A 115,343-nucleotide genomic window follows, 5' to 3' on the forward strand; every position below is an offset into this window, starting at 1 on the left:
GGCACCAGAGAAGCGCTTGTGGTTGGTATCGCAATTATCATTACGTTAGCGACGACGCTGTTTGCGTCATGGGCCTGGGGCTTTACATTAAACAGAATATCTCTGTTTGCCCTCATCTTCTCTATCGGTATTTTGGTCGATGATGCCATTGTGGTGGTCGAGAATATCCACCGACATATGGCGATAGGCAAACAATCTTTTAAAGAGCTGATCCCCGTTGCCGTTGACGAAGTTGGAAGTCCTACCATTTTAGCGACTTTTACCGTTATCGCGGCACTATTACCCATGGCCTTTGTCTCTGGGTTAATGGGTCCTTATATGGCGCCTATTCCAATCAATGCGAGCATGGGAATGCTTATCTCCTTAGCCGTTGCGTTCATCGTCACCCCCTGGCTCAGCCGAAAATTACTTAAACGTCATGATCAGGAGAGTCCATCTTCAGACGCAATTGAAGAGTCTGCATCTAGTGCCACAACTAATGCCTCAACTAAAGAGAAGACGAACAGCGAGCCTGATAACAACAGCCTGATGCTCAAGCTTTTTACTAAACTTATCGGCCCCTTTGTAATAGGTAAGCAGGCACGCAGAGCTCGAATAGGGCTCGCAGGCGCCATCTTTGTCTTAATCGGCGTTGCAACGGCATTGCCTTTAGGCAAACTCGTCATACTAAAGATGCTGCCTCTGGACAATAAATCTGAATTTCAGGTAATGGTCGATATGCCGGAAGGAACACCGGTTGAACAGACACAACGTGTGCTTCAAGCACTGGGACGTTATTTGGGTACGGTCGAAGAAGTTGATAATTATCAACTCTATGCGGGTACCAATGCCCCGATGAATTTCAATGGATTAGTCAGACATTACTTCTTGAGGGAGACTCAGGAGCTGGGTGATATTCAAGTTAATTTGCTCGATAAGAAGCATAGAGAAAGAGACAGCCATACAATCGCACAATCAGTCCGTGCACCTTTGCAGGCGATAGGTAAACCGTTCAATGCCAACATCAAGGTGGTCGAAGTACCGCCGGGCCCGCCGGTCTGGTCACCCATTGTTGCCGAAGTCTACGGACCGAGCGAAGCTATACGTGAAAAAGCGGCTTACCAGTTACAGGCATTGTTTCATGAAACCGATGACGTGGTTGACATAGATATATTTCTACCTGCGGCGCAGCAGAAATGGCAAGTGATCATCGACAGAAGTAAAGCGAGCCTTTTGGGGGTTCCCTATCAAAATATTGTCAGCCTCATAGCCACCTCTGTTGGCGGACAGGATATGAGCTACCTGATTAAAGATAGACAGAAGCACCCTACCCCAATCCGATTACAGCTCAAGGAGTCTGCCAAACTCGACCTTGAACAGGTGTTAAACCTCAAACTGCTGGGACAAAATGGTACTTCAGTCCCCGTCTCTGAACTTGTGAATATCAAAAAGGGCAAAATAGATGCCCCCATCATCCATAAGAACATGATCCCTATGGTGATGGTAGTTGCCGATATGGCTGGAGAGTTAGATAGTCCCTTGTATGGCATGTTTGATATGGCAGCCAGGATAGATGCAGAAGATGGATTGGGTTTCGAGCAACACTTTATTAAGCAACCCTCCGGTCTCGATGCTATCGCGGTGCTGTGGGATGGCGAATGGAAAATCACCTATGAAACATTCCGTGATATGGGGATAGCCTATGGTGTAGGTATGATAGCCATCTATCTGCTGGTCGTCGGGCAGTTCCGCTCCTATACCGTACCGCTCATCATCATGGCACCGATCCCCTTAACGGTGATCGGGGTTATGCCTGGACATGCGCTACTTGGGGCACATTTTACCGCACCATCCATGATAGGCATGATTGCACTGGCCGGGATAATCGTCAGAAACTCCATCTTGTTGGTGGATTTCATCAATAAGGAGACTGCCGCCGGCGTTCCGTTCCAACAAGCCGTGATCCACTCTGGTGCCGTACGAGCTAAGCCGATAATGCTAACAGCACTTGCAGCCATGATTGGTGCCCTGTTTATTATCGACGATCCCATCTTCAATGGGCTCGCCATCAGCTTAATATTCGGCATCATGATCTCGACCTTACTGACTCTGGTTGTGATCCCCGTACTCTATTACGCAGTAATGAAGAAGCATTACGCCTGATAACCTGAAATAACAGATAACTAAGCTTATTAAGCAACTAACACATTAAGCGACTAACACATTAATTAACTAACAAAGCACGCGGAAATTGTTTCCGCCAAAGGAGATAACAATGTCTATAGAACGCGCAATCATGGCTTTTGCCGGAATGATGGTTTTACTCTCAATAGTATTAACGACTTTGGTCCATGCTAATTTCATCTGGTTGACGGTATTTGTCGGCGTAAATCTATTTCAAAGCGCATTTACCGGATTCTGCCCTGTCGCTATACTTATGAAAAAGCTAGGGGTAAAAACCGAGGCTGAACAGGCTTTAATAAAGGCCAATTGATCTTTCATATTTGTAAACTCTTGCCCTGAAAATATCACTCGCGGTGCTAGGAGAGGAGAGATCGATTGGTTCACACTAAAACAGAAAAATAATTATAGGAAATTATGTGTTTAAACAAATATTAAAATCAAAGCGGCATCTACAACTGAAATACTTTTTGGTCTTTGCCGCTTTGCTATCTCTCACTGCCAGCCAGCTATCCTGGGCCGCAGATAAAGATGCTCAAGTTGCATGGGATATGATCGATGCCGGGGCTATGATTGTCGACGTACGAACGGCAGGCGAGTTTCAAGCCGGCCATCTTCCGAATGCAATCAACATCCCCTTCGAACAGATAGCCATTGCATTTAAAGAGCGGAAGATCGCCAAAGATAAGTCTGTCGTACTCTACTGCAGGAGTGGACGCAGAAGCGGAATCGCTTTCGATACTTTAGTATCTGAAGGCTATACCAACAGCTACAATGGCGGCGGATATGTCACATTAATGAGTGCCGTAAAAAAATAATAACTTAAACTTGATTGCCGGACATCATATTATGGTGTCCAATCCATTTTTCTGAATCCGTTTTCAGTTTCAAATGCCCGATATACTTGATATCGAGCTTAACTCGACCAGCTTGTTTACTTAAACAATATCAGCAACACTATGCAGTGCATCCTCCAAAAAAGAGGCTCTCTACAAATCTATATTCAATTTATGCTTCAATCATTCCCCCTCCACTTATTACTTTTACATCTAAGTTATTCCTAACTTGCGAGTTAAAAAATCATCAGTATTTTCACTAGCTTAACTAGAGCTATTTACAAAATATTTCACCTATAAATAGACAGCACAGATAATATACAAAGTATTTATCAAAGAGTTAACTCGCATAATGATGCGGGATAAATACCGATTCATGCGCGTAAAATGCGTTTTAAACGTAATATTTATTCAATAAAGTATCTTTTACTCAGCTATATATCTCCCCCCACCACTGGAATAACGAATTGTTTACAAATGTTTCACATCTAGATACATTCGCTGTCGAGTAACCGGTTTTTTATATGTTCATCTGAAAAGCCACCTAATAATAATGATTAATTCTAATTAGCATGGAAGACAATTATGACAGTAAGACAATTTACAACTTCGGCATTGAGCCTGTCAGTTTTAGCTATCGCTATCTCTGCCACAGTTCAAGCCGCTCCCACATTCACTCAAGGCTTACAATCACTGAAGGCTGACAGTAAACAATCATCACCTTTACCAAAGCGCTATATTGTTAAATTTAAGAACAGTGGATTAAGCGCTATTCAATCTCAAGCAGATGAAATCAGTGAGGTTCAATATGAGCCAAGATCAAACGAAGTTTTCTCTCATCACAGAGCAATGAATAATGCTTCTGCCAAAGAGATGAAGAGAATTGGTCGCAGCAACAGCTATACAGCGAAACTTAATGCTAAAGGCCTTCAGGCTCTTAAGCTACGTCCAGATGTAGAATATGTTGAAGAGGATGTACCAAGAAGACTCTTAAGTGAAGCAACGCCTTGGGGTCAAACCTATGTGGGCGCAACAAGTCTAAGTGATGCTCAAACCGGTAATCGCACTATTTGTATTATCGATTCAGGTTATGACCGCAGTCACAATGACTTAAGCGGTAATAATGTCACGGGAACAAATAACTCCGGCACTGGCAACTGGTTTGATCCCGGCAATAATAATGCACATGGTACTCATGTAGCTGGAACCATTGCGGCTATAGCCAACAACGAAGGTGTTGTCGGTGTCATGCCAAACCAGAATGCCAATATCCATGTCATTAAAGTATTTAATGAAGCAGGTTGGGGTTACTCATCTTCACTGGTTTCAGCCGTTGATACCTGTGTCGACAATGGCGCAAATGTTGTTACCATGAGTTTAGGTGGTGCAAGCTCCAGCACCACAGAAAAAAATGCATTAACCGCTCATCAGAATAATGGCATCTTACTTATCGCCGCTGCAGGTAATGATGGAGACAGTACTCACAGTTATCCGGCCTCTTATGATGCAGTGATGTCAGTTGCGGCCGTCGATAACAACAAAGATCATGCGGCGTTCTCGCAATACACTAACCAGGTTGAAATTTCAGGCCCGGGTGAGGCGATTCTCTCAACCGTCACTTTAGGTGAAGGTCGTCTTGCGGACATCACCATTGGCGGACTGTCATATTTTGATAATGGCGTCGTCCCTCACAACCGTTACGTAAAATCGGGCACTGATCATGTCCCAACACCGGTATTTGGCAGCGTTAGCGGTGAACTTGCCGAGTGTGCCGTGTCTGGCAGTACATTTAACTGTGGTGACATGAACAGCAAGGTTTGTCTGGTTGAGCGTGTCGGAAACCAGGGCGCCGGTTATCCGGAGATAGATGCCGTCAGAGCCTGTAATAATGCAGGTGCGAGTGCCGTCATTGTCTATGGTAATACCGAACTTCCAGGCCTGCAGAACCCTTTCCTGGTCGATACCAACAATGAAGCTGCTATCGTGTCAGTATCGGTAGACAGAACGACGGGACAGGCACTTCAAGCTCAAGTGGGTTCAACGGTGACCGTTGAAAATACCGCCAACGAAGATTATGAATATTATAACGGCACCTCAATGGCGACCCCTCATGTTTCGGGCGTTGCTACCCTCGTCTGGAGTCATCACACCGAATGTAGTGCAACACAAATACGTGCGGCACTTAACGCGACAGCCGAAGATCTTGAAACTGCCGGCCGCGATGATAAAACCGGTTATGGTTTGGTCAATGCCGTGGCAGCCGACACCTATCTCGATGCTTCTTGTGACGGACCGGTCGATCCAGGTACTGGAACCGGAACCGGAACCGATGATACTGAGTTACAAAATGGCGTAGCCAAAACTGACTTAACCGGAGCGAAGAATGATGAACTTCACTTCTCTCTGGATGTGCCAGCTGGTGCGACAGACTTAAGCTTCACCATGAGTGGCGGAAGCGGAGATGCCGATCTGTATGTTCAGTATGGCGCAGCGCCGAGTACAAGCAGCTACGATTGCCGTCCATGGAAGACAGGTAACGCTGAATCTTGCCCAATCACCACCGCGGAATCAGGAACTTACTATGTAATGGTTCAAGGTTATAGCGCATTTAGCGGTGTGAATCTGGTCGCTAACTATACTGAAGCAACGGGTGGAAACACTGGCGGAGCGGCGAGCTATAGCAATACTAACAGCTACTCTATACCTGACAATAAGGCTGCAGGGATCAGCAGTCCTATATCTGTGAGCCGAAGTGGTGATGCAGGCACGGTATCTGTGACAGTCAACATCAGCCACACCTATATCGGTGATCTGCAAGTTGAACTTCATACTCCAACGGGTGAAGTGGCTATCTTGCACGATAACACAGGGAGCAGCACAGATAACATTAACCAGACCTACACCGTCGATACCACTGGCATAGAATCTGCCGGAGAGTGGAAGTTAAAAGCGGTAGACAGTGGTCGCCGTGATACAGGTAGCATCGACTCTTGGGAGTTAAGCTTCCAATAATAAGTTGAAACAACTAAAGAGAGGGCTCACGCCCTCTTTTTCATTAAAGTTAACCATAAGGACCTCCTGTTAATTACACCGCAATAGCTGATATAATCAACTTAATATCAATTGACACAACGAACTCATGACACAAGCAAACAATCCGCTTCACGGTATCAAGCTAGAAGATTTACTTACAGATCTGGTCGATCATTACGGCTGGGAAGAGCTTGGCTCCCGAATAGACATTCGTTGTTTTAATCATGATCCCAGTATCAAGTCGAGCCTGAGGTTCCTGCGTAAAACCCTCTGGGCCAGAGAGAAGGTCGAATATCTTTATCTTAAGATGAATAAATTACCTTTGCCAGCGAAAAAGCCAAGGGATGACGGCTATCAAGCCAGTGATAAAACGCTTCGCGCAGCGAAAAGCAGAGCGGCAGCTAAACCGAATAAAGACTCAAATGATGACACCCAGGTCAATGCCAATATCTGGGGAAAATAAACAAATTCCATAACAAAATAGTCACAGCAAAAAGGCTGAAAGTGAATGCTTTCAGCCTTTTTTTAATCTCTTTCTACTTATCACCGAACTCTAACGGTATAGACTTTTATGCCGCTTTTAACATGTAGTCAGATCCATCTTTTGCGGTAAATATCTGATCTTGCAGTGACCCATCGATCATACGTTTGGCATCGACATTGAGCAGACTTATCCAATACCTGTGACCTTCAATTTGAATGTCTTCAACATTGGCTCTGTCATAAGCACCAACCTCGCCACAACGGTCGAATGTCAACTCCACATGTGTACCCTTATCTCGCAGCAAGATGGCCGAGGGTTCACTCTTATGACCATTTAAAGCGACAAACTGCTTAGGGTCTTTCAAGCCCGTATGAGTACCGTCGGTGAAGAAGATCAGCAACTGCTGGTAGTAAACCACATAACTGCTAACATCCTTATGCGACCCCTTTGCTAATGGAAATGTGCTGTCAAGAAACTGCTTCGCGTTGGCTATTGCTGTTTCACTTTGTGAAGTTTTGACAAGCTCCACATTCACAACTTCAGCATTGATAAGGTCATTAAAGTTCTGCTCACTTTGAATACTATTGCTTGTTGAAATGTCCATAGCCTTATCCTCTTCACTCGGTCTTAAGTTAGATTTTCCATTATTTACAAAAGCATAGAAAAAATATTACACCTTAATTGAATATCAAATTCTTATCCCGACCTCGATATTCAATAGAATTACTTTTCCCTGATTGCTTAATTTGTAGTCTAGCGAATTTTTTACTACAATTTCACAATTAAAATTTTACACTGTGAATTTTACAAAATGCGCAATAATCAAAGCTTGATGAGAAAGTCACATTTTCTGGGAACTAAGATAAGAAACCTAAGAAAACGTAATCATTTGACTATGGAGGATCTGTCTGCTCGATGTGTTCGAGTCGATGCCGATTCGGCTCCATCGGTCTCTTATCTCTCTATGATTGAAAGAGGAAAGCGGGTACCCAGCGCAGGCATGATGGCCGTCATCGCCGCCGTTTTTCAAAAAGAGGTCGATTGGTTCTTAGACGATGTCCCTGAAGATCAAGCCATTACCCCCGAAAAAGGCAGACGAGGCGGGATAAGTGGTATGGCGTTAGAACCAAGTTTCCTGTTTTCAAAGGATATTTTGCAAATAGCCATTCCAGAGATGTTATCTCAAACCGGCATTACCGGCCGTCAATTTGCCCATCTACTTATCCGAGCCCATCAGGAACATCATCAGAATCACTTTCCGGATCTCGAACGTGCAGCCGAAGAGATAGGCCTGAAGCGCATGCCACTCGCGGTTGAAGATTTGATGGATATAGCGAAAGGTTTGGGGCTCTCGATAAAATGGATCAACGATACCCCTCATGATGTTGTCGATGAAATGGGCGTCACCTCCAGTCAACTTGTCACCTCATTCTTCGAGCCACCATCGACTATCTACGTCAATGAACAACTCAAGACGACACCTATTAGGCTCAAATACGATCTCGCCGTACATATAGGCCACTGCGTGCTGCACAACAAGGACGGGCTAAAGTCTGTGCTAACCACAGGTCGCAGTCAGATCAGTGCAGATGTAGAATCGGGGATCCCCCAATCTTCGACCGTTAATGCACAAGATATTCTCCATGCCTGGCGAGATTTTGAATCAAGCTTTTTTGCCGGCGCCCTGCTCTGCCCTAAGGTGCCATTCAGACAGCTACTCGATCGCCACGGCTATGAGATAGATGTTCATAAACAGCTGGGCATTTCGGCCTCGGTCGCCATGCGCAGAATGACGGTAGTCTCTCCATACCCCCACTGGCACTATTTCGATGCCTACGCCCCGGGTAAACTAAAAGCGGTGTATCGAGGTAATGGTATTCCGCTACCTTGGGGGAACATGAGACAGGTGCAGGACCCCTGTCAGCATTGGGCTGTATTTCGGATGATCAATGAACCAACAACAGGCACATCGGCACAGATCTCGATACTCAATGTCGAAAATGAACCCAGGATCTATTGCTGTGAGTCGATAAAAGTTGAAGATCTTGCCGGAAATAATCATGTACTTTGTGCGGGTATCGATCTCAACCCGGCTATCGAAGCACAAGGTGGCGATGCACTTTCACTGGCATCGGATCTGAAGCAGGCTTGCGTGGCCCAAGGCGGCTCGGCATCGATACCTAAAGTCATCAAAAAAGAACTGATGAGCGTAGCGAAAATTCTCAATATAAACTGGGTAGAACGAGGCATTGAAACTGAGGCCAGAGTGATCTGCTCCAGAGGCGCGGTGTGTCCGCGAGATCCCAGCTGTTACCAATCGGGAAAGAGCCAATGTGAGGGATAAGCTTAAACCTATAAGCCGTTATAGGGAAAGGAGAGCCGGCTTATTCGTGGCTATCCCCCATCAGTTTTATACCATCTTGCCCTGAACCGGAATTAAGGCACCGGATACGTTTGCCCGTGATGCCTGGCTAAGATCGAGCATCACTCCCGCTAATTGTTCCGGATCAACCCAGCTCGATGGATCTTCATCCGGCATCGCCTCTCTGTTGACCTGAGTGTCTATGATGGTCGGTAATACCGCATTAACCCGTATTCCGAAAGGTACCCCCTCTACCGCAAGACTCTGCACAAACATATTGAGTGCCGCTTTCGATGCCAAGTAAGGTCCCATTCCTGCCGGAGCCGAACGAATCGTGTCTCTTGCGGACACAAACATCAGGGCACCTGCGCCCTGACTCTTCATAGCATCGAAAATTTCACGACCAAGGCTCCAGGCTGTAGTGAAGTTCGAGCTCCACAACCTTGCAACTTCCTCTTCACTGACATCGCTCCAACTACTCCAGGAGTACACTCCTACGGCGTGGTAGTGGGCATCTATGACGCCACCCAAGACTTCGAGTGATTCTGTGATCAGCTCTTTAGCACTCTTTGATGAAGTGAGGTCACCAAAGAGCGCGGTAAATTTACCGGGATACTTAGCCGCTAAATCTTGTGCTCTTGCTTCATCACCCGGCCTGCAAAACCCCACCACAGAGGCTCCGGCCGAGACTAACTCTTGCACTAAGGCTCTGCCGACAACACCACAGCATGCGGCGACCGTGGCAGTCTTAATCTTTTGATTATTCATATCTATCTCCTTTAATCGGAATGAGAGCTAAGCCGTTAATGCAATTTTACCGACCACTGCGCCGGACTCTAATCTGGCATGGGCATCGGCGACCTGCCAGATGGTGAAATCAGAGTCATCCAGAAGTGGTTTCACAATACCAAGATCGACCAGTTCGGCGACTTTGGTTAAGATCTCACCGTGAGAACTGCGGTTGATCCCCTCAACCATAGGGATAAGCATCAGGACGCTGTGAAAACTCAGGCTTTTTAATGCCACCTGTAAAACGTTCTCAATAGGCAGGGTCGTCGCAACGGCCCCATTGAATCTTGCCGCCTCGAAACTGCGCTGAATATTGTCACCGGCCACCGTATCGAAGATGGCATCGAAGCCTACGCCGTCGGTATATTGCGCCACATACTCCTGTACGGTTTGCTGTGCCACGTTGACTAAGTTATCCGCCCCTAAGGTTTCAGCGACAGCCACGTTTTGAGGCATAGAAGTCGCCGTCACGTCTGCGCCAAAATATTTAGCTAGCTGAATAGCGATATGACCCACGCCTCCGGTCGCACCATGAATAAGCACCTTATCTCCCGCTTTTACAGCTAGCTTGTTATGCAGTGCTTCCCAAGCTGTAATAGATACCAGAGGCAGAGCGGCCGCTTCCTTCATCGTCACGGTCTTAGGCTTATGCGCCATCAAGTCTGCATCGACCAACATAAATTCGGCAAGCGCACCATCGATACCTGCAATCCCTCCGGCGCAGCCATAAACCTCATCGCCGACCTTGAAATTGCTCACATCTGGGGCAATCTCAGTCACTATGCCGGCCACATCACCATGTAAGATCTCAGGTAAATTTGCAGACCAGGGGGTATCGCTGGAGCGCAGCATGGTATCTAACGGATTGACACTGCTTGCTTTCACTTCCACCAGCATATGCCCGCTTTTCACTAACGGCATCGCTTTCTCTGCAAGTTGAAATACGTCACTCGAACCCAGTTGTTTAATGATCATTGCTTTCATGTTTGTGCCCTCAAATAGTCAGTGGGGCTATCTTATTGATTGCACTAAGAACCAACAACAACCAACAAAACAAACCTGCTTTGCTTTTTAGGCAAAAGCGGACTAAGCTACCTGCTCGATTATCCAACAGAAGCAGATCAACATGAGTATGATCACCAGGCTGCACTACTTTAATTCCGTAGTCGAAACGGGAAGTATTTCGGAGGCGAGTCGGGTGTTCGATGTGCAACCTTCATCCATATCCCGCCAACTTATCGCTCTGGAAAAAGAGTTGGGAATAAGCCTGCTTAATCGCACCACGCGTAATATCGGGCTCACTGAAGCGGGGCTCACCTATTATCAATATTCACAGCGAATCGTCTCTGAACTAGATGAAGCCCACAGAGCGGTAAACGACCTACAACAAAACCCAAAAGGCTCCCTGAAAGTCAGCATGACCGTCGGTTTCGGGGAAAACTGTGTGCTTCCCTTGATCCCCGCCTTTATGGAGCAATTTCCTGACATAAAAATCGAACTCGAACTCACCGAACGGGTCATCGATCTGGTGGAAGACAATGTTGACATTGCCATTAGAAGTGGCCGCCTGCCGGACTCGAACCTTATCGCCCGTAAACTTGCCGATAATAACTTTATGCTTTGTTCCAGCCCTCAATACCTGGCCCAACACGGCAGCCCTGAGGCCCCTCAGGAATTAACGGATTATGACTGTATTCGTTACGGATACGCGGGGTGGCGAGAGTGGTTCCTGATGGATGACAAACCTAAGAAGTTGTCGATTAGCGGTGGGATCACGGTAAACTCTGTCAATGGCCAAAAACAGTTACTGCTGAGCCATGCTGGCCTCGCCCTAATGCCATTATGGGCGGTCCGCCAAGAGCTTAAAGATGGCAGTCTGGCTCATGTGCTCAAGCAGCATACATTCAGTCCCTACGAAAGTATGAGCTCAACCTATGCCATCTATTTAAGAAGAGAGCTTATCTCTCCGAAAATCAGGGTATTTCTGGATTACCTTAAAGAGCATTTAGATTAGATAGGAAACTCGAATATCAAACGCCAGGCCTGAACTCCATCACCTGCCCTGACACTTAAACCTAGCCTATCTATCCCCATCCACTCCCAGAGAATCGGTTTCGAGAAGGCCAGAGTCGCGCCAACCTCCAAACTGTTGGAAACCAGCACATCTTCACCAAATGGCGTGGCAATTTTAAGTCTATCGAAGTACCAGTAGCCCACTGCAAACACACGAGGCTCAACATCGACCCCCAGCCAGTTCCAACGCCAGTGAATATCTGTGCCAATATCTATCCCCGATTGAAGGGCGGAATAGGTTTCCTTCTGCTCACCACCGAAGCTTCTGTATCCTGCGAAATACAGACGATTTACCCATCTGGGCTTAGTCTGTTTAAATTCCAAATCGAGCAGGCTGGAAACACCGGCCGACATGATCGCCACATTGGTTCCCGAAGTAAAATTCTTGCCATAGCCAAGATCAAAATAACTTTGAAACTCATACTTGTCGGATCTGCGGACGCGATACTCGATCCCTGGCGTAAAGGTCATAGTTCCTACACTTGAAGGCAAGTCCCCTTCAGGCACATCACTCCACTTAAAGTTAAAGAAGCCCAGTGATACAGGTGCTCTTAGTAGTAATGCCTGTGTGTCATTTTTTTGAAGTTCGAAACTTAAAGGAAGGTTAATAACAGTCGCATTTTGCCCCGAGGTTCTATACAGACCACTGCCTAAATAGTTAGCAAAAGCGTAATGAGTAAAGTCTTCTTCACCATAAACAGAAGAGGAGAAAAAGAGGATAGAGATAAAAATGGAACAGGTTTTGTTCAGAACCATAAATTAAGGTGCGGATTTTATAATTATGGTTCTGAATATAGCGAGAGGCGCTCTGAAAATCTACAGTGAAGCTTACTCTTTTTCGTCACCGGAAAAATGATATTCTGACATCATATGACCAAGTTCAGTAGACTTAGTCTTCAGATACCCTTCGTTATAGCGGTTTTTACCCACCTGAAGCGGTATGCGCTCGACGACCTCGATACCCAGCTCTTTCATCGCCTTAACTTTGCGAGGGTTATTGGTCATCAGCTTCACTTGCTTAATACCGATCTTCTCCATCATAGGTAAGATCATATCGTATTTTCGCATATCGGCCGGAAAACCTAATCTTTCATTGGCCTCAACGGTATTGGCACCTTGATCTTGTAACTCATAGGCGCGGATCTTATTCAGCAGACCAATCCCGCGTCCTTCCTGACGAAGATAAAGGATAAAACCTTGACCCGCTTCGGCAATGTTCTGCATTGCGGTTTGCAGTTGAAATCCACAATCACAACGTAAACTGAACAGGGCATCACCGGTTAAACACTCGGAGTGAATACGACCTAAAATCGGGGTGTTTGCATCTAGCGTACCTAATGTCAGCGCCACATGCTCTTTTCCTGTATCGGAATCTTCGAAACCATGCATGGTAAATACGCCCCATGGTGTGGGCAGCTTTGAAGAAGCGACATACTTAATCGACATGAAATAACCTTAACGACTCTCTTTCCCTGAGACGACGACAATCCAGAAAAAACAACGAGACCTATAGCCACTGATGAAATGCCTTCAACGACTATTAATTCTGTCCCGTACTCAGGCGGAGTATTTTATGTGTTTTTATCTTTAAGTGAAATACCCTAGCGATTTAATCGGCTATTGATTCACCTGAAATGATAGTTGACTCACAACGCCAGCGTACGAAGGATACGCGTGGCGACAACAAAATAATTTGAAGTCGCTCACTAATGAATAATCGCGGTGGAGTAATTATTCAGTAATTAAAATTCTTTGGGCGCAAAGCCTGTCACCTGGGTGATCCCCATTTCACGGCCTAATGCCGTCATAGGATGTACAACCACTAAGCCTTTGACTGACTTTTTAAGCTTACCCATATCGGCCTGTTCAGCCTTAGTCAGAACGCGATTAAACTTCAAGCCAGCAACACTGCCACCTTTCTTACTCAGTTCACGAGTCTGCTGTGCTTTAACACTGGCAATACGCTTAGTGACCTTGTTTATCTCTTGCGTAAATTGCAACATGATCCCTTTGTCACCACGCTTTTCAGCAGCGGCTAATTTACGACGAAACTGTTCTAGCTTGTCGCTAAGTCCATGAAGCTCTTCTTTTAAATTCATGCTCGTGCCTTAAATAATTCTATAAAATGCAAAAACAGCCCTGATATGTACCCAAGCCACTTTAAAATGCTCGTTGCAGAGAGCGTTTGGGTATTACGGCTGTTTTTTTTAATGCTTTGTTCGTTTGATGGCTATTATAACGTATCTGTGTGAATACAGTTATCGCTTTTGTGTCAGATAGTGAATAACCTGATTACTGCTACCACGAAACACTAAGCTGGGATCGGCCAGTTCCTGCTCAAACTTGCCATCGACCACAACATCGATATATTCGACCACGGCACGCTGGGCATCATCTAATTCGTCCAACAGGTATCCTGTCCACAACCAGATATCCTTATCGGGACATTCTGCTTTAACCCTTTTGACCAAAGCTAATATCGTTGAAACATTCGCAGGGTGAAGCGGATCGCCCCCCGACAGAGACAAACCTCTACGTTTGATACGGGTATCTTTCAGATCGCTCAATACCTGCTCTTGCATCGCGCTATTGAACTCATGCCCGCTGCAAGGCTTCCACGTCGACTGGTTATAGCAGCCACGACATTGATGCTCACAGCCGGAGACAAACAGGCTAGCCCGAGTACCCGGTCCATTAATCACATCTATGGGGAAATATTGATGGTAGTTCATTGCGATACCTTGCGATTTTAATCTTTATTTTGTCTACAGTTTCAAAGTGTTTATTGATCGGAAGCACTGCTCAAATAACGAAAATAAAGCGACAAAAGTAAAATGACGCAACTAACTCAGGTCAGTTGCGTCTACCGATAACACTTTTCGTTAAGTTTGAATCGTTAAGCTGAAAACGAGTTAGAGGTGCTTCACTCGTCGCTTAACCTCTTCCTGCTTACCATAGTTAAATGGTCGGGCATCGGGACTTCCCAGGTAACCACAAACACGACGTGTCACAGAAACCCGGCTTGGCTCATGGTTACCACATTTAGGGCAAGTAAAGCCCTTACTGGTACATTCAAACTCACCGGTATAACCGCAATCGTAACACTCATCAATTGGCGTATTTGTTCCGTAATAAGGAACACGGTTGTAGCTATAATCCCAGACATCCTCTAATGCTTCGAGGTTATTCTGCATATTCGGATATTCGCCGTAACAGATAAACCCGCCGTTGGCTAAGGCCGGATAAGGCAGTTCGAAGTCGAGTTTATCGTATGGGTTTACGGCTTTTTCAACATCGAGATGGAAGCTGTTAGTGTAATAACCTTTCTGTGTCACACCTTCGACGACACCAAAAATTTTAGTATCGAGCTTACAGAAACGACTACACAGATTTTCACTCGGTGTACTATATAGGCTGAAACCATAACCTGACTCATCTTTCCACTTAACCGTCGCCGCTTTCATATACTCAACGAGGGCAATCGATTTTTCCCGCAATAACTCGCAGTCATAGACGTGCTTATCGGTGCCATACAGTGCATTAATGGTCTCGTGAAGCCCGATGTAACCCAAGGAGATCGATGCACGACCATTTTTGAAAATCGTAGATATATCATCGTCGGCACGCAGACGTACTCCACATGCACCTTCCATATAAAGGATCGGAGCCACTCTGGCTTTTACGCCCTCTAAACGTTCGATACGGGTATCCAAAGCTTTACGGGCAATAAGCAGACGTTGATCGAGAATACGGTAGAACTCGGCCTCATCACCATTAGCCTCTAGCGCTACACGAGGCAGGTTAAGACTCACCACACCTAAGTTGTTACGTCCTTCATGCACCAATTCACCATCTTCCTCATAAGTGCCGAGGAAACTACGACAGCCCATAGGCGTCTTAAATGAACCGGTAACCTTCTCTACCTGCTCATAGTTGAGAATATCCGGGTACATGCGGGTACTGGCGCACTTAAGTGCCAGACGCTTGATATCGTAGTTACAATCACCATCTTTATGGTTGATACCATCACGAATGGCGAAAACTAACTTAGGGAATACCGCAGTCTTACGGTTCTTACCTAAACCTGCAATTCGTACCTTCATCATAGATTCTTGAATTAAACGAGACTCCCATGAAGTCCCTAATCCGAACCCGAAAGTAACAAATGGAGTTTGGCCGTTTGCCGTGTGCAAAGTGTTCACTTCATATTCCAGAGACTGGAATGCATCGTGACACTCTTTCTCGGTTTGAGTCGTCGCAAATGCTTTGGCATCTGTGATCCCCCAAGTCAGAGCAACCTGATAATGTTTATCGTAGCTCTTTGCTACAAATGGCGCTAACACTTCATCGATACGGTTGATCGTAGTTCCGCCATAAATATGGCTGGCCACCTGAGCGATGATCTGTGCTGTCACAGCGGTCGCTGTCGAGATAGACTTAGGCGTCTCAATCTCGGCGTTGCCCATCTTAAAGCCATTGGTCAACATACCGGCAAGATCGATCAACATACAGTTGAACATAGGGAAGAATGGCGCATAATCCAGATCGTGATAATGGATCTCACCAGACTCATGAGCCGCAACCACATCTTTAGGTAATATGTGGCGAGTGGCATAATGCTTAGCCACAATACCGGCCAACAGATCACGTTGAGTCGGGATCACTTTAGAATCTTTATTGGCATTTTCGTTAAGCAGGGCAGCATTACTCTGCTCAACCAGGCCTTTAATCTCTTGGTTCAAGCGGCTGCTGGTCTCGCGATGAAGATCTCTGTCATGACGATATTCGATGTAAACACGAGCGAGGGATTTATAGGGCCCTTCCATCAATTGGTTTTCAACGATATCTTGCAGGTCATGAATATCAACTTCTGGCACGTCAGCAACGCTCTTCGCCACTTTTTGGGCAACCTGAGCTGCATAGTCATTATCATCAATACCTGCCGAGTTCGCTGCAGCCGCTACAGCATCTCTAATCCTTGTTTCGTCAAAAGGCGTGCGGTAACCATCCCGCTTTATAACCACTGGCATTGTTTAATATCTCCTCAAGTGACGCTGAATTTAACACCACATATAGTGTATTCATGACTATCCAGCACAATATGTTGCGTATTAAGCTACAAACATCACAAGAGAACATTGATCTCGATCATATAAATTTGGATGTGAGAAAAGAACAAAAGATAAGTGCCTATGGGGCCACTTATCTCTGATTTGACCCTTGACCCTGACACAAAAGAGGGCTAGATGAAGGATAAGAGTGGTAAAAATTGTGGATAAAAATTACTTATTCTTTTCAAAGAGGAAGATACCTGTTGAGTTATGCTTTCCCAAGAGCAAGATAGCTGCTGAGTTGACCGCTGGCTTGTTGATTATCTCCCATCGAAGCGGCTAACTGCATGACAGATTTTAACCCCTGCCACTGCTCACGAGAACTCTGGGTTAATTCAACATCGCCCCTGAGATACACATTCAGTTGGGCAGAGACTCTCGTGGCTTTCTGGCTGATCACCGGACTTTGTGCATTTCCCATCCCATCTATGACACTCTCGGCATCATCGAGTAATTTTATTAACACACCTTCGGTACCTGACGAAGCTCCCTCACCCTTTTCAGCCTGAGCAGTTTCTAGCTCATTACGCTGCTCCTTAATAAAGGACTTCAGATCTTCCGGCTTAGTTGTAGGATCCGGAATATCGAAACCGCCTTCCGATAATCGTGTCAGTTGTGAATCAGACAAGATCCCATCCTGATACAGGCGCTGTACCAATCTTGGAATATCCTGGGTCGTGAAGTTTCCGGAGCTAAAGAAGTCTTTAGCCATGCCCTCAATTTTTTGAGCTCTTTGCGCTCGGGGGGAGAGAGAGACAGACTCATCTTTAACCGCTTCTTTCGATGAAGACGCACGCGTCGATTGAGATTGACTTAAGCTTACTTTGTCGCTGCTCTTCCCCGCCTCAGTCTGCTGGCTGTTAACGCCATAGGCATCGGCAACATTAGGGGCAGTGGAGAGCTGGCTTGCGGCACTGGTAGCATTAGCTATTGGATTCATTGTCAAAAAGTCGGCGTAAAAGAACTGATGCAATCAACAAGCAGGAATCATGCCGAAACGATAGCGAATCAAGACTTTAGCGATTAAAAATAGTATTTAACCAGAGGAAGAACAGATGGAGTCAATTTAGGAGTCGAATGTGTAGCAGAGGAATATGCTATCGCTGAATTGGCCACATTAAGCAACAACAGCGATAGCTAAACACACTATATGCTTGGACTAACTAGCCATGCTTCGCAGAAGAGCGTTTCGAACCTTCCTGAATACAGGCTTTAAAATTACCCATTGAAATTTCTTTTGCATGTAGCTCCAAACCACCAGCATTTTTGTAAGTGGTATAATCTTTATTCGGCATCTCATTGGAAACATACCAATCATTTAAATCGACATTATCGGCACATGAGCCTTTAAAAGTTAATGTCCAGGTATTTCTCAAGAAACATTTTTTAGCCGTTTGTATATAAGTATCTTCAACCTTTACCGTATCGCCCTCTGAGCCGTAGATCTGTGTAACTGTAACCTCTGTAGAAGGGCCATCAATCCCTCCCTTATGTTTATTAATAAATAGGTTCCAATTTCCTTGAAGCTGGCTATTTTCAAGAATAAAGCTGTCACACTTAGTTATCCCGTAGTCATGAAATGCCCCGATCAAAATTTGATCATCATCAGCAATTGCAAAATTGCTTAACAACACAGTACTCACTAGCGTACTTTTTAGAATTGTTTTAATTGTCATCAGTTTTCCTTAAATGATGTGATGAGTAAAGTCTAATGTTCACAGCGGCAAAATTAACGTTGGCGATAGCCTGCACCAATTTTCATTAATTTTGCTTTCCCCTTCCCCAACCCAACTCTCTGGGCATAATCATGATTACCCGAGTATTGATGAGAAGACACTAGTTTAAAAGATTAACGATACCGAAGAGGGATATAGACTAACGGCGAAAATTCATGCTCCCTTAACGGCTAAAAATACTTGTTGCGTTAATTGGTAGTGGAGCCTACGTCATTTACATTTTATTAACAACAGGCGAGTGAGTTGCCTGACTGTATTTTAATCTGAAGTATCTTTTATTTTTGGAGAGGCGGGGAAATAGTGTTTTATAGATACGCTGTCCCCATCGATAAATTCGTTATCGCAAAGCCTTTATCACAGGCAACGGTTATCATTGTGGCAGTGAGAGCAATATTGATATTAACAAAACCATAAATAGGGTAATTGCTTGAGACACAAGATATTATGATTGACAACTTTGCATCCGACATAAGCTTCGTGAACCAGGAAAGGTACTATTTCCTGTTCAGATCTTCGGTCACGGTTAAACACATATCCCGCAGGGACCCAATATCCGTCTCATCCAAGGTGACTTTATTGAGTAACACCTCTTTTAACGCCAAGGCATGCTGTTTAAGTTCCAGCCCGGCGTCTGTGGTTTTAATCACTTTCTTGCGTTCATCTTTGACATCGACACTGCGGCTCACTAACCCTTTCGTCTCCAGCCTTTTAACTATGGGAGTTAAGGTTCCCAAATCGAGACGTGTCGCTTGAGATAGTCCAGTCAAACTTGCACCATTGTCTAGCCACAGCGCCTGCATAACCAAATACTGAGGATAGGTGAGACCGCACTCTTCGAGTAAAGGCCTGTATGCCCGAACCAAGGCATTTGCCGCGGTATAAAGCGCGAAACAAACATTATCAGATAGGCACTTCCCTTGCTCTTCGAGGGTTAAGTGATTTTCAATTTCAATCTGGGTATCTCTATTTTCACTCACTCAATTGCACCTTAATTGTCGCCATCATCTTGCCGGAATCCTCTGTCGAAGAGCTATTATACCCAAGCTATTTCAAACTGCGCCAAACTTAAGCCAGTATATTTAGGTTTCTTACTGAAATAATACCGGCGGGAGTTAAACCTCAAGACCAACGCAACCAGATGCTTTGTGCACAAAGTATTTGCCAGTTCGACGATTTAAGAGTAGAGTTTACCACAATTAATTAGCGCGCAAAGCAAAAGAGGTTTTATGAAGGCACAACAGATACTCTTAGATTCTCGTCCCGAAGGTATGCCAGCAACGACTAACTTCAAATTGGCCTCAATACCATTGGCAGACATTAACGATGGTGAGTTTCTGGTAAAGAACCTATGGATGTCGGTCGACCCTTATATGCGTGGTCGTATGATAGACAGGGAAAGTTATATCGCTCCGTTTTCCATAGGAGAGGTCCTGCAAGGTGGTGCGATAGGTGAAGTGATCGAGTCACGTCATCCTGAGTTTCCGGTTGGAAGTAAAGTCAGTAGCATGCTGGGTTGGCGCAGTCACTATGTAACCGACGGCAGCGAGCATACCCGTCTGCCGGACACTCCAATGAGTGAATCACATTTCCTTGGCGTACTGGGTATGCCGGGAATGACCGCCTGGACGGGTCTCAATCGAATCGCTGAGCTTAAAAAGGGAGAGACACTTTTTGTATCAGCCGCTTCCGGTGCCGTTGGTAGTGTAGCCTGCCAGTTGGGTAAGTTGATGGGGGCTAAGGTTATCGCCTCTGTCGGTTCTGATGAAAAAGCGGAGCACCTATTATCTATTGGTGTCGATGCGGTTATTAACTACAAAACCAGTCAAAATTTAACTGCATCACTAAAGGCGGCAGCCCCTGAAGGGATCGATGTCTATTTTGAAAATGTCGGCGGCGAGCACCTGTCTGCTGCACTCGACAACATGAATGACCACGGCAGAATTGCCGTATGCGGCATGATATCTCAATACAATGATACTGCGCCGACACCGGGTCCAAGCAACCTTGCCATGATCATCATAAAGAAACTCAAGATTGAAGGTTTTATCGTTTTCGAGCACTGGGAACATTACCCTGAATTTGCCAAGCAGATGGGGCAATGGCTGGCCAGTGGCGCGGTAAAGGCGGAGCAGACGGTTTACGAAGGGCTTGAACAGGCACCGGATGCATTTATCGGATTATTTGAGGGGAAAAACCGCGGCAAGATGGTGGTAAAACTCGCTTAGGTTAAATGACATAAGTCAACGTACCTATAAAAAACGAAAGGGCCCAACGGGCCCTTTTCTTTAACGTTCACGACAAGGGCCCAGTATGGCCTCTATCTGATGTCTTGCCCTCAGTACCGCCTCTTCTCCAGCCGCAATCGCTTCTTCGGCGCGATGAAACTCCATCGTCCCTATCTCTCCAACATCAGGAACCAGACATATATCGGGAGGATCGCCCATAAGACGTGCGCGCTTATGGCGCTGTTCGAGAATATCCATCGACTGCGACATCACAGCCAGCATACTGGGATCGGAGGGACTGCCAATTGTAAACTTATCCGTTAAGCTGGTGACATAATCCCGTCCCCGCGCCAACAGATCCATAAAGCCGGTATCTTGATGTGCCTGCGCTATCTTCTTGTCCTCTACCGTAGGTTTATTACTGGTCATGTCCACTGGCAAGACCTGTAATCGCTCCCTTCCCTGACCATTGAGATCGACGGCAATCACGACATCGACTCCCATCGCCCTGCTAACGGATACAGGCACTGGGTTAACAACGGCACCATCGACAAGCCAGCGCTCGCTGACTTTCACAGGCGGTAATATACCGGGCATGGAGCAAGAAGCACGAATAGCGTGGCGAAGATCCCCCTCTTTAAACCAGATCTCCTGCCCCGAGTAAAGATCCGTTGCGACAGCGATTAGCGGCCGCTGTAGATCCTCGACCTGTAAATCGCCAATCCTGTTCTGAATAACATCGAAGACTTTATCTCCCCCGATTAATCCCCCTTTACGCCAGCTCAGATCCATCAACCCCAACACATCCCAACTGGAGAAGCCTCTCACCCAATCTTCGAGCTCTTCGAGTTGATCGTTAGCATAGGCTGCGCCCACGAGGGCCCCTATTGAACAACCCGAAATTTTGTCGGGCTTTATTCCCATCTCGGCGAGCCCTTTGAGAACACCTATATGTGCCCAGCCCTTTGCGGCGCCACTACCTAATGCAATGCCAATCGTTGCCATAATACCAATCCTATTAAATAGGTCCCCACAAAAACGAAAACAAAGGATGAAAAACAAGCTGGATTTATCTTATCTGTTATTTATCAAGGATTCACTAATAGATTATCGAGTACCACTTTTACACCTTCCCCCCCTATTACAGAGCCGATATTCAACACTCTCTTAGCGCTTTATTCTAATGTGTTACGGTCAACAAGTGCTTTAAAATGAATCTGACTTTCTCTATGGCTGAATCACCACGAGTTAGGGTATAATGGTCAGTCGAATCAATTTTGGAGTACACCTTTGCAATTTACCGATTTTTCACTGGATACGCGTCTGTTAAAGAGTTTGGATCATATGGGCATAGAAAAGCCTACCGAGATCCAAGAACAGGCGATACCAGTAGGCCTGTCAGGCAAAGATCTGATGGCATCATCAAAAACAGGCTCAGGTAAAACCTTAGCGTTTTTGTTACCGGCAATGCAGAGGATTATTTCCACAAAGGCATTAAGTAAGCGGGACCCCAGGGTACTGATCTTATTGCCGACGCGTGAACTCGCTAACCAGGTATACAGCCAGTTACGCTTGTTAGTTGCAAACACGCAATATAAAGCCATTAAAATCTTAGGTGGTGAGAACTTTAATGATCAGGCTAACGCATTATCAAGAGATCCTCACTTCGTCGTAGCGACACCGGGAAGACTTGCAGACCACCTGGCTCAACATCATCTGCACCTCAATGGACTCGAACTGTTAATTCTAGATGAGGCCGATCGCATGCTCGATCTGGGTTTTGTCGATCAACTAAAAGCGATTAACGCGGCCGCAGACCATAAACGTCGCCAGACACTGATGTTTTCAGCAACCTTAGATCACAATGAGATCAACGAGATTGCCGCAGAACTGTTAAAAGACCCAGTACATGTTTCTATTGGTGCGGGCAATATCGAAAACCAGGATATTACTCAAAGAATTTACCTCAGTGATCATCTGGATCATAAAGAAGCGTTACTGAACCACATTTTAAAAAATGAGAACAACAAACAGGTCATCATTTTTACTGCTACTCGCCAAGATACCGACAGATTAGCGACCAAGCTTGCCGAAGCCGGATTTAACACAGCATCACTCAGTGGCGATCTAAAGCAAAATGCCCGTAACCAGATCATGGATCAATTCAGTAGAGGTTTACAGGATATCTTGGTCACTACCGATGTGGCTTCACGTGGTCTGGATCTGCTTAATGTCTCTTTGGTTATCAATTTCGATATGCCAAAATTTGCAGAAGAATATGTTCATCGTATCGGTCGTACGGGTCGAGCCGGTGCAAAGGGGGATGCTATTTCCCTTGTCGGTCCTAAAGATTGGGCCAACTTCAAACAAGTACAAGTTTTCCTTCGCAAAACATTTGAGTTTAGTGTTATCGATGGCTTAGAAGCTAAATTTTCAGGGCTGAAAGATAAGCCTAAGGCGAAGAAAAAACCTAAGGCTAGTGCAAAGAAAGCTGCAACAGCTGCCAAGAGTAAAGCTAAGGCTAAGCCTAAAAAACAAGACAAGCGCTTTATTACAGGCGTCGATGTGGGTGATGCCCCTATGCTTAGAAAACCAAAATCTAAGCTTCAGGAAACACCTGAATAACCAGTTTAAGATGCAGGTAATAACAATATGATTTATTACCTGTATAAGTTCATTGATAATTTTCCGGTTTTCTCTAGCCAATTATAGAGTCGCTAGTAACAAAACCAACAACGATTTTAAGGTATAACATGAGAGTTTGTGGCGTTGAATTAAAAGGTGGCGAAGCCATCATCTGTTTGTTGAGCTATGAAGGCGAGACTTTTAACGTACCCGATTGTCGCCAGCAATCATTTGTCATTTCGCATTCAGAGTCTACTGAGTCTATTCGTGATTTTCATTTTGCATTCAGCAAATTAATGGAAGATTACAAGGTAGATAAAGTGGTTATCGTCTCTCGTGAACAAAAAGGTAAGTTGGCAGGCAGTGCCACCAGCTTTAAAGCCGAAGCCGCCATTCAGCTTCTTGAATTGCCGGTTATATTAATGTCTCCGGTCACAGTTAAAGAACGCTTAAAGCGTAACCCTCCTATGGTCGACTTTGATGGTCTAGGCCTTAAGCGCTTCCAAAACCTGGCTTTCGATGCCGCTTACGCTTACCACAACCAACACATTTTCAATGTTTGGGATAGCGAGTAATAGCTAAACAGAAAGCAGGAGTAGATCGACCTACCTCCTCATCATAAGAACAGGGTGCTATTAGCGCCCTTTTCTTTACCCAATATTTTATGTGACGCTCATGAATACACTCAAATACTTAGCCGGGTATCAACAGTCAATACAAGATCAGGTGTCTGAGCTACTCGACAATGGCAAGCTTAAAACGGTGCTGCTTAACAGACACCCGGACATTCATGCTGTCCGTACTGACAGAGCCTTATACGATTATACAATAGAGATAAAAAACCAATATTTGCGCAAGTCCCAACCGCTATCTAAAGTCCAATACGACGATAAGATCAGCTTGAGTCATCAGGCACTGGGTCTACACTCATTCGTATCCAGAGCCCAGGGAAGAAAGACTAAAGCTAAGAACGAGATCCGCATTTCGTCACGCTTAAAGAGAGTTCCGGAGCCGTTATTACGTATGGTCGTCGTTCATGAACTCGCTCACCTCAAAGAGAAAGATCATAACAAGGCCTTCTACCAACTCTGTTGTCATATGGAAGCAGATTATCATCAACTGGAGTTCGACTTAAGGTTACTGCTAACCTTACTCGACAGCGGCGTTAAGGTTTACTGAAGGCTGTACTCGATTTCGAATAATTTTGACTCAATGACGACATTTAAGCTCAATTGTGAAACCAGGCCTTGACTGATAATAACTATCATTTACAATTGAGAACTGTTTTCATATCGGCCTAATCAATGTATCAAGTCAGCAGCAGTGAGCTGGATAAACAACAGGTAAAATATTCGAAGAAGCTGGAGAAGGCGGAAGCAAAACTGCTAAAAAACCAGCATAAACTCATTCGTGATATCGATAATATTGACCTTGTTTCGAAACGACTCAATAAGCAGATCAAATATCAGGCTAAAATTCAAAAGTACCGATTAAAGCTGGCCACCCCGGTCAATAATGGGCTCATAGAAACAAAGGTATTGACTGACAATGTCACCGAATCAAACCAATACGAACAGCCCATATCATTTGCTACCAACTCACTGGCAGCGATAGACCCCACAGGGTTAACTCAGAACATAGAAACTTCTCACCCTTTTAAGGCTAAACCTTGCCAATCTTGCCCAGCCCTAAAACAGGGACTTTGCCGATGTGCGGTCAGAGCACGCAGCCGAGTATCCATTAACTAATTGAGTCTGAAATCCACCTCAGGTTCAGACTCGGGAGATGACTGTTCGGTACTGAGCAGGGCTGAACCCAGGTATCGTTCAAATATCTGTTTATATTCCTGGCTCTTCATAAACACCAACAATTCCCGATTAAATTCATCTCTTAATTTCTCATCGTGAAAGGCACTGCTGGCAGGTACCGGCGGGATCAACTTGTGTTCGGTAAAGATAGAGACATCACGCTGTTTATCATTCAGGCGGTAGTAGTAATAAAAAATATATTTATCTAATACCGCATACTCATAACGCCCCTTAGTTAACAGCTCAGCTATCGTCCCCATATCGGTCAACTCCTGATAGGAGTCTCCCCGAGAAAGCAGTTCAAACGCTTCACCGAAGTATCCCGGCGCGCCTTGAAAGGTCAACAGGCTGTGACCCTGCAGGTCGGATATTGTCTCGGGGTTAAGACCACTGGCTTTAAGAGAAAAGACCATAGGTTGATAAAGAACTATCGAGTCTGAAATATAGCTGCCATCGCTGTCTGCCTGCTTAAAAATCGGTGCCGTAACATCTACCCTGCCAAGTTTCAGTTCCCGGTGCGCTCGCTTTAAACCCATAAATTCATAGCTGACTTCATGGCCGAGACGCCTGAGTACCGCCTCTACAATATCGAGATCGATACCATGATGAATATCGTTGATCATATGGGGTGGCCCTTCGCTCGATGCAATGGTGAGCGTCCTGGCATTAGCCGAACATATCAGGGCCAATGACAGAATAATAGCCATAATTAGTTGCAACCGTCCCCTCCTCACTTGTTAACCAAAAAGGTGCCGGTAATACACACCGAACCTATCTCAATGGCCTGCAATAAAGCTGTACAGTGTTAATTATACTCGGTGAACGAACTTACAGAATAAAAAAGCAGCAAGTATAGAGGGTGGTTGCATAGAGATAGAGACAGATATCGTGGGAATAAAACGCCAGCGGCAAGGCTGGCGTATTGAATATGATAGCGAAGCTAAACAGTTAGCTCTGGCCCATCATCATTTGACGAACCTGCACCAGTTGCTCGAAAGACTTCATCTGCTTTCGCGACAGCTGACTCGCCATAGGAATATTGGCCTTCATCGGATTGACCGGTCTGCCATTAACATGGAATTCATAGTGAAGATGTGGACCTGTGATACGACCGGTATTGCCCGATAGTGCGATAACCTGACCGCGCGAGACCCGCTGTCCCTTATGCACTAACGCCTTCGAGAGATGCAGGTAACGTGTGCGGTATTTATTGCCGTGCTCTATCACCACATATTTACCGGCAAATCTATGGTCGGTCACCAAAGAGACGATACCGTCCCCCGGCGCGATAACCTTAGTGCCGATTGGCGTAGCAAAGTCGGTACCGTTGTGAGGAGAGGTGCGCCCTGTCACGGGGTGGTGGCGATGGGGGTTAAAGTTTGAGCTGATACGATAGTTTCTTGCCAAGGGGATACGCTGAAAAGCACGGGCTAAGCTCTGGCCCTTTTCATCATAGTAGTTACCGTCACTATTTTGATAGGCATTGATTTCGCTACGACCCCGCTGAATGCTCACACCCAGAATATCGCTTGCTCCTGTCACCGAACCATCGATATATTGATCGCTCATCAGCACAGAAAAGTTGTCTCCCGCCCTCAGATCACGGGCAAAGTTTAACTTCTCCTTCAACAAAGACTCTACCCGTTGGATCTCACCTGAATTTAAACCCATTCTCTTAGCCGAGAGGTAAAATGACCCTTGGATCTCCCCCGCTATGGCGCGGTTCTGCCAGATCCCTTCGATATTGATCTCATCAACATTGTAGGAACCATCGTCGAAACGGCTGAAAACGACCTGTCTGGCCGCAGAGAAATATAGCTCAAGCTTCTCAAGCTCTCCCTTATCATCCAGCCAGAACTTTATCTCGTTACCCGGCTTTAATGTATCGAGCGCCAGCACGTTCAAGTCGGCCTCTAAGACCCGGTACATGGTTTGCTGATCGACACCGGCCTGGACAAATAGCCCACTTAATGTGTCGCCACTGATAATACTCTTGTCAAAATCAGCCTTTACAACTGACACAGCCTCTGTGGCTACTGTGGAACTTATCTGACTGACAAGTGCATCAACATCTAAGTCGATAGGAATACGCTGAGGCAACACTTGCTGATGAGTTGGCCACAATATGGCCGCACCGATAAGCAGACCCGCACCTAATAATACTTTTTTATGGATACTCGACTCTTGTAGAAACGAGAGTACCTGAGTATTTATCTGAGACATTTTAAAAAAAGAGAATTTACCTGTTTGCAAGCTTGGCCCCATCTTCACATTATTATTCTTTTGTATATAACTGAAACAAAACTGCTATCAAAGCGTCATCAATCGCGTCTACTTATGGAGACAATGGCTAAGGGCCTGTTATCGCTTTGATGCAGTATTTTAAAATTGACATGCTTACCGTTCCCGGTAAGCAAACCCGCATATTTATACCAAAAAAAAGTGGAACTACAAACAGGAGATATGAATATATGAGTGACATTAAGAATAATTATTCTTAATGTCACAAGAGGAGAAAATAAAATTGCAATTGAAATTGGCTTCAGAATTAGCCTTCAGAATTAACCTTCAGACATCGATTCATCAGCACATAAAACTGCTAAGGCAAGACCAGTCGGGTTTCACTGCCAACCGAAGATTTAATGATATCGACTCGGGTACCTATCTGCTCTTTCATCTCTGAGACATGAGAGATAACCCCAATCATGCGCCCGGTGGATTGCAGATCCATCAGGGTACGAATAGCTAAGTCCAGCGAGTCCTGATCCAGACTGCCAAATCCTTCGTCGATAAACAGAGTATCTAACTTGATCCCCCCGGCATAGGCCTGCACAACATCCGATAAGCCCAGTGCCATCGATAGTGCAGCCATAAAGCTTTCACCACCACTTAAGGTCGCAACGGGGCGCACCTTAGAGGTATAGGCATCTTCGACCTCGAGTTCCAGCCCGGAGGCCTTATTTCCCTTAGCTCTGTCCTCTTTGCGCAGCAAACGATAACGTCCCTTGCTCATCACCTGCAGGCGATGACTCGCCTCAAGCAAGACATCATCGAGTAGTACACTGAGCACGAAACGCTGCAGACTGATCTTGTTGCCGGTATTACCATTGGCCACATCGGCTAAGGTGCCGATAACTGCGTACTCATCTTCAAGCTTCTTAGCTTGTGCATCCGCATCTCTGAGCTGGTTTTGAGTCTGAGTCAGCTGAGTCACTCTACTTTGCAGGACCTGCCAACTATTTTCCGCTTCTTGTTGCTCAATTTGAATTTTCCCTAAACTCGCCTCAACATCGGTAAGCTCTGGCTTAACTTGCTCAGATAACTTTTCATTCAGTTGAGCCAACTGAGTCCGATTAGCAATGCACTCCTGTTGGTACTTGGCAATTCCATCGGCGATTAGCTTAATCTCTTCATTTGATAACAAGGCTTGGGTTAACCCTTGTTTATCACTGAAGCCTGAGGTCGAGAGCTGCGTATTTAACTCGGCTCGCGCCTTGTCACTTTGCTGCTTTGCCTGAGTTAAACTCGACTGAGCGGCTACCTGGGCGGCAGAATGTGCAGCATCTTGCTCAAGCGCTTGAGTGTGGGAGTGACGTATAGAATCTATGGTTTGCTGTAGACCCGCTAGCTCCTGCTGCGCCTGGTTTATCGCCCCGCTCAGCGCCTCCAAGCTAAGGTATTGTTCAGGTATTGCGGCAGAGGCTTGATCCAACTGCCCCTGAAGACTAAACAGGTGATTCTGCACCCCTTGAAAGTATTCCCGCTCAGCTTCCAGTTGAGTCTGTAGCTCCCTCTCCTTTGTCTGCAGTGTTTGTAATTGCAGTCTGAGCTGAGTTAACTCTTGAGCTGCTGAGTCGGCTTGATTGACTTGCAGCTGTAGCTGCTGCAGGTGAGACTGTAACGACTCCAGAGGGTGAGAAGCCCATTCACCGAGTCTCTGCTCATACTCATCTCTAAGCTTCGCTTGCTCCTGTAACTGGGCTTTTAGCCCTTTATAATCGGCTATAGCCTGATTCAATGCGCTTTGTGCCGCTTCACAAGCCAGTTTGCTCGACTCTAAATCATCTTCTGACGGTAGTATATTCTCACTTTGAGCAGGATTTGGGTGTTCAGCGCTGCCACACACGGGACAAGGCTCACCCGGATTTAACTTTTGTGCCAACACACTCGCTTGTCCACGATGCCAGATCAGCTGCATTTGGTCATAAGCATTCTGCTTTTCTTTGGCATCGAGACGAAATTGCTTACCTTGCTCTTCGGCCTGTTTCAACGCCAGTTCGGTTTTACCCGCCTCGCTGCCAGCCAACAGCCATTGATGGTAACGCTCAATCAACTCACCTTGCGCCGTGAGCGCTTGCTGAGCATTAACCTGCTCACCGGCAACTTGCTCTAACTGAGGTACGCGTTGCTCTGCGGCTTGTTTATCGGCTAACAATCCATCTATAGAGGCTTTAGCCTTAACGCCCTTTTCTTTAGCTTGGTCACGGGTATTCGTTGCCAGGCGAAGCTCTTTTTGCAGGCTATCGAGCCCCTGAAGCTGTGGAACTAACTGAGTCAGCTTCTGCTCTTCGCTCTGTGCCAGCTGCTGTTTTTGCTCTAACTCGGCTAAGGTATCAAACTTAGCCTGGCTGAGGATGAGCGCCTGTTCACTGCTCTGCTTGGCAGATTGTGCCCGGGTCACCGAGTGTTGTGCTTGAGTGACTTCTGACTCACGTGCCAGAGAGACATCTAACACCGGCTTGAGTTGCAATGCTTTTTGTCCGTTTTCGAGCCTGGATTGACGCAGTTCGATGCTCTCTTTCTGCTCAGCCAACAAGACCTCAGCCTGTTTCAATCGATCCTGAGCGTCGAAATCATTGACGAGCAACTTGGCAGATTCAAACTGCTTATTGGCATCAATCAGGGCAAGCTTCGCCTTCTCTTTTATCTCTGAGGCTTGAGTTAACTTTGGCGTCAACTCGGTAAGCTCGTTATTTAACGCATCGTCGCTGTCCAGTGACACACTGTGCAACATGCCGTCACGTTTATTGCGATGATCTCTCACCTCATTGCGTATGGCTGATGCCTGAAACTTAAGCTTATCTTCAATCTTGCGATAGATCTGGGTCTGAAATAGCTGGCTGAAGATCTTCTCTCTGTCTTTAGAATCAGCCATCAAGAGTTCACGGAACTTGCCCTGAGGCAATACCATCACCTGACGGAACTGATCGGCATCGAGCCCGGTAAGTTGCTCTATCTCGGCCGTCGCCTCAGATACCTTACTGGCAACAAGCAGATGATCGCTATCATCGCTATCGACCCTATACAGCTGGGCTTCAGGCTTTTGTACCGTATAACCATCACCGCTTTTCTTGGCTCGCTGCTGTTCGGGTACGCGTCTTATTCTGTATTGCTTCTCACCCAGAGCAAAACTAAAGGTCACTTCAGTTAACAGTGTCTCGGCGGCTAAATCGCAGCGCATCTGGCTGCCTTCACGCTCATCTCCGGTGGTCTTGCCATATAACGCAAAACAGATGGCATCGAGAATGGTGGTCTTACCCGCGCCGGTAGGTCCGTTGATTAAAAATAGCGGGTTGCTGCCCAGGGCTGAAAAATCGGTAACCTGTGTCGAGGCAAAGGGGCCAAATGCCGACATTGAGAGTGAAAGTGGTCTCATGATGATTGCTCCCCCTTATGCAGCTCATCGATAGCCTGTACCATGGCTTGCTGCTGCGCGTCATTCATGGACTCGCCCGATACCTGAGAGAAGAACTCGGTAAACATATCCAACTCCCCCTTCTTGATATGATCCCGGCGGATCTCCAGCTGACCGTTATCACTCATCAAGCCGGTTCGCTCCAGGTGTAACACGTTAGGATAAACCGCGCGTAACTTGCCCATGGCATCTAAGATGGCATGCTTATCCAGCAACCTCACCATTAGATAGTCATCACGGTTCGGGTCAGTTTTCCCCGCCTCTAACAGAGACGTTAACTCCCCTTCGACAATCCGCACATCACGTTTAGCTATCAGAGGCAGCAAATCAATCTGCGCTTTACCCTGCTCATCGAGTTCGACTAAGGTGACCGACTTTTTCTGGTGCTGTTCACTGAACGAGTACTTCAGGATAGAGCCTGAATATCGAACCTGCTGCTCCCCCTTGTACTGCGGGCCATGCAGATGACCGAGGGCGGTATAGTTAAACGGGGTGAAAAGTGCTGGCGATATTTTATCAGCCCCACCGATACTCAATGGCCGCTCTGACTCTGACTCGCTGCCGCCATCTAGAAAACAGTGGCTTATCACGACTTTTGGAAGACCTTGGCTGTCATGTTCATGGACCTGTTCGAGTAATGTCTCCATCGCCAGTTCATGGCTGCTTGCTTCGCAGTCAAACACCTGGCGCACCGTCGCGGGATCGGCGTAGGGCAAGCCATAAAACACCGCACTGCCGGACTTTCCTCTTAACGTTATCGGCGACAGCTCTTTATGCAGAGGACCGATAATATGTAAGCCACTGTCAGCCATCTGGCGGGAAGCAAAACCGAGACGTTCATGTCCATCGTGATTTCCGGCAATCATGATCACGGGAAGTTTCATATCATTGACCAGACGATTGACCACATCATCAAGCAAGGCAACCGCATTGGCGGGCGGAATGGATCTGTCATAAATATCGCCGGCAATAATCACGGCATCAACCTCATGTTCTTCGGCGAGCGCAATTATTTGAAGCAATACGTGACTCTGATCGTCGATTAAGCTCTGATTATGAAGTTGGCGACCAATGTGCCAATCGGATGTATGGATAAATTTCATGAAAGTCTCAAAAAGCGGATGAAATACAGAGTATTTTTGTGTCGCTATAGTAAGAAATGTTAACCCAATAGGCAATGATAAGCGTCCCGAGCCCCCCCACCGTTCACGTGTTAAAGCAGCTCAGGGCAAAGACAAGACCATGAACACTCACATCTCGATGTTCGACCAAGATCTGGAGCTATTTCTCCTATTTTTCAATAGTTCCCCGCCCCGAACTCCCGTTTGATCTACTATTAACAATAGGGGGTTTCATCAGATAAAAATAACGCGGAAAGGAGAGATGGAGACCAGCATTTATCAACTGTTATTATTGGGCTCAGCCCTTGCCATAGGATTATTGGTGGGGGTCGAGCGCGGCTGGAGTAACCGCAATATTGCCGAAGGTAAACGTGTGGCCGGGCTGCGAACCTTTGGCCTGATAGGCCTTCTCGGAGGTATATCCGGACTACTGACCTCCCAACTCGGCGCCCTGTTTCTCGGTGTCGCCTTTGCTTGTGTTACGGCGCTGACCGTCGCCGCTTACCTGATCAGCAGCCGCGAGACTTCGGATATTGGCATGACCAGCAATATGGCCATGGTGATTACCTTTCTGCTTGGTGCGCTGGCCGGGCTGGATCAGATTGTTATCGCAGCGGTTTGCGGTGTCGTCACCACCTTGCTGCTACGCTCGAAGCATTTCCTGCACAAGTTGCTGATGCAACTGTCACAAGATGAACTGAACGCCGGACTCAACCTGCTTATTATCTCCGTGGTGCTGTTACCTGTATTACCGGATCAAGGCTATGGGCCCTGGCAGGCAATCAACCCCTATGAGATCTGGTTAATGGTGGTGCTAATCGCACTGATATCCTTCGTCGGTTATTTTATGATCCGCATGTTTGGCGCTCAGCGAGGCATCCTGATGACAGGTTTTGCCGGAGGCTTGCTGTCATCGACGGCGCTGACACTACAGCTGTCACGCCTCTCGCGCGAACACCCGCCCCTGCAACAACTTTGCTCCGTAGGCGTGCTCGTGGCATGCGGTGTAATGTTTCCCCGTATGATATTGGTAGTGGCGTTAATTAAACCTGCCTTAGTGGACGATCTTTTCATGCCTATGGTATTGATGCTCACCGTTGCCTTTACCTGTGCGGCCGCGATATATCGCCATAATGGCAATCATTTGGTGCTCGATGATGTGCAGCCTAAAAACCCGCTGAAACTGGCATCGGCCATGTTATTCGGACTCTTGTTGGTGGTCGTAGCACTGGTTGGACGGGGGATTGTTGAGTGGTTGGGTGAGTCCGGGGTATTTCTGATTGCCATTGCGTCGGGTGTAGCCGATGTCGATGCCATTAACCTGACGCTCTCCAGAATGGCCGGGGAAGATATCTCACACAAAATGGCGGTGCTTGGCATAGTATTAGCGAGTGTATCTAACACCCTGTTCAAAGGCTGTCTGGCGGTGTTTATTGGCGGCGCAGGGATGATACGCTGGATAATGCTACCTTTAGTGCTGACCGCCGCAACCGGCCTGTTGACAATCTGGCTGCAGTGACTCAAGCGTTGCGGCAAACAGTCCCTGACTCCAGCTCTTGCGCGACTAAACAAGCAAACAAATTTTTGTTACTTTTTGCCAAAACTTTGATGAAATCCATATTAGTCACTAATAATTGAAATAATGGGTGCGTTTCTCACGGAATATTGATATCACAGGCATTCTAAAGCCATTTCGGTATTTTCAGGTGTAGGTGTCATGCAGTTTTCTAAGTTTGGTGAAAAATTTAATCGTTATTCCGGTATCAACCGTTTGATGGATGATCTCAACAAGGGCCTGCGCACGCCAGGAGCCATCATGTTGGGTGGCGGCAATCCGGCAACGATTCCGGCGATGCAGGATTATTTTCATCAGGCAACAAGCGAAATGCTGGCAAATGGCGATCTGGTCGCGGCACTGGGGAACTATGACGGCCCACAGGGTAAAAACACCTTCCTAAAGGCCTTAGCAGATCTATTACATGAGACCTATGGCTGGGATATCAGCGAAAAAAATATCAGCCTGACCAACGGCAGCCAAAGCGCATTCTTCTATCTGTTTAACCTGCTGGCGGGAAAGCAGCTCGATGGCAGTCACAAGAAGATACTTTTACCTCTGGCGCCCGAGTATATCGGTTACAGTGATGCGGGTTTAGATGATGATATTTTTGTCTCCTACAGGCCGGAGATTGAGCAGTTAGATAACCGCATGTTTAAATACCATGTGGATTTTGAACAGTTAACAGTGGATGAGTCTGTAGCGGCTATCTGTGTTTCCCGACCAACCAACCCCACGGGTAATGTGTTGACCGACGCAGAGGTAGCTGAATTAGACAGATTAGCCAGGGCTAATGATATTCCGCTAATCATCGACAACGCCTACGGTACCCCCTTCCCCAATATCATCTTCGAAGAGGTCACCCCCTTTTGGAACCGCAACACCATATTATGCATGAGCCTGTCCAAACTCGGCCTTCCGGGCGTACGCTGCGGTATCGTGATTGCCAATGAAGAGACCACTGCGGCACTGACCAACCTTAACGGCATCATCAGTCTGGCCCCAGGCGGTTTCGGCCCCGCGATTGCCAAACATATGATTGAGTCGGGTGATCTATTGCGCTTGAGCGAAACGGTCATCAAGCCTTTCTACAAAGAGAGAGCTGAGTTTGCCGTCTCCCTGTTGCAACAATCTATCAGCGACAATCGATTCAAGATCCATAAGCCCGAAGGTGCCATGTTCCTCTGGCTATGGTTCGATGAGTTACCGATCACCACCATGGAACTGTACGACAGACTAAAAGCACGAGGTGTGTTGATTGTACCGGGGGAGTACTTCTTCTTCGGCCAATCGGAACAATCTGAGGAAAAATGGGACCATGCCCACCAATGCCTGCGGATGAACTATGTGCAGGATGAAGCCAAGATGCGCGATGGGATAGCGATTATCGCAGATGAGGTGAAGAAGGCTTATGCCCAAGCCTAGGCCGTGCCACCAAATGGGATAACTTGCTCGCTAGCAAGTTTCATATAGCTTTAAGTGGGTTCATTTCGCGGAGTTGGTACTTGGTTTGGCTTCCTGAGTACCAAGGTTTCATTGGTGTTTTGCTTGCAGCAGGTGCTGTATAGGACATACGAATGTCGTGAAGGCAGGATGCCTAAGAACGACCTTAAGTGAAGATACGTCTTCGGGATGGTGAATAGAAACCTCTGGTTTCAGTGCTTATGAACGAGAGGCATGGATGCCAAACTGGCTGTTAAACATGGATGTTGTTGCAGCGAGCCACTGAAGTATCTGCACATCCCCGCCGGCAGGCGTTAAATAACCATGAAGGTACGACCTTCAAACACACTACCCAATACAAATAAACTAAAACAAATAACTAAAACAAAAAATGTAACCAGCCTTCATTCGAAGGCTGCCACTATCTATAACGAACCAAACAAATCTATAGCCAAGCAAACAAATCATACTGCTCTGACAGCAGTTTCACACTCATGGCAACGGACATGACAACCACCAGCGGCTTGATGATTTTCGTGCCCTTGGTAAGTACCAGTCGTGAGCCCAAAGTAGCCCCTAGTGCCTGGCCGATGAGCATGATGCCGCCAAGCATCCAAAACACCTTGCCGCCAATGGCGAAGAAGATAAGGGATGAAATGTTGGTCGAGAAGTTAAGCACCTTAGCGTGGGCAGTCGCCTTTGCCAGACCAAAACCCGCCAGAGAGACGAAGGCTAAGGCGAAGAAACTACCGGTGCCAGGGCCGAAGAAGCCATCGTATAAGCCCACGGCTAAAGCGGCGGTGAAAGCGAACAGGGTTGGCGTGAGCACCCTATGCCTGTCCTCCTCACTGATATTCTTAGAGAACAGAAAGTAGGCTCCGATAGCCAGCATCAAAAACGGCAACAGGACTTCAAGAAAGGCGGTGTCTATCTGTTGTACCGCAATAGTACCTAATGCTGAGCCGATAAAGGCGCAGAGTATGGCGAGCTTCATCTCCCCAAGCTTGACCATCCCCTTGTGGACGAAATAAAGGCTGGCAAAGAAACTGCCACCGCAGGCCTGTAGCTTATTGGTCGCTAAAGCCGCCGTCGGAGGCAACCCTGCCCACATCAGGGCCGGGATAGTAATTAAGCCTCCACCGCCGGCGATAGAGTCAATAAACCCCGCTAAAACCGCTACGGCGAACAGTAATGTGATGAGTTCATAGGAAAGCTCGATTGACATGTTTATTTATTGTTTTCTTATTTATGAATGCCGCTATTAGACGATGTTTGCACCCTAAAGGCAAAGGAGTTATCTTCCCTTGTGCGTGAGAAAAACTCGCCCACAACCTCAACCCTACGTCTGGCCCTTAAATACGAGAACCTTAATGCATAGCTCATTACCGCCACTAAATTCGCTACTTGCCTTCGAGTCGGCTTCGAGACACCTGAGTTTTACCAAGGCTGGCAGTGAACTTTTTGTCACACATGGCGCGATAAGTAAGCAGATAAGGGGTTTAGAGGAGTATTTAGGTGTGCCGCTATTTTTAAGGCAACACAGAAAGCTGGTACTCACCGACGAGGGGCTACGTTACCTGCCGCAGATACAGACGGCGCTGCAAACCATCAGTCATGCGACCGATGAGATTAAGTCTCAACAGATGCTCACACAGAGTCTGGCAATTAATGTATTGCCCAGCCTGACGATTAACTGGCTTATTCCCAGGATGGAGGAGTTTAAACAGCGTTATCCCCATCTCTATGTCGACCTCTCCATCGGAGACTTTACTCTGGACTTCGACAAGAGCCCCTGTGATATCGCCATAAGGAGTGCCACTGTCGCGCCTCAAAATTGCAACTACATCAAGTTGATGGATGAGGACCTTTGCCTGGTGTGCTCTCCTCAAATAGCGAACAGGCTGAACACTCTGGATGATATTAACCGGATGACACTTCTGAAGCACACCACACGCCCGGAGCTTTGGCCCTACTGGTCAGAAAAGGTTGGCTTATCTTTAACAACAGATAAGAAGTTCGGTATGGAGCACTTTTACATGCTGAGTCAGGCTGCGGTTAGCGGCATGGGAGTGGCCCTGATCCCTCGATTTTTTATCGAGGAGCAACTGGCCGATGGTAGCTTAGTGATCCCCTTCGATTCGGTTTTTTCCAGCCCCTATACCTATTATGTACTGACCCCGAAGTCAAAGAACTTGCCGCTGAAAGCCAAGGCTTTTATAGACTGGCTATTGGAAATTTTTGCCCCCTATAGAGTCTAATTATCATAGCTCGTAGCTCAGTCAAGCATAAAAAAGAGAGACACAAACAGCGCCTCTCCTCATTAACATTTGAGCATGAGTTACACTAAACACCCAACGACATCGAACGCTTCCTGGTAATTAATGCCTTGAGCGACATCAAATTCAAAGTTTAATACCTTCAGGCAGGTATCGAAGGTCTTTTCCCCAAACCACTGCTTATCGAATGAGTTAAGCGCCTGAATTATGCCCTCCTGGCCGCCGTCGCCCTGCAGCGAAACAGGTGCTAATGTCGAGATAAAGCTGGCAACCAAGCCATAGAGATCTTTTTCCGCCTCACCTTCGGCCGCCCATAATTTAGGGTCAGCATATCGGCTGGCATAGTGACTGGTCGCAATATCCAGCCCAATGCCGAAGTTGACTAATATGGCCTTCTCTTGATTACAAATAATATTCTTGGGGCAGATAGCACCGTGATAAATATCCATCTGATGCATATATTGCAGACCGGTCAGTAACTGAGTAAACCACATAACCGGCTGCCCCAGCTGAATATCTGACAGCTCATCGAGTGAAACGCCATATTCCCAGGAGCGGGCAATAAACAACTCTTCACTTTGGGGGAGTTGACCAAAGGCCAGTACATTTTCGACATGTGGATGGTGCAACTTAGATAAACTGCGATAGAGGTTATTCAGTGTCGGCCAGTTTGACTCGACCTTGCTGTATACCGACACGCCGCACTGGTACTGCCCCTGTATGTGCCTTGCTCGCCAGAATTGGCTGTGCTGAGTCGCCGCAATAAACTGCTCGAGTCGATAATGATGATCGACTATCGCTCCGACGGTTATCTCCAGCTTTTCAGGCAGAGTATCGCACACACCGTTATCGATAAGCGCAGACAGATCGCACCGAAGTGCATCGAGGTCGACTGTGCCCCCTTTGGCAGCCACCTGATACCACTGATAGATTCGAGGCTGTTTCGTCTGCTCGGCTAAGGCTAAGAAGCCTTGGGCATAGGCCTGAATGTCTTCACCGGTATTGAGAGTATCCTTAATATCGATAAATTCGACATCGCCCATATCCGATACGAAGACACAGTTACTGGTCCACCCGCCGACGGTAAAGCCACGACGGTGAATTTGCTGTAACCCGGAGACCGAGCGCCTTAAGATTTCAAGCAACTGGTAGGTTGTCAGGGTCTCTGTTTCCAATACATTCAATGGCACACCACGTGGCATACGGATAGGAAGTACTAACTGCTCTCCGTCTTGAATGAGCGGAGCACAATAGGGCACACCACTGCAACCGGTTAGGGCTTGCAGACGTTTAAATTCAGCTCGCAGTTGAGCCTCATGATTTTGTGACTGGATCTGATCGGTAAACTGAGTCGGAATAAGAATTTTAAGTAACCATGGCGCGGTCCAGTCTCCCGGGTTGTATTCCGCCTGCCAAACTTCCAGTCCACTCTGAATGAAGAGACATTTGAGTTTAGTAAAATCCTGAATTTTATTGTTTCGCTGCTCGACCAAGGCAACCTGACCTATGGTTTTAAGCACCATCTCTTTCTGCTCATCGGTGACTTGATGGCTACGTGGCGCAGTGAGTCCCCACTCCTTGGTTAACGCAGCGACAATCTGCTTTGGCGTATAGATGCTCAGGGATCCTTGCTGTTTTTCAAGCTCAATCTCTTCACCTTTGCGGCCGGTAATAAATACCATACCCTGACACCAGGGGGCGTAGACACCGACAGGAATTTTATGCTTAACATTACCCGCAAGAACCCGGGCAACATAGTTAGCTTTTGCTAAGCTGTTATCGACTTCGCGGCCATCGAGTGACCAGGCATGCAGGCCCGCATCCAGTCTGCCAATATAGCCCTTAACGTCGACAACATAGACCCCCCACTCGCCTATAACGAGCGCATCGACCTCCATTGCCTGACCCGATTTTGTCGGGATCTCCACATTAGTCAGCAAGATATAATTTTCCGGCAGCTCGGAGGCCAGTAATGAAAATGCCCAACGCTCGGCATCGTTCACCGGCGTCCCGAAGCTTATCTGTTTTGCCATTCTCTTCTCCCTCTGTGGCATTTACCTGACATGAAACCAGCAGTTATAATCGCTAAAAACTTGTCACATCCAGGTTTCATCATTGATGACCCAATTGCGTCCAATGATGAATTACAGACATAAAAAAAGCCACCTAAATGGTGGCTAAATTCAAAATATATCAGCTAACTAGATCTACTAAAAATACTTAATAGACACATCGAATAACACCACCAGAAAGTGGCATCTATCGGGACAAGAGGCAGATATATTAGTGCTTACAGTCGTCGCTACATTCATGCTCGTCATCGGCGAATTCATCATCACCCTCTTGATGTTGCATGACTCCCCAACCGTCGGTTGCACCGCCAAATTCGCCGGCAAACTCATTGAGTTTAACTTCTTGGTCGACGATAGCCTGGTACTCAGGAACCATATTGATACACACGATCAGTTCCCACTTACCGACTTCATCATTCAGATGAAGTTCCATCTCACCTTCAAGCTCAGACTTAGCCAGCTCTTCGGTTGCAGATTCTGCATCTCTTTGGTCGTCGAAAACAAGGAAGAAATCAACATCGAGTTGCTTAGTCAGATCGATGCCCGCATCAGCCATCGCTGCCAGCATTTTGCCATTATCATCATCTGGGAATTGCATAATTTACTCCGTCCGCTCTATTCTGCCGCTACAATCTTGACTGAAGTATCGTTGAATGAAACCACTTCACCCGCACGAACCTTCTTACGTTTACGGGTTTCAACAACACCGTCTACGGTCACCATACCTTCACCGATAACGAATTTTGCTTCTCCGCCGCCGCCAACCATAGCTTCGACCTTCAAAATTTTATATAGCTCTATGAACTCTTCACCAGGCAATAATGCCAAAGTCGCAATTTGTGCTGTCACACGATTTACCTTTAATCAAATTTCTCACGGGATTATAGCACTCACAGGTAAACAAACTATATAAGAATGCATTAAGGAATGGCGAGTATCAAAATATGGGGATTGAAGCTTATAAGGAGAAGAGGTATCTGACAGGTGAAGTTAACGAGAAAGTTATCGAACTAAGTTAGCTTGTTCTCTCCTCGCTGAGTAAGCCGTAACTACAATCATCAATCCAGATATCGTCGACTTTATAGTTATCTCTGAGTATCCCCTCTAATTGAAAACCGTTTCGTTCCAGTACTTTGGCTGAAGCCACATTAGCTTTGGCACAAAGAGCGATAAACTTATGGACACTGAAACTAAGGACTGCCCAGTCTATGACAGCTTTTAGACTCTCAGTTGCATAACCTTTTCCTTGGCCTTTTGTCGCTAGCATGTAGCCCACCTCGGCATGCCCAAAATCTAGGTTTTTACAATAGAGTCCGGTAAAACCGATAAAGCGACCCGTTTCCAACTCTTCGATGACTAAGGTTAACCAATCTCCGGAGCTATAGGACCAGGGGGCCAATCTATGCTCGAACTTTTCCTTCAGGGTCTCGATATCATCGGGCCGTCTGACAAATTGATTTATCATAGGGTCTTGGTGAATCGATAAAAAGTCGCTCCAATCATCACGATTCAAGGAGCGAACTTTTAATCTGTCGGTATAAAGCTCGAGCATAATAAATAACCCTGTAAGGTTATTAACCGCGGCTGGTTACTTCAAGCAGGTGATAACCAAACTGAGTTTTAACTGGTCCCTGAACTTCATTTAGCGGTGCACTGAATACCACCTCATCAAACTCTTTAACCATCATTCCTGGGCCGAAAGAACCCAGATCGCCACCTTGAGCACCCGATGGGCAAGATGAGTTAGCTTTAGCCACATCACCAAAATCGGCGCCAGCCAAAATCTGTTGCTTAAGCTCTTCACACTGAACTTCAGTACTTACGAGTAAATGTCTTGCAGTGGCTTGTACCATGTTATAACTCCTAACGTAAATTACGTTTGCTCGCCCACTATCGTGGTCAAAGCAAATGAACTAAAAATAAACCCAGCTAGTATAAAACATTCGCTGGGTTTAAAAAGCATTAATATGAATAACCTGAACTAATATGAACAACTGAACAAAAGTTCAATAGTTCCGGCTAAACGAAGAGTCGACGACTACTTCTGAGTTTCAACCCAATGATTTATCTTCATCTCCATCACGGCCATAGGCAGAGAACCTGAAGTCAATACTTGGTCATGGAACGATTTCAAGTCGAACTTATCACCTAAGGCTTTCTCAGCTTCGGCTCTCAACGACAGGATCTTTAACTGGCCAACTTTGTACGATAAGGCTTGACCTGGAATGGCCATATAACGCTCGACCTCGGCAATGATGTCCGACTCGGCCATGGGCGAGTTATCTTTCATGTACTGAATCGCTTGCTCACGTGTCCATCCCTTAGCGTGCAGTCCCGTGTCGACAACCAGACGCATAGCGCGAAGCATCTCATCGGATAACTTACCAAAGTATTGATAAGGGTCTTCAAATAAGCCCATTTCAATACCTAAGTATTCAGCGTAAAGCGCCCATCCCTCTTCGAAGGCCGTATAGCCACCGAAACGTTGAAATTCTGGTACACCCGAAAGCTCTTGCTTAATGGCAATTTGGAAGTGATGTCCCGGCGCCGCCTCATGCAGAGAAAGCGTAGTCATTCCCCATTTAGGCTGTGCTTTTAGGTTGAAGGTATTAATATAAAACACCCCCGGACGCGTGCCGTCAACCGCTGGCGACTCGTATGATGCCCCCGCAGCTGACTGCTCACGAAAGCTCTCTACAGGCTTAACCACATAATCAGCCTTAGGCATAATATTGAAGTATTTAGGCAGCTCCGCATTAATCTTATCTTTAAGCGTCATATAGCCGTCTATTAAGCCCTGGCGTTCAGTGAAGAAATACTGAGGTTCAGAAGACAATGAAGCAAAAAATGCCGTTAAATCGCCTTCAAACTTCACCTGCTGACGAACCTTGTCCATCTCGGACAGAATACGGGCAACTTCGCCTAAACCAATTTGGTGGATCTCATCGACTGACATAGTCGTCGTCGTGTGTGAGTTAGCGAGATGCTGATACCAGACTTTACCATTTGGTAGCCCCCACCACCCATCACTGGCTCGAGCAACCGGCAAGTAACTTGTTGCAAAGTATTCTTTCAACGAGGTTAATGCAGGCAATAGATCGTCATTAATCAGCTGAGTGTACTTTGCTGTGATCTCATCTTTTTGTGCTTGAGTAAAGCTTTCCGGCAAATTGTTCACCGGCGTATAAAACAAACTATCACTGGCCTGATTTACCAACTGTGCTTCCAGTTGAGGAATGATGCGCTCAACCAAGATTCGGGGCAGGACAACTTTACTTTTTATCCCCTCATCCATTCGCGCTTGTGCAAGCTTAGTCCAGTTGATAAAACCAGAGAGACGAGAAGCCCAATTATCGTAATCTTCTACCGTATTGAAAGGCTGAGCACTTTCACCACTGCCGAGTTGTACCATGCTTATCACAGTACTGTAGAACTGATTCATAGGCATAAAACGTGACGGGAATGTTTCATCGACTAAGGCGACATTGCGATCATAACTAAACATGTCGTAGCTTAACTGTAGAGCGGGAGAGAGCTGGCTTCTATCAATCTGTTCCACACGTTTCAAATAACTGGTATTAAACTCGTGGCGGGCTTTAAGGTACTCATCGGTCAGATCACCACCGAACTGGTCATTGTAGTCGTTAACACCAACAAACGTCGCATAGATAGGCTCAAGTTTTAGGTAGTCATTAAAGAAATTATCCACGAGGGTCAAATAAGCCTGCTCGACAGCCTCACTCTTAATCGCTTGACCTTCTTTTGCTTGGTTATTTTGTGCTATTTCCGCTTGTGCGTTAACAGACACCCCAGTTGCTTTTTCACTATCTGAACAAGCTGTTAGGCCTAGTACCAATCCAATCGATACCGCAAGTAAAGCTCTTTTCATTAAATCCCTCTCTCTAATATTCTGTGCAAATGCTTGTTATTTTCTATACTTATAGCAATTGATAAAACTTGATCGTGTGATTAGCCCCCCTAAAAGTTTGTGCTAATGGGAAAGGAGTAACCAATGATCTATTCTTTTCGTAACTCAGGATTCAGAGACCCTGAGACTGGTGTCTATAACCAAACCTACTTTATGGAGGTCTTTAACCGTGAGTGGCATCGCCATATAAGAGATCACCAAAGTTTGGCGTTATTGTATCTTTGCCCGCACATACATGAAACAGTTAAGCAACCTCATTTGCTTGAATTTTTTATGAAGCAAGTACAAGAAGCCATTCTCAGGACAACAGATCTGGTGGCGCGACTCAACAATAACAGCTTTGCATTAGGTTTATTCAATATCGATGAAACAGGCACACAAGTGGTGTTGCAACGAATTGAAGACAAGATTAAACAGTTCAACCTTGAATATGGTAAACAACATACCAGCCATGTTGATTATGAATTGGCCGGCTGCATCTGCACGCCAGAACAAGATCTCAATATTGAGATCATATTTAAAGATGTTGAGAGTCTAAGCCATGAGTTGGGACGTGAGAAAAACAAAAACATTGAGCTTAGGCACTTACAATAAGTATCAACAGAGTAAAATTTGGTTAAAAAAAAGGCCCCTTTCGGGGCCTTTTTCTGGAACAAATTTACAAAGTTACGTTGTGAATTCGAGCCTTCTCTTTAATGTAAGAGATATAACCTTTCGCTGAACGGGCAGTCTTATCATCTTTAATCGCTAAGTTACAGCGCTTATAAGCGGACTTGTATTGCTTAAGATTAAGATAGGCCAATGCCAATTCAAACTGCGCTTCTCCTGGGTGCTTAATGCCGGCATCTAGTGCCTTCTTAAGAACAGGAATAGCTGACTTAGACTTGCCATCGAGGGAGAGAATTCGCCCCTGACGCAGGTAGTACTTACCATTATTACCAGCTTCAGCCGCTTTGCCGTAATACAGCGCCGCTTCTTTAAGCTCTTTAGCGTTATGATAGAAACCGGCTAAAATCGCAAGAGTCTTCTCTTCCTCTTTTATCAGGCCAGATTTCATATGCTTTTCATAGATCTTTGCAGCGCGGTATGGCGAACCATTCTGTGCAAGCAGTTGAGTCAAACGAGTAATGTTACCCGCAGTCTCTAAAAATCCATTCTTATACGCTAAATCATAAGTGGCAAGTGACTTGGTGTACTTTTCAGTCATCAGGTAGAACTGAGCTAACTGAACCCATAGACGTTTATCGTCCTGGAAAAGTGGCACCATGGTCTCTAACACTTTAACCGCTTCAGGATACTTCTTTTGGTTGAAGTAAGCCGTTAGCTTCATCTGGTACAAGCCTTTATCGGGTTTGTCACTGATGGCTAAGCCTTTGTCTGCAACCTCAAGAACTTTATTCCAGTTCTTCTGTTCAGAGTATGCGATACCGATACGACGGTATATCTGAGCTTCTTGTTTACAAGTAAACTCCATCCATCTGTAATAATACGGAATCGCTTCTTTAAACTTCTTCTCTTGCAATAAGAGATCGGCATATAGACGCAAAGTCGCAGCAGTGTCAGTTCCACCTAATACATCAAAATCGACGGCAGTCTTGAGATACTTGATTGCCGTGCCCATCTGAGACTTCTCTGCATAAAAGTTACCCAACATACGGGCAATATACGCTTTATCAAAGTCATGACGAGGATCAGCTTCAAGTAATACCTCGATAGCAGCGTCGATGTCGCCCTCTTGGTAAGCTTTGAAAGATTTTTGCACTTTCTTGGCTGAGGATTGACCAACAGCTTTAGACTTACGCGTGTCGATTTCACATTTTTCAGCGGCATTAACTGCTGGTACCAGAGCTAAACTTCCACCTAAAGAGAGCAGTAAAGTTGCTGCAATACTAGTCGATTTAAAACTGACTTTACGCATCGTTATCTGCCTCCTTTATCTAAGGTGAAGTCAAGTTGAACAGCCATACCAGGTTGCTTCAATGCTTTGCCATCTACGATCTTAGGTTTGTACTTCCACTTTTTAAGCGCACGTTTTGCTTCTTTGTTAAACAAACGCTTCGGTTCAGCCTTAATGATTTTCACATCTTCAACACCACCGAGCTCATTGATCGTAAAGCTAAGTTGTACCCAACCCTCTTTACCATCACGTGCTGCTGCTATTGGGTACTGAGGCTCGATTCGAACGATAGGTGTAGCATCACCGTCACGTGTCATCATGTTACCCAGTTTAAAGCCTGTACTGGCTCCCCCTGCTGCTACACCACCCATGTTAAATGACATATTTGTATCTATGTCAGATGAACTGTCAGGCGGAGTCACATCCGGCTTAGGTGGCTGCTCCGGCGGCGTTGGCGGCTTCGGCTTAACCCTTGGTTTTTTCTGTGCTGATGCATCATCTTTGTTCATGGTAATTTCAATGACAGGTGTTTCTGTCGAGGCATCGTGGCGGGTTGGACCGCCACCTACCAAAAACGCCATGAAAACAAACAAAGCAAAAGTCACAGCACCACCAATGATGAATGATACTATTCCTCTCAGCATATTATTCGTTCCCCGCCGATACAGATATCTTATCGATACCCGCCGCTTTAACGTTATCCAACACCTTAACCACTAAGCCATGTTTCGCTTCCTGGTCGGCCTGAATAAGTACAGCAGCTTCAGGTGCTTCTGCAAGCATACGTTCTACGTTTGCAGTCACACGTTCGATATCAACCTGACGATTTTCCATCATGATGATGCCAGTCTTGCTCACACCAATGAAGATGTTAGCTGAAGGCTTCTTCGTCGCTTGAGACGCTTCAGGCTTGTTATAGTCAAGACCCGATGGTTTAACAAACGATGTTGTTACAATGAAGAAGATAAGCATGATAAACACGATGTCGAGCATCGGTGTCATATCAATCTCAGCTTCCTCTTCTACGCTAGAATGCTTTCTACGTGCCATGTTCAATCTCTCTCTAGTGGTGCGGCAGACTGTCTTTTAGCTTAGCTAAACTGATTTTCATTTTTGCGTCCAGACGAGTACTAAAAAATACTCCAGATAACGCAGCAACCATTCCAGCCATCGTCGGCATGGTCGCCATTGAAATACCAGCTGCCATCATACGAGCATTACTCGTGCCATGAACTGCCATCACATCGAATACTGATATCATACCGGTTACGGTACCTAGCAGACCTATCATAGGACAGATAGCAACTAAGGTTTTGATAAGCAGCATACGTGCCGTTAAATCTTGCTTCGCTTGGGATACCCAAGCTTCACGGATGCGGTGTGCATACCAAGAGGTTGAATCCTCTCTCGCTTCCCATGCGCTAATGATTGCTTTGTGCTCTTTTGGTGATACCCAATTAAGATACCAGTAGCGCTCAAGCATCAATACCCACATGACAAACAATACAGCAGCCACTAACCAGAGGACGTCGCCCCCGGCGGCCATGAAGCCCCTGACGGAATCCCAGATATCCATCAGGAATAACATTAGGCTTTCCTCTTCTCAGCGTGTGAAGCAACAATTCCCGCACTTTGCTCTTCTAGAACTTGTACGATTGACTTACTACGTGCAATAACAACAGCATGCATAAGCATAAGCGGTAGTGCAGCAACCAGACCTTGAACCGTAGTCATAAGTGCCATAGAGATACCACCAGCCATAAGCTTAGGATCACCCGTACCGAACAACTGAATGCTCTGGAAGGTTGCAATCATACCGGTTACGGTACCAAGCAGACCCATCATAGGTGCGATAGCAGCCAAAACCTTGATGATAGAGATACGAGTCTCAAGCGCTGGCGTCTCTTTCAGAATCGCTTCATCAAGTTTCAGCTCAAGCGTTTCAACGTCAACATCTTTGTTGTCCTGGTAAGCCTTGAGTACACGACCGAGTGCGTTGTTACCTGGATTTTCCAAGTCTTTACGCTGACTGTTAACTTTAGCACCAACAACACCAAGCGTGATTAGACGCTCGATAGAGATTAGAGCACCGAGAATAAGTAGACAGATGATGATGTAACCAATGGTTCCACCTGCTTCGATACGCTCTTCGATAGTAGCCTTCTGAGTAAAGATGTTCAGTAGCACACCTTTAACCGGGTCAATATAAAGCTTAGCCGCACCAGAAGTTGTACCTTCAAATGGTGCAACTGTCTTAACTTGGTAGCTGTCAGGTTGCTGCGAAAGCTCCTGAATCAAACCTAGGTCTGCGTTAAATACAACGTACTTACCATCGGCTAAAAGGTTGAATGGGCCAACACGAGTGATTGTTGTGTTACGAACACTACCATCGATATCGGTAACCGCGCCTTCGAACTGAACGACCTTGCCAGACTCAGCCATTTCGAACAGCTGCTCTTCCCAGAAACGCTCTAGCTCGTCGATTTTTGGTAACTGCTTACGGGCACCAAGGTCGGCGATGAAAACATCACGGCCTGGGTACTGTGCAGAGATGTTAGAACCCGCTAGCTTACCAGCGAAATCACCTGCATCACCTTTAACAACACCAAACATCTCACCCAAGTCACCTTGAGCTGTTTTAAGATCTTCTTCTAACTGACCGATTTTACGTTCGTTATCCAAAAATGCCTGGTTTAAGTCTTTACCACGCTGTCTTTCGGCAGCGAGTGCATTTTTTTCACGCTTAAGAATTGCGGCTTTATCGCCACGCTCATTCTTAAACTCTTGCTCGCGCTTCTTGTTTGTTTTAGAAGCATTTGCGCGGTCTGTTTGAACCTGCTTAAGAAGCTGGTCAATAGACTTAGGTGCGTCAGCTGCGCTAGCAATACCTGAAGATAATGACAGGGTTGCAGCAACGATTGCTGTAGTAATTAACTTCTTCATTATTGTGCAGCCTCCGCAGCAGGAATTGGTAACGAGAATAGATCCGGTGCACCCTGTTTACGTGCAATTCGAATACCTTTGGTGATTTCACGAAGATAGCTATCTTCTAGTTGATCCCAACCTTTAGTTTCATCGTTATACATCCAAGCTAATCTACCGTCTAAGCTCTGAGCATAAAGGGCAACACGGCCTAAGTTAAAGAAATCAACCAAGACTTCTTTACCATCAAGCTCTAACTGACCAGTTTTAACTGCGATAAAGCCGCCGTATTCACGCTCGATGCTGTAAGCATCAAGAATAAGACGATACTTTTCAGCCAGTGTAACTTCGGCGCTGTTAAGAAGCGTTTTAAGATTGTTTACACGCTCAATACGCGTCTCTGTGTTGAAAGGAAGATCTAGCTGAACAAACTGTTCTAGCGCATCAACCATTTTAAACATTAGAGGAACAACACCTTGACGAAGTGCGTCAACGCCGTTGATGTCATCTTGAATTGATTTCATAGTAGCTTCTTGGTCTGCAACCAGACCTGCTACGTAATCGTTATAAGACTTTAGTGATTCACGCTCATCTGCAACTGAACCATACTCGAACACCATGTCCTGAGCTTGGTCAAAGTACTTATCTACTTTCTTTTGAGATGTTGCTGCTTCAGCGTGAATTTTGCTGTCAGCCTTCTGAACGTCAGAAAGAGGATCGGCAATCACTAAGTTACTGCCGGCTAAGGCTAGTGCGCCCACGAGCGCTGTAGCGATTTTTGTTTTATTGCTTACCTTGGACATAGTTCCCAACCAATTTGAAGTAAAATTAAAAAGGTTTAACTTATTAACAACATGGAGTTCTGCTTATATTTGCAGGAATCTCCAGTTTATAAGTATGTCTTTCTCTTGTGATTGTTAATTATTATCTTATTTTTCTACGCCGTCAAAGGCGTAGCACCGCTGGCATCATTTCACAAAATGTTGACCTGTGTCAACAATTGAAGCGGTCTAAAACTAGTAGAAAACGAGCTTAAAGGATGGAAAACAAGCAAAAGGGAGTTTTTTAGACAACTAAGTAAAAAGCACATTAACAAGAGACTAATAAAAAAAACCACAACCCACCCCTTAGTGATTGTTTTTACTGTCATTTAAGTTGTTAACACTATATTTCCAGATTTAACATACCATTAACGAAAGCTGGTTATACCAGTATACATTTACATTGCTATACCGGGTAAATTATTGTCAAAACCATCCTAATTATACCCTTTAATCTTATGTCGCAAAGCGCAAATCAGCTGTTCAACCACAGATCACACATTCTCAATAAAAGAGACGTGAGGCAATCAAGAGTTTAAACATTAAGATCACGAGTATAGACCATCCTTAGATGAACTATTGTTTTGTTATCAATAAATTCCAGCCCAAAACATCCCTGTTTTCATCAATGACCGATGAAAGGTGGTCCAATGAAGCATCATGCAGTGAAATCAGATTAATAATCTCCGCTAAAGAGCTCTCAGATTGCGCCGCATCGGCCAATTCAGATAGCCTTACATAGAGGGTTTTTAGCTGTTGTCTTGCAAACTCAATATAGTTCTGCTTTTTATCCATTTTCCAAAACAAGCCAGTCTGAAATAGAGTTGCGACATAGTTTAATAGCTCGCAATCTTTAAGGGCCTCTTCGTCCCGTTCGGCCAGTATACCGATCGACGTATTTAGCTGCTTCCTGAGGGCTTCACAGCTCTGGTCTTGCTTGGCTCTATCTAAATCCTGTTTACTCTTCACCTCTCCCATTTTGTCAACTATCCCACTGAGTAAATTGAATATATCTTCAATTTCATCAGATTTAATTAATGACAATATTCGACGGTTTCGTCTTAAAATTAGCGAGTTCTTATGGTGCATAACTAAAGCTAGTCGCCCTTTAGTGCGGAGCACCCTTAACGCTTCGGGGACCGCTTTTTTAAGATTGGCATATTCAATTCCAAACTGGGATATGACCAGCTCAAATTGTCCATCCTCAAAAGGAAGTTTGATGCAGTCAATATTTGATAATAATTTTATATTAAGGTTCTCAGCCAGCTTAACTGAGCTAATATCTGTCTTAATATTCGCCAGATCGACACCTATCACCTCGCCCTCAACTGACCGATTTTTCAGATAGTCGCTCATCATTAAGGGTAAAGCACCATTACCCGTCGCGATATCCAGTACTTTAAAGTCACTTGTTAACTCTGCGAACCTAGGTGTCCATATATCATTTAGCACGCCGGTATAATTACTGGTAAAGCTCTCACCAAAAGAGGTCAAATGCCCCTGTTCCCAATAATCACTCCAATGGTTATTCATACTACACACTCTCGTTATTGTAATTATTTGAAGATAATACAGAAAAACACTAAAAAAAAAGACCCTTGCGGGTCTTTTTTCAATTTAAATACTATATTAAGAAGAACTTAGTTAGATACTATGTTTAGAACTTAATTGTATAAGAAGCTTTATATTCGCGACCGTAGTTGTTATATAGCTCAGGGTTCTCATACTTCCCTTTAGAACTCAATACTGGATCTTCATCAGTCAAGTTATTCACACCAACCATGACGATACCAAAGCTACCAATATCATAAGTGTATGAAATATTATGAATTAACCATGAATCACGCTCATCCATAGTACCGTCTGATCTTTCTTCTTCTGTACTCGAAGTGTAATTCATGTTCCAACCAACACGGTGATCTCCCATGCTGTATGTTGTAGTAAACACAGACTTATAATCAGGCTGATCATTCGTACCGGCAGTATCCACTAACTTCAACTCACCATCAACACTTTGCTCTTCATCGTAGCTAAGAACAAAACTGTTAGACCAGTTAAATGCGAAGTCACCCATCTCAGTTTCAACATTTGCATTTAAACCAACATCAATACCTTCGATAGTGAAACCAGAACCGTTATCATAACCAGTACCTACTTCTAATACGCGACCTAATGATCCATCAGTAGTTGGAGCTCGGTCTACATAGAATGTATCAGTTGTTGCAATCGAACCATCATGAATACCCTCGATAACAGCTTCTGTACTACGAGTACTAATAACATCTGTAATATCAAGCTTAAAGTAATCAACCTTCATACCAAAGCTATCAGTAATATCCCATGCAACACCTAAGTTTAGGTACTCTGAACTCTCTGGACCTAATTGGTCATTGGCACTATACCAGGTATCAACCTGTCTCTCATCACAACCTGCACTACCTGTTGCGTCACACATAGGTAGATCTCTAGCGTCCTCGGCACTGAACGAAGTTGCCGCGTAGAGTTGGTCTAGTGATGGTGCGCGGAATGCTTCAGAGTAAGAAGCACGAACCACTACACTGTCAAGAGCCTGCCAACGAACAGAAGCTTTAGGAGATAAGTTGCCACCAAAATCACTGTAGTCATCGTAACGAGCAGCTAGGTTAATTTCAACTGAATCAACGACTGGCATTGCGACTTCATAGAAGAAAGCAGTTACAGAGCGATCACCACCTGCAGAGTTACCAGCGGATCCACCGATTAAGCCCGCTTCAGATTGAGCATCATAAACTGATGAATAATCTTGAGTGAAATATTCCATGCCTGCGTAGTGAGCAATTTCGCCACCCGGTAGTTCGAACGCATCAAAACCAATACCCGCATTATACTGGTGGAATATTGCCTTATTTTGAGTCAAGGTTGTCGCTTTCATATTAGCAACGCCTTGCTCTGAACCTAGATCGATTCCATTCGCGATGTTGTGGGCTAATCCACCTTTACTTAGGTAATACTCACCAATATCTTTGTTATCAGCCTTGTTGTAATGGTAGTAAACTTCCCAAGTTGCATCATTCCATGCACTGATAGTTCCACGAAGGCCAGTCAGGTAATCTTGGTTATAATCGCTGCTGTTACCATCACGAGTACCAATGTCTACCCAACGGAACAGACCTGTAGTCTCTTCACCAAATGGGTTATGTGGATTATCTGCAGCCATATTATCCCAAGTCGCTGCAGGTGGTGCATAACGACCAAACGACTCATTCTGGGTGAACATAACGCGGCCGAACCACTCAACATCTTCAAACACTTCATAGTTTGCATCGACATAGACAGTGTTACGGTCGATAGATGCTTTATTGTAAGAGACATTACCATATGCATACATACAGTACTCAGACCCAGGAGACCAATCGTTATCAGCGGCAACGGTTTGGAAAACATCTGAACCATATTGCGCTTCTAAATCACCACATAATGGTGAAGCTTGTGTAGTCGCCCAATCAGGTGAAGCGATTGTCGCACCGAAATATGACCAACCATCAGTCTCTTCGTACGCCTGAATAATACCATCATTATTATGATCGGTCATCTTCGCGGCAGTATAGTCACGTGCTCCATCGGCAATACCTTCACGATCCTGATGATCCCATGCAAAGGTAATATTACCCTTATCCATCTCGTAACCGGCAACGAGACCAAACTCTTTACTCGTCATGCCGTCATCACGTTCACGGGCACCAGCACCAACATTAAACTCTATGCCTTGGTAATTTTTCTTCATGATGATGTTAACAACACCAGCAATCGCATCAGAACCATAAGTAGAAGATGCACCATCAGTTAGAATTTCGATACGCTCAACGGCAGCCATAGGGATAGCGTTAAGGTTTGCCGATGCGCCACCCATAGTTGGAGAACCAGGGAAACGTTTGCCATCGATCAAAACCAGAGTACGGCTTGAACCTGCGCCACGTAAGTTAATTGTTGCTTGAGACTGCCAAGAACTACCTGACGCTTCAGAGAATGAACCGAAAGAGTTAAGGTTACTGTTACGTAGCGCATCGGCTACAGTAAAGTTACCTTCAACCTTCATGTCATCGGCTGTAATGGTTGTTACAGGAGATGCACCTTCAAGGTCACTACGCTTAATACGTGAACCAGTTACTTCAATTCGTTCTACTTCTGCAGACTCATCTGCCGCGAAAACTGCCGGAGCTGTTAATGCAGCTGTTGCTGCAGCACCACTAATTAGTGCGAAACGCACTGAATTAGCTAGTAAGCTGTTCTTATACATGTTGTTTCTCCCTGGACTCTATTTTTTATTTTATTATGAGATGTATCCATATGAACACAATGTGTTACACCTGGCTACACTCGCAAACAAATAAGACCATACCTGAAACATTTAATCAACAAATCAATAGTTTTTTTTACAGCTGTGATATTCATTCGATTAATTTGTATACAAGTAGCTGTAAAAAACTGAATTATTTAGATAGTTCTCCATTAGGTGTTTTTAATAAACCAGGTATTAAGGAGGTCTGCTTGCATTCTCCTTCAGCAGAAAAAAACAAATTAACCTCCAAAAAAACAACACGTTAACTAACCATTAGTCTGATATTTAAGCAGTAATAAGAGAAGTGGATAGCAAGAGCACGGGAATATGCTTTGCTTTAGTGAAGAAGTCGATGCTATTTAATCAATTACCCCTAAAGTTAACACCCGAATAACATGTGTAAACCTTTCGTTACGCCATCAGTAGGAATCGATGTTTTACTCGCTTTATATTCATTTTATAAATTTAAATTGAAAAGGGCTCAAGGCTTGACAAAGCGGCTTTAACTTGTTCGTGAAGGTGGTATATAGATATGGCTAATATAAGAGAACCGACATTTTTTGCTTATTTTATATAGAAGAGGTGCATGTGCTGATTATATATAATAGGAAAAGAGGTCGCTTAATCGTAGTCAAAGGGATAGTTGCAGAGCTTATTCAAAGGTTCTCACATAATTGATAGCCCCACTCTATTTGCTCAGCTATTAACTAAATAAAGTAAAAGCAGTATTGGTAAAAGCAAAAAACGCCCATAAAGGGCGTTTTTTTATTACAAGCTTTATTTATAACAAGCTTATAGTGTGTATCTGATACCGATAGCTACGCCGTCATCTTCAGAGATAGACATTGCAGCTTCTTCACTACCAGTGAAGTCACTGAAGTCTTTGCGTCCCTCGATGTACAGCACTGTGTTTGCATCCCAAACATAGTGAACACCTGCTACGGCGAACTGACGTTTAAATACATCTCCGCCGTACATGGCCTGGTAGGCATCGCCGGCTTCCAAGATGTTGTATGAAATGAATGGACGAATTCCATTTTCAAGCTTGTATGAAACCAGAGTTTCAACACCATAAGCTTCCGGGATCATGCGACCGATATTGTCTGTATCATGGTATTCATTCTTGTTGAAGTTCGCCGCAGCATATAGGCCATCATTATCGAACCCACCCCAAGTGATACCAACACCATAAATATAATCAGTTTCGGTAAACTTTTGTCCTTGTGAAGTCGTCGCTTCGAATTCACCAAGGTTGAAACCGGCAGTGAATGTCAACTGCTCTGTTGCATTATATGTTGCAGCTGCACCATATGTGTTGTTGTACTCAACGGTAGTAACGCTACTGCTATTTGTACCCGTTAAGCCACCAGATACCATAAAGTTTTGTTCAGTTGCCTGGAACGGACCTGCACTTGGTACCAATTCATTAATTTCGAAGCTATCTTGCTTTAGCTGCGCCTGTACTGCGAAGCTGAAATCACCAAAGGCATTACGATATTGAACGGTATTGTCACCACGTCCGACACCATTAATCGCGCCATCGGCTTTGTTATATGTGTATACACCAGCCGCATTACCGTCCCATACAAAACCATAGTTGGTGTTGTATACTACATCGTACCAAGCGCCCCACTGCTTACCTATAGTAAGTGAACCGTATGTATCATGACCTAAACCGACATAACCGAGACGGTTATGAATAAACTCATCACTGTCAGAAGAAAAAATACTGCTGTCATTGTTGTAATTGATTTCACTGTTACCAAATGGGTTAACACTCCACTCCAGCTTTGTGAATGCTTTCCATCCATCGCTCATTTCACGAGTAAAACCAAAATTGATGCGTGATGCACCGTTTACCACTTCTGTAGCACCTTGAGTATTGATTACGCGCGCATCAATAAAACCACCGATCTCAACGGCATTTTTGTCGTCTTTATAGATCTCGATTGCCGATACCGACGGAACAAATATAACGGCTGCTAATGCGGATGCTACTAGAGTCTTTTTCATGTGATGTCTAACCTTAATGTTTTCAGTCTGCTTGATTCTATTTTGTGTCATTCCGTTGTTTTATTTCTTCCTGATTGCAATTGAGACTAACAAAATATTAGTAATCACTCAAAGAGGAATGTCACAAAAAATGCGGTTTTTAGCAGCGAAAACACCATTAAAACCCTTTTACAGCAAGTAAAGCACCGTTTCGCAACATAGCCACAACACCACATTAAGATGCGCTCAGCTAAATTAACGGCAACTGATTAGACGCAATACTTTCGAATTTAACTTTCAGTATGGTAAGTACGGGATCAGAAACAGGGAAGAGTTGCCTACTTATATAGTAATCATAATCTATCGGCGACTTTTGAAACTTCACCGGCTCGGCCCCGTTAAGCGTGATCAGATACTCAACTTTGGTGCCTTTTCTGGCATATTGCTCATCCCCGGTAGATTGACACATCTTCTGAGCTGCTTTGACATGCGGCGATGACTTAGCGGTGTAGTCTTTGATATCTCTTCGCAGCCTTTTGGTAAATATTAATTCATCATCTAGCTTACCCAGCTTCAGATCATCGATAACGCCGTGCAAGAAAGAGACAACGTCAAGCTTAGAGAAAAGACGAAAATAAAGCTCTTGTTGTACCCTTCTGGCTAATGGACTCCAATCACTTCTCACCTGTTCCATGCCTTTAAAGATCAATTCGAGCTCACCATCGGCTTTTGTATAGGCTCCCACATATCGTTTCTTTGACCCTTCAGATGACCCCCTCAATGTCGGCATAAAGAACTGCTCAAAATGAGATTCAAATTCCAACTCGAGATAACAGTCGAGCTTCATCTCGTCTGCAAGTTTCTCTTTCCACTTTAGGTTAACGACTTCCACCAGCTTTTTCCCAAGTGCATCTACCTCCGCTTCGGGAGTTCTGTCACCCAACCAGACAAAGGTTGAGTCGGTATCGCCATAAATCACCTGATAGCCCAACTCCTCAATCCACCTCCTAGTCTGTTTCATGATCTCATGACCTCTGAGAGTTATAGAGCTAGCTAAGCGGGCATCATGAAATACACAACCTTTCGATCCCAGTACACCATATAAGGAGTTCATGATAATTTTTATCGCCTGAGACAGCGGGGCGTTGTGTTCAGTCTTTGCCTCCTCCCTATGCTCAGCTAAGGTTTTTATCAATTGCGGTAAGATGGGATTGCGCCGACTAAACTTTGCCCCCAGAAAACCGTCCACGGTATCGGACTCCTGTGATGAAAGTCCTTCTATTAACCCTTTAGGATCGATTAAGAAAGTACGAATAATGGAGGGATAAAGACTCTTGAAATCCAAAACCACAATATCCCGATATAAACCAGGTATAGAGTCCATCACATAGCCACCGGGACTCTCGAGCCCCTGACTCACTGCCATAGCTGGGGCGACATAACCCGCTCGATGAAGATGAGGGAGATAGAGGTTATTGAATGCGGCGACAGACCCGCCAACCCTGCCTAACTCCAGACCTGTTAACCTGGAACGTTCGATAGCAAAATCGAATAGCTGGGTTTTCTCAAATATATCCCAGACCAGACGGCTATCGTTAAGGTTATAGTGGGCTAATGCCAACTTATTATGGTGAAAAAGTTCGGTGATCTCCTCTCCTCTATTTTCTACATTATGGATTGCCTTACCGCGACCCAATAATGCCCGGCTGACAAACTCTAAAGAGAAACTATCGAATCGATAAAATGCCGCTTTTAGCCAGTCGATGCCGTCCAGCACGACCCTACCAGGTAAAGTCAGGGTTTCAGGTCGATATTTATCTGCAACTTTCCATCCAAGCTCACTAGCCCCGCGGCCAATAGTCAGAGCAATACGGTGAAATTTGGCTCTTCTATACAGCAGAGCCAGATCGAAAGTAACAACGGCCCACCCAATAATCACATCGGGATCATAATCAGCAAACCAATCTATCAATGCGACAATCAGTGATTTCTCGTCACTCACCCACTGGATATCGTCGACAATATGATTAAAATCTCCATCGGGCTGCGCATTAAAAGCCTGAGTCGTCTGCTGGCCTACCATGATCACTTTTCGATACTCATCCCCATTCCCATCACGCCCATAAAGTCCCACCGAATATAGCTCACCATTGAAGCTACATTCAAAATCCAGAGATATTGATTTTAATTTGATATCGAGGAAGCTTGCTCTTGCGCGCTGAGCGATAAACACCGGTAGGCCTGCTGAGGGTAGGGCTTGAGCATAATGTCCCATAAATTCGCCATCTAGTGCGATGAAACGCTCAATAAGGTAGCGTTGCTCGGGTCTGATTTCTGCCTCAAAAAGAGCAATTCCTAGGTCGATAGCGCCTTTTATCAGGTGTCTGAAACCTTGTCTTGATTGGCAATAGATAGCTGTCACTTTGTCCAAATCGAAGCTATGTAAGGTTAACGCCTTGGTCCTCACCACGCCGAGTGCGGGTATTGAAAGCAAGCTGCTCAGGTTAGTAGTGGCACAAAAACAGATAAATTCAGCTTGAGGAACCTTAACCAAAACAGAGCCATTCTCAGTTTTCACATAATAATGCAGCCATAATGAAGCAGGCTCTTGAACAACATGCCGTGAAAGCACCCTTCCCTTTAACGCAATATTGGGGTTTATCTCTTTATTCATAACAGTTAAACAAGCCTCGATGCCTGACTCACATTTCGTTGGTAACCGGTGCTAGTACCAAATCTGATAATGTATTACTCAATAAACTAAATATTTCTAGTTAAGGCTATGCAATCACTGTTATTATGTACAGCTCTATTTCTCTCTTTGTATGCGCATGTTATCTGCTGACGTAAAAACTCAAATTCGTACTATATATAAAGGTATTGCTGCGGCGCTACCCAACTTCCGCTCCAGGCGGGAACAAAACTATATCGTCGCAGAGATATCTAAAACCTTGGCCGGTGAATACGATAAACATAGGCGTATCATAGTTGTTGAAGCCGGAACCGGGATCGGAAAGTCTCTGGCTTACATATTAGGCTCGATTCCACTTGCATTAGCCAGTAAGAAGAAAGTCTGTATTGCCACGGCAACAGTTGCCCTTCAGGAACAGCTTTTACACAAAGACTTGCCGTTTTTTCTCGCACAATCTGAACTGGATTTTACTTTCGGTCTGGTAAAAGGCCGGCAGAGATATGTTTGCCTGTCTAAGCTCGAGATGCTCATCGGCGCCGACAACGGCACCCAAATGGCTATGTGGCAAACAAAGCCCGATAATAGTCAGGTAAAACAGTTACAAGCCCTGTTAAAAGACTATCATGAGGGGAAGTGGAACGGCGAAAGGGATACCTTGACCTCGCAACTACCCGACCATTTATGGCAGCAGATAGCCTGTGATAAACACAGTTGTCACCGCCAATTGGCCAGCCATCGAAATTGCCCATTTCACAAAGCCAGAGAAGATATCGACAACTGGGATGTGCTGATTGCTAACCACAGCCTGCTTTTTGCCGATCTGGAGTTAGGCGGTGGTGTCATTCTTCCCGATCCCGAAGAGCTTTACTACATTATCGACGAGGCCCACCATCTGCCTATGGTGGCTAGAGACTTCTCCAGTGCCCAATCAACATTAAGGGGCGCCATCGATTGGCTTGAAAAAATAGATAAAACCAGTAGTAAGTTACAAAATCAAATAAAAAGTAACCATATCATCGCCCCTGCTCAGGCGATGCAGGACCATATAACGGATCTGACTGGTTTATTGAATCAGATAGCCCACTATTGCGACTCTCAAACCAAGCGTTTCGATAACCCCGAAAATCGTATCCGGTTCGAACATGGCAAGTTACCCGAAGCCTTATTGATACAAGCTGAAAACTTAGCCACGGTTTCTACAACAGCGCTGAAACAGTTTAATAAGATGTTGGTATTACTCAGTGAAGCGATTAAAGACGGTGATATACCTAAACATCAGTCTGAGCAACTACTCACAGAAACCGGCTTCATGTTGCAAAGATTAGAAAACCTACAGAAATTGTGGAAGATGATGGCGAAGGAGGATAATCCCAAAGGTGCCCCTATGGCACGTTGGATTGAACTCATCACCGGCAAACAAACTGACTACCTTTTTAACGCATCTCCAATCGAAGTGGGTTTCATGCTGGAGAAATTACTCTGGGATAAAGCAGCAGGTGTTGTACTTTGCAGTGCGACATTGCGGGCATTGAACAACTTCAACCATTTCACCCGCCAGGTAGGGCTATCTATCGACGACGGCAGCCGCTATCTTGCCTTAGATTCTCCATTCGATTTCGAGCAAAATGCCACACTCTTCCTGCCTCAGATGAACACTGAGCCTACAGATGACAATTATACTGAAGAGCTTGCAGAACAGATCCTGGCATTAATTGATGGCGAGCAAGCAACTCTGGTGCTATTTGCTTCCTATTGGCAGATGGAAAAAGTCGCAGATCTTGTTGAAAGCAAAATAAAGACCGGATTGCAGCTGCAGGGTACTGCATCGAGACAACAAATATTAACCAATCATAAGAAGCGTTGTGATGAAAATGAGCCAAGTATCATTTTTGGAACCGGAAGCTTCTCTGAAGGACTCGATCTACCTGGTGAATATCTGACCAACCTGATCATCACTAAGCTCCCTTTCGCTGTACCTACCTCTCCCGTAGAGCAGGCTCATGCAGAATACATTAAAATAAAAGGTGGTAATCCCTTCCTGCAGCTGACGATTCCCGACGCATCGCGTAAACTGATACAAAGTTGTGGTAGATTACTCCGTAAAGAGCAAGACTATGGCCGCATCACGATTTTAGACAGACGTCTTGTCAGTAAACGCTATGGTAAATCGTTACTGGATGCTCTACCTCCCTTTCGCCGCGTAATTGAATAGGCATACTTTTGGATTTACTGTTTGAACCTTCAACATGGGCCATATTAGCCGGCATTGGCTTCATCGCAGGTTTTATTGATGCCGTTGCCGGTGGAGGGGGATTATTGTCTATCCCTGCACTACTTACTGTAGGGATCCCACCGCACTTAGCTCTGGGAACGAATAAATTAGCGGCATGCTTTGGCTCCTCTATGGCTGCATTTACCTATTATCGCAAGAACCTCTTCACACCAAGCCTTTGGTACCAAACATTTATTGCCACCTTTATCGGCGCCGTTACAGGCACATTTATCGTTTATCTGATTGATAAGAGCTGGTTAGAAAAGTGGTTGCCTGTAATTATCATCGTCATTGCGATTTATACTCTGTTACAACCAAATGCGATGGGCTGTCACAGTTTTACTCCCTTGAAAAAGCCGGCGACTACTCTTAAGCAGTGGGTCCAAGGTGTAATACTGGGATTTTATGATGGTTTTGCAGGTCCCGGTACCGGCGCTTTTTGGACAATAAGCAGCACTACCTATCATCGTCTCCCTCTTCTACACAGCTGTGGCTTAGCCAGAGCGATGACATTCACCAGTAACCTCACTTCACTGTTTATCTTTTTTGCTCTGGGAAAGGTCAACGTCGTAATTGGTCTCTCTATGGGACTGTGCATGATGTTAGGCTCGTTCATTGGTGCAAGATCTGCAATAAAATTTGGGGTGCAGTTCATCAGACCCGTATTTGTCACTATCGTACTATTGATCGCGGCAAAACTTGCCTGGAGTGCTTGGTTTTGAATACAAATGAACTACTCAAACGATTAAGAGTCCAACATAAGCAATTAGAGCAAGAAGTGCTTCAACACGACGCTGTACTGCCCAAAGGACAGAGACGGTTACTTCAGGACACTGAACGCTTTAACGATGAGCTTTTCATTCAAACAGGTGCAGAACTTAAGCCTTGTATTGAGCAGATAAATAAGAGTATTCAACAGTTAGAAAAGTTACTCAGAAGTGGCTTATCGGCAAGCACAATCGCTTTAAGTTGTGAGCGTATACAAGATAGGTTCACTGCGGTAAGAAGAGCCTTAAATACAACCACGCTTGGGGTTAAATCGGCTGAACAACAAAAAGCCGCACGCATCGCACAAGCTCGTAGTCGCCGTAAGAAAACCCATAATGACAGCGGCTTCAATTGGATTGCAGCAGGCGTGATGCAAAACAGCCATCAACTCTATGAAGAGCTAAATAAACACCATAATTGGGTGAAGAAATTTGAGCAGAAAATTGAAAGTTTGCAATCTGAACTCGAAAACTGTCATAGTGCTGACAAAATCAAAATGCAAAATGAAATCCTTTTAGTTCATCGACGTTTAGGTAAATGCCGACAAGCTATCAGTTATATAGAAGAGCGTATTCAGGCATTTGAACGCCCTTATAGACAAACCAATCGAAGATACTAGATCCGTTCAGTTTGGCTATATATCCGAATTATTATCGTTAAGGAGCAACAATGAAATCACTCAAGCCAATCACCGCAATCATAGCTCTGCTTGGTTCCTCATCGGCTCTGGCTGCCAACCTGCATATTCCAATGGCATTCGAATACCTTGCCATCGATGGGAAGAAAATAGAGACCAGCCTGTTTAATCATAAGTCCGAACTTGACCTGAGCAATGGCACTCATAAAATCGCAATTCGCTACCATGACATGGTAGAGGATGCTTTTAGTGACGGTGAAAGCTTTGTTAAATCATCACCATTTATCATCACCCTTGCAGTAGATGGCGATCATGAATACAGCCTAAAACCCGCCGATGGCAATTTTGTCAAAAAACCAAAATCTTTTGCAAAATCCCCCCAGGTAGTAATAACTCGAAGCGATAAAGGTCAGGTTAGCTATAAAGTCGAGCAAACCGAATTCACAGAAGATTCATTCGTAAATACGCTCTTTGGTGGCGGAAACGGACAGGATGTTGCCAGTGTCGCAACTGCAGCAACGGGTGGTGCAGTTATCGCATCCACAACCACTACAGCACCAGTCAGTAAACCTGCACCTATTGACGCAGGTATCACACCTGTTCCGGCCATAGGTGATAAAGCAAGCGATGCTGCACACGCTCAGCAAATGCTGCAGTACTGGTGGTTGCACGCAGATCAAGAGACACGTAAAGAGTTCATGAGCTGGGCTATTAAGCAGCTCTAATTAATACCGATTGGTATAACCTCTTCTAACACGCCAGCCACTACAGGCTGGCGTTTTCATCTCTCAACAAAACATTTCAATAAACAAGCCTTTCCGATCCTACCAGCAGTCTAGCCACACAGACATTGTTTTGCATCATTGCCATATGTAGGAGGCAGTTATCGCAAACTGGCACTAGAATTATCAAAAAGGCCGGGTGAAATATCTATTGCTGCAAATCGATTATGGTAGCAAACTAAAGGTCAGCAACTTTTTCGCTAATAGCAATTACGATAATTATCATGGAGCATCTCTATGCAACTAGAAATTCGAAATTATTACGAAGTACTCTTAATAGAACTATTATCCGATGAAGGCTTGTTAGATGAATTACCCGCCGATTATCTTGCTGACCTTTGCTGTGTCACACTCAATCAGCTTCCGGTAAGGTACATTCGTCACTTGGTCGATACCTACTTCTTCGAAGATTACAATGAACTGGCAGAAATGAAGTCAGAGATCCAAACGGCATTGGAAAAATCGCGTGCTTTTCTAAAGGCTAACTTAAACAAAGAAAAAGACTGATCTCAATCAATCGCTTTGAGGTGGTACACACCAATTGTACAAGTAGACTAAATTCAATAACTCAAAGTTAAGGAGAAAAGTTATTTAATTTAAGGAGATATAGGTAAATCAGGGGGAGTTTGGAGGCTCCCCTAGAGCCGCACCCCGGCACATGAGTCGCCTGCTGCGGTTGCTCCCTTCCGGGCCTGGCCGAGTTCACAGGTTATCATTGCGGGGGGACCCTAGGGTCACCATTGCTTTCTCGAGACAAACACCTCAGAGAACGGCGAGCATTATCTACTATGCTCGCCCAGCAATCAAGCCTTTGCACTAAACATATCTCGAGAACCGTATCGACTGCTGTTTCTATAAGCAAATATCGGTAAACAGTGCCCTTTCATGGATCTGTTCGACTACAAAGTTATCACCCCCTTATTCTTTTCAACCAATTTTTCCCCTATGCCCTTCACTTTGGCCAGATCGTTAATTGAATCGAACTGTCCATGGCTGGTACGATAATCGATTATCGCTTTTGCCTTAGACTCACCAATCCCATTAAGCAAGACCAGCTCTTTAACTGAAGCGGTATTGATGTTGATACTCTGATGTTGGTTTTGTGATTGCACAACACCGACTTCAGCGCTCTTAGTGTTAGTGGTGCCAGCCTCAGCAATGTTGATATTCAGAGATAGGAGTGCAGCAGCAAATAACGCAGTAATAACTGTGTGTTTCATGGTTCTATTCCTTCTTGTGAGTATTCCATTAATTTATGGCCATCAGTCCATTATTCCCTGGCCACTTTACAAATGTAGATCAATAGCGCATTTCTTGCCAACAATTGATTCCTGCCCCATTAACCCAACCAAAAACAACGCCTGGCTCACACTTTCTGATTTATTGGTAATTTTCACATTCACAGCTACAGGCTCAACAAAGCCCCGTTTTGAAACTCAATCAGATCCTTTAATGATATCGGAGCGCATGACGAGTCACGAAACAGAGTAAAAATAGACATGTATCACCTAATTATTTGGAGGTAGCCGTAATAAATGCACAATCTAATTTATTTTGCGTAACTAAGCGGCTGAGCTAGTGTGTTCCATCCAAATAATAACGATAAAGGACATTCGAATGTCTATGGAACAAACCGAAGGATGTTTAACTGAGCCAACACCCTCAGAGAGCAAAATACAGAGAAATCATTTTATTTTATTTGCCGATATAGCCCTGTTTATAATGCTTTATAATTTCCTTCCGTTCGAAGAAGGCATTAACACCGGGCTTTCGATTCTCATCTTTGCCGCGATTCTTTGGCTCACAGAAGCTATCCACATTAGTATCACTGCCATACTCATTCCTATCCTGGCCGTGGTATTAGGTGTATTTGAAACAAAAACGGCAATGAGTAATTTTGCCAATCCGATCATCTACCTCTTTTTTGGTGGTTTCGTTCTCGCTGCGGCACTGAATCAACAGGGAATAGATAAACTCATAGCCCATAGGGTGCTTACTGCTTCAAAAGGCAAGCTAAGCCTTGCCTGCATGTTTCTATTCGGCATAACGGCTCTGTTATCCATGTGGATAAGCAATACAGCAACGGCCGCGATGATGTTGCCACTCGCATTGGGCATTTTGCAGCAACTAGACTTTAAAGAGCATAAAAAAACCTATCTGTTTATGCTTCTTGGTATAGCCTATTCCGCTAATATAGGCGGTATTGGTACCTTAGTGGGTAGCCCACCAAATGCTATCGCTGCAGCCCAAGTCGGCCTAAGCTTCAGTGACTGGTTAGAGTTTGGGCTTATCACAGTAGCCTTAATGCTCCCGACCATGCTTATTGCCCTGTATCTGTTCTTAAAACCGGATCTTTCAGTCATCTGTAAGTTATCTACTTCTGAAACTAAATTAAATTTTCAAGGAAAACTAACCCTATTAGTCTTCATCACGACGGTATGTTGCTGGATATTCAGTAAACCTATTTCACAAGCTCTAGGCGGGATCTCAAAATTCGATACGGTAGTAGCCTTAAGTGCAGTTGTTACCTTAGCCGGCCTTGGGTTAGTCGAATGGAAGAAGATTGAACGCACTACCGACTGGGGCGTACTCATCCTGTTTGGTGGCGGTTTAACCTTAAGCGCAATATTAAAAGCCACGGGAACCAGTGTCTTCTTAGCCCATTGGGTTACAGATATCTTCGGTAACACCCATATGGCACTCTTCACCTTTGCCGTGATCTTCTTTGTTGTCATGCTAACCGAATTTGCCAGTAATACTGCCAGTGCCGCTCTGCTGGTACCTGTATTTGCTGCAATCGCAGAGGCGCTCGGGCTGTCACCTGTCATGTTATCGGTACTGATAGGTATCGCTGCCTCTTGCGCCTTTATGCTGCCAGTCGCAACGCCACCTAATGCCATTGTTTATGGTTCAGGGTTTATTAAACAATCTGAGATGATGAGAGCCGGAGTCATCATTAACTTTGTCAGTATGTTTGTGCTGTATATCATCGCCCATACGTTCTGGAATATTTAATACTAATCGGTATAACACCGGAATAAAACTCCCATAAAACGAACGCCGCGCTGGAAAGCGCGGCGTTTGTTTTTGGTAAACCTGGACTATTAACCCAGAGGCATTAAACCAGAGGCATTAAACCAGAGTCATTAAACCAGAGGGATTAAATCTGGATAAGGGCCTGCTCCAGGTCGACAATCAGATCCTCAACCGATTCCAGACCGACAGAGATCCTTAACAGGCTGGCGCCAATTCCCGCAGCCTCCCTCTCTTCATCTGAGTAGGGAGAATGCGTCATAGATGCAGGATGTTGAATAAGTGATTCGGCATCCCCCAAGCTCACGGCAATAGCAAAAAGATGTAAGCCATTAATAAATTTAATGCTCTGTTCCAAACTGGCATCGAGCTCGAAGGCAATGACTCCCCCGGCTCTTTTCATCTGTTGCCCTAAAAATTGGTGGCCACTATGTCCCTTAATCCCCGGGTAATAAACTTTGGTAACCTTGGTGTGATTCAATAAATATTGCGCGATCACCTCAGCATTATCACAATGCCGCTCGAGTCGTACATCTAATGTCTTAAGCCCCCTTAAGATCAACCAGGCATCATGGGGTGAGAGGACTCCACCTAAGTCTTTGAGTGTCTCGTATTTAATCTTCTCAATCTGCTCATTAGAACCACAGATAAGTCCGGCAATGACATCACCATGCCCATTGAGGTATTTAGTCGCACTGTGAATAACGAGATCGATACCGTGACTCAATGGTTGCTGAAGAAGCGGAGTCATAAAGGTATTGTCGACAATGCTGATTAACTCATGTTGCTTAGCAATAGCGGCAATACCGTCGAGGTCGAATACATCGAGATGTGGATTGACCGGGGTTTCACAGAATATAACTTTGGTGTCGGAGGTTATTGCATCATTAACGGCGGTCAGATCATTAAAATCCACCAGCGTCACTTGAATGCCAAACTTTACCAGCTGGCTGGTCATCAAGGAGAAAGTACAGCCATATACGGCTTTAGACGCGACAAGATGATCCCCATGGCTCAAATTAGCCAACAAGGCCGATGATACCGCCGCCATCCCCGACGCGGTTGCAGTCGCGGCCTCCGCTCCCTCCAAAACAGCCATCTTTCGCTCCAGTTCGGCTGTTGTCGGGTTTCCCAAACGAGTATAAATATAGCCGGCTTCGTCGCCAGCAAATCTCGATGCCCCCTGCTCGGCATTGTCAAAAACAAAGGTGGCACTCTGACATAGAGGGGAGACTAAAGCTCCGGTGCTATCTTTGATGTGTCCGGCATGTATCACTTTCGTGGCGGGCTTCCATTTATCCTGCATAAAATCTCTCCAAGGTCTGATATCCAAATCATCACAAGATACGGCGAGCCGCTATTCCTGCTTTATTCAGATATAACATCACCGACGGTTAGATTTATTATGTGTGAAATGTCAGTGACAATACCAATCTCACTAAATAGATGGTCAATTCAGAGCCTTTCAGGCCTTACAATTCAAGGCGCATTGATGAAGAAATGATTATTCCCTTTTAAGTCAATGCAACACTGAAGTGGAATGCCTGAGTGGCTCACGTAGTGCGGGGGTCAAAGCACTTTATGCCGCGTTAGATGCTTTCGATATAGAATAACTATTAGCTTCAAGCACCCGCCTTGCCTACAGCGCTTTGAACTCCCGCTGAACGATCACATATTTAGTAGGATTGGTATCACCTTGACCGCTATTGTCTGTCCGGGCAAACAATAGCTAAAAATTTAACTGGCTTAAGATGTAAAATCTTTGTTACGAGATACGCTTTTGGCTAAAACTGCCGAAGAGAAATCTTTAAGATCCAGTAGCAACTCTTTATGAATACCGGACAACTTTGGACGTGATTTGTCCTCAAATGAGATAGGCCTGCACAGCGCCATTGCCTGATACCCAAGTCTGGCTGTTAGCAAACCACCTCCGAGCCCCTGGCCTAATCTGGCGGAGAGTTTACCCGACATTTCGACAGACAATAGTTGGGTCCCCAGATCTGTGATGATCTCACTGGTCCCCGCATAAACAATGTTAGTAATGATGCCGCGAATCAATTTTATACGGCTCCAATAACCCAGCTCGATACCATAACATTCCGCAATTTTGTAGATCATGCGTTGGTTACGCCAAAGAATGATTGCCATATCTAATAAGGCTAACGGGCTCGCAGCTAAAAGAAGTGCCGATTCTTGAGAGAATCTTCTTACATATTTCTTTGCAATAAGGTCCCTTTCACTCAACACCAACTCATCGAATAAAATAAGTTTCTCGGCATCATTATGTTCATCATTAACGGAAGACAGGTATCGACTCAAATCGACATCTTTCGGCAACTGGGACAGCAACTTATTGATAAACTTATCCGCTTCGCCAACCTGCATACTTTGCGACAATCGGTCACCGGTTTGCTGCGCCTCTTCAACCGATTTAAGTCTTGCTAACTTACGCCACTCGCTCACAGTAAGTTTACCGGCCCATAAACAGATAAGTGATGTGACAGTGACGTAGAGTCCAAATAACCAAGGACTTTCAATCCAGGCACTCTGCAACCCTAACAAGGTTTCTGTCACAACCAGGCCACACACGCCCAGCAAAGAGAGCTTTGCCAGTACGGACCAGCGTCGCTGACGAGGGGCCTTTCCTGCCAGGTTTTCTTTATCGAACGCCGCCTCGACTGCGGTATCAATATTGGCTTCCAGACCATTATCTGGTTCGGTTGTAAGGGGTTCAGTGGTGAATTGAAGCGGTTGTTCATCGAAATGCTGAGCCCCCTTAAGTGTGGGAGATTCAGCTTCGATAACGGGCTCGAACACCTGCTTTTTTTTCAGACCATTTTCACTTTCATGCATAATTCTTGTACCAATATGGAAATATTACTTTCCGACTCTTTAAGTTTAGCGGTTTCCCGGTTCGATAAAGATGCTTATACCAATTGGTATCACTGCATTATCAAGCCGCTTTCCCATTTGTTGACAATCTCCCTGGAACGGCTAAGCCGTTAGTTGAGCTTATCACCGAGCAGGTATTGAAGCAGATGATCTAATCGTATGTGTTCAAAGTCGGCGCCTTGTGTTGAGGGCGTGACTTCTGGCGGCGCAAAATGAGTGAACTCGAAGCCTTGCGTATTCCAAAATGAAGCTTGTGGAAGCGTCTTCGGCACCTCTCCGGGAAATACGGTTACCGTTTTTTGCTGTGATAAGTCGACGCCATGTACAACCTCTACTTCAGCACTACCCGATTTTACCATGGCATGTTTAGTCGCTTTGATTGCGCTAATCGCCATCACTTCGACCTCACAGCCTTCAAATTTAGCCTGCTTCTGACTCTGTTTCACAAGTTGCGTCAATAGCGAAAGGACATTGCCCTGTTGATCTCGGGTAATGTGATCCACCTTGCTAGCAGCGAACAGTAATTTGTCTATTCTGGGAGAAAATAACCGCTTAAGGATATTTGATTGGCCAAATTTAAAACTCTCCATGATCCCATTAAGGGCCTCGGTCATATCATCAAACTGATCTTTACCACTATTGAGTGGAGTGAAACAATCCACCAGGAGTAACTGCCTGTCAAACTTAGCAAAGTACTCCTTATAAAAAGGCGTGATCACTTTACTCTGATATTCTTTGTATCGCGTCTTCAATACCTGATAGGCCGTATTGGATGCCCCCGCCTCCAATTTAGTCACTGTTTCAGCAGATAAACCCAGCAGAGGAAACAGGGCTAAAACGGGTGTATCCACAAGCTCTCCGGGCAATAATAACCGACCGGGTTGAGCATAATAGAAACCATGGCCGTTGACACAATCGAGCAATAGTTTCTGATAGAGGGAGGCAATCTGTTTCAGTTGAGCAGCATCGGCCTCAGCCGAAAGGTCTAGTTCAGATACAGCCTCATTAAAAGGACCATAACATTCAGACTTTTTGAAAACATTCTCACGCCGGGTCTGACTCATCGACCATTGACTATAGCTCTGCTTCAGCATGGGCAGGTCGAGTAACCATTCCCCCGGGTAATCGATAATGTCGAGATAGAGGGTCGCACTATCTGTCAGTTTTGCTAGCAGTCCCTTTTGAGGTTGATACCTAATCGCTAACCTCAGCTCACTGATGCTCCGCGTAGAAGCTGGCCATTGAGAGGGGGTGTGCTTGAGCGAAGCCATCGCCTGCTCATAATCGAAACTGGCAACGGTTAAATCGGGCTGAAGGTCACGCTTGACGCCATATAGGCGCTCCTCTCTGATCACTTGCCAAAGTGGCAGGTTATTGCTCTTTCCAATTAAACCTGCATTGAGGAGTTGATTGACTAAACCTGTAATAAAGGCTGTTTTGCCGGCCCCGGAGAGTCCTGTCACGGCTAATCGGATATGCTTATCGGAAGTTCGGTGCGCAAATGCTTGTGTCTTTTGGCTAACTTTTTTACCTAACTTAGAAAAAGAGCGGTTTATACTACCCATAGCCTGCACTTAGAAGTTATTCGGGCGGTTAGACCGCCCATTGGAAGGATTAAAGATTATTGATCTCTTGTTTAAGGTCGAAGCTATCTGATGTGACGTGGCGTTCTAATTTTTGAAGCCTAATTTCTAAACTTCGAAATTGTGTGTTCACATCTCTGAGTGCCATTTTGGCAGGCTCACCCGCTTGCCAAATTTTCTTCTTTACCTCGATATCTTTATGCGCTGTTTTATCTTTTGCAGTTCCAGGCTTAATATCTAATATCATCCATAACAAAACATAGATAACTAAAACAATACCCGAACCACCTAAAAGGAAAATTGATGCCGCTAGGACTCTGACAAGCCAAGTTTCAAAGTTAAAGTAATCGGCTATCCCTGCACATACTCCAGCAATTTTACCTGATTGAGGAATTCGGTATAAGGTACGCCCATTAGCTTCACTCATCACGGCTCCTCCATTGTGGCGACTCAGTGTCTAAAATCGATTCCAATGTATCAATACGTTGAGCCATTTTGTCGGCTCTGTTTATTAGTTCATTGAGCTGAGTATACTCTTCATCAGTAAGCCCCTGGCTCACTTGACGCTTACTGCGGTAGTGAAGAATCAGCCATATGGGAGCCACTATTATCATAAAAATAATAATTGGGGCCATTAAAATATCCGCGTTCATAGCTCACCTCTGAATTGTTATTACTTAGACTTAGTTTTAGTTTTATTGCCTTTGACTTTTGCTTTCAGCGCTTCAAGCTCAGCGGTCACTGAATCTTCAGCTTCGAGTGCTGCAAACTCATCGCTTAAACTCTTTTTATTGCCCAGGTCATAAGCTTCAACCTGTGACTCCAACCCCTCAACACGACGTTCATATTGCTCAAACTTATTCATCGCATTGTCAATCTTGCTCGAATCGAGTTGACGCTTAACATCTAAACGAGAAGAAGCTGTCTGCTTACGCATAATAATCGTCTTCTGGCGTGCTTTTGCGTCGGCTAGCTTCTCTTGAAGAAGGTTTACTTCTTCTTTAAGGCGAGCTATCTGCTCTTCGACCATGACTAGCTCTTGCTCTAAGGTGGCGACGAGTTCACTGGCCTTCTGCTTCTCAATTAAAGCAGCTTTAGCAAGATCTTCGCGGTCTTTAGATAAGGCTAATTCCGCTTTATCCTGCCAATCCTGAACTTGAGTCTGCACTTTAGAGATACGACGTAATAACTCTTTCTTCTCGGCTAATACTTTAGCCGATGTTGAGCGAACCTCAACTAACGTGTCTTCCATCTCTTGAATAATCAAGCGTACCATTTTTTCTGGGTCTTCGGCTTTATCCAGTAGTGCACTGATGTTTGAATTAATGATATCTGCGAAGCGAGAGAAAATTCCCATGATGCTGTCCTTTAATTAACGTTGGTTTCGAAGATATTAATCCACTTTCTGTGCCAACTTTTCATATTTCATATAATACAGTTACTTAACCAATATATTAACTTTTTCTTTCTTTTATTAACAGAGAGACTTATTATTAATTTCACCAACTATTAGCGTGAAAGACTAAAACTTACTGTGCCAAATCAATTTCAGCAAGATAACCTCATCGGACAATCTAATGCACTGTTAGAAGTGCTGGAGCACGTTTCTCAAGTTGCGCCTCTTTCCAAGCCGGTTCTTATCATTGGCGAACGGGGCACAGGTAAAGAGTTAATTGCTGAACGCTTACATTATCTGTCTAAGCGATGGGATCAAAGTTTTATTAAGCTTAACTGTTCATCTCTTAGTGAGAATTTACTCGAAAGCGAACTCTTTGGCCACGATGCCGGCGCCTTTACCGGTGCGAGTAAGAAACATGAAGGACGGTTCGAAAGGGCTAACGGCGGTACACTCTTTCTCGATGAGCTTGCGAATACCTCCGGGCTTATTCAGGAAAAGTTACTCAGAGTCATCGAATATGGTGAGTTTGAACGTGTTGGCGGCAGTAAAACAGTCCAAACCGATGTCAGGCTCGTCTGTGCAGCTAATGAGGATCTCCCTTCATTGGCCGATGCGGGTGAGTTTCGCGCGGATCTCCTCGATAGACTGGCCTTCGATGTGATCACCCTGCCACCTTTACGCCATCGAACAGAAGATATCATGCCCCTTGCCGAATATTTTGCGGTGGGGATGGCAAGGCAACTGAAACTGGAACTGTTTGAAGGTTTTAGCCCGCGAGCGACGCAGCAGCTGATGGATTACTCGTGGCCGGGGAATATTCGTGAAATAAAGAACGTGGTTGAACGCAGCGTTTATCGTAATGCGGAAATGCAAGCGCCGATAGCCAATATTATTTTAGACCCTTTCGCATCCCCTTACCGGCCGACACAAAGGGTAAAGACCCTGGAGCGTCAACAAACTATGCCTGCGGCAGAACCTGCACCTGTACAGAGCGCGAATCCAGATAGTCAAAAGAGTGCTTCACAAGTCATTAATTTCCCGATTGATTTCAAAGATCATTGTGAAGGCCTTGAAGTTGACCTACTAAAACAAGCATTAGAAGCGGGTCAATTTAATCAAAAGAAAACCGCCGAACTCTTAGGCTTGAGTTACCATCAACTGCGCGGGATCCTAAAAAAATACAACCTACTCGATAAAACTTAACACTCATTAATAAGATATGCTCATTGCTCATCGGTTATTTGCACTGCTAAAATGGCTGACAAAGTTCTGAACAAATGATTTTTTTGATGAGAGTGCTGATAAAGCGTCTGTCTGCTTACTCCACAGTTGCATGCATTTTCTGCATGCTTACCGGCTGTGGACCGCAGTATGTCCCACCGGGATTGGTTTATTGCTCAGAGGGTAATCCTGAGTCTTTCAACCCTCAACTTGTAACTTCGGGTACAACTGTCGATGCGACCTCACAACAGATTTACAATGGTCTGGTCGACTACAACGCGACCTCCGGGCAAATAATTCCCTCTCTGGCGACACAATGGCAGATAAGTGAAGATGAACTAACCTACACCTTTCAATTGAGAAAAGGGGTTAAGTTTCATGACTCGGCTCGATTCACTCCATCAAGAGAATTCAATGCTGAAGATGTGCTGTTCTCATTCAACAGAATCATCGATAGCAGCCACCCGTATCATGCAGTCTCCAAGACAGGTTATCCATTCTTTCAGAGTATTGGTTTCGATAAACAGATAAACAAGATTGAAAAAATATCAGATTATGAAGTCGCCTTTCACCTTAATAATAAAGATGCTTCCTTTCTTTCTAACTTAGCATCCGGCTTTGCCATTATTTTATCTGAAGAATATGGCCAACTCCTCATTACACAATCCAGTGAAGAGACGATAGACAGGCTCCCCATAGGCACAGGGCCTTTTAAATTTATTCAATATGTAAAAAATGAATATATTCGCTATCACAGGAATGACAAGTATTGGCGTTCACTTCCACAAGCAGAGCTGCTTGTCTTCGATATCACCCCCAAGAGCACATCCCGCCTGGCCAAACTGATCACCGGAGACTGCACGGTTTCCGCGCTCCCCAAGGCAGGAGAGCTGCCGGTTGTACTTGAACATGAAGAGCTGGAAATAGACTCACAGCCCGGGTTTAATGTGGCATTTTGGGCCTTTAATACTCAGAAGCCGCCATTCAATGATGTCAGAGTGAGGAGAGCATTGGCTCACGCCGTAGACAGAGACAATATTCTCAGAGCCGTCTATCAAAAAACCGCCGTTGCAGCGACAGGCATGTTGCCTCCTATGTCTTGGGCATATTCAGAACACAAAAGAATTATCGAATTCAATCCTCAGAAAGCTAAACAGCTATTAGAGCAAGCTGGTGTTGATAACTTAACTGTCGATATTTGGGCCATGCCCGTTGCCCGGATCTACAACCCTAATGCCCATAAGACAGCCGAGCTGATCCAGGCCGATCTGGCGAATATCGGAGTAAAAGTCAATATCATCAGTTATGACTGGAGCGTGTTCAATCAGAAATTAAGTCAGCGAAGTTATGACTCGGTTTTAATTGGGTGGAATGCAGATAACAGCGATCCGGATAACTTTTTCACTCCGATTCTCAGCTGCTCATCTGTCGCCTCTAACAGTAACCGTTCGCGTTGGTGCAGCCCTGAGTTTGATCATATTCTTGCCAAGGCAAGAGCTACCACCTCTCGAAGTGAACGAAAAACTCTCTATCAACAAGCGGAAGCGATGTTTGCAGAACAGCTACCTATGTTACCGTTTGCTCATGCCACCCGACTCGCATTTAAACATAAAAATGTTAATCAAAGCCGGCTGACTCCTTTCGGGGGGATATCATTCAGTGGTAATGATGACGGTGATAACAGCGATGATAATATTGAGGTTAAGCACTAATGGCACAATACCTTCTTCGCAGGCTGAACCTCTTTCTTGCAACCTCTTTTGTGCTGTTTATCGTATTGTTCATTGTAACCAGCCACTTTCCGGTTGAGAAAAGTTTTGCGCTTACCGGCTTACACTCACCCAATGCACAGCAGTTAGAACAGATAGAGGCGGATTACAGTCTCAATGATGGACAGTTCAGTCAGTTTATCTCCTATCTGCAACAAAGATTAAGTGGAAATCTAGGCATCTCTGCCACCTCTCAACGACCCGTTATCGATGAACTGGCATCAGTACTTCCGGCTTCATTTGAACTGGCAGCCGTTGCAGCCATGTTGGCGTTGACAATGGGGATCCCGCTTGGGGTGCTTGCCTCCTTGAGCAGACATAAAATTACCCAACACACGATTATGGCAATAACCTTAACCGGATATTCCATTCCAGTTTTTTGGTTAGGTTTGACTCTCTCTCTCTGGTTTGGCGTTCAGCTCGGTTGGCTGCCGATTTCAGGCCAGTTAAATCTGCTCTATGAGATAGAGCCGATAACCGGGTTTGTATTGATAGATACTCTGTTATCAGATTCGCCATACAGTACCTCGGCATTTATCGATGCCCTGCTGCATATAATCCTACCGGCGATCACGCTGGCAGTTTTGCCCTTCACCGTTGTGGTCAGAATTACCCAAGCGGCGATAATCTCCATTATGGATCAAACCTATATTAAGGCTGCCGAGGCCCGCGGGCTCCATACGTCGCGGGTAGTATTACGTCATGCACTGCCCAACGCGCTAATTCCGGTCTTAAAAAATCTGGGGTTAATGTTAGGTTCATTCGCCAGTTACGCCATGGTCGTGGAGGTTATTTTTGCCTGGCCCGGTGTAGGTGCCTGGCTGGTATCGGGAATATACCAACGCGATTACACCGTAATTCAGGGTGGCGTCTTGGCTGTCGCATTGATCATCATCTTTATCAGTATCATGATTGAAGTACTTCATACGGCTATCAACCCCCTCAGTAGGAAAGAACTTTATGCCTCAAATTAAGATCTATCAGGAAGATGAAATTCCATCTCCCATGAGAAAGATCTGGCACTCTTTTTCTGATAATCCATTTGCATTTGCTGGTTTATGGGCTGTTATTGGCATCTTGTTACTCTCAATATTCGGCCCGCTCATTGCCCCCTATGCGCCCGAGCAACAAGACCCCCATGCATTATTGCTGGCTCCCTCTTGGGATCCGGCGGGTACCGTGGAACATTTTCTGGGGACCGATGATTTAGGCAGGGATATCTTTAGCCGCTTGCTACATGGGGCGCATCTGACGTTCGGAATGGCATTGGGCATAGTCGTTACTGCCCTGACTGTAGGTTTCATCATCGGCGCCGTATCGGGAATGATGAAAGGACTTAAATCAAGCATTTTAAGCCACCTGCTCGATGCACTCCTGTCGATTCCGTCACTTCTGATGGCCATTCTCGTTGTGGCCGTCATGGGCCCGGGGTTGGATAATGTTTTTTGGGCCGTCGGACTGGCACTCACCCCTCAGTTTGTTCGCTCAATTCATCAGGCGATTCATGAAGAGTTACAGAAAGAGTATGTGACCGCCGCGAAACTCGATGGTGCAAATCCATTTCAGATATTTTGGTATGTTATTATGCCAAATGTTTGGGACACAGTGATTATCCAAACCACCCTGGGCATATCGGCAGCCATTTTGGATATTGCCGCCTTAGGCTTCTTGAATTTAGGTGCACAGGCCCCAAGCCCGGAATGGGGTGCTATGGTTTCACAAGGTATGGATAATTTATTAACTGCACCTTGGACGGTTACCATTCCCGGCATTGCAATTTTATGCAGTGTACTTGCAATTAACTTAGTCGGCGACGGCTTGAGATCGGCGCTATCGCCTATCAATAACTAAGCGTGTAATAACTCGTTATGCCATTACTTGATATACGAAACCTCACTATCGAACTTGACACGCCCCATGGACGAGTCAAGGCACTCGAAAGAGTCAGCCTGACGATCAATCCAGCCGAGGTACACGGTTTAGTCGGTGAATCCGGCTCGGGGCGTAGCCTGCTTGCGAGAGCGATTTTAGGGATACCGGGCCATAACTGGTGCATAAAAGCCGATCGTATGATGTGGGATGGTCACAACCTGTTAGAGATGAGTCCAAAACAGCGGCGAAACTTAATGGGTAGTGAAATAGCCATGATATTTCAAGATCCTTCCAGTAGCTTAGACCCGGTTATTGTCGTTGGGGATCAGCTCATTGAAGCCATGCCCGAAAACAAGAAACTTCACTTTTGGCAACGAGCGAAAGACAAGAAACGTACGGCAGAAAAATGGCTCCATAAGGTTGGTATCAAGGACACGCAGAAAGTCATGTCCAGCTATGCATGGGAACTCTCTGAAGGCGAATGTCAAAAAGTGATGATAGCGATTGCGGTTGCTAACCAGCCGCGTCTGCTCATTGCCGATGAACCAACCAACTCCATGGAAGCTCAGACTCAAGCTCAGATATTCAGACTGTTGGCCAAATTAAATCAGTTACAGAATGTCTCGATATTGCTTATCAGTCATGAACTGGAAACCTTATCAATTTGGTGTGACCAACTTTCTGTCATGTATTGTGGTCAGATAATGGAATCCGGTCCTACGTCTGAAATTATCAATCAGCCATTTCATCCCTATACTAAAGCCTTACTGGACAATATTCCTGACTACTCGGGCCTGGTAAAGCACAAATCGATGATGAAAACCTTGCCAGGTTCGGCACCTGCGCTGCAACATCTTCCCATTGGCTGTCGCTTAGGCCCACGCTGCCCCCAAGCGCAGAAGAGATGCGTTAATCAGCCCAATCTTTGCCATAAGAAGAATCGCTATTTTGCGTGCCATTTCCCATACCATGAAGAGCCATGTAATGACGACGCCACTACTACAAGTTAATAATCTCAGTAAGCGCTTTTTTACCGGCTATAAGAGATTCAGACGTAACTATAACCAAGCACTTGAACCTGTTTCATTTGAGCTGAACACAGGTGAGACCTTGGCCATTGTCGGCGAGGCAGGGTCTGGCAAGAGCACACTCGCACGAATTCTTGTTGGCGCTGAGACTCGCAGTGGCGGAGAGATCTATTTCGAAGGTGATGCGTTAGAGACCAGAAATCTGAAGCAGCGTTGTAAGTTAATCAGAATGATTTTTCAGGATCCCAATACGTCATTAAACCCGAGACTCACTATCGGCGATCTTTTAGATGAGCCACTAAAGTTCAACACGAACCTCAATGAAAAGCAGAGAAAAGAGCAAGTTGTCGACAGACTAAGAAAGGTCGGCCTACTGCCGGAACATGCTGAGTTTTATCCGCATATGATCTCGGAAGGAATGAAGCAGCGCGTAGCCGTTGCCCGAGCCTTAATGCTGAACCCAAAAATAATCATTGCCGATGAAGCATTAACGGCACTGGATCTGTCGGTACGTTCGCAAATCCTTAACTTGCTGCTTAAACTGCAAAAAGAGATGGGACTCTCCTATATCTTTGTCTCACACAACCTCAATATCATTCGCCACTTTAGCGATAAAATTATGGTGTTACACAAGGGACAAATGGTGGAAAAGGCCACAACGGAAAATTTATTCAACTCTCCTCAACATGAGTATACCCAAAGGTTAATTCAAGAGCAGGCATTATTAATTCCCAAACGCTAAAATGGGTTAAACAGAGACGTGAACTGCTCCAACCACTGGATAATTTAGCAAATTTGACGAAAAATAAGTGCCATTTCACGTTCGATTAATTATCCTATCGTCACTTTTTTAAGAGAAGCAGAAAAATGATAATCAAACCTAAAACACGTGGCTTTATCTGTACCACCACTCACCCTGTTGGTTGTGAAGCTAATGTACTCGAACAGATCAATACCACTAAAGCTAAAGGTGTTCTCACTAATGGCCCGAAAAAAGTATTAGTCATCGGTTCTTCTAGTGGATATGGTCTATCTTCACGTATCGCTGCCGCATTCGGTAGTGGCGCTGCAACTCTGGGTGTGTTTTTTGAAAAGCCGGGAACAGAGAGAAAACCTGGTACAGCCGGTTGGTACAACTCGGCCGCATTCGATAAGTTTGCTAAAGCCGAAGGCCTATACTCTAAGAGTATTAACGGCGATGCATTCAGCCACGAGGCGAAGCAAAAAGCGATCGATATAATCAAAGCCGATTTAGGCCAGATTGATATGGTGGTTTATTCTCTTGCCTCTCCGGTACGAAAGTTGCCCGATTCCGGTGAACTTATCCGCTCATCACTTAAACCTATCGGTGAAACTTATACAGCTACTGCTGTTGATACCAACAAAGACTTAATCATTGAAACAAGCGTTGAGCCTGCCACTGAGCAAGAGATCCAGGATACAGTAACCGTCATGGGCGGTGAAGATTGGGAACTATGGTTAGCGGCCCTTTCAGAGGCTGGCGTACTCGCCGATGGTTGCAAGACCGTCGCTTACAGCTATATAGGTACTGAGCTGACTTGGCCTATCTACTGGAATGGTGCCTTGGGCAAAGCCAAGATGGACTTAGACCGTGCAGCTAAAGCCCTGGATCAAAAACTATCCACAACGGGTGGCAGCGCCAATGTTGCCGTACTTAAGAGTGTTGTAACTCAAGCCAGCTCAGCGATTCCGGTAATGCCTTTATATATCGCCATGGTCTTTAAAAAGATGCGTGAAGAAGGTTTGCACGAAGGCTGTATGGAGCAGATCAACCGCATGTTTGCAGAACGCTTATACCGTGAAGACGGTCAAGCACCACAAGTCGATGACACTAACCGTCTTCGTCTCGATGATTGGGAGCTGCGTGAAGAGATCCAGCAACATTGTCGTGACCTGTGGCCATCTGTAACAACCGAGAACCTGAGCGAGCTGACCGATTATCGCGAATATAAAGAAGAGTTCTTGAAGCTGTTTGGTTTCGGAATCGAAAATGTGAATTACGAAGCGGATGTTAACCCTGAGGTTAATTTCGACGTAGAACAATTTTAATCCTGATTTATTATTATTTAATCAGTGGTTATTAAAGAATACTTATACCAATCAGTATAAGAAAGTGAGCTGCTCAGAGTTATTTTTGGCAAACTAATTCAAGGCGAATAGATGATGCAATGGTGATCCCTTGTGAAGCTATTCAACGAAGAAGTAGGCAGCCAAAAATACTCCTAAAAGGCGAGTTTTAGCGCTTCTGATGCTGCGTTAACGAGCTTAAACGTAGAACAACTATGCTCTTCACTCGCCGCCTTGCCTCAGAAGCGTTAAATTCTCGCTGAGCGTTCACATCTTTATACTGATTGGTATTACTAAATGTGCGTCACTTCTAAAAGTGACGCATTTTTTTTATTTAAAGCTCCAACGTGACGATACATTCAAATAGACTTGAGCAATATTTATAACAGAGGTAACTAAAATGAAAATCAGTGCACGTAATTCTCTAAACGGTAAGATTAAATCTATCGAAGAAGGCTCAGTAAATAATGAAGTTGTTATCGAACTGGCTCCTGGTGTGGAGATCACCTCAGTGGTAACTAAGGCATCATGTGAACACTTAGGCCTTAAAGTCGGCGGCAGTGCATATGCGGTAATTAAGGCGAGTAATGTTATGGTTGCCGTAGATTAATAGCTACAAGCCCATGTAAGACCCTGTAATGCAATATATCAATGATATGTTGCATTGATACCCCACTCTCTTTTTCAGCCTTAATCTCCCTCCTGTTTGCTCTCCCTCTCCAGAAACATTCGCGATTAAAGTACCCCTACGTTAAGAATTATTAGCTCCAGGCCTCGAACCTTCAACCTCGAACCTCGAACCTCGAACCTTTCATCATTGAAAGAATCGCAGACATAAAAAAAGCCAGCTTATGCTGGCCTTTTATTCATTAAATTAACGAATGTTCGTTACTGTGCAGTAGAGTAAAGCACTTCACCATTCGCTTTCAATGTAGCGATAAGGGCTCTGTAATCACCTTCGCTGTACTGCGAGCTAAGTCTTTGCTTCAAAGAGCTCAGCATATTGTCATCAATAGCTTCTGCTGCATTAACTTTATCGAGCACAACTACGGCATAACCGGAAGCAAGCGCAACGGTATCAACGACTGCACTGGCAGCAGGCTGAGCCATCTGGAAAGCCTTACCGACGATAGCACCATCGATCTCCTGGTCGAAACGACCCAGTTTAGTCTTAGTGACAAAGTCTGTAGATGCAGAATCAGAGCTGAATGATGTCATCAACTCTTGAGCCTTAGCTCGAGCGACCTCATTAGCTTGCTCCTGCTGAAGACGTCCAACAATGGCGGACTTAACCTTAGCAAACTCAACAGTACCGGCTGCGGTATGAGACTTGATGCGAATAACCATCGCATGGTTAGCTTCAATCTCAATAACATCACTGTTCATACGATCGAGCAACACGTTAGTCGAGAACGCTGCCTTCAATACATCAGGAGTATCGAATGGCGCAGGTGCGTTGTTTCTGGCAAATACAGGCGTAGATTTAACTTCAACACCTAACTCTTTCGCCGCTTCGCTTAACGTATCGGGGACTTCATAGGTCACATCGGCAAGCGTCTGCTGTAAACCAAAGTACTGATCGATTGCTTGCTTCTCTTTTAGCTGGGCAAGGATCTTACTCTTCACATCTTCAAATGCAGATTCAGCAGCAGGCTGAACATCAAGCAGCTTGATGATGTGATAGCCAAAGCTGGTTTTAACTACAGCTGAATAGTCACCTTTAGACAGAGAATAAAGCACTTCGTCAAAAGCTGGCTCCATGACACCAGGCTCAAACCAGTCTAACTGACCGCCTTGCTCACCACTGAAAGTATCTTCAGATTCAGCTTTAGCCAATTGCGAGAAATCTTCACCCGCTTGCAATTTAGCGTAGATTGCATCAGCCTTTGCCTTAGCAGCAGAGTCATCGTCACCAAGACTAACAAGAATATGTGCAGCTAAACGCTTCTCAGCTTTTAGATACTGCTGTTTATTCTCATCATAATAAGTCTTAGCTTCTTCATCAGAAACTGTCACTTGGGCAGCCATATCCTTCGCATTGAGTTCAATATATTCCAGGCTCAATGTTTCAGGACTCATAAACTGAGCTAAATTTGCGTCGTAATATGATTTTGCCTGTTCATCAGTCACATCAGCTTCGGCGATGAAAGGCGTCGCATCCACTACATGGTAACGAATATCACGTGTCTGGCCTTGGATATCGGCAAGGTAAGTTGCTTCACCAGGAAGAACAAATTCAGAGCCTACTAACGAAGCAACAAGCTGACGACGAGTCATATCTGTGCGCATCATGTTTCTGAATGAGTTTGCTTGGTAACCCAGCTGACGCAAGATTGCCTGATATCTATCATTATCGAACTGACCATCAGTTTGGAACGCAGGCTCTGTCATGATGGCATTTTTGATCTGTGCATCAGATACTCGCAGACCTAACTCGGTTGCGGTCTGATCCAATAATTTCTCTGCAACAAGGCGCTCTAAAACGCTTTGCTTTACACTCGCCAGGTACTGCTCATCAGCCGATAACGCTGCAAACATCTCGCCTAGCTGTTGCTCTAAGCGACCACGCTCATTTTGATAGGCTTGTTCTAAGGCTGATTCACTGATCTCTTCACCATTAACGGTGGCAGCGGCTGCCTCAGTAGATGATCCTAGGTAACTACTCACGCCAGTAAATGCAAAGGAAAGTATTACTAGAACCAGAATGCTTTTTGCAATCACGCCCTGTGAGCCTTCGCGAATCTTTTCTAACATCTGATATCTCGCTAGTTGCGATTAATAAATAAAAAGGCGCATCACTTTGGGAGATGCGCCTTTTCGTAAACTTTAGGTGGTTAGCATTTATGTGTTGCTAAGTGCCTAGCTTGTCTCATTATTCGTAAAAAGCACCGCTAAAGCAGTGCTTGTTATTACGACGCTCTTTATAAATGCATAAAGCTTCACAAAGTGCGGTAAAACTGATTTAGTTTACAGCGTCTTTCAGAGCTTTACCTGCTTTGAATGCAGGAATGTTAGCTGCTGCGATTTTGATCTCTTTACCCGTCTGTGGGTTGCGACCAGTACGCTCAGCACGTTGACGTACTTCGAAAGTACCAAAACCAACAAGAGAAATCTTATCGCCTTCTTTTAAGCCGTCAGTTACAGCTCCAATGAAAGAATCTAATGCACGGCCAGCAGCGGCTTTAGAAATGTCAGCACCAGAAGCGATTTTCTCGATTAGTTCAGATTTGTTCATGTCATCCCCTTGAATGTGATTTTTTTTTGCGCCGCAACCAAATCCTTCTCTGGAGAGGTCTGCGGTGGCTTTTATAACAAGCTTGAATCTAAAGTTCAAGATCTATAGGAAAAGCAAATAAATAAAATTGGAAATTGCTCAAAACCAGTTGCCATAAGGGCTTGAGGGGTTTGAGCTCTCCACGGACCTAGGCTACCACAGGTAGAGACTTTAAAAAGCCCCTTTTTGCATTTTTTTTAAAGCATTTCTGCATTTTCTTGCGTTAGCCCAAACTTTAGACGACTTCGAAGCCTTCGACTGGTCGTTCTAGCGCCAATTTAAGTACTTCGTCCACCCAACGAACAGGATAAATCTTCAGATCGGCAACAACATTTGCCGGGATCTCTTCCAAATCTCTCTCATTTTCCTTTGGAATCAATACAACTTTAGTTCCACCACGATGTGCGGCTAAGAGTTTTTCTTTAAGGCCACCAATAGGAAGAACCTCACCGCGCAGGGTTATTTCACCAGTCATTGCCACGTCGGCACGTACAGGATTGCCCGTTAAGCTGGAGACTAACGCCGTACACATGGCAGCACCGGCCGAAGGTCCATCTTTAGGTGTTGCGCCTTCAGGTACATGAACATGGATATCACGTTTCTCGTAGAAGTCAGGGTTAATACCTAACTGCTCGGCGCGAGCACGAACAACAGTCATCGCAGCCTGAATAGACTCCTGCATCACATCACCAAGGGAACCGGTGTAAGTTAACTTGCCCTTACCCGCAACAGAGGTCGCTTCGATAGTAAGCAGATCGCCGCCAACTTCTGTCCATGCAAGACCTGTCACCTGACCGATTTGGTTATTTGACTCTGCTTTACCATAGTCACAACGCTGTACACCGAGGAATGACTTCAGATTATCCTGATTCACATCCACATGTTTCAGTGACTTATCGAGAAGAATTTGCTTAACAACCTTACGACAGATCTTAGAAAGCTCTCGCTCGAGTGCACGCACACCAGCTTCACGAGTGTAGTAACGGATAATACCGATAATGGCACTATCGTCTACCGTAACTTCCTTTGCCTTCAGGCCGTTTCTCTCTATCTGCTTAGGCAGAAGGTGCTGCTTAGCAATATTAAGCTTCTCATCTTCCGTGTAGCCGGAGAGGCGAATGACTTCCATACGATCCAGCAAAGGACCCGGAATATTCATCGAGTTAGACGTTGCCACAAACATCACGTCAGAAAGGTCGTAATCAACCTCTAAGTAATGGTCGCTAAAGGTCGAGTTCTGCTCTGGATCGAGTACTTCCAGCAATGCCGATGCAGGATCGCCACGCATATCAGAGCTCATCTTATCGATCTCATCGAGCAGGAATAACGGGTTTTTAACACCGACTTTCGACATCTTCTGGATGACTTTACCCGGCATAGAACCAATATAGGTACGTCTATGGCCGCGAATTTCGGCTTCGTCACGAACACCACCTAAGGCAACACGAACATATTTACGCCCTGTCGCTTTAGCAATAGACTGACCTAGTGAAGTTTTACCCACACCCGGTGGTCCTACTAAACAGAGGATCGGGCCTTTGAGTTGCTTAACACGGCTCTGTACCGCCAGATACTCCAGGATGCGTTCTTTAACTTTCTCAAGACCAAAGTGATCCGTATCCAGTACATCTTGCGCCTTCGCTAGATCACGTTTGATTTTCGAGCGTTGACGCCAAGGTACAGAGATCATCCAGTCAACATAACTACGAACAACCGTAGCCTCTGCCGACATAGGTGACATCATCTTAAGTTTATTTAACTCTGCAGTAGCCTTATCTTTGGCTTCCTCAGGCATTTGCGCTTCATCAATCTTCTTAGCTAAGCTTTCAAATTCATCATGGGACTCATCGATATCACCCAACTCTTTCTGAATCGCTTTCATCTGCTCATTCAGATAGTACTCACGCTGGCTCTTTTCCATCTGCTTTTTAACACGAGAGCGGATACGCTTTTCAACCTGAAGCAGATCGATCTCTGACTCCATCATCGCCATCAGATATTCGAGTCGCTCAGCGACATCGATCATCTCAAGCACAGATTGCTTATCTTCGAGTTTCAGCGGCATATGAGCCGCCATGGTATCGGCTAAGCGAGGAGCCTCGTCGATACCCGAAAGAGAAGTTAATACTTCAGGTGGGATCTTCTTGTTAAGCTTGATATAACCTTCAAACTGTCCCACAGCCGAGCGAACAAGAACCTCTTCCTCTTTCTCAGCCATAGGCTCAGACTCAAGGTATTGTGCTGTCGCAACAAAGAATGATGATTCACTGGTATATTTCTCGATGCGGGCGCGTTGGCCCCCTTCGACTAATACCTTGACGGTACCATCAGGTAATTTTAATAACTGTAAAATTGAGGCGACGGTTCCAACCTCAAAAATGTCATCACTGGTGGGGTCATCAAGTTCAGCGTCACGCTGTGCAACTAAAATAATCTGCTTGTCTTGCTCCATTGCCGTTTCCAGGCAACGGATAGATTTTTCCCGTCCGACGAATAACGGAATTACCATATGAGGATAGACCACCACATCTCTGAGTGGCAGTACGGGTAGTTCGATTCGCGCTTCACGCTCTTGTGTCATAGCTCGATTCCGTTTGATGATACTATTAATCAGTATATTGGGATGAGTTCGTTGTTTTCAATGGTGATTCGTAATTATATAAGCCGAGAGTATAAAAAAGGAGCCATATAGGCTCCTCTTCAATTTACATCTTAGTCGTTAGCTGAATTATTACTCAGCACCGGCCGCTTGAGACTCACTATTTTCATAGATGAGTATAGGAGTAGACTCCCCTTTTACCACTGATTCATCGATGACCACCTTGGCCACATTTTCAGTCGATGGCAGGTCATACATGATATCGAGCAAGATGCCTTCAACAATTGAACGTAGACCACGAGCACCGGTCTTACGAGTCTGTGCTTTCAGTGCAATCGCTTTGAGCGCATCTTCTCTAAACTCTAACTCAACACCTTCCATGTCAAACAAGGCAGCGAACTGCTTTGTTATCGCATTTTTAGGTTCTGATAGAATTTGGATAAGTGCTGCGTCATCAAGTTCAGCCAAAGTCGCTAAGACAGGTAATCGACCGATAAACTCAGGGATCAGGCCATATTTAACCAGATCTTCAGGTTCAACCTGCATCAAGGTTTCTGAGATAGTCGCCTTGTCATCTTCGCCTTTGACCTCGGCGCCAAAACCAATGCCGGTTCCGGTATGAGAGCGTTGTTCAATGACCTTCTCAAGGCCTGAAAAAGCACCACCACAGACGAATAGAATCTTAGAGGTATCTACCTGCAAGAACTCTTGCTGAGGGTGTTTACGACCACCTTGTGGCGGAACCGCAGCAACCGTGCCTTCAATCAGCTTAAGCAATGCCTGCTGCACGCCTTCACCGGAAACATCACGGGTGATCGATGGGTTGTCAGACTTACGGCTGATTTTATCAATTTCATCGATATAAACGATGCCGCGCTGCGCTTTCTCTACATCATAATCACATTTCTGCAGCAGCTTCTGAATAATATTCTCGACATCTTCACCGACATAACCGGCTTCGGTTAGTGTCGTTGCATCGGCCATGGTGAAAGGGACGTTCAAGAAACGAGCCAAGGTCTCGGCAAGTAATGTCTTACCACTACCCGTTGGTCCAATCAGCAAGATGTTACTCTTGCCCAACTCTACGCCATCTTTAGGGCCTGCATTTTTTAAGCGCTTGTAGTGATTATATACAGCTACAGAGAGAACCTTCTTAGCCTTCTCCTGCCCAATAACATAATCATCCAAATGCGCTCTCAACTCTCTTGGAGTCGGTAACTTATCTTGATCTTGTTTCGGTGAAATCTCTTTGATCTCTTCCCTGATTATATCGTTGCAGAGCTCAACGCACTCATCACAAACATATACTGAAGGGCCAGCGATGAGTTTTCGAACCTCATGTTGACTCTTTCCACAAAAAGAGCAGTACAGCAGTTTCCCGCTATCACCGTTGCTTTTGTTGTCGCCCATTACACTACCTCTTGAACAGTCTGCACTACTGCCTAAATCATCTTATTGCCCTAAACTCAGCATAGCTCAGGCAAAGGCAAAAATCAGCCTCGTTTACTCAACACTGAGTCAACAAGTCCATACTCAGCCGCTTCGGCTGCGCTCATAAAGTTATCTCTATCGGTATCGCGTTCAATAATTTCCATCGGCTGCCCCGTGTGCTCGGCTAGCATCTGGTTCAATTTATTCTTGATACCTAAGATCTCTTGGGCATGGATCGCAATGTCAGATGCCTGACCCTGGAAACCACCCAATGGCTGGTGAATCATCACCCTTGAATTAGGTAGACAATGACGTTTACCTTCTGCGCCACCGGCGAGCAAAAAAGCGCCCATGCTGGCAGCTTGACCGATACAAACCGTACTCACGTTTGGTTTAATAAACTGCATTGTATCGTAAATAGCCATACCAGCGGTAACAGAACCACCCGGAGAGTTGATATAGAGGTAGATATCCTTATCAGGGCTCTCAGATTCCAAAAACAGTAACTGTGCAACGATAAGGTTAGCCATGTGCTCTTCAACTTGCCCAACCAAAAATATTACGCGCTCTTTTAACAGACGAGAATAGATATCGTATGAACGTTCACCTTTAGCGGTTTGTTCAACCACCATAGGAACAAGTGCATTGAGTACTGATTCTGGTGCATTTTGCATTATTAATATTCCCTAAATAAAAACGGCTCGCATGAGGAACCTCATACGAGCCATTATAAATGGTGAACAACCATTTAAGTCAAGCTAAGCTTAGCCTTGTTGAGTAGCCTTGTTCATAAATTCTTCAAAATTGACTGCTTTTTCAGTTAATTTTGCAGTTTTTAACAAAGCTTCAACCGCCTGCTCTTCAAGAGCGACGTTACGCATGTTCTGCATCATCTCTTCGTTGCCATTGTAATAAGCAACAACTTCACTTGGATCTTCATAAGCAGAAGCCATAGAAGCGATAAGTGATTGAACACGATCATCTTCAGCTTTCAGCTCATTAGTCTTGATAACTTCACCTAGTAACAGACCGACTTTTACGCGACGCTCAGCTTGCTCAGTGAACAGATCAGCTGGTAGCTCAGGCATGTTAGCGGCTTGATCGCCGAAACGTTGCATTGCCTGCTTACGTAGCACTTCAACTTCACCATCGATAAGAGGCTTTGGAAGTTCGATTTCGTTTTGCTCAAGCAAACCATTAAGAACCTGCTCTTTAACATTCGCTTTAAGCGCCTGCTCAAGTTCACGACCCATGTTCTTACGGATCTCAGCTTTAAGTGCTTCTAAGCCACCATCAGTTACGCCGAATAGCTGTGCAAACTCGTCATTAACTTCTGGAAGGTTAGCTGCTAGTACTTCGTTTAATGTGATAACGAAGTTTGCAACTTTACCTTTTAGGTTTTCTGCATGGTAATCTTCAGGGAAAGTGACTTCGATATCGAACTCTTCACCCGCTTTATGACCTTCAACACCTGATTCAAAACCAGGGATCATGCGGCCGCTACCAAGTTCAAGTTCGAAATCTTCAGCTTTGCCGCCTTCAAACTCTTCACCGTCGATTGAACCAACGAAGTTGATCTTAGCTTTGTCGCCAACTGCTGCTTCACGCTCAACCGCTTCGAAAGTCGCGTGTTGCTTACGTAGAGTTTCAATCATTGTGTCAACGTCAGCATCAGTTACTTCTGAAGTAGGCTGCTCAACATTGATTGCTTCAAGACCTTTTAGCTCTACTTCTGGGTAGATTTCGAAAGTAGCAACAAACTTGAAGCTTTCAGTATCGGTGTCACCAGCAACAAATGTTGGTGCGCCAGCTGGGTTCAATTTCTCAGCAATAATAGCTTCGATGAAATTGCGCTGCATCACTTCACCAGTGATATCTTGACGAATTGCCTTGCCATAACGCTTGTTGATGACACTTACTGGTACCTTGCCAGGACGAAAACCTGGGATACGAGCTTTTTTAGCTTCGCTTTTTAATGCTTCTTTAACAGTATTTTCAATCTGCTCAGCAGGAACAGAAATAGTCAGGCGGCGCTCTAGGCCTTGTGTTGTTTCAACAGAAACTTGCATTGTTTTACCTCAAAATAAGTCTAACGTCTTTTCTAATAGTCGAAATATCAACTATTAAGGTATTCGTTTCTTGATCTTAAAAGTTGACTAGAAAGCCCATCACAACTGAATTCCGGCCCTAGTCGTTCATATTCATTAACAACTGATATTTATCAAGACGCGACATTATAGCCACGCTTTACAGCAGAGTCGACCTCAAAACGTGAATTTCAGGCGTAAAAAAAGCGACCTAGGGTCGCTTTTTTAACTTTCTTCATAAAGAAATGGGGTGACTGATGGGGCTCGAACCCACGACAACCGGAATCACAATCCGGGGCTCTACCAACTGAGCTACAATCACCACTGATATGGTACGCCCGGCAGGATTCGAACCTGCGGCCACCCGCTTAGAAGGCGGGTGCTCTATCCAACTGAGCTACGGGCGCTTCGAAAGTGAGTAAACTCACATCCTGAATTAGCGTTGAAAGACGTATCTTTCTATTTACCTGCTTTGGTGAACAGATAAATGTAAATTTGGTCGGTGATAGAGGATTCGAACCTCTGACCCTCTGGTCCCAAACCAGATGCGCTACCAAGCTGCGCTAATCACCGAGTCTTACTTTATCTGAGATAATTAATGAGATTCACTTATGGGATGAATCATCTTATCTCCTTCACAACTTAAGCTGTTAGGCTTCTCGTTGAGAACGGAGCGCATCTTATCCCCTCATTTGAAATGCGTCAACGGTTTTTTTATAAAGAAAGTTCGCTTGGCTAATTAACAAACTATACGTAAATAAAAGGTCTAACATTTGCACTATAAGGGTATATCTGCGGTATATCCAATAAAAATCGGCAGGGCTTATAGTCAACCAACCAATCTATGGTTATCCGGGTCACAGACTGATATCCGATTATACTCGCCTCATTTCTCACACTTAAATAGAGATGCATCGTACAAACTCCAGCAGTCCAACCTTTCGGGCTTCAGGTGGCTTAATAAATAATCTATCGATAAGGACACTCCGGGGAAGCCAAATCCGGTAAATTAAATTATCCGTATATTAGAACTGATTGTTACGCCGCTTAATAAATGACACTTAGACCTTGTCCTGTTAAAATGACGCCGATTTTTTTATCGCGCCCCATAAAGGATATTCACCCCAATGACAGCTCAAAGAATCGATGGCAAAGCGATCGCTCAATCCATTCGAACACAGCTTAAAGAGAAAGTTACCGCCCGCAAAGAGGCAGGACAGAGGGTTCCGGGTTTAGCCGTGATTCTAGTCGGTGCAGATCCCGCTTCACAAGTTTATGTTGGCAGTAAGCGACGCGCTTGCGAAGAGGTCGGATTTTTATCCCGCTCTTATGATTTAGATACAACTACATCTGAAGAAGCACTGCTTGAACTTATCGACGAATGCAACGAAGACCCTGCTATAGATGGTATCTTAGTTCAGTTACCTCTTCCGGAACATATCGAAGAATCGAAAGTGATCGAACGGATCAGACCCGATAAAGATGTTGACGGTTTCCATCCCTATAATGTTGGCAGACTCGCACAGCGTATCCCAGTCCTTCGCTCATGCACTCCTATGGGTATTATGACTTTGATTAAGTCAACGGGTATTGATACTTATGGATTAGATGCTGTCATCGTTGGTGCTTCGAACATCGTAGGTCGCCCTATGAGCCTCGAACTGCTCCTCGCAGGATGCACGACAACAACGTGTCACCGTTTCACTCGAAACCTTGAACAGAAAGTCAGACAGGCCGATCTTGTTGTTGTTGCCGTAGGTAAGCCAGGTTTCATCCCCGGAGAGTGGATCAAGCCTGGTGCCATCGTCATAGATGTTGGAATCAACCGCCTCGAAGACGGCAGTTTAGCCGGCGATGTGCAATTTGATTCCGCATCGATAAATGCCAGCTTCATTACCCCTGTCCCTGGTGGTGTAGGACCAATGACCATTGCCAGCCTGCTGGAAAATACCCTTTATGCGGCTGAGCAGTATCATGATTAGCATTTAAGCTACGAGCTACGAGCTACGAGCTACGAGCTACGAGCTACGAGCTACGAGCTACGAGCTACGAGCTACGAGCTACGAGCTACGAAAGCATACAAAAAAGCCTGCAGATGCAGGCTTTTTTATCATTAAGTGTTAACTTTACTTCTTGCGCCAGGTTGTTCCATCCGGGCCGTCTTCTAAGATAACGCCAAGGGCATTCAAGCCATCTCGGGCAACATCGGCAGCGGGCCAATCTTTCTCGGCTCTCGCTCTGTTACGTTCGACAATCAGGGCTTCGATCTCCGCCACTTCGTCTGAGCTGCCTTCTCCTTTAAAGAAAGTATCGACATCCTGATCCAAAATACCTAATACATCGGCAAGCTCTTTAAGTTTCACACCAAGTGAGGATGCTTTAGCATTGTCGGATTCTTTTAGGCGGTTTATCTCTCGAACCATCTCAAACAGCACAGAGTAAGCTTCAGGCGTATTAAAATCATCATCCATTGCAACCTTAAACTTAGCGACATACTCAGCGCCTGGTGCTGCTTCAACCGTCAGGTCTAAGCCTTTGAGTGATGTATAGAGGCGCTCAAGCGCCGACTTTGCCTGCTTAAGATTATCTTCTGAGTAGTTCAGTTGGCTGCGATAATGGCCAGATAACAGGAAGTACCTTACGGTAGCCGCATCATAGTGCTCTAAAACATCCCTGATAGTGAAGAAGTTGTTTAACGACTTAGACATCTTCTCTTTATCGACCATCACCATACCAGTATGCATCCAGTAATTTACATACGGTGTATTGTGAGCACAGCAAGACTGGGCAATTTCATTCTCATGGTGCGGGAATTGAAGATCTGAGCCACCACCATGAATATCGAAATGTTGACCTAAATGCTTTGAATTCATTGCTGAACATTCAATGTGCCAACCAGGGCGACCCGGTCCCCAAGGTGATTCCCAGGTAGGTTCGCCGGGCTTTGACATCTTCCAAAGCACAAAATCCATTGGGTCACGTTTAGTGTCTTCGACTTCTACGCGAGCACCGGCTTGTAACTGCTCAAGGTTTTGTCCCGATAAACGACCGTACTCAGGGAATGAAGAGACACTGAACAAGACATCGCCATTATCTGACACATAGGCGTGTTCTTTCTCGATAAGTTTTTCAACCATATCGATTATCTCAGGTATGTGTAACGTCGCTCTTGGCTCAAAATCCGGACGTTTCATGTTAAGCGCATCAAAATCACGATGCATCTCGCCAATCAAACGTTCGGTCAATGACTCACAGCTCTCTTTATTTTCGTTAGCACGCTTAATGATCTTGTCGTCAACATCAGTAATGTTGCGAAGAAAGTTCACATCATACCCTGAGTAACGCAGGTATCTCACTATCATGTCGAAAGAGACAAAAGTACGACCGTGACCAATATGACAAAGGTCATAGATGGTTATCCCACACACATACATGCCAACTTTTCCTGGCTGTAATGGTTTGAATTCCTCTTTTTGGCGGGTCAGACTGTTGTATAGCTTCAACATCGATATTCTCTTCAGCAAATATACCCAAGCCACTTCAAAATGTTGAATCCTGCATTTAGAGGGCGTTTGGGTATAACAATTAAATTAGCCGGTAAGTCTATCATCGCACAGTATTGCTTCCAACAGTTTTAGCCAGATGTGAATGATTGAGCACAGATTTGTTTAAGCAGTCTGGCAAGACCTGTTCTCGGCACAGTAATGACTGTCAACTGGTGCTTTTCGACTCACCATCATAGCTATTAATTATGCTTGGCTCTTTATGCGATATGGCAATTGCGTTAGAATCCAGCCACAATTTATTATTGCTAAACTTACTGAGAATCAAAACATGATCACTCTTCACACCAACCACGGTGACATTACGCTAGAACTGGACGCAGAAAAGGCACCAATTACTGCTGAAAACTTTATCAATTACGTAAAAGATGGTTTTTACGACGGTACTGTCTTCCATCGTGTAATCGACGGCTTCATGGTACAAGGTGGCGGTTTCACTGAAGATATGGCTCAAAAGCGTTGCAATGAAACTATCAAGAACGAAGCAAATAACGGTCTTTCAAATGTGACTGGTACGATCGCAATGGCGAGAACCTCAGATCCGCATTCAGCTACGGCTCAGTTCTTTATCAACATCAACGATAACACTTTCCTTGATTTCAAATCTGAATCGGCTCAAGGCTGGGGTTACTGTGTATTCGGCAAAGTGTCTGAAGGCATGGATGTTGTAAATAAGATCAAGGCTGTAAGCACCGGCAACCGTGGCATGCATCAAGATGTCCCTCTTGAAGCGGTTATCATTGAAAAAGTAACCATTGCTGAATAAGTCAGTTTAATGCGAACACTTTTTATTGGCGATCTGCACTTAAGTGCTGATCGCCCTGATATTACTCGTGCATTTAACGATTTTCTCGATAACCAGCTTGATGATGTTCAAGCCCTGTACATTTTAGGTGACCTGTTCGAAGTCTGGATTGGTGATGATCTGGCCGAACCTTTCGCTATCGACTTGGCTAAAAAGCTTTATCGCTTATCCAAGAGTATGCCCGTCTACTACATTCACGGAAATCGTGACTTCCTTCTGGGCAAAGAGTACGCAAATAAAGCCGGAATGACCTTATTACCAGAAACCCATTGTATTGATTTGTACGGCGTGCCAACCGTTATTCTCCATGGCGATAGCCTGTGTACACTGGATAAGGCTTACCAAAGGTTCAGACGATTCAGAAACCTCAAGCTTGCAAAATGGATTTATTCTCACCTCCCCCGAGACACCAGAAAAAACATTGCGCGCAATATCAGAAGTAAAAGTACCCAAAGCAATATGCAAAAAAATGTATCCATCATGGATGTCGAACAGGAGGCTGTATCAGCGCTTCTTGATAGCACACAGACGGTGCAGATGATCCACGGACACACTCACAGACCCGATATTCACGAGATGAAATCGAGCTCGGGTATCACACGCAAGCGTATCGTCGTTGGGGACTGGTATGAACAAGCCAGTGTATTAAGCGTATCGGCAAACAAGTTAGACCTATCTGTAATTCCTTTCGAGAAATAACCCTATTGAAGTTTCAGCCCTTTATCTTCTAGATCTATACAGCTAAGCCTCAATAGGGAACCGTCCACCCGACGCGTTAAGCCCTCGCTAATGCCGGCGCACCGCTATGAAAATTAAACTCGTCATCAATTGAAGAGATTAGATGAGCCTCATGTTTTGCAATCGCCTCGATACGGTCACTGATATCTCCACCTGCAAAAGTCTCAGCCAGTTGCAGATAGTCTTGGTAGTGTCTCGCCTCAGAGCGTAACAGTGAAACATAAAATTTGTTCAGCACTTCATCTAAATGGGGCGCCAACTTAGCAAATCGCTCGCATGAGCGGGCCTCGATAAATGCACCTATAATCAACTTGTCGATTAATGCGGCAGGTTCATGGGTGCGAACCATCTTCATCATCTCCTTAGCATAGCGACCGGCTCTCATGTTTTGATAGGGGATCTCCCTGTCATGCATGATCTCCAATACCTGCTCAAAATGGTGAAACTCCTCTTTGATTAATCGAACCATTTTTGCAATCAATACGGGCCCATGTTCGAAGCTCTGTTTAGCGGTAAATCCACCTGTGAAATCATTTTTCTTGCTATCACGATCTAAAAACTGAGCGATATCCCGCTCTTTGCCATAAACAAATTGCTCATAGGGTTTTGCCCAGTCAAGCATCTGCTGGCCACTCCTCTGGTCCAGGGCATACTTGCGTACGAAAAACATCCCCGTCTGGGCAGCCTTAAGCTCACAATTACAATGATCGATAAGCAATGTTGCAAGATTCTCTGGCTTTATCGCTTCTTGAATCCAACTGTCGGGAGTCGAACACTTTAAAAAAGCATCTATCGGGGCTAATAACTGCTGCATATCTCTCTCTAATCGTAAATTCAACCAATAGTACTTATCTTGAAGGCTCTCTAGATACTGAAATAACCGTTGATACTGAAGTAACAGTTTATATAGAACTAGCTGTTAACCCTCTTTCATCTTTCAACATAAACTCAGCACAAAGCCCGCATTGTATTTTATCAGCTTTGCCCGGCGAGTTCCTACCATAAACAAAATCAAAATCAATGCTTACTTGACTCTTAGCCGTTTATGTTCAATAAATAAACATATACCTGACGTGTTTTTTAGCACGACTTTGTATGCACTGAGTATCGTGAGCCGAAAGGTCTTTGGGAAATAGGCCAAAAGGCATATAGGTTCGTCTGAAGTTTGGCGAGCATAAGTTACAGCTGAACAAGGATAATTATAATGATATTAAATCACTTAATGGGGCTATACACTCATCCTAAACAAGAATGGCATACCATTGAAAAAAGCCATGAAGCACTAAAAAGTAGTCTTAGCCATGTATTACTCGTTGCACTCATTCCCGTGATCTGCACATTTATCGCCGCCACCCAAATAGGTTGGAACTTAGGCGTTGGTGAGCCACTATTTCTGACCCAACAAAGTGCATTAGTCATGTCGGTGAGTATGTATTTTGGCTTGATTGCAGGTGTTTTCGCATTAGCATACCTTGCATTCTGGATGGCAAAGACTTTCGATGCTACACCCAGCTATACTCAAGCCCTTGAACTTGCGGCCTATACAGCAACACCGCTGTTTATGGTTGGACTCGCTTCTTTGTACCCTGCACTCTGGTTTATGATGGTCGTAGGCTTAATTGGTTTGGCCTATTCTGTTTATCTGCTCTATACGGGAGTGCCTATCATTATGAACATTCCTGAGGAGAAGGGGTTTATCTACGCCAGTTCGGTAGTCACCGCAGGTTTAGTACTACTGGTAGCGCTTATGGCAACGAGCGTTATTCTGTGGAGTTTCGGATTAGGCCCTATGTATCAATAAAGAAGGTGCGAGGAAGCAGTAGCGAGCTAAAGACAAAGCTAAGAAAGCTTCGAGTCGCGCACGGAGCAAAGTGCGGCGAATCTATTACTCGTAGCTCGTAGCTCGTAGCTCGTAGCTCGTAGCTCGTAGCTCGTAGCTCGTAGCTCGTAGCTCGTAGCAACAGAATACAAAAAAGGCTTTAGGGAGTACATAAAGCCTTTTTAATGCATCAATTTTTAAAGCAACTAACCGTTACTGAGATGAGTCTCTTAACGCGACAGTTAGGTTAAAGACCAAGCTCTCAGGCGTAGAATCTTTATTATCCGCGCAGAAATAGCCTTCACGCTCAAACTGATAAGCCTTCTCAACTTCGGCATTGGTAAGACCCGCTTCGACCAATCCGTGAGTAACAACTAAAGAGTCTGGATTCAACACTTCATCTATTGTTTCCGCAGCTGCCGGGTTCGCATCGGTAAACAGACGATCATAAAGGCGGAATTCAGCAGGCTTTGCCGTGCTGGCTTCTACCCAGTGAATAACACCTTTGACCTTACGTCCATCACTTGGGTTCTTGCCCAGAGTCTCATCGTCATAAGTACAGTAAATGGTGGTAATATTACCTTCAGCATCCTTGTCGCATCGTTCGGCCTTAATAACATAAGCGTTACGAAGACGCACTTCTTTACCTTGTACCAGACGCTTGTACTTTTTATTAGCTTCTTCACGGAAATCGGCGGCATCGATAAACAGTTCACGACCAAATGCCAACTCACGTTTACCCATCTCTTCATTGCTAGGGTGAACGGGAGCACTGATAGTTTCAAGCTGATCTTGAGGGTAGTTTTCAATAATCACTTTAACAGGATTAATGACAGCCATAGCTCGCGGAGCATGCTCATTTAGCTCTTCACGAATACAGGCATCCAGCATACCGACTTCGATCATGTTCTCTTGCTTGGTCACACCAATTCGCTTGCAAAACTCACGAATAGAAGCCGAGGTATAACCACGGCGACGAAGGCCGGCAATCGTTGGCATACGCGGATCATCCCAACCATGAACGATGTCACGAACCACCAGATCATTTAGCTTACGCTTTGACATCAATGTGTATTCTAAATTCAATCTGGAGAATTCATACTGACGTGTTCTGTTCGGTGCTTGAAAATCATCTAACTGATCGAGTACCCAATCATAAAGACGGCGATTATCCTGAAACTCCAATGTACACAGAGAATGACTGATATTTTCTATCGCATCTGAGATACAGTGGGTAAAATCGTACATCGGGTAGATGCACCACTTATCGCCACTCTGGTGATGGTGAGCAAAACGAATGCGATAAATCACAGGATCGCGCATGCACATGAAAGAGGAAGCCATATCAATTTTGGCTCTCAGTGCGCACTCACCCTCTTTGAATTCACCTTTACGCATCTTTTCGAACAGCTCAAGGTTCTCCTGAACTGAGGTATCTCGATAAGGGCTGTTCTTACCCGGCTCTTTTAATGTGCCGCGGTATTCACGAGTCTCTTCGCTATTAAGGAAACAGACATACGCCAACCCTTTATTGATCAGCTCAAGGGCGTATTGGTGTAGCTGGTCGAAGTAGTTCGATGAATAACGGATCTCACCATCCCACTGAAAGCCCAGCCACTTCACATCATCTTGAATCGAATGTACATAATCGATATCTTCCTTTTCAGGATTGGTATCATCGAAACGTAAATTACATAGGCCTTTATAATCTTGCGCTATACCAAAATTCAGGCAGATAGATTTAGCGTGACCAATATGAAGAAAGCCGTTCGGCTCTGGTGGAAAACGGGTATGTACACTTGTGTGTTTACCGCTTTCAAGATCTTCATCTATGATGTTACGAATGAAGTTACTTGGACGTACTTCGCTGTCCACATGACTCATGTGATTCCTCTTAAAGAACGATGATATTGATGTAATTAAAAAGATGATCCTATATCTCAGAGCGAGATACAACGGCTGATGTATAAAAATAACAAACAAAGCATGATAAAACAAAAAAGCAGCGAATAATCGCTGCTTTTTAAACCATGAACCTGTTAAAGATTATTCAGTAATGATTTTTATACCTGGAATGATCGTCTGACTACGCTTAGCTTTCTGCTTTAACCAAACATAGAAAACAACTAATGCGGTCACAAAGAAGCCTATCCAGAGGCTTGACTGTAACGGGTGAGCGCTAAAGGTTGCTGCCTGATAGAAGATTGTTGCCGTTCCGTAGGCTAAACCAAACGTCCAGGTTCCGGCAAAAGCAGCCCAGCGTCCGCCAAACTCGCCAACCAAGGCTCCCATAGCGGCAACACAAGGTGTGTATAACAAAATAAACAATAAGTAAGCAAACGCTGCTATCACGCCTGAGAAGCCAGCCTGAAGGGCAGTGAATGTCGATGTATCAACCTCTAACTCTTCAGAAGCCGCTTCTATCGATGATACATCACCCACTGAAATTGACAGTGGATCGTCAGGCGCAATACCAAACAGGTTCTCAGGAATAGTAGCCAGCGCTTCACTGAAGGTATCAGACAAAGGTGCCAACTCTTCTTCACCATCACTTGGTGTGCTGTATAAGCTGTTTAAGGTACCAACAACGGCTTCTTTAGCGAAAATACCGGTAATGATACCGACAGTAGCAGGCCAGTTATCCTGCTCAACACCCATTGGCGCAAACAGAGGGGTAACCTTTTGACTAGCCACACTCAAGATTGACTCTGAGCTATCTTCATGGCCGAATGAACCGTCGATACCAATAGCGTTGACGAAGTTCAAAAGCGTAACAACGATGACAATGGTTTTACCCGCGCCCATGATAAAGCTCTTGGTACGCTTACCGGTACGGTTCATCACTGTCTTGAATTTTGGCTTCTCGTAGCTAGGAAGCTCCATAACAACGGCACTACTGCTTCCCGGCAACAATGTAGAACGAAGCAATAAGCCTGTCCCTACGGCTGCTAATACACCTATGATGTAAAGCAGGAATACCAGGTTCTGTCCAGACTCAGGGAAGAAAGCCGCAGCAAAGAGGGCGTAAACAGGCAGGCGAGCACCACATGACATAAATGGCGCCATCATGCCGGTCACAATACGCTCACGCTCACTGCCCAGGGTTCGGGTTGCCATAATGGCAGGAACCGAACAGCCGAAACCAACAATCATAGGAACAAACGCTTTACCGGGAAGGCCAATTCTGCGCATCAAGCCATCGACAACGAACGCCGCACGAGCCATGTACCCGGAACCTTCCAGGACCGATAGCGCCAGAAACAGAGCAGCGATAACCGGAATAAATGTTGCTACCGTTTGAATGCCTTGCCCGATACCACCAGCGATGATAGTCACTAACCAGGTAGGAGATCCCATACCAGACATCAGTGCACCTAAGTGATCGACAAAGATGGCACCGGCGGTAATATCGAAGAAATCGATGAATGAGCTACCGACATTGATGCTGAACATAAACATCAAGTACATTACAAACAAGAAAACGGGCACGCCGGCTACGGGATGAAGGATGATCTTATCCAACTTATCGCTTAGGGTTTCTGCGCCATTAGCATTTACAGATGAAGTATAAACATTCTGAACAAAATCGAAGCGCGTCGTCGCCACCATGATCTCGATATCTTTACCCTGACTGGATAATGACTCAGAGCATTGGTTGACTTCGTCTAACATCTGACCATTTTTACACTTACCACAGCCTAAACCATTACCTAACATAGCAAGGGCACGCCCGCGGCTCAGGTTTTCATCATTATTCAATAATGATTTAACACCAGTCTCAATTTGTGAATCATAATCAAGCACCAGAGGTGCTTCAGACACTCTGCCTTCAAGTAGATCGACCACTTGCGCTTTAACTTTGTCGATGTCGGCTTCATCACGGGAACAGACACTGACAACCGGACAACCTAATGTAAGCGCCATCTTCTGCGCATCGACCTCGATACCGTGTTTCTTTGCTGCATCGATTTTATTGAGCACCACGACCATTGGGATCCCAAGTTCGCGAAGCTGTACAGTTAAGTAGAGATGTCTTTCAATATTCGTCGCATCGACAAGGTTGATGATGCCATCAACTTGTTGATCAGCAAGGTACTGTTGGGCAATCTGTTCATCCAAAGAACAATCACAGCTGCTGCCAGCCGGAAGCAGGTCATAGATCCCCGGAAGGTCGGTAAGGTAGACATCGGCGCCATTAAGGGTAAATAAACCAGTCTTCTTTTCTACCGTCACACCAGACCAGTTACCTACTTGTTGGTTTGCACCGGTCAGTGCATTAAACAGTGTCGATTTTCCCGCATTAGGGTTACCGACGGTGACACAATGAAATTGCTTAGGCATTGGCTGTTTCCACCTCTACTCTTTCTACATCAATTACGTCTGCTAAATCACGACGCATACACAACTTACTACCTCTGATATCGAGCTCGAGTCCCGAGCCCATCGGTGCTTTTCGGATCATCAAGAAGGAGGTGTTTGGCGTGATCCCCATGGAAAGAAGCTTACGCTTAACAACGGAAGGCAAACTTAATTGACCTACCTCTGAAATAGTGGCGTGTTCGCCGGGATTTAAATCGCTTAATTTCATTATGCTCAATTACCTTTCAACAGGTCTTAATAATTCTTAAACTCGGATCAATTCTAACGGAGGCAAAACCAGAATAACTTTACCTAGATCAATGTTTCGTAGTGAAAACGAGAATAGTTTTCAATTGTATTATGTATTATGTGACAAAAGTCTCAACTAATACACTTTTAAAAGCAATTCACTCTCATCCTCAACCGCAAGTGAGAATGATTATTACTCCGCGAGAAATGATAGATGTAGCCACACACCTTTAACGTGATCAAGATCACACTTTCTTTTTTACCTTCTAAATCAGCACTCTTTAGCTGGGTGATCTGATGAAAATGTTATCCATTTGTAGTGAGAATGTTCTACCATTCAACATTAGCAATTAACTAAATTACTAATATAACTATTAATAGCATTTTAAGCGCTCAGGATGTGTGGTGATGAACATGGAATCAGCTAAGTTCAAACAAGAGGTCGTTGTCTTCCTTTTATTTGTTTTAACAACAATGAGTTTCAATATATTGGCCGCGCCATGGGATGACAAAGACCCAGCCGAAGTTGAAGCTATTCTCGACAGTAAATTTGTCGAAGGAAAATACTCACCAAAAGGTGCGGACTCTTGCCTTATGTGTCACCGAAAGAGTAGCGATGTGATGGCCTTGTTCGATGGTGTTCACGGAAATCCTGACATTAGCGGCTCTCCCATGGCCGATCTTCAATGCGAAGCTTGTCACGGACCTCTGGGTAAACACAATCGCGGCGGCAAGGAGCCCATGATCACATTCGGAGCCAACTCTCCCGTTCCCGCTCAAAAACAAAACAGCGTCTGCCTCAGTTGTCATAATGACGAACAACGTATGGCATGGAGTGGTAATCACCATGACAACGCCGATGTAAGCTGCAGCAGCTGTCACTCAGTTCATACTGGTAACGATCCAATCAGTGACCGCAAGACAGAAGTCGAAGTGTGTAGCTCCTGTCATACCCAACAAAAAGCCGATATTCATAAACGCTCGTCTCATCCATTGAAGTGGCAACAGATGGTCTGTAGTGACTGTCATACCCCACATGGAAGTTTAAGTGACTCGAACCTTAAACAGATGAGTGTTAACGAGAACTGCTACTCCTGTCATGCCGAAAAGCGTGGTCCAAAGTTGTGGGAGCATTCACCGGTAAGTGATAACTGCGCGAATTGTCATAACCCACATGGCAGCGTTAACGAAGATATGCTCATCAGTAAGCCCCCTCAACTGTGTCAACAGTGTCATGCCTCGGATGGCCACGCTTCAAATGCCGTTTTTGCCAATTCAAATAATGCCTTTACTGCCGGGCAGAGCTGTATGAACTGTCACAGTCAGGTTCATGGTTCTAACCATCCGTCCGGCAAGCTGCTGCAGCGCTAATTGGGAGTGATAAACATGAATAACCGAATTTTAAATCTTGAGCCCTTACCAATAAAACTGAGTCTGCTCGCCATGGCTATAGCCAGCTTATTGTCACCGGCATACGCAGATGGTTATGGTTTATCACAGGCTAATCGTGCGGCCGTAAAGCTGGATAAATGGCAATGTAAACGCTGCAGTGTATCGACTGACACGAGGGGAACGATCGGTGCCGGCATCGCCTATAACGACGGAACCGATAGCCGATTTGGTAATACCAGCGGCACAGATGAAGACGGAGTGGTTGGCCATCTGGAAGCCGACCTTTTGTTAAAAAATGAATCCGGGTACCAGACCCGCATCGAAGCCGATAAGCTTGGATATGATAATGGCAGAGCCCGAGTATCTACCGGAACGCCGGGACATTATGAAATTATCTTAGGCTATAGGGGAATCGCTAACTACGATACAAACAGTGCATTAACACCCTATATGATTGATGGCGATAAGATGAATTTGCCTGATAATTGGCAAACAGGTGCTACAACAGTGCAAATGACGGAACTGTTTAACAGTGCTAATCCGGTCGCACTCAAGACTCAACGCGATAGATTTAACCTCGGCGCAGGTTATATAGGCAGCTTCTATAAAGCAGAGCTTGATTATCAACATGAAGCGCGTAAAGGTAAGCGGACGTTCAGTGGTAACTTACTGACCAACAGTGCCATGCTGGCCCAGCCCATCGACGATTCGACCGATAATCTGGGGGCTAAAATCTACTTTAATGGTGCTAACTGGTTAGCCGGTATCGATGCCACATTAAGTCATTACAACAATGATCATGACGCCATCAACTGGCAGTCAGCCTTCACTCCTACTTTTGGTGCGGCATATCGAGGACAAAGTGCGTCATCGTCCGATAATAAAGCCTACCGAATCGCCGCTAATGCTCAGCTGGGCGGCAATGGACATCAGATACTGATGCAAACCGGCTTTAGCCGTTTCAGCCAAGATGAAACCTTTCTCCCGGCAACCATAAATGGTCCATCTCCTTCCCTGCCGCAATCCGATTTGGATGGGCAGGTCGATATGATAGAGATGACGCTTAAGTATACCGGACGAATTACACGTGAACTCAGCGTGCGCGCAGCCTACGACTATAAAGACAGAGATAACAAGGCACAAGTACTGAATATGCCTCAGGTTGTCACAGACAGCTATTATGCTGGGACTGCTACCAACCCGGAATATGATCGAACCAGACAGAAAGCTTCTTTCGCGGCTAAATATCGATTTACCCGAAACATCTACCTTGATACGGGTTACCGTTACGATCATAACAAGTACAGCGATCTCGACAGGGAAACTCTGCAAGAATCAGGGATATACGGTAGGCTCAGTTATCGCCCTTCCCAGGCATGGGCTTTTGGCTTTAAAGCGGAAATAAAGGATAGAAGTGGTAGCGAATACAGAGCCGTGACCACGACATCGAGCAACAACAATCCTTTCTTAAGAAAGTCCTACCTCGCCGACAGGGAGCATCAGGAATACCGTTTACAGGCCGATTATAGTGGCTCAGGAGCCTTATCTGCCAGCGCCAACCTGCACTATAGTCAGGACGATTATACCGATACGAACGTAGGACTTACCGACGTTACAACATCAGGTTATGACATCTCGGCTCAGTACCTGATCGATGAAGACCTAAGCATAAATGCCTTTTTAAACCAGGATTGGCGCGATAGCGAACAGGCCGGTAGCAGTAATTTCGGTAGTGCAAACTGGTATGCCAATTCAGATGAGCGATCCACGCTCGTCGGCGCAGGGGTGCAATATCAAAATCTTATGGATAGTAAGCTCTCTCTCGGTCTCGATTACAACTATTCAGATGGCCAGAGCGACACAGAGATAACTCAGGGTTTCACATCTCCCTACGGTGATTATTTCTCGACTAAACACAATATCAATGCATTTGCCGACTATCGATTCAGTGAAAAGATGGCAATTCGCATCGATTGGATATTTGAACAATATGAAGATGCCGACTGGAGTAACCAGGGGCTCTCATTGGACGCAATACCTAATGTACTGACCTTCGGCTCTCTCAGCCACGATTATAGCGCCCACTACCTTGGCTTGACCCTGAGTTACCAACTTTAGTCTGACGTTTTTCGAGCCCTGAATAACAGGGCTCCCGGATAAAAGCATTTTTGGAAACATATGATTTAGAAAGAACAGAATTAGCACAGATTCCAAGGAAGAGATGATGAATAAAAGCACAAAGTCCAACATGGTGAGCCTGTACAGATTAATACCATTAACCTTAACAATGATCCTTGCAGCGTGTGGCGGAGATGATGGAGCTCCGGGTAACCCCGGTGAACCCGGCGGCCCACCGGCGAATGATATTTCCACATTAGTAGTTGATATCAGTGATGTTACAACCGATGCGGGTATTGCAACGGTAAACTACCGCGTTAGCAATGAGGACGATGAACCGGTAGTGGGCGTAGCTACGGGCACATATATTGCTGCTCAACTTCTTCCCCAAGGTTATACCAATGCCGGTAACGGCAGCCAATGGCAGTACTTTACCTCTGAAAGCTGTACATCGACCTGTACGGGTGAACTGGTCGATCATAAAAATGGCAACTACAGCTATACGTTCAGTGCTGCATTTGATGGTTTAAATGATGTCAGCTATCTGCCCGGTTCAACCCAGAGGATGATCATCAAAATTGGCGGAGACGCCCTGCCCGATGGCACTTCGCTACCGATAACCAACCAACACTTCGACTGGAGCGACAGCGGAGAGCCCGCCTATACTCGCAACCTTATTGCCATCGAGACATGTAACACCTGCCATAACGACTTGGCTTTTCACGGCCCTTCTGGTTTCGAGAAGTACAATGAAGTCGAGACCTGTGTAACCTGTCACAATGCCGATAGGGTGAGTAACCCTGACAACATTTTCCCGCAGATGATCCACACTAAACATCTGACCGGCTTTCCCGGAGACCTGGCTAATTGCCAAACCTGCCACGTAGCAGATGAAACCTTGACCGAAAACATGAACTGGGCACGGGTTCCGGGTATGGAAGCCTGTGGCTCATGTCATACCAATATTAATTTCCCCGCAGGCGAGGGACACCCGGCGCAAACGGATAACAGTAACTGTGTCGCCTGTCACAACTCTGACTGGACGGCTAGCATCCACAATGATGGTGGTGATGATGAAGCATTGGCACAGTTTAACGCTAACCTTGTCAGTGCGAGTCTTACTGGCAACACTGTAACCTTTAGCATCACGCTGACTAATCCGGCAACCAATACGGTGTATCTTGATAGCGCCGATAAGCTCGACTTTATCGACGATCTTCGCGTCTATGGGAATTGGGGTACCAGCTTCGATTACGCCCCTTCGGCTAAATCGATCAAGCTGCAGAACAGCTCCCCCATTTCAGGCAGTAATGGAACTTACACCTATGCAATCAGCGGTCTGACTATTCCCGCCGGAACCGAGTCCGATAATGGCACATTAGCCATTCAGGGTAAGCTCTGTTCATCACAAGGAGAGTTAGGTAATTGTGAAGAGGAGCAGTTCTCGACAGTTAATATTAAATCGAGTCATCAGTTCTTCTCTGCAGCTGAATTGACGGACACAGGAAGAAGAGTCGTGGTAACTAACGGCACTTGTGGCAGTTGTCATGGCGTACAGGAGCTGAACTTCCACGGCGCACGCAACGACCTTGAAGGTCAGTGTCAGCTTTGTCATAACCCAAACATGACGGCCGATGCTACTGCATCTAATCCGTCGGTTTCCACAGCAGACTACAAGCATCTGATCCATTCGCTCCACAGTGCACAACGTGAAGGCTATGAAACTCTCAACTATCCGGGACAGATTGGTAATTGTGCTCAGTGCCACACCAGTGATGACAATGGACTGCTCAGCGCGTCCCTGCCCCTGTATTCAGGGGTCAGACCTTTAGCCATAGATAACGGTACGTTTACCAGTGCAACCGCAGCTATCTGCAGTGATTGTCACTTCAATGACACAGCCCGAAATCATATGACTCAACAGGGAGCCGTATTTATGGGCAGTGAGGCTGATGCGACAGCAGGTACTGAAAGCTGCAGCACTTGTCACGGCGCAGGTGCTCCGGCGGATATATTAAAAGTTCACCCCATTAACTAATAAGAATCATATGCTTGGCGCTTATGCAATGAATTGATAAGCGACCTCCCCCTTGATGATGCAAAAATGGAACGCTAAATTATGGATATAAAAAGAAAAAGCTCGACGCTAAGTTTAATTGCGCTGACTTGCTCTACCCTGCTGTTTGGTTGTGGAAGCGACGGTAAAGACGGGGAAGATGGAAAAGATGGCGTAATAGGCGTAAATATCGATTCTACGGCGACATTGTCAGCCAATATCACTAAAGCTATGGTCGCCGATGGCCTGGTCACCATTAATTTTGATCTGACGAATGCCAATGGTGTCTCGGTACTGGGGCTGACCAAAGATCATGACTTACGCTTCGGTGTTGCCCAGCTCACCAGAATCAGTGAAACCATGGGCGAAAGCGAAGCAGATAGGGGCTTTCATTGGCAAGCCTATATCAATGCTGAGAAGGCACCTAACCCGGATTGGATCCCTGAAGGTGAGTCACACATCAAACCCTCAAATCAATATCAGGCCAATGTTGAAAAAGCCGCCGATTGTGATGAGTGTTTCCTCGATAATGGTGATGGCAGTTATGCCTACACATATCAGGTAAATATTGCAGAGGTGACAACTCCCTTAGCGATTACTTATAACGCCGACTCAACTCAAAGGGCGACCCTCGAACTTGAGCTTCCTCAGGTAACGGCTAATGCCTTTCTGGATTGGCAGCCCTCCTCTGATACCAGTGAAGGTATTCAAACCCGGGATGTTGTTGCCATTGAGGCCTGCTATACCTGTCATCAGGTCGAGAGTCTGGCACTTCACGGAGGACGGAGAATCGCGATTGAAAACTGCGCATCTTGTCATACCTCGACCTCCGGCGATCCAGAGAGTGGAAATAGTGTCGAATTTACCTATATGATCCATGCGATTCATAAAGGCAAAGACAGGATGACAAGTACAGCCGATGGCATGGTGCCGGCCCCCTATAAGATCATAGGTTATGGCGGAGGCATTCATGATTACGGCAAGGTGATGTATCCGCAAGGCCCCGCCGCCGATTGCAGCACCTGTCACGTGGAAGGAGAAGGTGCACCGGCTAATGCAGATCTGTTCAAAGCCGATCTCAGCAATACAGCTTGTATCGGTTGCCACACCGAAAAACCGTCTCAAAATCATAGCAGCACTAACTGTATGGGTTGCCACAATTCAACCGATACTTATCCTGGAACCGGTAGTGCAGAGAAACGTCATCTTGATGTAATGAAGGCCTATAACGACGCCGGGGCGATGGCCGTTGAATTCAGTAATATCGGATTAAGTAGCGATGGAAAAATAAAATTCGATCTGCGCATTCTTGACGCTGACGGTGCCGCGATTGCCGGCGAATTTATCAATCAGAGCACTCGCGTTATCGTAGCCTGGGACAGTGACAAAGACTATCCGGCATACAATGATGCCTCCTACAGCAATCGTCGCATCAGGCTCAGCGAGGGTACATACGACGAAAACTTAAAAATCTTCACCATCACAGGCAATAACTTCGATATGCCTGTAGATGCCGATGGAAAAACCTTCGAACTCTGGTCTGCCGTCGAGGTTTGCTTTAACAAGGGAGGCTACGGCGTTGCCGAAGTAGTGATGACTGAGTGCTCTGACAATACACGCTCTATCGAAGTCAAAGATAAACCTTACCACTTTGTATGGTCAGAAACGGGTATGGATCCTGACAGTCAGGCCGCCATGCGCCGCAGCATCATAGACACGGCTAAGTGTCAGGGTTGCCATAATCAGGAGGTGTTCCATTATGATAACGGCGTCAACTGCCAAACCTGCCACACATCGGACAAAACCACTAAGTCAGATGATACCTATCCCGGCGGTAAGAAGCCGACCAGCTTCGCCTATAAAGCCCACGGGGCAGAGGGACACTATCTCAAGTATGCAGGCGTGCAATCAGGAACTGTGTTAAAAACGGATTGTATGACCTGTCACACCGATGACGGCATAAAATTGGGTCGCGCGAGCGAGCGAGTTTGGCGCTTTGGCCATAAAGTCACAGGTTCGGACATCTGGGTCTCATCGGATGCGGGAACCTGTCTAACTTGTCATCAAAAATACCTAAGTGATGCCGGCGCCAGCCATATCACGACTAACGGTGGTATTTTAGATGGAACGAGTGAAGAGGATGTACGAACTCGCGCCAGCGAAGCCTGCTCGACCTGCCATACACCTGAGCAGATAATGTCCTTACATGGAAATTAAAGCTCTACTCTAGCCAATCAAAAGGGAGGCCAGCCTCCCTTTTTAATTATTCATCGGCCCCAGATAAAAGGGTGGCGATTGAGCCATAATGCCAACCACCCAACAACATATGTAACAGACGTTTTCAAAACAGTGCTCACATCCAGGTAATGAAGAAAATCATGTCGAATAATTGAAAAATTAACAGAACCTTAATTGAACCATTTTGCAACAAAATGGTTAAAATAAAAGGGATATTTATTGTTCTGTCTCAAAAACATGTCCGATTATCCTACCCCTAAAGAAATAGTCGGACATAACTCACATAAAGCGCTTAAAACACCTGCTAAAAAGTCCCTGCTTAGATAGCCTATAGGTGGAAATTAATTCCACACACTAAACACTTGTTTATTAACGGTTTGATAATAAGAATCACTCTCATATAAAGATGAGCTTAATTAGATTTGTTTAGTGATGATTAAAACTATTGCAGGGAATAATCATGATGAAAAATTTTAACCTCAACGCAGCCTCCAAGGCTGTTCTCAGTGCAGGGATACTCTCTTTTGCACTTGCCGGTTGCGGCAGCGACGGTAAAGATGGTGAAGATGGCAAAGATGGCGTTGTTGGCGTTAACATCGACGCAGCTAAAAGTGTCAATGCGGTATTTACAAACGCAATGGTTGAGGCCGGCGTCGTAACTGTCGATTTCAAGCTTCAAAATGACAACGGTGTCGCCGTTCTTGGTTTAACCAAAGATCACGACTTACGTTTCGGTATCGCTCAACTGAGCCATGTCACCGAGTTGATGGGTGAAACTGAAGTTGATAGAGGCTACCAATGGCAAGCCTATATCAATGCAGAAAAAGCACCGAATCCGGACTGGGTTCCAGAAGATGAGTCACATATCAACCCATCGAATCAGTTCCAGGCTAATGTAGAAAAAGCCGGCGACTGTGAGACTTGTTTCGTCGATAACGAAGACGGAACCTACACCTACACTTTCCAGCAAAATATCGGCAGCGTAGTCGAGCCTGTTGAAGTGGTTTACAGTGCCGAAAGCACTCAACGTGCCACTATGGAACTTGAGCTTTCAAGCTTCGCAGCAAATGCCAACTACGACTGGCAGCCATCGAGCGGTGCTACCGAAGGCATTCAGACTCGTGACGTAGTTTCAATCGAAACATGTTACACCTGTCACCAGCCAGAGAGTCTCGAACTTCATGGCGGTCGCCGTATAAACATCGAAAACTGTGCATCTTGTCACACTGGTACTTCAGGCGATCCTGAAAGTGGCAACAGCGTCGACTTTACCTTTATGATCCATGCGATCCATAAAGGGCAAGAAAGAATGACCAGCACAGCTGAAGGCATGGTTCCTGCTCCATACAAGGTTATCGGATACGGTGGCGGCGTTCATGATTATGGCAAGGTGATGTTCCCGCAAAAGCCTGCTGCAGATTGTGCCGCTTGTCACGTCGAGGGCGAAAATGCCCCGGCCAATGCCGATCTGTTTAAAGCAAACCTGAGTAACACTGCTTGTGTAGGTTGTCATACAGAGAAACCTTCGCAAATGCACAGCAGCACTGACTGTATGTCTTGTCATATCGAAGAAGGCTATGCTCGCAGTGGTGTAGAAGCTCATGGCGATGCAACTAAAGCCTATGATGTAAGCAAGAACTATTCAGCAACTTTCACCAATATCAAGCCTGAAGGTCAAGGCCTGAGTTTTGATGTACAGCTTCTCGATGATGCTGGTGCACCAATTGCTAAAGAGTTCGTCTACAAGCAAGGCTACTCAAACCCATATATCGTTGTATCTTGGGATGTCGATGCCGATTACCCAGCATACGAGACGGGTAGTAAGTACTCAGAACGTCGTATTAGCTTGTATGATTCATCTCAGGCAACTTATGACGAAGCCAGCAAGACGTTCAGTGTTGTTAGTGCAAACTTAGTGCTGCCAGCTGACATCAATGGTAAGAGCTTCGAGCTACTACCTGTTGTTAAGACATGCTTTAAGAAGGGTGGCTATGGTCGTCCACTAGTTGAGCCTATGTCTTGCTACGAAGCTGATGGTGTAACCATTGCCGGCAACGCAAAAGCAGCCTACATTCAAGACGAGCCAATGCGCTTTATCTGGAATAATGGTCAATCTGAAGAGCCAGCTGTTGCTCGCCGCTCAATCGTTGATGATGCTAAGTGCCACAGCTGTCATGGCGCCGAGTTCTATCATGACTCTAACGGTGTAAACTGTCAGGCTTGCCACACTTCTGATAAGTCTATCAAAGAGTCAGAGCGCAACTCAGGTAAGTTTGACAAGCCAACAAGCTTCGCTTACAAGGCACACCATGCTGAAGGTCACTACCTCAAGTATGCCGGTGTTGGTTCTAAGACTGTCGTTAAAACTGACTGTAAGACATGTCATACAGATAACGGGTTTGAGCTAGGCCGCTCTCCAGAGCGTGTTTGGAACTACCCTAACATGGAGACATTGGATAGCACTGGTATCTTCGTATCATCTGATGCGGGTACTTGCTTAAGCTGTCACCAGAAGTACCTAAGTGATGCAGGTAAATCACACATTGTCACTAACGGTGGTATCTTGGATGGTACAAGTGCAGAAGACGTACGTACACGTGCTGCTGAAGCTTGTCAGACTTGTCACACTCCAGAAAAAGTAATGGCACTTCACGGTCACTAATCTTGTGATATTGAAGTCGCTTTAGCGGTGATTATCTTAGTCATTACCTAAGGCATCACCACTACATAAATAAAGGGAGGCATTGCCTCCCTTTATACTATCTGAAATACAGAAATCTCTTTTCATAAAAACAAACAATTTTGTATCAATTTCAAACAAGATATTGACCTAAATGCCGATAAAATCAGCATTTTATTGATTTAAGTTAGGCTTTCCTCCCCCCCCCATATACCCCTTTATAAATAGCCTGATCTAGGTCACACATTAAGAGCTGATTTGCAGATTTTAAGCCCCTATTACGTTAGCCTTTCCTTGGGGAATTTTATTTCCAGCATTGACCTAAGTAGCACATTTATAATGAAAAAATGCAAATGAGAATCAATATCATCTTGCAGCCAGCACTTAAGCCAATGTCAAACCTATGCAGGGAAAAAATGATGAACGTAAAAAATAATAAATTTGCGCTGCTTCTGGCAGCAAGCGCCGTCTCTATGGCCTTAACTGGCTGTGGTGGTGATGATGGTACAGACGGTAATCCAGGCAAGCCTGATGGCCCGGCTGCCGAATATATCAATACGCTAAACTTAGACGTGACTAAGGTCACCTATGTCGATGGCATGCCTAGCATCGAAGTTTTCGCCACAAACGAAGAAGATCTTCCTGTTGTTGGTCTGAAAGACTTTGAAGTTAAAAAGGTTGCACAGTTACTTCCACAAGGCTCAACAGGTGCTGGCGATAATGCCCAGTGGCAGGTTATCGGCTCACAAAAAACTTTCATCGATAACCAAGATGGCAGTTACACCTTCAACATCGAAGTTGAAGGGTACAACTCAGCATTAACCCAACGCTATAATGTGATTGCCAAAGCTTCAACATTGTTAGATGGCGTCACATCAGTGCCGCAAGCTGAGATAGCAGAAGATTTCAGTGGTGAAGGCTATGAAGCCACATACACCAAGGATATCGTCTCAACAGCTAGCTGTAATGCCTGTCATGCCGAAGGCGAGAAGATTTACCACAGCTACATGACACAAGAAACTTGTGCAACTTGTCATACTAAAGAGTACGCAGAAGAGCGTGGCAAGCCTGAGATTGAGTGGAGTCACCTGATCCACAACGTCCATAATTCTGCTAAAGGTTACAAAGCCGATAGAGATACCGGTGAATTTACTAAAGACGCAGTAACGGCTCAGCATATCGTTCAAAATAACTGTACAAACTGTCACGTTGCACCGGAAGATGGCACTGAAGGCTTAACTGAATGGGGTAACTGGACACGAGTTCCAACCATGGAAACCTGTACCAGTTGTCACGTAAATATAGACTTCGAAGCCGGCCAAGGTCACTCACAACAGGCTGACAACAGCAACTGTGTCGCTTGTCATAATGCAAGCTGGACCGAAGAGCTTCATACTGAAGACGCACTTCAGAAGAAAGCTGTTATCGATCAGATCGGCATGAATGCAACGCTTACTGCCGTTCAGGATGATAAGAGTGCCAACTTGACCATTAGCTTTACCGATAGTGCAGGTAATGTACTTGATGCCACTACCTTGCTGCCAAAGATTAAGCGAGTTGAGAGCCTCATAAACGTAGGGCCTAACTTCCCAATCATGGGCTATAAAGCAAGCCCAGGAAATGGCGAGGCACACGTCTCATTGGATCTTGTCCTAAGTGGTGAGCTGGCCAACAACGCTGAAATCGCCGATGGCAACTTGGTTATCAATACCGGTGTTCTACCTTTCGGTGCCGCGGGCACAGATGCTGACACTGCATTTAGCTTTATCGGTCTTGAGGTTTGTAGTGATGGCGCAGAGCTTATCAACTGTGCAGAAGGCGTTGCGACCACCAGTATGAAAGCTGAACTGGCACATGGCACTCTTTCGGGTGAAGCAGCAAGTGTACGTCACACTGATTCGGTGAACTTCGCCGCTTGTGAAAGCTGTCATGGCACTGAGTGGGAACTACACAAAGGTTACCACGCAGGTTTTGTGATGACCGAGCAACTTGGTCGTGAAGTAAACGGTCAGATGACTGTGGGTGTCGACGGCTGTGTGGCTTGTCACACACCAGACGGTACATATGCAAAAGGCGCTAACAAAGGTGCGTTAGAGATGAAACTGCACGTGGTTCACGGCGAGCAAGGCATCATCAAAGATTGTACCCAGTGTCACAACGACTTTAATCTTGACGCATTCAAAGTTAAAGGTGCATTGGCTACCAGCGTTTTCGACCAGTATGGACCGAATGAAGAAAGCTTATACACAACTCCGATTGCCGCAACCTGTACCTCTTGTCATAAGGAAGACAGCACTAAGCTACACGCTGTTGGTCAAGGTGCGATTATCGATGGTTCTTATGAAGCTGCGAACGATGCAGCACAGCTTGAAACTTGTTTCTTCTGTCATAACCCAGCCATCAGCGATCACACTCAGGTGAAGATGTAATTTGCCAAAGCTTTGTTGAAAAGAGGGGGAGTCACCTCCCCCGTTTTCTCTCTTATTTGTGCAAATTAGGAAGCCTAATATGAAAATCACAAACAAATTTAAAAAACTCTCGATGGCAGTATTGCCAGCACTTATGGTTTCAGCGGTACTCTCACTGGGTTTTGCATCGACTGCAACAGCCTCTAAGTGGGACGCTAAGATGACACCCGATGAAGTCGAAGCGACGCTGGACAAAAAGTTTGCCGAAGGTAAGTACTCACCTAAAGGCGCCGACTCCTGCTTAATGTGTCACCGTAAGTCAGAAAAAGTGATGGATATCTTCAAAGGTGTTCACGGCTCAATTGACTCAAGCAAGAGCCCGATGGCAGGTCTTCAATGTGAAGCGTGTCACGGCCCTCTGGGTAAGCATAACAAGGGTGGCAAGGAGCCGATGATCGCCTTCGGTCCTGATTCGACTCTATCCGCAGAGAAGCAAAACAGTGTCTGTATGAGCTGTCACCAGGACGATAAGCGCATGGCGTGGAATGGTGGACACCATGACAATGCCGATGTTGCCTGTGCATCTTGTCACTCGGTTCACACAGACAAAGATGCAGTGTTGTCTAAGAACACTGAGATGGAAGTCTGTACCAGCTGTCATACCAAGCAAAAAGCGGACATGAACAAGCGCTCAAGCCACCCAATGAAATGGGCTCAAATGGTGTGTAGCGATTGTCATAATCCACACGGCACACTAGCAGATTCAGATCTGGTTAAGCCAAGCGTCAACGAGACCTGTTATTCATGTCACGCTGAGAAACGTGGCCCAAAGCTGTGGGAGCATGCACCCGTAACTGAGGATTGTGTGACCTGTCATAACCCACACGGTTCAGTCAATGAAGGCATGCTTAAGACTCGTGCTCCACAACTTTGTCAGCAGTGTCATGCCAGCGATGGTCATGCCAGCAGAGCTAACTTTGGTAACACAGGTCAAGGCTCGAGTGTTGGTGATAACGCCTTCACTGGAGGCAATAGCTGCCTAAATTGTCATAGCAAGATCCATGGTTCTAACCATCCATCTGGCAAGCTGTTCCAGCGTTAATCAGGAGACGAGAAGATGAAATTCAAGTTAAATTTAGTCACCCTCGCTCTACTTGCTAACGCAGGTGTTGCCGGAACCTTAATGACTAGCACTGCAGTCGCAGCCGAAGGCTACGGCCTTCAAAATGCGAACACGAGTAAAGTTAAGTTCGAAAAATGGGTCTGTAAGCGCTGTGAAGTTGAAACCGGCTTTGCAGGCACCGTCGGTGTCGGCGTGGGTTACAACGACAGTGACGACATTCGTTCGGCAAATGCTTTCGCCGCCGAAGATGAGTTCGCAGGCAAGGTCGATGCCGACCTTACTTATGCAGGCAAAGGTGGTTACCGAGCCAGCATAGAAGCCGATAATCTTGGCATGGAAAATGGCCGCTTAGATATCAATGCTGGTAAGACAGGTCAATACAACCTGAACCTGAATTACAGACAGATTGCGACCTACAAGACTGACAGTGCAATGACGCCTTACCAAGGTGTCGGTGGAGATGACCTCACCCTACCCGGTAACTGGCAAACTGCAGGTTCCAGCCAGGAGATGAGCCAGCTCTACTCCAGCTTGAATCCAACAGAGCTATCACTCAAGCGAAAACGCGCCGGTATGGGCATTGAGTATCAGGGAGAGTCCCTGTGGAGCACTTACGTTAACTATCAGCGTGAGGATAAGTCAGGCCTTAAGCAAACATCGGGTAGCTTCTTTAACCAGTCTATGATGCTTGCCGAGCCTGTTGATTACACCACCGATACTATCGAAGCCGGCATTAAGCTTCGAGGCGATAACTGGTTTACAGCCATCAACTACAATGGTTCTATCTTCAAAAATGAATATAGCCAGTTAGGCTTCGATAACGCGTTTAACCCAACCTTTGGTGCGGCGACTCGCGGTTACATGTCACTCGATCCGGATAACGAGTCTCATACGGTTTCATTAATGGGACAAGTGACGGCTGATAAAACGATCATGAGCGGTCGCGTCCACTACGGACAGATGACTCAAGATCAAGAGTTTGTGACTTCCGGCTATGGTTATCAGGTGCCGGCTGAATCTCTCGATGGTCGTGTCGATATGACAGGGGTGAACCTCAAGTTAATCTCACGTATAAATCGTAGTGTT

General features: G+C 45.4%; 93 protein-coding genes, 3 tRNA genes and 1 other RNA gene (2 of these 97 running past the window's edge). 42 read left to right on the forward strand and 55 right to left on the reverse strand.

Annotated features, from left to right (window positions below):
• The 5 genes from EKG39_RS00910 to EKG39_RS00930 form a co-directional block, all read left to right on the forward strand.
• Positions 1–2,142 carry the 3' portion of an efflux RND transporter permease subunit gene (locus EKG39_RS00910; protein ID WP_126503355.1) on the forward strand. It extends 1,158 nt beyond the left edge of the window, so 2,142 of the gene's 3,300 nt are visible here — the last part of the coding sequence; its start codon lies beyond the left edge, outside the window; the stop codon is at positions 2,140–2,142.
• A gap of 112 nt (positions 2,143–2,254) precedes the next feature.
• Positions 2,255–2,473, forward strand: coding sequence for a YgaP family membrane protein (locus EKG39_RS00915; protein WP_126503357.1), 219 nt, complete (start codon positions 2,255–2,257; stop codon positions 2,471–2,473).
• Between the two features lie 106 nt (positions 2,474–2,579).
• Entirely contained in the window at positions 2,580–2,978 is a 399-nt protein-coding gene (locus EKG39_RS00920) for a rhodanese-like domain-containing protein (RefSeq protein WP_126503359.1), read from the forward strand.
• A 603-nt stretch (positions 2,979–3,581) separates the two neighbouring features.
• Entirely contained in the window at positions 3,582–6,008 is a 2,427-nt protein-coding gene (locus EKG39_RS00925) for a S8 family serine peptidase (protein ID WP_126503361.1), read from the forward strand.
• Positions 6,009–6,135: 127 nt separating this feature from the next.
• Positions 6,136–6,492 (forward strand): VF530 family protein, encoded by a 357-nt coding sequence (locus EKG39_RS00930; RefSeq protein WP_126503362.1) that lies wholly within the window; start codon positions 6,136–6,138, stop codon positions 6,490–6,492.
• A 106-nt stretch (positions 6,493–6,598) separates the two neighbouring features.
• Here EKG39_RS00930 and EKG39_RS00935 read toward each other — a convergent pair whose 3' ends face one another.
• Positions 6,599–7,117: an aldolase/citrate lyase/malate synthase family protein gene (locus tag EKG39_RS00935; RefSeq protein ID WP_126503365.1), complete on the reverse strand. Its 519-nt coding sequence runs from the start codon at positions 7,115–7,117 to the stop codon at positions 6,599–6,601.
• Between the two features lie 207 nt (positions 7,118–7,324).
• On the opposite strand from EKG39_RS00935, the gene EKG39_RS00940 reads away from it, so the two are divergent.
• Complete coding sequence (locus tag EKG39_RS00940) at positions 7,325–8,857, forward strand: DUF3612 domain-containing protein (protein ID WP_126503367.1); 1,533 nt, start codon at positions 7,325–7,327, stop codon at positions 8,855–8,857.
• A gap of 66 nt (positions 8,858–8,923) precedes the next feature.
• On the opposite strand, the gene EKG39_RS00945 is transcribed toward EKG39_RS00940, so the two are convergent.
• Both EKG39_RS00945 and EKG39_RS00950 read right to left on the reverse strand, forming a co-directional pair.
• Entirely contained in the window at positions 8,924–9,643 is a 720-nt protein-coding gene (locus tag EKG39_RS00945) for an SDR family NAD(P)-dependent oxidoreductase (RefSeq protein WP_126503368.1), read from the reverse strand.
• 27 nt (positions 9,644–9,670) lie between these two features.
• Entirely contained in the window at positions 9,671–10,648 is a 978-nt protein-coding gene (locus EKG39_RS00950; protein ID WP_126503370.1) for a zinc-dependent alcohol dehydrogenase family protein, read from the reverse strand.
• A 142-nt stretch (positions 10,649–10,790) separates the two neighbouring features.
• Here EKG39_RS00950 and EKG39_RS00955 point away from each other — a divergent pair, with 142 nt between their 5' ends.
• Positions 10,791–11,678 (forward strand): LysR family transcriptional regulator, encoded by an 888-nt coding sequence (locus EKG39_RS00955; RefSeq protein WP_126503372.1) that lies wholly within the window; start codon positions 10,791–10,793, stop codon positions 11,676–11,678.
• Here the strand turns inward: EKG39_RS00955 and EKG39_RS00960 are convergent.
• The 8 genes from EKG39_RS00960 to EKG39_RS00995 all read right to left on the reverse strand — a co-directional run bounded on the left by EKG39_RS00960 (position 11,675) and on the right by EKG39_RS00995 (position 19,531).
• The gene (locus EKG39_RS00960) at positions 11,675–12,493 is read right to left on the reverse strand and encodes a hypothetical protein (RefSeq protein ID WP_126503374.1); all 819 of its coding nucleotides are present in this window, start codon (positions 12,491–12,493) and stop codon (positions 11,675–11,677) included. The genes EKG39_RS00955 and EKG39_RS00960 overlap by 4 nt on opposite strands.
• 72 nt (positions 12,494–12,565) lie before the next feature.
• Positions 12,566–13,183: a GTP cyclohydrolase II gene (ribA, locus tag EKG39_RS00965; RefSeq protein ID WP_126503376.1), complete on the reverse strand. Its 618-nt coding sequence runs from the start codon at positions 13,181–13,183 to the stop codon at positions 12,566–12,568.
• A gap of 296 nt (positions 13,184–13,479) precedes the next feature.
• Positions 13,480–13,836, reverse strand: a complete 357-nt coding sequence (locus EKG39_RS00970) for a YibL family ribosome-associated protein (RefSeq protein WP_126503378.1) — start codon at positions 13,834–13,836, stop codon at positions 13,480–13,482.
• Between the two features lie 159 nt (positions 13,837–13,995).
• On the reverse strand, positions 13,996–14,469 hold the full coding sequence (gene nrdG / locus EKG39_RS00975; protein WP_126503380.1) for an anaerobic ribonucleoside-triphosphate reductase-activating protein: 474 nt from the start codon (positions 14,467–14,469) through the stop codon (positions 13,996–13,998).
• Positions 14,470–14,649: 180 nt separating this feature from the next.
• Positions 14,650–16,767, reverse strand: a complete 2,118-nt coding sequence (gene nrdD / locus EKG39_RS00980) for an anaerobic ribonucleoside-triphosphate reductase (protein ID WP_126503382.1) — start codon at positions 16,765–16,767, stop codon at positions 14,650–14,652.
• A 289-nt stretch (positions 16,768–17,056) separates the two neighbouring features.
• On the reverse strand, positions 17,057–17,788 hold the full coding sequence (locus tag EKG39_RS00985) for a hypothetical protein (protein ID WP_126503384.1): 732 nt from the start codon (positions 17,786–17,788) through the stop codon (positions 17,057–17,059).
• A 223-nt stretch (positions 17,789–18,011) separates the two neighbouring features.
• On the reverse strand, positions 18,012–18,524 hold the full coding sequence (locus EKG39_RS00990; protein WP_126503386.1) for a hypothetical protein: 513 nt from the start codon (positions 18,522–18,524) through the stop codon (positions 18,012–18,014).
• 554 nt (positions 18,525–19,078) lie between these two features.
• Complete coding sequence (locus tag EKG39_RS00995) at positions 19,079–19,531, reverse strand: MarR family winged helix-turn-helix transcriptional regulator (RefSeq protein ID WP_425470129.1); 453 nt, start codon at positions 19,529–19,531, stop codon at positions 19,079–19,081.
• Positions 19,532–19,810: 279 nt separating this feature from the next.
• Between EKG39_RS00995 and EKG39_RS01000 the strand changes: the two genes are divergently transcribed.
• A complete protein-coding gene (locus EKG39_RS01000) occupies positions 19,811–20,809 on the forward strand; it encodes an NADP-dependent oxidoreductase (RefSeq protein WP_126503390.1) in 999 nt (332 codons plus the stop codon).
• Positions 20,810–20,869: 60 nt separating this feature from the next.
• Here the strand turns inward: EKG39_RS01000 and rssA are convergent, their stop codons facing one another.
• A complete protein-coding gene (gene rssA, locus EKG39_RS01005; RefSeq protein WP_126503392.1) occupies positions 20,870–21,814 on the reverse strand; it encodes a patatin-like phospholipase RssA in 945 nt (314 codons plus the stop codon).
• Between the two features lie 285 nt (positions 21,815–22,099).
• On the opposite strand from rssA, the gene EKG39_RS01010 reads away from it, so the two are divergent.
• The 4 genes from EKG39_RS01010 (at position 22,100) to EKG39_RS01025 (ending at position 25,182) form a co-directional block, all read left to right on the forward strand.
• The gene (locus EKG39_RS01010; protein ID WP_126503394.1) at positions 22,100–23,434 is read left to right on the forward strand and encodes a DEAD/DEAH box helicase; all 1,335 of its coding nucleotides are present in this window, start codon (positions 22,100–22,102) and stop codon (positions 23,432–23,434) included.
• Positions 23,435–23,562: 128 nt separating this feature from the next.
• Positions 23,563–24,009 carry a DUF3010 family protein gene (locus EKG39_RS01015; protein ID WP_012141940.1) on the forward strand — a complete coding sequence of 149 codons (447 nt, stop codon included), beginning with the start codon at positions 23,563–23,565 and terminating at the stop codon, positions 24,007–24,009.
• A 100-nt stretch (positions 24,010–24,109) separates the two neighbouring features.
• The gene (locus EKG39_RS01020; protein WP_126503396.1) at positions 24,110–24,613 is read left to right on the forward strand and encodes a M48 metallopeptidase family protein; all 504 of its coding nucleotides are present in this window, start codon (positions 24,110–24,112) and stop codon (positions 24,611–24,613) included.
• A gap of 125 nt (positions 24,614–24,738) precedes the next feature.
• Positions 24,739–25,182, forward strand: coding sequence for a hypothetical protein (locus EKG39_RS01025; RefSeq protein WP_126503398.1), 444 nt, complete (start codon positions 24,739–24,741; stop codon positions 25,180–25,182).
• Here the strand turns inward: EKG39_RS01025 and EKG39_RS01030 are convergent.
• The 4 genes from EKG39_RS01030 to EKG39_RS01045 form a co-directional block, all read right to left on the reverse strand.
• Entirely contained in the window at positions 25,179–25,961 is a 783-nt protein-coding gene (locus EKG39_RS01030) for a substrate-binding periplasmic protein (protein WP_246028386.1), read from the reverse strand. The two genes, EKG39_RS01025 and EKG39_RS01030, sit on opposite strands and share 4 nt — an antisense overlap.
• A 229-nt stretch (positions 25,962–26,190) precedes the next feature.
• The gene (locus EKG39_RS01035; RefSeq protein WP_425470109.1) at positions 26,191–27,495 is read right to left on the reverse strand and encodes a peptidoglycan DD-metalloendopeptidase family protein; all 1,305 of its coding nucleotides are present in this window, start codon (positions 27,493–27,495) and stop codon (positions 26,191–26,193) included.
• A 346-nt stretch (positions 27,496–27,841) separates the two neighbouring features.
• Positions 27,842–30,898, reverse strand: coding sequence for an AAA family ATPase (locus EKG39_RS01040; RefSeq protein ID WP_126503400.1), 3,057 nt, complete (start codon positions 30,896–30,898; stop codon positions 27,842–27,844).
• The gene (locus tag EKG39_RS01045; protein WP_126503402.1) at positions 30,895–32,040 is read right to left on the reverse strand and encodes an exonuclease SbcCD subunit D; all 1,146 of its coding nucleotides are present in this window, start codon (positions 32,038–32,040) and stop codon (positions 30,895–30,897) included. The genes EKG39_RS01040 and EKG39_RS01045 overlap by 4 nt, the downstream gene beginning before the upstream one ends.
• A gap of 280 nt (positions 32,041–32,320) precedes the next feature.
• Between EKG39_RS01045 and EKG39_RS01050 the strand changes: the two genes are divergently transcribed.
• Entirely contained in the window at positions 32,321–33,577 is a 1,257-nt protein-coding gene (locus EKG39_RS01050) for an MgtC/SapB family protein (protein WP_126503404.1), read from the forward strand.
• A gap of 198 nt (positions 33,578–33,775) precedes the next feature.
• Positions 33,776–35,038: a valine--pyruvate transaminase gene (locus tag EKG39_RS01055; RefSeq protein ID WP_126503406.1), complete on the forward strand. Its 1,263-nt coding sequence runs from the start codon at positions 33,776–33,778 to the stop codon at positions 35,036–35,038.
• A 463-nt stretch (positions 35,039–35,501) separates the two neighbouring features.
• On the opposite strand, the gene EKG39_RS01060 is transcribed toward EKG39_RS01055, so the two are convergent.
• On the reverse strand, positions 35,502–36,281 hold the full coding sequence (locus tag EKG39_RS01060; RefSeq protein WP_126503408.1) for a TSUP family transporter: 780 nt from the start codon (positions 36,279–36,281) through the stop codon (positions 35,502–35,504).
• A gap of 145 nt (positions 36,282–36,426) precedes the next feature.
• On the opposite strand from EKG39_RS01060, the gene gcvA reads away from it, so the two are divergent.
• A complete protein-coding gene (gcvA, locus tag EKG39_RS01065; RefSeq protein ID WP_126503410.1) occupies positions 36,427–37,314 on the forward strand; it encodes a transcriptional regulator GcvA in 888 nt (295 codons plus the stop codon).
• An 80-nt stretch (positions 37,315–37,394) separates the two neighbouring features.
• On the opposite strand, the gene EKG39_RS01070 is transcribed toward gcvA, so the two are convergent.
• The 6 genes from EKG39_RS01070 to EKG39_RS01095 all read right to left on the reverse strand — a co-directional run bounded on the left by EKG39_RS01070 (position 37,395) and on the right by EKG39_RS01095 (position 43,293).
• Positions 37,395–39,365, reverse strand: coding sequence for an NERD domain-containing protein kinase family protein (locus EKG39_RS01070; protein ID WP_126503412.1), 1,971 nt, complete (start codon positions 39,363–39,365; stop codon positions 37,395–37,397).
• A gap of 250 nt (positions 39,366–39,615) precedes the next feature.
• Positions 39,616–40,002: a ribonuclease E inhibitor RraB gene (locus EKG39_RS01075; RefSeq protein ID WP_126503414.1), complete on the reverse strand. Its 387-nt coding sequence runs from the start codon at positions 40,000–40,002 to the stop codon at positions 39,616–39,618.
• A gap of 17 nt (positions 40,003–40,019) precedes the next feature.
• The gene (locus EKG39_RS01080) at positions 40,020–40,253 is read right to left on the reverse strand and encodes an RNA-binding S4 domain-containing protein (protein WP_012141928.1); all 234 of its coding nucleotides are present in this window, start codon (positions 40,251–40,253) and stop codon (positions 40,020–40,022) included.
• A gap of 166 nt (positions 40,254–40,419) precedes the next feature.
• Positions 40,420–40,956, reverse strand: a complete 537-nt coding sequence (locus tag EKG39_RS01085; protein WP_126503416.1) for a GNAT family N-acetyltransferase — start codon at positions 40,954–40,956, stop codon at positions 40,420–40,422.
• A gap of 22 nt (positions 40,957–40,978) precedes the next feature.
• Positions 40,979–41,257, reverse strand: a complete 279-nt coding sequence (locus EKG39_RS01090; RefSeq protein ID WP_012141926.1) for a peptidylprolyl isomerase — start codon at positions 41,255–41,257, stop codon at positions 40,979–40,981.
• 185 nt (positions 41,258–41,442) lie between these two features.
• Positions 41,443–43,293, reverse strand: a complete 1,851-nt coding sequence (locus tag EKG39_RS01095; RefSeq protein WP_126503418.1) for a DUF885 domain-containing protein — start codon at positions 43,291–43,293, stop codon at positions 41,443–41,445.
• Between the two features lie 123 nt (positions 43,294–43,416).
• On the opposite strand from EKG39_RS01095, the gene EKG39_RS01100 reads away from it, so the two are divergent.
• The gene (locus EKG39_RS01100) at positions 43,417–43,926 is read left to right on the forward strand and encodes a diguanylate cyclase domain-containing protein (protein WP_126503420.1); all 510 of its coding nucleotides are present in this window, start codon (positions 43,417–43,419) and stop codon (positions 43,924–43,926) included.
• A gap of 64 nt (positions 43,927–43,990) precedes the next feature.
• Here EKG39_RS01100 and EKG39_RS01105 read toward each other — a convergent pair whose 3' ends face one another.
• The 10 genes from EKG39_RS01105 to EKG39_RS01150 all read right to left on the reverse strand — a co-directional run bounded on the left by EKG39_RS01105 (position 43,991) and on the right by EKG39_RS01150 (position 57,956).
• Positions 43,991–45,250, reverse strand: a complete 1,260-nt coding sequence (locus EKG39_RS01105) for a tetratricopeptide repeat protein (protein ID WP_126503422.1) — start codon at positions 45,248–45,250, stop codon at positions 43,991–43,993.
• 2 nt (positions 45,251–45,252) lie between these two features.
• Positions 45,253–45,873: an energy transducer TonB gene (locus EKG39_RS01110; protein WP_126503424.1), complete on the reverse strand. Its 621-nt coding sequence runs from the start codon at positions 45,871–45,873 to the stop codon at positions 45,253–45,255.
• Position 45,874: 1 nt separating this feature from the next.
• Positions 45,875–46,279, reverse strand: coding sequence for an ExbD/TolR family protein (locus tag EKG39_RS01115; protein ID WP_028768254.1), 405 nt, complete (start codon positions 46,277–46,279; stop codon positions 45,875–45,877).
• A gap of 13 nt (positions 46,280–46,292) precedes the next feature.
• Positions 46,293–46,817, reverse strand: a complete 525-nt coding sequence (locus EKG39_RS01120) for a MotA/TolQ/ExbB proton channel family protein (protein WP_126503426.1) — start codon at positions 46,815–46,817, stop codon at positions 46,293–46,295.
• A complete protein-coding gene (locus EKG39_RS01125) occupies positions 46,817–48,172 on the reverse strand; it encodes a MotA/TolQ/ExbB proton channel family protein (RefSeq protein WP_126503428.1) in 1,356 nt (451 codons plus the stop codon). The genes EKG39_RS01120 and EKG39_RS01125 overlap by 1 nt, the downstream gene beginning before the upstream one ends.
• Positions 48,172–48,954, reverse strand: coding sequence for a DUF3450 domain-containing protein (locus EKG39_RS01130; RefSeq protein ID WP_126503430.1), 783 nt, complete (start codon positions 48,952–48,954; stop codon positions 48,172–48,174). Before EKG39_RS01130 ends, EKG39_RS01125 begins: the two co-directional genes overlap by 1 nt.
• A gap of 594 nt (positions 48,955–49,548) precedes the next feature.
• On the reverse strand, positions 49,549–50,505 hold the full coding sequence (locus tag EKG39_RS01135) for a class I SAM-dependent methyltransferase (RefSeq protein WP_126503432.1): 957 nt from the start codon (positions 50,503–50,505) through the stop codon (positions 49,549–49,551).
• A 124-nt stretch (positions 50,506–50,629) separates the two neighbouring features.
• Positions 50,630–53,248, reverse strand: a complete 2,619-nt coding sequence (locus tag EKG39_RS01140) for a TonB-dependent receptor (RefSeq protein WP_126503434.1) — start codon at positions 53,246–53,248, stop codon at positions 50,630–50,632.
• 834 nt (positions 53,249–54,082) lie between these two features.
• Entirely contained in the window at positions 54,083–55,303 is a 1,221-nt protein-coding gene (locus EKG39_RS01145; protein ID WP_126503436.1) for a porin, read from the reverse strand.
• A gap of 229 nt (positions 55,304–55,532) precedes the next feature.
• Positions 55,533–57,956, reverse strand: coding sequence for a DNA polymerase II (locus EKG39_RS01150; RefSeq protein ID WP_126503438.1), 2,424 nt, complete (start codon positions 57,954–57,956; stop codon positions 55,533–55,535).
• Positions 57,957–58,113: 157 nt separating this feature from the next.
• Here EKG39_RS01150 and dinG point away from each other — a divergent pair, with 157 nt between their 5' ends.
• The 5 genes from dinG (at position 58,114) to EKG39_RS01175 (ending at position 62,940) form a co-directional block, all read left to right on the forward strand.
• The gene (gene dinG / locus EKG39_RS01155) at positions 58,114–60,186 is read left to right on the forward strand and encodes an ATP-dependent DNA helicase DinG (RefSeq protein ID WP_126503440.1); all 2,073 of its coding nucleotides are present in this window, start codon (positions 58,114–58,116) and stop codon (positions 60,184–60,186) included.
• 8 nt (positions 60,187–60,194) lie between these two features.
• Entirely contained in the window at positions 60,195–60,968 is a 774-nt protein-coding gene (locus tag EKG39_RS01160) for a sulfite exporter TauE/SafE family protein (protein WP_126503442.1), read from the forward strand.
• Positions 60,965–61,633: a primosomal replication protein gene (locus tag EKG39_RS01165; RefSeq protein WP_126503444.1), complete on the forward strand. Its 669-nt coding sequence runs from the start codon at positions 60,965–60,967 to the stop codon at positions 61,631–61,633. Before EKG39_RS01160 ends, EKG39_RS01165 begins: the two co-directional genes overlap by 4 nt.
• Before the next feature lie 50 nt (positions 61,634–61,683).
• Complete coding sequence (locus tag EKG39_RS01170) at positions 61,684–62,376, forward strand: DUF2057 domain-containing protein (protein ID WP_126503446.1); 693 nt, start codon at positions 61,684–61,686, stop codon at positions 62,374–62,376.
• Positions 62,377–62,670: 294 nt separating this feature from the next.
• Positions 62,671–62,940 (forward strand): late competence development ComFB family protein, encoded by a 270-nt coding sequence (locus EKG39_RS01175; protein WP_126503448.1) that lies wholly within the window; start codon positions 62,671–62,673, stop codon positions 62,938–62,940.
• A 128-nt stretch (positions 62,941–63,068) separates the two neighbouring features.
• Here the strand turns inward: EKG39_RS01175 and ffs are convergent.
• Both ffs and EKG39_RS01185 read right to left on the reverse strand, forming a co-directional pair.
• Positions 63,069–63,165: signal recognition particle sRNA small type (gene ffs / locus EKG39_RS01180), an RNA gene on the reverse strand.
• 167 nt (positions 63,166–63,332) lie between these two features.
• The gene (locus tag EKG39_RS01185) at positions 63,333–63,653 is read right to left on the reverse strand and encodes a ComEA family DNA-binding protein (protein ID WP_126503450.1); all 321 of its coding nucleotides are present in this window, start codon (positions 63,651–63,653) and stop codon (positions 63,333–63,335) included.
• A 397-nt stretch (positions 63,654–64,050) separates the two neighbouring features.
• On the opposite strand from EKG39_RS01185, the gene EKG39_RS01190 reads away from it, so the two are divergent.
• Positions 64,051–65,448, forward strand: coding sequence for an SLC13 family permease (locus tag EKG39_RS01190; RefSeq protein ID WP_185817497.1), 1,398 nt, complete (start codon positions 64,051–64,053; stop codon positions 65,446–65,448).
• 145 nt (positions 65,449–65,593) lie between these two features.
• On the opposite strand, the gene EKG39_RS01195 is transcribed toward EKG39_RS01190, so the two are convergent.
• From EKG39_RS01195 to pspA, 6 genes are all read right to left on the reverse strand, one after another.
• Positions 65,594–66,772, reverse strand: coding sequence for a trans-sulfuration enzyme family protein (locus EKG39_RS01195; RefSeq protein ID WP_126503452.1), 1,179 nt, complete (start codon positions 66,770–66,772; stop codon positions 65,594–65,596).
• Between the two features lie 440 nt (positions 66,773–67,212).
• A complete protein-coding gene (locus tag EKG39_RS01200) occupies positions 67,213–68,319 on the reverse strand; it encodes a TIGR01620 family protein (protein ID WP_185817498.1) in 1,107 nt (368 codons plus the stop codon).
• Between the two features lie 149 nt (positions 68,320–68,468).
• Complete coding sequence (locus tag EKG39_RS01205; protein WP_126503456.1) at positions 68,469–69,923, reverse strand: YcjX family GTP-binding protein; 1,455 nt, start codon at positions 69,921–69,923, stop codon at positions 68,469–68,471.
• A 49-nt stretch (positions 69,924–69,972) separates the two neighbouring features.
• Positions 69,973–70,368 carry an envelope stress response membrane protein PspC gene (pspC, locus tag EKG39_RS01210; protein ID WP_126503458.1) on the reverse strand — a complete coding sequence of 132 codons (396 nt, stop codon included), beginning with the start codon at positions 70,366–70,368 and terminating at the stop codon, positions 69,973–69,975.
• Positions 70,361–70,594: an envelope stress response membrane protein PspB gene (gene pspB, locus EKG39_RS01215; RefSeq protein WP_126503460.1), complete on the reverse strand. Its 234-nt coding sequence runs from the start codon at positions 70,592–70,594 to the stop codon at positions 70,361–70,363. The genes pspC and pspB overlap by 8 nt, the downstream gene beginning before the upstream one ends.
• Before the next feature lie 20 nt (positions 70,595–70,614).
• Complete coding sequence (pspA, locus tag EKG39_RS01220) at positions 70,615–71,298, reverse strand: phage shock protein PspA (RefSeq protein WP_126503462.1); 684 nt, start codon at positions 71,296–71,298, stop codon at positions 70,615–70,617.
• Between the two features lie 177 nt (positions 71,299–71,475).
• On the opposite strand from pspA, the gene pspF reads away from it, so the two are divergent.
• From pspF to EKG39_RS01265, 8 genes are all read left to right on the forward strand, one after another.
• Positions 71,476–72,543 (forward strand): phage shock protein operon transcriptional activator, encoded by a 1,068-nt coding sequence (gene pspF, locus EKG39_RS01225; RefSeq protein ID WP_126503464.1) that lies wholly within the window; start codon positions 71,476–71,478, stop codon positions 72,541–72,543.
• Positions 72,544–72,629: 86 nt separating this feature from the next.
• Positions 72,630–74,273, forward strand: a complete 1,644-nt coding sequence (locus EKG39_RS01230) for an ABC transporter substrate-binding protein (protein WP_126503466.1) — start codon at positions 72,630–72,632, stop codon at positions 74,271–74,273.
• On the forward strand, positions 74,273–75,304 hold the full coding sequence (locus EKG39_RS01235) for an ABC transporter permease subunit (RefSeq protein ID WP_126503468.1): 1,032 nt from the start codon (positions 74,273–74,275) through the stop codon (positions 75,302–75,304). Before EKG39_RS01230 ends, EKG39_RS01235 begins: the two co-directional genes overlap by 1 nt.
• Entirely contained in the window at positions 75,291–76,181 is an 891-nt protein-coding gene (locus EKG39_RS01240) for an ABC transporter permease subunit (protein ID WP_126503470.1), read from the forward strand. Before EKG39_RS01235 ends, EKG39_RS01240 begins: the two co-directional genes overlap by 14 nt.
• 17 nt (positions 76,182–76,198) lie before the next feature.
• Positions 76,199–77,212 carry a peptide ABC transporter ATP-binding protein gene (locus EKG39_RS01245; protein WP_126503472.1) on the forward strand — a complete coding sequence of 338 codons (1,014 nt, stop codon included), beginning with the start codon at positions 76,199–76,201 and terminating at the stop codon, positions 77,210–77,212.
• Positions 77,187–77,972, forward strand: a complete 786-nt coding sequence (locus EKG39_RS01250) for a peptide ABC transporter ATP-binding protein (protein WP_126503474.1) — start codon at positions 77,187–77,189, stop codon at positions 77,970–77,972. The genes EKG39_RS01245 and EKG39_RS01250 overlap by 26 nt, the downstream gene beginning before the upstream one ends.
• A 125-nt stretch (positions 77,973–78,097) precedes the next feature.
• Entirely contained in the window at positions 78,098–79,300 is a 1,203-nt protein-coding gene (gene fabV, locus EKG39_RS01255) for an enoyl-ACP reductase FabV (RefSeq protein ID WP_126503476.1), read from the forward strand.
• A gap of 418 nt (positions 79,301–79,718) precedes the next feature.
• Complete coding sequence (locus EKG39_RS01265; protein WP_126503478.1) at positions 79,719–79,928, forward strand: TOBE domain-containing protein; 210 nt, start codon at positions 79,719–79,721, stop codon at positions 79,926–79,928.
• A gap of 278 nt (positions 79,929–80,206) precedes the next feature.
• On the opposite strand, the gene EKG39_RS01270 is transcribed toward EKG39_RS01265, so the two are convergent.
• From EKG39_RS01270 to EKG39_RS01310, 9 genes are all read right to left on the reverse strand, one after another.
• Positions 80,207–82,072 (reverse strand): SurA N-terminal domain-containing protein, encoded by a 1,866-nt coding sequence (locus EKG39_RS01270; protein ID WP_126503480.1) that lies wholly within the window; start codon positions 82,070–82,072, stop codon positions 80,207–80,209.
• 208 nt (positions 82,073–82,280) lie between these two features.
• A complete protein-coding gene (locus EKG39_RS01275; protein WP_012141891.1) occupies positions 82,281–82,553 on the reverse strand; it encodes an HU family DNA-binding protein in 273 nt (90 codons plus the stop codon).
• A 274-nt stretch (positions 82,554–82,827) separates the two neighbouring features.
• Entirely contained in the window at positions 82,828–85,173 is a 2,346-nt protein-coding gene (lon, locus tag EKG39_RS01280; RefSeq protein ID WP_126503482.1) for an endopeptidase La, read from the reverse strand.
• A 150-nt stretch (positions 85,174–85,323) separates the two neighbouring features.
• Positions 85,324–86,601 (reverse strand): ATP-dependent protease ATP-binding subunit ClpX, encoded by a 1,278-nt coding sequence (clpX, locus tag EKG39_RS01285; protein ID WP_126503484.1) that lies wholly within the window; start codon positions 86,599–86,601, stop codon positions 85,324–85,326.
• A gap of 83 nt (positions 86,602–86,684) precedes the next feature.
• Positions 86,685–87,296 (reverse strand): ATP-dependent Clp endopeptidase proteolytic subunit ClpP, encoded by a 612-nt coding sequence (gene clpP, locus EKG39_RS01290; RefSeq protein WP_126503486.1) that lies wholly within the window; start codon positions 87,294–87,296, stop codon positions 86,685–86,687.
• A 90-nt stretch (positions 87,297–87,386) separates the two neighbouring features.
• Entirely contained in the window at positions 87,387–88,691 is a 1,305-nt protein-coding gene (gene tig, locus EKG39_RS01295) for a trigger factor (protein WP_126503488.1), read from the reverse strand.
• Between the two features lie 264 nt (positions 88,692–88,955).
• Positions 88,956–89,031: transfer RNA gene (locus tag EKG39_RS01300), tRNA-His, on the reverse strand.
• An 8-nt stretch (positions 89,032–89,039) separates the two neighbouring features.
• Positions 89,040–89,116 (reverse strand) — tRNA-Arg (locus EKG39_RS01305).
• An 89-nt stretch (positions 89,117–89,205) separates the two neighbouring features.
• Positions 89,206–89,282: transfer RNA gene (locus tag EKG39_RS01310), tRNA-Pro, on the reverse strand.
• Between the two features lie 554 nt (positions 89,283–89,836).
• Here EKG39_RS01310 and folD point away from each other — a divergent pair.
• Positions 89,837–90,691, forward strand: a complete 855-nt coding sequence (gene folD / locus EKG39_RS01315; protein WP_126503490.1) for a bifunctional methylenetetrahydrofolate dehydrogenase/methenyltetrahydrofolate cyclohydrolase FolD — start codon at positions 89,837–89,839, stop codon at positions 90,689–90,691.
• Between the two features lie 144 nt (positions 90,692–90,835).
• Here the strand turns inward: folD and cysS are convergent, their stop codons facing one another.
• A complete protein-coding gene (cysS, locus tag EKG39_RS01320) occupies positions 90,836–92,215 on the reverse strand; it encodes a cysteine--tRNA ligase (protein WP_126503492.1) in 1,380 nt (459 codons plus the stop codon).
• A 328-nt stretch (positions 92,216–92,543) separates the two neighbouring features.
• On the opposite strand from cysS, the gene EKG39_RS01325 reads away from it, so the two are divergent.
• Together EKG39_RS01325 and EKG39_RS01330 are read left to right on the forward strand one after the other, a co-directional pair.
• Positions 92,544–93,038 carry a peptidylprolyl isomerase gene (locus tag EKG39_RS01325; RefSeq protein ID WP_126503494.1) on the forward strand — a complete coding sequence of 165 codons (495 nt, stop codon included), beginning with the start codon at positions 92,544–92,546 and terminating at the stop codon, positions 93,036–93,038.
• Between the two features lie 9 nt (positions 93,039–93,047).
• Positions 93,048–93,776: a UDP-2,3-diacylglucosamine diphosphatase gene (locus tag EKG39_RS01330; protein ID WP_126503496.1), complete on the forward strand. Its 729-nt coding sequence runs from the start codon at positions 93,048–93,050 to the stop codon at positions 93,774–93,776.
• A 76-nt stretch (positions 93,777–93,852) separates the two neighbouring features.
• Here EKG39_RS01330 and miaE read toward each other — a convergent pair whose 3' ends face one another.
• On the reverse strand, positions 93,853–94,629 hold the full coding sequence (miaE, locus tag EKG39_RS01335) for a tRNA isopentenyl-2-thiomethyl-A-37 hydroxylase MiaE (RefSeq protein WP_126503498.1): 777 nt from the start codon (positions 94,627–94,629) through the stop codon (positions 93,853–93,855).
• A 390-nt stretch (positions 94,630–95,019) separates the two neighbouring features.
• Here miaE and EKG39_RS01340 point away from each other — a divergent pair, with 390 nt between their 5' ends.
• On the forward strand, positions 95,020–95,616 hold the full coding sequence (locus tag EKG39_RS01340) for a Yip1 family protein (protein WP_126503500.1): 597 nt from the start codon (positions 95,020–95,022) through the stop codon (positions 95,614–95,616).
• Between the two features lie 231 nt (positions 95,617–95,847).
• On the opposite strand, the gene glnS is transcribed toward EKG39_RS01340, so the two are convergent.
• The 3 genes from glnS to EKG39_RS01355 all read right to left on the reverse strand — a co-directional run bounded on the left by glnS (position 95,848) and on the right by EKG39_RS01355 (position 100,222).
• A complete protein-coding gene (gene glnS, locus EKG39_RS01345) occupies positions 95,848–97,518 on the reverse strand; it encodes a glutamine--tRNA ligase (protein WP_126503502.1) in 1,671 nt (556 codons plus the stop codon).
• 162 nt (positions 97,519–97,680) lie between these two features.
• Positions 97,681–99,975, reverse strand: coding sequence for a Fe(2+) transporter permease subunit FeoB (gene feoB / locus EKG39_RS01350; RefSeq protein WP_126503504.1), 2,295 nt, complete (start codon positions 99,973–99,975; stop codon positions 97,681–97,683).
• Complete coding sequence (locus EKG39_RS01355) at positions 99,968–100,222, reverse strand: FeoA family protein (protein ID WP_126503506.1); 255 nt, start codon at positions 100,220–100,222, stop codon at positions 99,968–99,970. Before EKG39_RS01355 ends, feoB begins: the two co-directional genes overlap by 8 nt.
• 428 nt (positions 100,223–100,650) lie before the next feature.
• On the opposite strand from EKG39_RS01355, the gene EKG39_RS01360 reads away from it, so the two are divergent.
• The 8 genes from EKG39_RS01360 to EKG39_RS01395 form a co-directional block, all read left to right on the forward strand.
• Positions 100,651–101,613 (forward strand): DmsE family decaheme c-type cytochrome, encoded by a 963-nt coding sequence (locus EKG39_RS01360; protein WP_126503508.1) that lies wholly within the window; start codon positions 100,651–100,653, stop codon positions 101,611–101,613.
• Between the two features lie 15 nt (positions 101,614–101,628).
• On the forward strand, positions 101,629–103,752 hold the full coding sequence (locus EKG39_RS01365; protein ID WP_126503510.1) for an MtrB/PioB family decaheme-associated outer membrane protein: 2,124 nt from the start codon (positions 101,629–101,631) through the stop codon (positions 103,750–103,752).
• Positions 103,753–103,858: 106 nt separating this feature from the next.
• Positions 103,859–105,790: an OmcA/MtrC family decaheme c-type cytochrome gene (locus EKG39_RS01370; RefSeq protein WP_185817499.1), complete on the forward strand. Its 1,932-nt coding sequence runs from the start codon at positions 103,859–103,861 to the stop codon at positions 105,788–105,790.
• A gap of 81 nt (positions 105,791–105,871) precedes the next feature.
• Positions 105,872–108,025, forward strand: a complete 2,154-nt coding sequence (locus EKG39_RS01375; protein ID WP_126503514.1) for an OmcA/MtrC family decaheme c-type cytochrome — start codon at positions 105,872–105,874, stop codon at positions 108,023–108,025.
• Between the two features lie 481 nt (positions 108,026–108,506).
• On the forward strand, positions 108,507–110,708 hold the full coding sequence (locus tag EKG39_RS01380; RefSeq protein WP_126503516.1) for an OmcA/MtrC family decaheme c-type cytochrome: 2,202 nt from the start codon (positions 108,507–108,509) through the stop codon (positions 110,706–110,708).
• A 434-nt stretch (positions 110,709–111,142) separates the two neighbouring features.
• Positions 111,143–113,155, forward strand: coding sequence for an OmcA/MtrC family decaheme c-type cytochrome (locus tag EKG39_RS01385; protein ID WP_126503518.1), 2,013 nt, complete (start codon positions 111,143–111,145; stop codon positions 113,153–113,155).
• A 79-nt stretch (positions 113,156–113,234) separates the two neighbouring features.
• Positions 113,235–114,236 carry a DmsE family decaheme c-type cytochrome gene (locus tag EKG39_RS01390; protein WP_126503520.1) on the forward strand — a complete coding sequence of 334 codons (1,002 nt, stop codon included), beginning with the start codon at positions 113,235–113,237 and terminating at the stop codon, positions 114,234–114,236.
• Between the two features lie 15 nt (positions 114,237–114,251).
• Positions 114,252–115,343, forward strand: partial view of an MtrB/PioB family decaheme-associated outer membrane protein gene (locus tag EKG39_RS01395; RefSeq protein WP_126503522.1) — the 5' portion only. 1,020 nt of this gene lie beyond the right edge of the window; only the first 1,092 of its 2,112 coding nucleotides appear in the window; it begins with the start codon at positions 114,252–114,254; its stop codon lies beyond the right edge, outside the window.

Origin of the sequence: Shewanella atlantica (assembly GCF_003966265.1) — a bacterium.
GTDB classification, from domain to species: domain Bacteria; phylum Pseudomonadota; class Gammaproteobacteria; order Enterobacterales; family Shewanellaceae; genus Shewanella; species Shewanella atlantica.

What these genes read in the sequence shown, in the direction of transcription:
- EKG39_RS01130 (WP_126503430.1), bottom strand. Translation starts at nt 48,954, where the DNA reads ATGTCCAAGGTAAGCAATAAAACAAAAATCGCTACAGCGCTCGTGGGC.
- EKG39_RS00955 (WP_126503372.1), top strand. Translation starts at nt 10,791, where the DNA reads ATGAGTATGATCACCAGGCTGCACTACTTTAATTCCGTAGTCGAAACG.
- pspB (WP_126503460.1), bottom strand. Translation starts at nt 70,594, where the DNA reads ATGAACGCGGATATTTTAATGGCCCCAATTATTATTTTTATGATAATA.
- EKG39_RS01050 (WP_126503404.1), top strand. Translation starts at nt 32,321, where the DNA reads ATGGAGACCAGCATTTATCAACTGTTATTATTGGGCTCAGCCCTTGCC.
- EKG39_RS01040 (WP_126503400.1), bottom strand. Translation starts at nt 30,898, where the DNA reads ATGAGACCACTTTCACTCTCAATGTCGGCATTTGGCCCCTTTGCCTCG.
- nrdG (WP_126503380.1), bottom strand. Translation starts at nt 14,469, where the DNA reads ATGAACTACCATCAATATTTCCCCATAGATGTGATTAATGGACCGGGT.
- EKG39_RS00970 (WP_126503378.1), bottom strand. Translation starts at nt 13,836, where the DNA reads ATGAATTTAAAAGAAGAGCTTCATGGACTTAGCGACAAGCTAGAACAG.
- EKG39_RS01090 (WP_012141926.1), bottom strand. Translation starts at nt 41,257, where the DNA reads ATGGTACAAGCCACTGCAAGACATTTACTCGTAAGTACTGAAGTTCAG.
- EKG39_RS00915 (WP_126503357.1), top strand. Translation starts at nt 2,255, where the DNA reads ATGTCTATAGAACGCGCAATCATGGCTTTTGCCGGAATGATGGTTTTA.
- EKG39_RS01175 (WP_126503448.1), top strand. Translation starts at nt 62,671, where the DNA reads ATGCAACTAGAAATTCGAAATTATTACGAAGTACTCTTAATAGAACTA.
- EKG39_RS01085 (WP_126503416.1), bottom strand. Translation starts at nt 40,956, where the DNA reads ATGCTCGAGCTTTATACCGACAGATTAAAAGTTCGCTCCTTGAATCGT.
- EKG39_RS01185 (WP_126503450.1), bottom strand. Translation starts at nt 63,653, where the DNA reads ATGAAACACACAGTTATTACTGCGTTATTTGCTGCTGCACTCCTATCT.
- EKG39_RS00925 (WP_126503361.1), top strand. Translation starts at nt 3,582, where the DNA reads ATGACAGTAAGACAATTTACAACTTCGGCATTGAGCCTGTCAGTTTTA.
- EKG39_RS01380 (WP_126503516.1), top strand. Translation starts at nt 108,507, where the DNA reads ATGATGAAAAATTTTAACCTCAACGCAGCCTCCAAGGCTGTTCTCAGT.
- EKG39_RS01045 (WP_126503402.1), bottom strand. Translation starts at nt 32,040, where the DNA reads ATGAAATTTATCCATACATCCGATTGGCACATTGGTCGCCAACTTCAT.
- feoB (WP_126503504.1), bottom strand. Translation starts at nt 99,975, where the DNA reads ATGCCTAAGCAATTTCATTGTGTCACCGTCGGTAACCCTAATGCGGGA.
- EKG39_RS01170 (WP_126503446.1), top strand. Translation starts at nt 61,684, where the DNA reads ATGAAATCACTCAAGCCAATCACCGCAATCATAGCTCTGCTTGGTTCC.
- clpP (WP_126503486.1), bottom strand. Translation starts at nt 87,296, where the DNA reads ATGCAAAATGCACCAGAATCAGTACTCAATGCACTTGTTCCTATGGTG.
- EKG39_RS01230 (WP_126503466.1), top strand. Translation starts at nt 72,630, where the DNA reads ATGAGAGTGCTGATAAAGCGTCTGTCTGCTTACTCCACAGTTGCATGC.
- rssA (WP_126503392.1), bottom strand. Translation starts at nt 21,814, where the DNA reads ATGGCAACGATTGGCATTGCATTAGGTAGTGGCGCCGCAAAGGGCTGG.
- EKG39_RS01360 (WP_126503508.1), top strand. Translation starts at nt 100,651, where the DNA reads ATGAACATGGAATCAGCTAAGTTCAAACAAGAGGTCGTTGTCTTCCTT.
- EKG39_RS01070 (WP_126503412.1), bottom strand. Translation starts at nt 39,365, where the DNA reads ATGGCAAAACAGATAAGCTTCGGGACGCCGGTGAACGATGCCGAGCGT.
- EKG39_RS01340 (WP_126503500.1), top strand. Translation starts at nt 95,020, where the DNA reads ATGATATTAAATCACTTAATGGGGCTATACACTCATCCTAAACAAGAA.
- tig (WP_126503488.1), bottom strand. Translation starts at nt 88,691, where the DNA reads ATGCAAGTTTCTGTTGAAACAACACAAGGCCTAGAGCGCCGCCTGACT.
- EKG39_RS01250 (WP_126503474.1), top strand. Translation starts at nt 77,187, where the DNA reads ATGACGACGCCACTACTACAAGTTAATAATCTCAGTAAGCGCTTTTTT.
- EKG39_RS01190 (WP_185817497.1), top strand. Translation starts at nt 64,051, where the DNA reads ATGTCTATGGAACAAACCGAAGGATGTTTAACTGAGCCAACACCCTCA.
- EKG39_RS01270 (WP_126503480.1), bottom strand. Translation starts at nt 82,072, where the DNA reads ATGTTAGAAAAGATTCGCGAAGGCTCACAGGGCGTGATTGCAAAAAGC.
- EKG39_RS01325 (WP_126503494.1), top strand. Translation starts at nt 92,544, where the DNA reads ATGATCACTCTTCACACCAACCACGGTGACATTACGCTAGAACTGGAC.
- EKG39_RS01385 (WP_126503518.1), top strand. Translation starts at nt 111,143, where the DNA reads ATGATGAACGTAAAAAATAATAAATTTGCGCTGCTTCTGGCAGCAAGC.
- cysS (WP_126503492.1), bottom strand. Translation starts at nt 92,215, where the DNA reads ATGTTGAAGCTATACAACAGTCTGACCCGCCAAAAAGAGGAATTCAAA.
- lon (WP_126503482.1), bottom strand. Translation starts at nt 85,173, where the DNA reads ATGACACAAGAGCGTGAAGCGCGAATCGAACTACCCGTACTGCCACTC.
- EKG39_RS01000 (WP_126503390.1), top strand. Translation starts at nt 19,811, where the DNA reads ATGAAGGCACAACAGATACTCTTAGATTCTCGTCCCGAAGGTATGCCA.
- EKG39_RS01020 (WP_126503396.1), top strand. Translation starts at nt 24,110, where the DNA reads ATGAATACACTCAAATACTTAGCCGGGTATCAACAGTCAATACAAGAT.
- EKG39_RS01150 (WP_126503438.1), bottom strand. Translation starts at nt 57,956, where the DNA reads ATGAATAAAGAGATAAACCCCAATATTGCGTTAAAGGGAAGGGTGCTT.
- EKG39_RS01265 (WP_126503478.1), top strand. Translation starts at nt 79,719, where the DNA reads ATGAAAATCAGTGCACGTAATTCTCTAAACGGTAAGATTAAATCTATC.
- EKG39_RS01390 (WP_126503520.1), top strand. Translation starts at nt 113,235, where the DNA reads ATGAAAATCACAAACAAATTTAAAAAACTCTCGATGGCAGTATTGCCA.
- EKG39_RS01370 (WP_185817499.1), top strand. Translation starts at nt 103,859, where the DNA reads ATGAATAAAAGCACAAAGTCCAACATGGTGAGCCTGTACAGATTAATA.
- miaE (WP_126503498.1), bottom strand. Translation starts at nt 94,629, where the DNA reads ATGCAGCAGTTATTAGCCCCGATAGATGCTTTTTTAAAGTGTTCGACT.
- pspA (WP_126503462.1), bottom strand. Translation starts at nt 71,298, where the DNA reads ATGGGAATTTTCTCTCGCTTCGCAGATATCATTAATTCAAACATCAGT.
- EKG39_RS01105 (WP_126503422.1), bottom strand. Translation starts at nt 45,250, where the DNA reads ATGCGTAAAGTCAGTTTTAAATCGACTAGTATTGCAGCAACTTTACTG.
- folD (WP_126503490.1), top strand. Translation starts at nt 89,837, where the DNA reads ATGACAGCTCAAAGAATCGATGGCAAAGCGATCGCTCAATCCATTCGA.
- clpX (WP_126503484.1), bottom strand. Translation starts at nt 86,601, where the DNA reads ATGGGCGACAACAAAAGCAACGGTGATAGCGGGAAACTGCTGTACTGC.
- EKG39_RS01355 (WP_126503506.1), bottom strand. Translation starts at nt 100,222, where the DNA reads ATGAAATTAAGCGATTTAAATCCCGGCGAACACGCCACTATTTCAGAG.
- dinG (WP_126503440.1), top strand. Translation starts at nt 58,114, where the DNA reads ATGTTATCTGCTGACGTAAAAACTCAAATTCGTACTATATATAAAGGT.
- EKG39_RS00950 (WP_126503370.1), bottom strand. Translation starts at nt 10,648, where the DNA reads ATGAAAGCAATGATCATTAAACAACTGGGTTCGAGTGACGTATTTCAA.
- EKG39_RS01095 (WP_126503418.1), bottom strand. Translation starts at nt 43,293, where the DNA reads ATGAAAAGAGCTTTACTTGCGGTATCGATTGGATTGGTACTAGGCCTA.
- EKG39_RS01100 (WP_126503420.1), top strand. Translation starts at nt 43,417, where the DNA reads ATGATCTATTCTTTTCGTAACTCAGGATTCAGAGACCCTGAGACTGGT.
- EKG39_RS00985 (WP_126503384.1), bottom strand. Translation starts at nt 17,788, where the DNA reads ATGAATCCAATAGCTAATGCTACCAGTGCCGCAAGCCAGCTCTCCACT.
- nrdD (WP_126503382.1), bottom strand. Translation starts at nt 16,767, where the DNA reads ATGCCAGTGGTTATAAAGCGGGATGGTTACCGCACGCCTTTTGACGAA.
- EKG39_RS00990 (WP_126503386.1), bottom strand. Translation starts at nt 18,524, where the DNA reads ATGACAATTAAAACAATTCTAAAAAGTACGCTAGTGAGTACTGTGTTG.
- glnS (WP_126503502.1), bottom strand. Translation starts at nt 97,518, where the DNA reads ATGAGTCATGTGGACAGCGAAGTACGTCCAAGTAACTTCATTCGTAAC.
- EKG39_RS01235 (WP_126503468.1), top strand. Translation starts at nt 74,273, where the DNA reads ATGGCACAATACCTTCTTCGCAGGCTGAACCTCTTTCTTGCAACCTCT.
- EKG39_RS01015 (WP_012141940.1), top strand. Translation starts at nt 23,563, where the DNA reads ATGAGAGTTTGTGGCGTTGAATTAAAAGGTGGCGAAGCCATCATCTGT.
- EKG39_RS01330 (WP_126503496.1), top strand. Translation starts at nt 93,048, where the DNA reads ATGCGAACACTTTTTATTGGCGATCTGCACTTAAGTGCTGATCGCCCT.
- EKG39_RS01245 (WP_126503472.1), top strand. Translation starts at nt 76,199, where the DNA reads ATGCCATTACTTGATATACGAAACCTCACTATCGAACTTGACACGCCC.
- EKG39_RS01125 (WP_126503428.1), bottom strand. Translation starts at nt 48,172, where the DNA reads ATGAAGAAGTTAATTACTACAGCAATCGTTGCTGCAACCCTGTCATTA.
- EKG39_RS01275 (WP_012141891.1), bottom strand. Translation starts at nt 82,553, where the DNA reads ATGAACAAATCTGAACTAATCGAGAAAATCGCTTCTGGTGCTGACATT.
- EKG39_RS01135 (WP_126503432.1), bottom strand. Translation starts at nt 50,505, where the DNA reads ATGAATAACCATTGGAGTGATTATTGGGAACAGGGGCATTTGACCTCT.
- EKG39_RS01075 (WP_126503414.1), bottom strand. Translation starts at nt 40,002, where the DNA reads ATGCAATTCCCAGATGATGATAATGGCAAAATGCTGGCAGCGATGGCT.
- EKG39_RS00930 (WP_126503362.1), top strand. Translation starts at nt 6,136, where the DNA reads ATGACACAAGCAAACAATCCGCTTCACGGTATCAAGCTAGAAGATTTA.
- EKG39_RS01375 (WP_126503514.1), top strand. Translation starts at nt 105,872, where the DNA reads ATGGATATAAAAAGAAAAAGCTCGACGCTAAGTTTAATTGCGCTGACT.
- pspC (WP_126503458.1), bottom strand. Translation starts at nt 70,368, where the DNA reads ATGAGTGAAGCTAATGGGCGTACCTTATACCGAATTCCTCAATCAGGT.
- ribA (WP_126503376.1), bottom strand. Translation starts at nt 13,183, where the DNA reads ATGTCGATTAAGTATGTCGCTTCTTCAAAGCTGCCCACACCATGGGGC.
- EKG39_RS00935 (WP_126503365.1), bottom strand. Translation starts at nt 7,117, where the DNA reads ATGGACATTTCAACAAGCAATAGTATTCAAAGTGAGCAGAACTTTAAT.
- gcvA (WP_126503410.1), top strand. Translation starts at nt 36,427, where the DNA reads ATGCATAGCTCATTACCGCCACTAAATTCGCTACTTGCCTTCGAGTCG.
- EKG39_RS01110 (WP_126503424.1), bottom strand. Translation starts at nt 45,873, where the DNA reads ATGCTGAGAGGAATAGTATCATTCATCATTGGTGGTGCTGTGACTTTT.
- fabV (WP_126503476.1), top strand. Translation starts at nt 78,098, where the DNA reads ATGATAATCAAACCTAAAACACGTGGCTTTATCTGTACCACCACTCAC.
- EKG39_RS01120 (WP_126503426.1), bottom strand. Translation starts at nt 46,817, where the DNA reads ATGTTATTCCTGATGGATATCTGGGATTCCGTCAGGGGCTTCATGGCC.
- EKG39_RS01025 (WP_126503398.1), top strand. Translation starts at nt 24,739, where the DNA reads ATGTATCAAGTCAGCAGCAGTGAGCTGGATAAACAACAGGTAAAATAT.
- EKG39_RS01195 (WP_126503452.1), bottom strand. Translation starts at nt 66,772, where the DNA reads ATGCAGGATAAATGGAAGCCCGCCACGAAAGTGATACATGCCGGACAC.
- EKG39_RS01060 (WP_126503408.1), bottom strand. Translation starts at nt 36,281, where the DNA reads ATGTCAATCGAGCTTTCCTATGAACTCATCACATTACTGTTCGCCGTA.
- EKG39_RS00940 (WP_126503367.1), top strand. Translation starts at nt 7,325, where the DNA reads ATGCGCAATAATCAAAGCTTGATGAGAAAGTCACATTTTCTGGGAACT.
- EKG39_RS01115 (WP_028768254.1), bottom strand. Translation starts at nt 46,279, where the DNA reads ATGGCACGTAGAAAGCATTCTAGCGTAGAAGAGGAAGCTGAGATTGAT.
- EKG39_RS01200 (WP_185817498.1), bottom strand. Translation starts at nt 68,319, where the DNA reads ATGCATGAAAGTGAAAATGGTCTGAAAAAAAAGCAGGTGTTCGAGCCC.
- EKG39_RS01055 (WP_126503406.1), top strand. Translation starts at nt 33,776, where the DNA reads ATGCAGTTTTCTAAGTTTGGTGAAAAATTTAATCGTTATTCCGGTATC.
- EKG39_RS01240 (WP_126503470.1), top strand. Translation starts at nt 75,291, where the DNA reads ATGCCTCAAATTAAGATCTATCAGGAAGATGAAATTCCATCTCCCATG.
- EKG39_RS01145 (WP_126503436.1), bottom strand. Translation starts at nt 55,303, where the DNA reads ATGAAAAAGACTCTAGTAGCATCCGCATTAGCAGCCGTTATATTTGTT.
- EKG39_RS01365 (WP_126503510.1), top strand. Translation starts at nt 101,629, where the DNA reads ATGAATAACCGAATTTTAAATCTTGAGCCCTTACCAATAAAACTGAGT.
- EKG39_RS00960 (WP_126503374.1), bottom strand. Translation starts at nt 12,493, where the DNA reads ATGGTTCTGAACAAAACCTGTTCCATTTTTATCTCTATCCTCTTTTTC.
- EKG39_RS01205 (WP_126503456.1), bottom strand. Translation starts at nt 69,923, where the DNA reads ATGGGTAGTATAAACCGCTCTTTTTCTAAGTTAGGTAAAAAAGTTAGC.
- EKG39_RS01140 (WP_126503434.1), bottom strand. Translation starts at nt 53,248, where the DNA reads ATGTATAAGAACAGCTTACTAGCTAATTCAGTGCGTTTCGCACTAATT.
- EKG39_RS00945 (WP_126503368.1), bottom strand. Translation starts at nt 9,643, where the DNA reads ATGAATAATCAAAAGATTAAGACTGCCACGGTCGCCGCATGCTGTGGT.